Source organism: Streptomyces sp. NPDC005925 (genome assembly GCF_040638805.1).
Lineage (GTDB): Bacteria > Actinomycetota > Actinomycetes > Streptomycetales > Streptomycetaceae > Streptomyces.
Genome location: NZ_JBEXVL010000014.1, coordinates 1 through 115343, shown reverse-complemented (window position 1 = coordinate 115343; position 115343 = coordinate 1). Strand labels below are relative to the sequence as shown.

97 protein-coding genes, 1 tRNA gene, 4 pseudogenes and 1 riboswitch (1 of these 103 running past the window's edge) are annotated in these 115343 nt (G+C 72.5%); of the genes and pseudogenes, 42 read left to right on the top strand and 60 right to left on the bottom strand.

Annotated elements, in window-relative coordinates; genetic code table 11:
- Positions 1–81: the 3' end of a precorrin-6A synthase (deacetylating) gene (gene cobF, locus ABZ354_RS18565; protein WP_358657934.1), read on the top strand. Its footprint begins 693 nt before the window's first position; only the last 81 of its 774 coding nucleotides appear in the window; its start codon lies beyond the left edge, outside the window; its stop codon occupies positions 79–81.
- On the opposite strand, the gene ABZ354_RS18560 is transcribed toward cobF, so the two are convergent.
- The 3 genes from ABZ354_RS18560 to ABZ354_RS18550 all read right to left on the bottom strand — a co-directional run bounded on the left by ABZ354_RS18560 (position 38) and on the right by ABZ354_RS18550 (position 3145).
- Positions 38–868, bottom strand: a complete 831-nt coding sequence (locus ABZ354_RS18560) for a cobalt-precorrin-6A reductase (protein WP_358657932.1) — start codon at positions 866–868, stop codon at positions 38–40. The genes cobF and ABZ354_RS18560 overlap by 44 nt on opposite strands.
- A 35-nt stretch (positions 869–903) precedes the next feature.
- Positions 904–1677, bottom strand: a complete 774-nt coding sequence (locus tag ABZ354_RS18555) for a sulfite exporter TauE/SafE family protein (RefSeq protein WP_358657930.1) — start codon at positions 1675–1677, stop codon at positions 904–906.
- 280 nt (positions 1678–1957) lie between these two features.
- The gene (locus tag ABZ354_RS18550; RefSeq protein ID WP_358657928.1) at positions 1958–3145 is read right to left on the bottom strand and encodes a thiolase family protein; all 1188 of its coding nucleotides are present in this window, start codon (positions 3143–3145) and stop codon (positions 1958–1960) included.
- A 232-nt stretch (positions 3146–3377) separates the two neighbouring features.
- On the opposite strand from ABZ354_RS18550, the gene ABZ354_RS18545 reads away from it, so the two are divergent.
- The 5 genes from ABZ354_RS18545 to ABZ354_RS18525 all read left to right on the top strand — a co-directional run bounded on the left by ABZ354_RS18545 (position 3378) and on the right by ABZ354_RS18525 (position 7590).
- Complete coding sequence (locus ABZ354_RS18545; protein WP_358658003.1) at positions 3378–4214, top strand: lysophospholipase; 837 nt, start codon at positions 3378–3380, stop codon at positions 4212–4214.
- A 121-nt stretch (positions 4215–4335) separates the two neighbouring features.
- Entirely contained in the window at positions 4336–4605 is a 270-nt protein-coding gene (locus ABZ354_RS18540; RefSeq protein WP_358657926.1) for a WhiB family transcriptional regulator, read from the top strand.
- Positions 4606–5215: 610 nt separating this feature from the next.
- Positions 5216–6031 (top strand): SAM-dependent methyltransferase, encoded by an 816-nt coding sequence (locus ABZ354_RS18535; RefSeq protein WP_358657924.1) that lies wholly within the window; start codon positions 5216–5218, stop codon positions 6029–6031.
- Between the two features lie 92 nt (positions 6032–6123).
- Entirely contained in the window at positions 6124–6936 is an 813-nt protein-coding gene (locus ABZ354_RS18530; RefSeq protein WP_358657922.1) for an SAM-dependent methyltransferase, read from the top strand.
- A gap of 126 nt (positions 6937–7062) precedes the next feature.
- Positions 7063–7590: an NUDIX hydrolase family protein gene (locus ABZ354_RS18525; protein ID WP_358658001.1), complete on the top strand. Its 528-nt coding sequence runs from the start codon at positions 7063–7065 to the stop codon at positions 7588–7590.
- A 133-nt stretch (positions 7591–7723) separates the two neighbouring features.
- Here ABZ354_RS18525 and ABZ354_RS18520 read toward each other — a convergent pair.
- The 10 genes from ABZ354_RS18520 to ABZ354_RS18475 form a co-directional block, all read right to left on the bottom strand.
- Positions 7724–7797, bottom strand: a tRNA-Pro gene (locus ABZ354_RS18520).
- 392 nt (positions 7798–8189) lie between these two features.
- On the bottom strand, positions 8190–8549 hold the full coding sequence (locus ABZ354_RS18515; protein ID WP_358657920.1) for an MmcQ/YjbR family DNA-binding protein: 360 nt from the start codon (positions 8547–8549) through the stop codon (positions 8190–8192).
- Between the two features lie 72 nt (positions 8550–8621).
- Positions 8622–9524, bottom strand: a complete 903-nt coding sequence (locus ABZ354_RS18510) for a LysR family transcriptional regulator (RefSeq protein WP_358657918.1) — start codon at positions 9522–9524, stop codon at positions 8622–8624.
- A gap of 31 nt (positions 9525–9555) precedes the next feature.
- Positions 9556–10749, bottom strand: coding sequence for a glycine C-acetyltransferase (locus ABZ354_RS18505; RefSeq protein WP_358657916.1), 1194 nt, complete (start codon positions 10747–10749; stop codon positions 9556–9558).
- 84 nt (positions 10750–10833) lie between these two features.
- Positions 10834–11862, bottom strand: a complete 1029-nt coding sequence (tdh, locus tag ABZ354_RS18500; RefSeq protein WP_358657914.1) for an L-threonine 3-dehydrogenase — start codon at positions 11860–11862, stop codon at positions 10834–10836.
- 376 nt (positions 11863–12238) lie between these two features.
- A complete protein-coding gene (locus ABZ354_RS18495; protein WP_358657912.1) occupies positions 12239–12865 on the bottom strand; it encodes an ATP/GTP-binding protein in 627 nt (208 codons plus the stop codon).
- A complete protein-coding gene (locus tag ABZ354_RS18490) occupies positions 12843–13214 on the bottom strand; it encodes a DUF742 domain-containing protein (protein WP_358657999.1) in 372 nt (123 codons plus the stop codon). Before ABZ354_RS18490 ends, ABZ354_RS18495 begins: the two co-directional genes overlap by 23 nt.
- A 2-nt stretch (positions 13215–13216) precedes the next feature.
- The gene (locus ABZ354_RS18485) at positions 13217–13651 is read right to left on the bottom strand and encodes a roadblock/LC7 domain-containing protein (RefSeq protein WP_358657910.1); all 435 of its coding nucleotides are present in this window, start codon (positions 13649–13651) and stop codon (positions 13217–13219) included.
- A gap of 95 nt (positions 13652–13746) precedes the next feature.
- Positions 13747–15753 carry an ATP-binding protein gene (locus tag ABZ354_RS18480; protein WP_358657909.1) on the bottom strand — a complete coding sequence of 669 codons (2007 nt, stop codon included), beginning with the start codon at positions 15751–15753 and terminating at the stop codon, positions 13747–13749.
- A gap of 595 nt (positions 15754–16348) precedes the next feature.
- Entirely contained in the window at positions 16349–17539 is a 1191-nt protein-coding gene (locus ABZ354_RS18475) for an MBL fold metallo-hydrolase (RefSeq protein WP_358657908.1), read from the bottom strand.
- Positions 17540–17793: 254 nt separating this feature from the next.
- Between ABZ354_RS18475 and ABZ354_RS18470 the strand changes: the two genes are divergently transcribed.
- On the top strand, positions 17794–18975 hold the full coding sequence (locus tag ABZ354_RS18470; protein WP_358657906.1) for a Glu/Leu/Phe/Val dehydrogenase dimerization domain-containing protein: 1182 nt from the start codon (positions 17794–17796) through the stop codon (positions 18973–18975).
- A 51-nt stretch (positions 18976–19026) separates the two neighbouring features.
- Positions 19027–19575, top strand: a pseudogene (locus ABZ354_RS18465) (TetR family transcriptional regulator C-terminal domain-containing protein); the annotation flags it as partial.
- 63 nt (positions 19576–19638) lie between these two features.
- Here ABZ354_RS18465 and ABZ354_RS18460 read toward each other — a convergent pair.
- A complete protein-coding gene (locus ABZ354_RS18460; protein ID WP_358657997.1) occupies positions 19639–20424 on the bottom strand; it encodes an SGNH/GDSL hydrolase family protein in 786 nt (261 codons plus the stop codon).
- 283 nt (positions 20425–20707) lie between these two features.
- Positions 20708–21628 carry a LysM peptidoglycan-binding domain-containing M23 family metallopeptidase gene (locus ABZ354_RS18455; protein WP_358657904.1) on the bottom strand — a complete coding sequence of 307 codons (921 nt, stop codon included), beginning with the start codon at positions 21626–21628 and terminating at the stop codon, positions 20708–20710.
- A gap of 4 nt (positions 21629–21632) precedes the next feature.
- Positions 21633–21797: riboswitch (cyclic di-AMP (ydaO/yuaA leader) on the bottom strand.
- A 466-nt stretch (positions 21798–22263) separates the two neighbouring features.
- On the opposite strand from ABZ354_RS18455, the gene ABZ354_RS18450 reads away from it, so the two are divergent.
- Positions 22264–23061 carry a tyrosine-protein phosphatase gene (locus ABZ354_RS18450; protein WP_358657902.1) on the top strand — a complete coding sequence of 266 codons (798 nt, stop codon included), beginning with the start codon at positions 22264–22266 and terminating at the stop codon, positions 23059–23061.
- A gap of 34 nt (positions 23062–23095) precedes the next feature.
- On the opposite strand, the gene ABZ354_RS18445 is transcribed toward ABZ354_RS18450, so the two are convergent.
- From ABZ354_RS18445 to ABZ354_RS18365, 17 genes are all read right to left on the bottom strand, one after another.
- Positions 23096–23215, bottom strand: a complete 120-nt coding sequence (locus ABZ354_RS18445; RefSeq protein ID WP_358657900.1) for a DUF6126 family protein — start codon at positions 23213–23215, stop codon at positions 23096–23098.
- On the bottom strand, positions 23212–23967 hold the full coding sequence (locus ABZ354_RS18440; protein ID WP_358657898.1) for an XRE family transcriptional regulator: 756 nt from the start codon (positions 23965–23967) through the stop codon (positions 23212–23214). The genes ABZ354_RS18445 and ABZ354_RS18440 overlap by 4 nt, the downstream gene beginning before the upstream one ends.
- A 64-nt stretch (positions 23968–24031) precedes the next feature.
- Positions 24032–25453 (bottom strand): aspartate aminotransferase family protein, encoded by a 1422-nt coding sequence (locus tag ABZ354_RS18435; RefSeq protein WP_358657896.1) that lies wholly within the window; start codon positions 25451–25453, stop codon positions 24032–24034.
- Positions 25454–25659: 206 nt separating this feature from the next.
- Positions 25660–26685 carry an adenosyl-hopene transferase HpnH gene (hpnH, locus tag ABZ354_RS18430; RefSeq protein WP_358657894.1) on the bottom strand — a complete coding sequence of 342 codons (1026 nt, stop codon included), beginning with the start codon at positions 26683–26685 and terminating at the stop codon, positions 25660–25662.
- A gap of 5 nt (positions 26686–26690) precedes the next feature.
- On the bottom strand, positions 26691–27413 hold the full coding sequence (locus ABZ354_RS18425; protein ID WP_358657995.1) for a 1-hydroxy-2-methyl-2-butenyl 4-diphosphate reductase: 723 nt from the start codon (positions 27411–27413) through the stop codon (positions 26691–26693).
- Entirely contained in the window at positions 27413–29497 is a 2085-nt protein-coding gene (gene shc / locus ABZ354_RS18420; protein WP_358657892.1) for a squalene--hopene cyclase, read from the bottom strand. The genes ABZ354_RS18425 and shc overlap by 1 nt, the downstream gene beginning before the upstream one ends.
- A gap of 121 nt (positions 29498–29618) precedes the next feature.
- The gene (locus ABZ354_RS18415) at positions 29619–30668 is read right to left on the bottom strand and encodes a polyprenyl synthetase family protein (protein ID WP_358657993.1); all 1050 of its coding nucleotides are present in this window, start codon (positions 30666–30668) and stop codon (positions 29619–29621) included.
- A gap of 83 nt (positions 30669–30751) precedes the next feature.
- Entirely contained in the window at positions 30752–32191 is a 1440-nt protein-coding gene (gene hpnE / locus ABZ354_RS18410) for a hydroxysqualene dehydroxylase HpnE (RefSeq protein WP_358657890.1), read from the bottom strand.
- Between the two features lie 142 nt (positions 32192–32333).
- Entirely contained in the window at positions 32334–33284 is a 951-nt protein-coding gene (hpnD, locus tag ABZ354_RS18405) for a presqualene diphosphate synthase HpnD (RefSeq protein ID WP_358657888.1), read from the bottom strand.
- Positions 33281–34183, bottom strand: a complete 903-nt coding sequence (gene hpnC, locus ABZ354_RS18400) for a squalene synthase HpnC (RefSeq protein ID WP_358657886.1) — start codon at positions 34181–34183, stop codon at positions 33281–33283. The genes hpnD and hpnC overlap by 4 nt, the downstream gene beginning before the upstream one ends.
- A 358-nt stretch (positions 34184–34541) precedes the next feature.
- Entirely contained in the window at positions 34542–35330 is a 789-nt protein-coding gene (locus ABZ354_RS18395) for an ABC transporter ATP-binding protein (RefSeq protein ID WP_358657884.1), read from the bottom strand.
- Positions 35323–36258 carry an ABC transporter permease gene (locus tag ABZ354_RS18390; protein WP_358657882.1) on the bottom strand — a complete coding sequence of 312 codons (936 nt, stop codon included), beginning with the start codon at positions 36256–36258 and terminating at the stop codon, positions 35323–35325. The genes ABZ354_RS18395 and ABZ354_RS18390 overlap by 8 nt, the downstream gene beginning before the upstream one ends.
- 96 nt (positions 36259–36354) lie before the next feature.
- On the bottom strand, positions 36355–37227 hold the full coding sequence (locus tag ABZ354_RS18385; RefSeq protein ID WP_358657880.1) for a glycosyltransferase: 873 nt from the start codon (positions 37225–37227) through the stop codon (positions 36355–36357).
- A 41-nt stretch (positions 37228–37268) separates the two neighbouring features.
- Entirely contained in the window at positions 37269–38012 is a 744-nt protein-coding gene (locus tag ABZ354_RS18380; protein ID WP_358657878.1) for a CDP-alcohol phosphatidyltransferase family protein, read from the bottom strand.
- A 13-nt stretch (positions 38013–38025) separates the two neighbouring features.
- Positions 38026–39087: an iron-containing alcohol dehydrogenase family protein gene (locus tag ABZ354_RS18375; RefSeq protein WP_358657876.1), complete on the bottom strand. Its 1062-nt coding sequence runs from the start codon at positions 39085–39087 to the stop codon at positions 38026–38028.
- Entirely contained in the window at positions 39075–39827 is a 753-nt protein-coding gene (locus ABZ354_RS18370; RefSeq protein WP_358657875.1) for a phosphocholine cytidylyltransferase family protein, read from the bottom strand. The genes ABZ354_RS18375 and ABZ354_RS18370 overlap by 13 nt, the downstream gene beginning before the upstream one ends.
- Positions 39824–41674, bottom strand: a complete 1851-nt coding sequence (locus ABZ354_RS18365) for a DUF5941 domain-containing protein (RefSeq protein WP_358657873.1) — start codon at positions 41672–41674, stop codon at positions 39824–39826. The genes ABZ354_RS18370 and ABZ354_RS18365 overlap by 4 nt, the downstream gene beginning before the upstream one ends.
- Before the next feature lie 459 nt (positions 41675–42133).
- Between ABZ354_RS18365 and ABZ354_RS18360 the strand changes: the two genes are divergently transcribed.
- Positions 42134–43084 carry a cation diffusion facilitator family transporter gene (locus tag ABZ354_RS18360; RefSeq protein WP_358657871.1) on the top strand — a complete coding sequence of 317 codons (951 nt, stop codon included), beginning with the start codon at positions 42134–42136 and terminating at the stop codon, positions 43082–43084.
- A 198-nt stretch (positions 43085–43282) separates the two neighbouring features.
- The gene (idi, locus tag ABZ354_RS18355; RefSeq protein WP_358657869.1) at positions 43283–43876 is read left to right on the top strand and encodes an isopentenyl-diphosphate Delta-isomerase; all 594 of its coding nucleotides are present in this window, start codon (positions 43283–43285) and stop codon (positions 43874–43876) included.
- A 127-nt stretch (positions 43877–44003) separates the two neighbouring features.
- Here idi and ABZ354_RS18350 read toward each other — a convergent pair whose 3' ends face one another.
- The gene (locus ABZ354_RS18350; protein ID WP_358657991.1) at positions 44004–44510 is read right to left on the bottom strand and encodes an ATP-binding protein; all 507 of its coding nucleotides are present in this window, start codon (positions 44508–44510) and stop codon (positions 44004–44006) included.
- A gap of 556 nt (positions 44511–45066) precedes the next feature.
- On the opposite strand from ABZ354_RS18350, the gene ABZ354_RS18345 reads away from it, so the two are divergent.
- Positions 45067–45813 (top strand): enoyl-CoA hydratase-related protein, encoded by a 747-nt coding sequence (locus tag ABZ354_RS18345; RefSeq protein ID WP_358657867.1) that lies wholly within the window; start codon positions 45067–45069, stop codon positions 45811–45813.
- Positions 45814–45837: 24 nt separating this feature from the next.
- Here ABZ354_RS18345 and ABZ354_RS18340 read toward each other — a convergent pair whose 3' ends face one another.
- A complete protein-coding gene (locus ABZ354_RS18340; protein WP_358657865.1) occupies positions 45838–46473 on the bottom strand; it encodes a DJ-1/PfpI family protein in 636 nt (211 codons plus the stop codon).
- 32 nt (positions 46474–46505) lie between these two features.
- Positions 46506–47501: a GlxA family transcriptional regulator gene (locus tag ABZ354_RS18335; RefSeq protein WP_358657863.1), complete on the bottom strand. Its 996-nt coding sequence runs from the start codon at positions 47499–47501 to the stop codon at positions 46506–46508.
- A 167-nt stretch (positions 47502–47668) separates the two neighbouring features.
- On the opposite strand from ABZ354_RS18335, the gene ABZ354_RS18330 reads away from it, so the two are divergent.
- From ABZ354_RS18330 to ABZ354_RS18320, 3 genes are all read left to right on the top strand, one after another.
- Complete coding sequence (locus ABZ354_RS18330; protein WP_358657861.1) at positions 47669–48535, top strand: hypothetical protein; 867 nt, start codon at positions 47669–47671, stop codon at positions 48533–48535.
- A gap of 166 nt (positions 48536–48701) precedes the next feature.
- Positions 48702–48833: an LPFR motif small protein gene (locus tag ABZ354_RS18325; RefSeq protein ID WP_279547929.1), complete on the top strand. Its 132-nt coding sequence runs from the start codon at positions 48702–48704 to the stop codon at positions 48831–48833.
- A 124-nt stretch (positions 48834–48957) separates the two neighbouring features.
- Positions 48958–51336, top strand: a complete 2379-nt coding sequence (locus ABZ354_RS18320) for a Tex family protein (protein WP_358657859.1) — start codon at positions 48958–48960, stop codon at positions 51334–51336.
- A 275-nt stretch (positions 51337–51611) separates the two neighbouring features.
- On the opposite strand, the gene ABZ354_RS18315 is transcribed toward ABZ354_RS18320, so the two are convergent.
- Positions 51612–53249 (bottom strand): ABC-F family ATP-binding cassette domain-containing protein, encoded by a 1638-nt coding sequence (locus ABZ354_RS18315; RefSeq protein ID WP_358657857.1) that lies wholly within the window; start codon positions 53247–53249, stop codon positions 51612–51614.
- A 252-nt stretch (positions 53250–53501) separates the two neighbouring features.
- On the opposite strand from ABZ354_RS18315, the pseudogene ABZ354_RS18310 reads away from it, so the two are divergent.
- Positions 53502–53650, top strand: a pseudogene (locus ABZ354_RS18310) (endonuclease V); the annotation flags it as partial.
- A 90-nt stretch (positions 53651–53740) separates the two neighbouring features.
- Entirely contained in the window at positions 53741–54712 is a 972-nt protein-coding gene (locus ABZ354_RS18305; RefSeq protein WP_358657855.1) for an FAD-dependent oxidoreductase, read from the top strand.
- Between the two features lie 75 nt (positions 54713–54787).
- Here the strand turns inward: ABZ354_RS18305 and ABZ354_RS18300 are convergent, their stop codons facing one another.
- Positions 54788–56512 carry a BCCT family transporter gene (locus tag ABZ354_RS18300; RefSeq protein WP_358657853.1) on the bottom strand — a complete coding sequence of 575 codons (1725 nt, stop codon included), beginning with the start codon at positions 56510–56512 and terminating at the stop codon, positions 54788–54790.
- A gap of 335 nt (positions 56513–56847) precedes the next feature.
- On the opposite strand from ABZ354_RS18300, the gene ABZ354_RS18295 reads away from it, so the two are divergent.
- Positions 56848–57540 carry a MerR family transcriptional regulator gene (locus ABZ354_RS18295; protein ID WP_358657851.1) on the top strand — a complete coding sequence of 231 codons (693 nt, stop codon included), beginning with the start codon at positions 56848–56850 and terminating at the stop codon, positions 57538–57540.
- Positions 57541–57799: 259 nt separating this feature from the next.
- Here the strand turns inward: ABZ354_RS18295 and ABZ354_RS18290 are convergent, their stop codons facing one another.
- From ABZ354_RS18290 to ABZ354_RS18275, 4 genes are all read right to left on the bottom strand, one after another.
- Positions 57800–59977: a 3-hydroxyacyl-CoA dehydrogenase NAD-binding domain-containing protein gene (locus ABZ354_RS18290; protein ID WP_358657849.1), complete on the bottom strand. Its 2178-nt coding sequence runs from the start codon at positions 59975–59977 to the stop codon at positions 57800–57802.
- 50 nt (positions 59978–60027) lie between these two features.
- Positions 60028–61242 (bottom strand): acetyl-CoA C-acetyltransferase, encoded by a 1215-nt coding sequence (locus ABZ354_RS18285; protein ID WP_358657847.1) that lies wholly within the window; start codon positions 61240–61242, stop codon positions 60028–60030.
- Between the two features lie 34 nt (positions 61243–61276).
- Positions 61277–62533, bottom strand: a complete 1257-nt coding sequence (locus ABZ354_RS18280) for a CaiB/BaiF CoA-transferase family protein (RefSeq protein ID WP_358657845.1) — start codon at positions 62531–62533, stop codon at positions 61277–61279.
- A gap of 219 nt (positions 62534–62752) precedes the next feature.
- Entirely contained in the window at positions 62753–63148 is a 396-nt protein-coding gene (locus tag ABZ354_RS18275) for an MmcQ/YjbR family DNA-binding protein (RefSeq protein WP_358657844.1), read from the bottom strand.
- A gap of 90 nt (positions 63149–63238) precedes the next feature.
- Between ABZ354_RS18275 and ABZ354_RS18270 the strand changes: the two genes are divergently transcribed.
- The gene (locus tag ABZ354_RS18270; protein WP_358657842.1) at positions 63239–64417 is read left to right on the top strand and encodes a saccharopine dehydrogenase NADP-binding domain-containing protein; all 1179 of its coding nucleotides are present in this window, start codon (positions 63239–63241) and stop codon (positions 64415–64417) included.
- A 50-nt stretch (positions 64418–64467) separates the two neighbouring features.
- Here the strand turns inward: ABZ354_RS18270 and ABZ354_RS18265 are convergent, their stop codons facing one another.
- The gene (locus ABZ354_RS18265) at positions 64468–65160 is read right to left on the bottom strand and encodes an endonuclease V (RefSeq protein ID WP_358657840.1); all 693 of its coding nucleotides are present in this window, start codon (positions 65158–65160) and stop codon (positions 64468–64470) included.
- 206 nt (positions 65161–65366) lie between these two features.
- On the opposite strand from ABZ354_RS18265, the gene ABZ354_RS18260 reads away from it, so the two are divergent.
- On the top strand, positions 65367–65783 hold the full coding sequence (locus ABZ354_RS18260) for an SsgA family sporulation/cell division regulator (RefSeq protein ID WP_358657838.1): 417 nt from the start codon (positions 65367–65369) through the stop codon (positions 65781–65783).
- 205 nt (positions 65784–65988) lie between these two features.
- Here the strand turns inward: ABZ354_RS18260 and ABZ354_RS18255 are convergent, their stop codons facing one another.
- Positions 65989–66633: a GPP34 family phosphoprotein gene (locus ABZ354_RS18255; protein ID WP_358657836.1), complete on the bottom strand. Its 645-nt coding sequence runs from the start codon at positions 66631–66633 to the stop codon at positions 65989–65991.
- 369 nt (positions 66634–67002) lie between these two features.
- On the opposite strand from ABZ354_RS18255, the gene ABZ354_RS18250 reads away from it, so the two are divergent.
- From ABZ354_RS18250 to ABZ354_RS18240, 3 genes are all read left to right on the top strand, one after another.
- Complete coding sequence (locus ABZ354_RS18250) at positions 67003–68625, top strand: ABC-F family ATP-binding cassette domain-containing protein (RefSeq protein ID WP_358657834.1); 1623 nt, start codon at positions 67003–67005, stop codon at positions 68623–68625.
- 317 nt (positions 68626–68942) lie between these two features.
- The gene (gene ddaH, locus ABZ354_RS18245) at positions 68943–69719 is read left to right on the top strand and encodes a dimethylargininase (RefSeq protein WP_358657832.1); all 777 of its coding nucleotides are present in this window, start codon (positions 68943–68945) and stop codon (positions 69717–69719) included.
- Between the two features lie 218 nt (positions 69720–69937).
- Positions 69938–70915 (top strand): acyl-ACP desaturase, encoded by a 978-nt coding sequence (locus tag ABZ354_RS18240; protein ID WP_358657830.1) that lies wholly within the window; start codon positions 69938–69940, stop codon positions 70913–70915.
- Positions 70916–71006: 91 nt separating this feature from the next.
- Here the strand turns inward: ABZ354_RS18240 and ABZ354_RS18235 are convergent, their stop codons facing one another.
- The 3 genes from ABZ354_RS18235 to ABZ354_RS18225 all read right to left on the bottom strand — a co-directional run bounded on the left by ABZ354_RS18235 (position 71007) and on the right by ABZ354_RS18225 (position 73774).
- Entirely contained in the window at positions 71007–71252 is a 246-nt protein-coding gene (locus ABZ354_RS18235) for a WhiB family transcriptional regulator (protein WP_358657828.1), read from the bottom strand.
- A gap of 201 nt (positions 71253–71453) precedes the next feature.
- A complete protein-coding gene (locus tag ABZ354_RS18230; RefSeq protein WP_358657826.1) occupies positions 71454–72491 on the bottom strand; it encodes a LacI family DNA-binding transcriptional regulator in 1038 nt (345 codons plus the stop codon).
- Between the two features lie 320 nt (positions 72492–72811).
- Positions 72812–73774 (bottom strand): multicopper oxidase domain-containing protein, encoded by a 963-nt coding sequence (locus tag ABZ354_RS18225; protein WP_358657824.1) that lies wholly within the window; start codon positions 73772–73774, stop codon positions 72812–72814.
- Between the two features lie 279 nt (positions 73775–74053).
- Between ABZ354_RS18225 and ABZ354_RS18220 the strand changes: the two genes are divergently transcribed.
- The gene (locus ABZ354_RS18220) at positions 74054–76492 is read left to right on the top strand and encodes a ThuA domain-containing protein (protein WP_358657822.1); all 2439 of its coding nucleotides are present in this window, start codon (positions 74054–74056) and stop codon (positions 76490–76492) included.
- Between the two features lie 56 nt (positions 76493–76548).
- Positions 76549–78729 (top strand): family 16 glycoside hydrolase, encoded by a 2181-nt coding sequence (locus ABZ354_RS18215; RefSeq protein WP_358657989.1) that lies wholly within the window; start codon positions 76549–76551, stop codon positions 78727–78729.
- Here ABZ354_RS18215 and ligD read toward each other — a convergent pair.
- Positions 78716–79741 carry a non-homologous end-joining DNA ligase gene (ligD, locus tag ABZ354_RS18210; protein WP_358657820.1) on the bottom strand — a complete coding sequence of 342 codons (1026 nt, stop codon included), beginning with the start codon at positions 79739–79741 and terminating at the stop codon, positions 78716–78718. The two genes, ABZ354_RS18215 and ligD, sit on opposite strands and share 14 nt — an antisense overlap.
- Positions 79742–79815: 74 nt before the next feature.
- On the opposite strand from ligD, the gene ABZ354_RS18205 reads away from it, so the two are divergent.
- The gene (locus tag ABZ354_RS18205; protein WP_358657818.1) at positions 79816–80892 is read left to right on the top strand and encodes an ATP-dependent DNA ligase; all 1077 of its coding nucleotides are present in this window, start codon (positions 79816–79818) and stop codon (positions 80890–80892) included.
- A gap of 7 nt (positions 80893–80899) precedes the next feature.
- Here the strand turns inward: ABZ354_RS18205 and ABZ354_RS18200 are convergent, their stop codons facing one another.
- Positions 80900–82090: a zinc-dependent alcohol dehydrogenase gene (locus ABZ354_RS18200; RefSeq protein WP_358657816.1), complete on the bottom strand. Its 1191-nt coding sequence runs from the start codon at positions 82088–82090 to the stop codon at positions 80900–80902.
- 184 nt (positions 82091–82274) lie between these two features.
- Here ABZ354_RS18200 and ABZ354_RS18195 point away from each other — a divergent pair, with 184 nt between their 5' ends.
- Positions 82275–83237: a DUF3048 domain-containing protein gene (locus ABZ354_RS18195; RefSeq protein ID WP_358657987.1), complete on the top strand. Its 963-nt coding sequence runs from the start codon at positions 82275–82277 to the stop codon at positions 83235–83237.
- 223 nt (positions 83238–83460) lie between these two features.
- Here the strand turns inward: ABZ354_RS18195 and ABZ354_RS18190 are convergent, their stop codons facing one another.
- A complete protein-coding gene (locus tag ABZ354_RS18190) occupies positions 83461–85671 on the bottom strand; it encodes a glycogen debranching N-terminal domain-containing protein (RefSeq protein ID WP_358657814.1) in 2211 nt (736 codons plus the stop codon).
- Positions 85672–85882: 211 nt separating this feature from the next.
- Between ABZ354_RS18190 and ABZ354_RS18185 the strand changes: the two genes are divergently transcribed.
- The 4 genes from ABZ354_RS18185 to ABZ354_RS18170 all read left to right on the top strand — a co-directional run bounded on the left by ABZ354_RS18185 (position 85883) and on the right by ABZ354_RS18170 (position 90653).
- Positions 85883–86911, top strand: coding sequence for a substrate-binding domain-containing protein (locus ABZ354_RS18185; RefSeq protein WP_358657812.1), 1029 nt, complete (start codon positions 85883–85885; stop codon positions 86909–86911).
- 151 nt (positions 86912–87062) lie between these two features.
- Positions 87063–88313: an ABC transporter substrate-binding protein gene (locus ABZ354_RS18180; RefSeq protein WP_358657810.1), complete on the top strand. Its 1251-nt coding sequence runs from the start codon at positions 87063–87065 to the stop codon at positions 88311–88313.
- Positions 88314–88363: 50 nt separating this feature from the next.
- Positions 88364–89632, top strand: coding sequence for a sugar ABC transporter permease (locus ABZ354_RS18175; RefSeq protein WP_358657808.1), 1269 nt, complete (start codon positions 88364–88366; stop codon positions 89630–89632).
- Positions 89633–89741: 109 nt separating this feature from the next.
- A complete protein-coding gene (locus ABZ354_RS18170; protein ID WP_358657806.1) occupies positions 89742–90653 on the top strand; it encodes a carbohydrate ABC transporter permease in 912 nt (303 codons plus the stop codon).
- A gap of 45 nt (positions 90654–90698) precedes the next feature.
- Here ABZ354_RS18170 and ABZ354_RS18165 read toward each other — a convergent pair whose 3' ends face one another.
- From ABZ354_RS18165 to ABZ354_RS18145, 5 genes are all read right to left on the bottom strand, one after another.
- A complete protein-coding gene (locus tag ABZ354_RS18165) occupies positions 90699–92129 on the bottom strand; it encodes a glutamate decarboxylase (RefSeq protein ID WP_358657804.1) in 1431 nt (476 codons plus the stop codon).
- A 351-nt stretch (positions 92130–92480) separates the two neighbouring features.
- Positions 92481–93524, bottom strand: coding sequence for a hypothetical protein (locus tag ABZ354_RS18160; RefSeq protein WP_358657803.1), 1044 nt, complete (start codon positions 93522–93524; stop codon positions 92481–92483).
- A gap of 151 nt (positions 93525–93675) precedes the next feature.
- On the bottom strand, positions 93676–94635 hold the full coding sequence (locus ABZ354_RS18155; RefSeq protein WP_358657801.1) for a polyprenyl synthetase family protein: 960 nt from the start codon (positions 94633–94635) through the stop codon (positions 93676–93678).
- Positions 94636–94865: 230 nt separating this feature from the next.
- A complete protein-coding gene (locus tag ABZ354_RS18150) occupies positions 94866–94991 on the bottom strand; it encodes a hypothetical protein (protein ID WP_358657799.1) in 126 nt (41 codons plus the stop codon).
- A 72-nt stretch (positions 94992–95063) separates the two neighbouring features.
- Positions 95064–95519, bottom strand: a complete 456-nt coding sequence (locus ABZ354_RS18145) for a nucleoside deaminase (protein WP_358657985.1) — start codon at positions 95517–95519, stop codon at positions 95064–95066.
- A 285-nt stretch (positions 95520–95804) separates the two neighbouring features.
- Here ABZ354_RS18145 and ABZ354_RS18140 point away from each other — a divergent pair, with 285 nt between their 5' ends.
- Complete coding sequence (locus tag ABZ354_RS18140) at positions 95805–96182, top strand: hypothetical protein (RefSeq protein WP_358657797.1); 378 nt, start codon at positions 95805–95807, stop codon at positions 96180–96182.
- 201 nt (positions 96183–96383) lie between these two features.
- Here ABZ354_RS18140 and ABZ354_RS18135 read toward each other — a convergent pair whose 3' ends face one another.
- Positions 96384–99068, bottom strand: a complete 2685-nt coding sequence (locus ABZ354_RS18135) for an AAA family ATPase (protein ID WP_358657795.1) — start codon at positions 99066–99068, stop codon at positions 96384–96386.
- A gap of 274 nt (positions 99069–99342) precedes the next feature.
- Between ABZ354_RS18135 and ABZ354_RS18130 the strand changes: the two genes are divergently transcribed.
- Both ABZ354_RS18130 and ABZ354_RS18125 read left to right on the top strand, forming a co-directional pair.
- Positions 99343–100326 (top strand): DUF2510 domain-containing protein, encoded by a 984-nt coding sequence (locus ABZ354_RS18130; RefSeq protein ID WP_358657793.1) that lies wholly within the window; start codon positions 99343–99345, stop codon positions 100324–100326.
- Between the two features lie 175 nt (positions 100327–100501).
- Positions 100502–100747 (top strand): annotated as a pseudogene (locus ABZ354_RS18125) (MFS transporter); the annotation flags it as partial.
- 128 nt (positions 100748–100875) lie between these two features.
- Here the strand turns inward: ABZ354_RS18125 and ABZ354_RS18120 are convergent.
- Positions 100876–103032, bottom strand: a complete 2157-nt coding sequence (locus ABZ354_RS18120; RefSeq protein WP_358657791.1) for a discoidin domain-containing protein — start codon at positions 103030–103032, stop codon at positions 100876–100878.
- A 408-nt stretch (positions 103033–103440) separates the two neighbouring features.
- Complete coding sequence (locus tag ABZ354_RS18115) at positions 103441–104103, bottom strand: hypothetical protein (RefSeq protein WP_358657789.1); 663 nt, start codon at positions 104101–104103, stop codon at positions 103441–103443.
- Positions 104104–104325: 222 nt separating this feature from the next.
- Between ABZ354_RS18115 and ABZ354_RS18110 the strand changes: the two genes are divergently transcribed.
- The 3 genes from ABZ354_RS18110 to ABZ354_RS18100 all read left to right on the top strand — a co-directional run bounded on the left by ABZ354_RS18110 (position 104326) and on the right by ABZ354_RS18100 (position 106082).
- On the top strand, positions 104326–104982 hold the full coding sequence (locus ABZ354_RS18110) for a helix-turn-helix transcriptional regulator (protein ID WP_358657787.1): 657 nt from the start codon (positions 104326–104328) through the stop codon (positions 104980–104982).
- A gap of 32 nt (positions 104983–105014) precedes the next feature.
- A complete protein-coding gene (locus ABZ354_RS18105) occupies positions 105015–105548 on the top strand; it encodes a toxin-antitoxin system, toxin component (protein WP_358657983.1) in 534 nt (177 codons plus the stop codon).
- A gap of 273 nt (positions 105549–105821) precedes the next feature.
- Positions 105822–106082, top strand: coding sequence for a hypothetical protein (locus ABZ354_RS18100; protein ID WP_358657785.1), 261 nt, complete (start codon positions 105822–105824; stop codon positions 106080–106082).
- A 118-nt stretch (positions 106083–106200) separates the two neighbouring features.
- On the opposite strand, the gene ABZ354_RS18095 is transcribed toward ABZ354_RS18100, so the two are convergent.
- Together ABZ354_RS18095 and ABZ354_RS18090 are read right to left on the bottom strand one after the other, a co-directional pair.
- Positions 106201–106893 (bottom strand): 4'-phosphopantetheinyl transferase superfamily protein, encoded by a 693-nt coding sequence (locus ABZ354_RS18095; protein ID WP_358657783.1) that lies wholly within the window; start codon positions 106891–106893, stop codon positions 106201–106203.
- Complete coding sequence (locus ABZ354_RS18090; RefSeq protein ID WP_358657781.1) at positions 106890–107750, bottom strand: metallophosphoesterase; 861 nt, start codon at positions 107748–107750, stop codon at positions 106890–106892. The genes ABZ354_RS18095 and ABZ354_RS18090 overlap by 4 nt, the downstream gene beginning before the upstream one ends.
- Positions 107751–108104: 354 nt before the next feature.
- On the opposite strand from ABZ354_RS18090, the gene ABZ354_RS18085 reads away from it, so the two are divergent.
- Both ABZ354_RS18085 and ABZ354_RS18080 read left to right on the top strand, forming a co-directional pair.
- Entirely contained in the window at positions 108105–109262 is a 1158-nt protein-coding gene (locus ABZ354_RS18085) for an ATP-grasp domain-containing protein (RefSeq protein WP_358657779.1), read from the top strand.
- A gap of 471 nt (positions 109263–109733) precedes the next feature.
- Complete coding sequence (locus ABZ354_RS18080) at positions 109734–111134, top strand: glycoside hydrolase family 16 protein (protein WP_358657777.1); 1401 nt, start codon at positions 109734–109736, stop codon at positions 111132–111134.
- 420 nt (positions 111135–111554) lie between these two features.
- On the opposite strand, the pseudogene ABZ354_RS18075 reads toward ABZ354_RS18080, so the two are convergent.
- Positions 111555–111741, bottom strand: a pseudogene (locus ABZ354_RS18075) (AraC family ligand binding domain-containing protein); the annotation flags it as partial.
- Between the two features lie 538 nt (positions 111742–112279).
- Here ABZ354_RS18075 and zwf point away from each other — a divergent pair.
- The 3 genes from zwf to ABZ354_RS18060 all read left to right on the top strand — a co-directional run.
- Positions 112280–113920, top strand: coding sequence for a glucose-6-phosphate dehydrogenase (zwf, locus tag ABZ354_RS18070; protein WP_358657775.1), 1641 nt, complete (start codon positions 112280–112282; stop codon positions 113918–113920).
- Entirely contained in the window at positions 113917–114852 is a 936-nt protein-coding gene (gene opcA, locus ABZ354_RS18065; protein ID WP_358657773.1) for a glucose-6-phosphate dehydrogenase assembly protein OpcA, read from the top strand. The genes zwf and opcA overlap by 4 nt, the downstream gene beginning before the upstream one ends.
- A 372-nt stretch (positions 114853–115224) precedes the next feature.
- On the top strand, positions 115225–115343 hold a 119-nt coding region (locus ABZ354_RS18060), incomplete at its 3' end, for an NAD(P)-binding domain-containing protein (protein ID WP_358657981.1).

Sequence of the window (115343 nt, the reverse complement as noted above, 5' to 3'; positions counted from 1 at the left end):
CGGGTGCGCGCCGAGGCCCGTGAGCGCAAGGGCTGGATCATGGACACGTACTTGCTGCGCCGGAACCCGAAGGACGCGTAGCGGCCCGGTCAGGACGGGTGGCGGCCCGGTCCAGGCCCAGGAGGTCCAGGACGGCCGGTACGTCCGGTACCGCCGTCGTGCCCTCGGGGAGGGGCGGGCGGCGTACGACGACGACCGGCAGGCGCAGCTCGCGGGCGGCGGCGAGTTTGGGTGCCGTGGCCGCTCCCCCGCTGTCCTTGGTGACCAGGACGTCGATGTCGTGGTCGCGGAGCAGGGCGTACTCGTCGGCGAGGGTGAACGGGCCGCGGGCCAGCACCGTGTGCGTGTGCGGGGGCGTCGGCGGGCCGGGCGGTTCCACGGACCGGACGACGAAGCGCAGGTCCGTGAGGTGGGCGAAGGCGGCCAGACCCAGGCGGCCCGTCGTGAGGAACACGTGACGGCCGAGGCGCGGGAGCAGGGCCGCCGCCTCCGGCAGGGACGTGACCGGGTGCCAGTGGTCGCCCGGGCCGGGCTGCCAGCCGGGGCGGCGCAGGACCACCGCGGGGACGCCGGTCGCGGCCGCGGCCCGGGCGGCGTTCGCCGTGATGCCGGCGGCGAACGGGTGCGTGGCGTCCACCAGGGCGTCCACGCGCTCGGCGCGCAGCCAGTCGGCGAGACCGTCGGCGCCGCCGAAGCCGCCGACGCGTACCTGTCCGTCGAGCGAGCCCGGCCGGGCGACGCGGCCCGCGAGGGACGTCGTGACGCGCACCCCGCGCGCCGCGAGTGCGGCGGCCAGTTCGCGGGCCTCGGTGGTGCCGCCGAGGATCAGCACGTGCGGGGACGGAGACGGGAAGGGGGACGGGGGCATGGCGACGAGCGTACGGGGGTGTGGCTCGGTGCCGCTCAGCGCAGCAGGAGCTGGAGCGCGCCCAGCACGGTCGCCGCGATCACGAGCTGCTCGAACAGCCGCTGGTTGATCCGCTGTACGGCCCACTTGCCGAGCAGCGCCCCCGGCACGACGAACAGCACGAGCGCGGCGTCCAGTCGCAACGACCGGCCGTCGATCAGTCCGAGGCCGGCGCTGAAGGGCACCTTCGAGACGTTGACGATCAGGAAGAAGAACGCCGACGTGCCGAGGAAGCCCAGTTTCCGGAAGCCCGCGGAGAGCAGATACATCGACATCACCGGGCCGCCCGCGTTGGCGACCATGGTGGTGAAGCCGCCCAGCACGCCGTAGGAGCGGGCCTTGAGGCGGCCCGCGCGGCTCGTGACCTCCTCCGGTTCCGGCTCCGTGTCCGCCGCGCGCCGCCGCCACACCGTCACGGCGGCCATCACCAGCAGGATCGCGCCGATGGACGTACGGACGATCCGGTCGTCCGCCCACACCAGGAACACCGTGCCGGCGACGACGCCCGCGGCGACCGCCGGGAAGAGCCGCCACAGAGTGGGCCAGTGGGCGTGCCGGCGGTAGGTGAGGACGGCGAGGACGTCCCCGGCGATCAGCACCGGCAGGAGCACGCCGGTGGAGGCGCGGGCGGGCAGTACCGCGGCGAAGACGGCGAGGCTGACCGTGTTGGCGCCGCTCACGGCGGTCTTGGAGAAGCCGACGAGCAGGGCGGCAAGAGCGAGCGCCGCGAACTCCCAGCCGGTCAGGTGCCAGAGTGTCATCGTGTCCATGCGGAGACTGATGCTATGCCCCGGCCGGGGGCGGTGCGCCGCGTCCCGCCGGCCGGCCCACCGCGCGGCGAGTGCCCCCGCACGGCAGCCCGTCCCGCCGGGTCACCGGCCGAGGTACCGCGGGCCACCGCGCCCGGTGGCCGGCCCGGGGGACCCGGCCGCCGCGTCCCGGTCACCGGCGGGGACACCACGCACCGTTCCCCGTTCCCGCGCCGCACCGCGCGCCGTTCCCCGTTCCCGCGCCGCACCGCGCGCCGTTCCCCGTTTCCGCGTCGCGCTCTCAGTCCCGCTCGACCAGCAGCGCGCTGCCCTGGCCCACGCCGACGCACATCGTCGCCAGGCCCCGCGCCGCTCCCGTGCGGCGCATGCGGTGCAGGAGGGTGGTCAGGATGCGGGCGCCGGAGCAGCCGAGGGGGTGGCCGAGGGCGATCGCGCCGCCGGACGGGTTGACCCGGTCGGGGTCGATGCCGAGCTGGTCGACGCAGGCGAGGGCCTGGGCGGCGAAGGCCTCGTTGAACTCGGCCTCCTGGACGTCCCCGATGTCCCAGCCTGCGCGGGTCAGGACCTTGCGGGTGGCGGGGACCGGCCCGATGCCCATCACGTCGGGGTGGACGCCCGCCGAGCCTCCGGCGACGTACCGGCCGAGGGACTCCAGGCCCAGTTCGTCCAGTGCCTCCTCGCTGACCAGGAGGAGGGCGGCGGCGCCGTCGTTCATGGGCGAGGCGTTGCCCGCGGTGACGCTGCCGCCCGCGCGGAAGACGGGCCTGAGGCGGCCCAGCTTCTCCAGGGAGGTGTCCTCACGGACGCACTCGTCGGCATCGACGACGATGCCGTCGGGGCGGGTGACCGGCAGGATCTCGGTGTCGAAGTGGCCGTTCTTGCGGGCTTCGGCGGCGAGGCGGTGGCTGCGCAGCGCGAACTCGTCCTGCCGTTCACGCGTGACGCCGTACCGCTCGGCGACCTCCTCGGCGGTCTCGCCCATGGACAGCAGGCCGTGCAGGTCCTTCATCGCCGGGTTGACCAGCCGCCAGCCGAGCCGGGTGTCGGCGGTCTCGATGCGGTGCGGCAGGGCCTCGTCGGGGCGGGGCAGCACGAAAGGCGCGCGGCTCATGGACTCGGAACCGCCGGCCAGGACGATGTCCGCCTCGCCCGCGGCAATGGTGCGCGCGGCGGCGGTGACGGCCTCGAGGCCGGAGGCGCACAGCCGGTTGACCGTGGCGCCGGGCACCGACTCGGGCAGGCCGGCGAGCAGGGCGGCCATGCGGGCGACGTTGCGGTTGTCCTCGCCGGCCTGGTTGGCGGCACCCCAGTAGACGTCGTCGACGCGGGCCGGGTCGAGACGGGGCAGGTCGGCGACCAGGCCGCGGATGACGGCCGCGGCGAGGTCGTCGGGCCGTACGGAGGAGAGCGCTCCGCGGAGCTTGCCGATGGGGGTGCGGCGGGCGGCCGCGAAGTGGACGGGACGCACGGGAGACTCCTGACCGACGGTGCCACGCCCGGCCGACGACCCTGCCGACCCGGGCCCTGGGCGACGAGACTGCTTGAATCGACGGGATCGCATCAAGTGGGGACGAGACGGGCGGGCGGAACCGGGAACCATGTAATTAGCACTGCTAGTTTAGGACTATAGACCGCCGGGCGGCTCCCTGGGAAGATCCTCCCGGTCCTGCACCGACGCAGCCGGAGGCGACGTGAGCGACATGGGTGACACGGGCGGCGGCGGCACGCGCGAGCACTTCCTGACCGGAACCCGGGGCCGGATCACCGTCCGCGAGTGGTCCGCCCCTGACTCCCGTCCCCGCTTCCTCGCCCTTCTGACCCACGGCTACGGCGAGCACATCGGCCGGTACGACGAGGTGGCCGGCGTGCTCGTGGGGCTCGGCGCGGCCGTGTTCGGCCCCGACCACCAGGGCCACGGCAGGTCGGCGGGCGAACGCGTCCTGATCGAGGACTTCGAGGACGTCGTCACCGACCTGCGCTCCGCGGCCGAGCTCGCCCGCGACGCCCACCCGGGCCTCCCCGTCGTACTCGTCGGGCACTCCATGGGCGGGCTGATCGGCGCGCGCTACGCCCAGCGGTACGGCGCCACCCTCGCCGCGCTCGTCCTGTCCGGGCCGGTCATCGGCGCATGGGAGCTGCCCGAGCGGCTGCTCGCCCTGGACGAGATCCCCGACACCCCGATCAGCCCGGCCTCGCTGTCCCGCGACCCCACGGTGGGCGAGGCGTACGCGGCCGACCCGCTGGTGTGGCACGGGCCGATGAAGCGGCCGACGGTGGAGGCGTTCGCGCGCACCCTGGAGACCGTGCGCGAGGGCGGTGACGTGGGGCGCCTGCCGCTGCTGTGGCTGCACGGAGACGACGACCGGCTGGTGCCGCTCGCCGGGAGCCGGCCGGGGGTCGAGGCACTGGGCGGCGGCGCCCCGACAGCCGTACGGATCTATCCCGGGGCCCGGCACGAGGTGTTCCACGAGACGAACAGGCCCGAGGTCTTCGCCGACCTGACGGCCTTTTTGAACGACGCCCTCGGTCAGGCCTGAACTCCCGCGCGGCCGGCCCTTCCGCACCTCTCCCGAACCCCTTCCGGCACTCCTCCGTACAGGCTCCCAGCGTTCCGCGGCGCGGCGTTTGCCCCGGAACGCCATGGGCACCCGCGCCCGCATGGAATGGTTGCGGAGGGCAGCCTGCGTGGGGGAGGACCCAGAACTGTTCTTCCCGGTGGGCACATCAGGACCGGCACTGCGGGACGTCGACGCCGCCAAGCGCGTGTGCGCCCGTTGCGAGGTGATCACCGAGTGTCTGACGTTCGCGCTCAACAGCGGTCAGACCTCCGGTGTGTGGGGCGGGACGTGCGAGGAGGAACGATCCGACATGCTCCGCACCTCCAGAGAGACCGCCGACGGCAACGCGAGCAGGAGCAGCGCCCGATGACGACGGCCGGGAGGATCGGCTGCGCGACTCGGACGTGGGTGCAGCCGATGGTGGCGTCGCGGGAGAAGGCGCTGGGGGACACGCGGTCGGGCTTCCCGGTCGCGCCGGTCCGACCCGGGACCTGCTGACCTGGATTACCGGCGAGCCGGAGAAGCAGCGGCGGACGGCCGACGCGGAGAACCGCGGCGCCCGACCCGCAGGGCGGGCTGCACCGCCGTCCGGCTCGGCGACGGCGCCGAGCTGCCGGGCGACCGCCGGGGCGGCGGCTGCGTGAAAAGCCGAGGGCAGGGTCCGCGAACTGCGGCGTTCATACCGGGGGTTCCCCGGCAGGGGCCCGGCCGCAGTCGGCATCTTCCTGTGCATGACACAGCACGTCTGGCCAAAAACAGCCCCTCACGCGGACGGCAAGGTCCTCCGTGACGCGGCCCGGCTCAGCCTGCCCTGAAACCCTCAGCGGCTGGTCAGACGACCGGCACGACCGAACCGGCCGTGCCGGTCGCCGCGTTGGTGCGCGCGGCGGGGTACGACGAGGTGGCCGAAGACGTTCTCCGCCCGTACGAGGTGATCATGTCAGACTGCTCGCAGCGTCAGACGAACGAAGGAGCACCTCGTGAGCGGCAGCCGACGGGCCGTCCGGATCGACACGACCAAACCGCATCCGGCCCGGGTGTACGACTGGTACCTGGGCGGCAAGGACAACTACCCGGTCGACGAACAACTCGCGCGGGACATCCTGGCGATCGACGCGGACGCCCCGCGGGGCGCGCGGGTCAACCGCCGTTTCATGCGCCGCGCCACCCGTTACGTCGCCCGGGAGGAGGGAATCCGCCAGTTCCTCGACATCGGCACCGGCATCCCCACGGAGCCCAACCTCCACCAGGTCGCCCAGTCCGTCGCGCCGGACGCGAAGGCCGTCTACGTCGACAACGACCCGATCGTGCTGGCCCACGCGGGCGCCCTGCTGCGCGGCACCCCGGAGGGTGTGACCGAGTACATCCAGGGCGATGTGTGCGAACCGCACGCGATCCTCGAACAGGCCGCCCGCATCCTCGACTTCGACCGTCCGGTCGCACTGTCGCTGATCGCGCTGCTGCACTTCATCCCCGACGAGGACGGCGCGTACGAGCTGGTGCGCACGCTGGTCGAGCCGCTGGCGCCGGGCAGTTGCCTGGTGCTGTCCGCGGTCACCGCCGACTTCGACCCGGAGACCATGGCGCGGGGCCTGGCGGCGTACACGGAACGCGGCGTGACGCTCGTGGCGCGCTCCCGCGACGAGACGGCGGCTTTCTTCGAGGGCCTCGACCTCGTCGAGCCGGGCATCGTGTCCGTGTCGGACTGGCATCCCGAACTGGACGCGGCCGACGAGCCCGCCCCGGAGCCGGGCGGACCGGTGCCCCTGTTCGGCGGCGTCGGCGTCAAGCCCTGACGCCGCCACGCCCCCGCCGCGGTCCCGGGACAACCCGATCAGCGAGCGGCACAATGGGGCGGGACTGCCGCACCCGTGCAAGGAGCTGAGACGTGAGCGAGAGCCACACACCGACGAGCGGTGCCGCGCGACTGAACACCGGTGTGGCGCACAACGCGCGCGTGTGGGACTACTGGATCGGCGGCGGGGACCACTACGCCGTCGACCAGCAGGTCGGGGAGCACATCGCCGCCATGTTCCCGGTGATCCGCGAGGTCGCCCGCGCGGACCGCGGTTTCCTGGCCCGCGCGGTGCGGTTCCTGACCGAGGAGCGCGGGATGCGGCAGTTCCTCGACATCGGCACCGGCCTGCCGACCGCCGAGAACACCCACGCGATCGCCCAGCGCATCGCACCCGAGTCCCGCATCGTCTACGTCGACAACGACCCGGTCGTGCTGATGCACGCCCGCACGCTGCTGACCGGCACACCCGAGGGCGCCACGGCCTACCTGGACGCGGACGTGCACGACCCGGAGTCCATCCTCGAACGCGCGGCGTACACCCTGGACTTGGGGCGGCCGGTCGCGGTGATGATGCTGGGCATCCTGAACTTCGTCCTGGACACCGACCAGGCCCGGGACATCGTTCGCCGGGTGATGGCGCCGCTGCCGTCGGGCAGCTTCCTGGTGCTGACGCATCCGACCTTCGACATCGACCTCGGCGGCGACGGCCAGATCCCGGCGATGCAGTTCTGGAACGAGAACGCCACACCGCCCATCACGGCCCGCGGCCGGGCGGACATCGCCTCGTTCCTCGACGGCCTCGACCTGATCGAACCGGGTCTGGTCTCGTGCTCGCAGTGGCGCCCGGACACCGAACCGCCGGCCGCCGTACCGCAGTTCGGCGCGGTCGCCGTGAAGCCCTGACCCGTCGCCGCGCCGCCGCCGCGCCGCGCCCGCAGGGCAGGGGCGAAGCGTGTCCGGCCGGTCGTCCCTCCCGGAGCGGCCCTCCCGGCGCCGCATGGCTGAAAGTAGGATCGAGCAATGTCTGACATGACCGACACCACACCCGGCTGGCTCTCCGACGACGAGCTGGAACTGACGCGCGCCCGCATGCCGATCCTGTACGTCGAGGCCGTTCCTGTGCGGGTCGACGACAGCGGCGAGGTCACCAGCGTCGGCCTCCTGCTGCGCATAGGACCGGACGGCACGGTCAGCCGGACTCTGGTCTCCGGCCGGGTGCTGCACCACGAACGGGTCCGCGACGCACTGCTGCGGCACCTGGAGAAGGACCTCGGCCCGGTGGCCCTGCCCCGCGTCCCGGCCTCGCTCCAGCCGTTCACCGTCGCCGAGTACTTCCCGACGCAGGGTGTCACTCCGTATCACGACCCCCGCCAGCACGCCGTGTCCCTCGCCTACGTGGTGCCGGTGACCGGTGACTGCCGTCCCCGGCAGGACGCGCTGGACCTGGTGTGGTTCAGCCCGCTGGAGGCGCTGTCGCCGGCGGTGCAGAGCGAGATGCCGGGCGGGCACGGCGTCCTGCTGAAGCAGGCGCTGGCACACGTGGGCTGCGTGGTCTGACGACGAGGGCGGCGAGGACGACGACGGCGCCCCCGCGCCGCACCGGCACAGGCTGGACGCCGGACCCGCGGGCGGGCCGGGACATGCGAAAAGGGTCTTCGCGGAATCTCTTCCGCGAAGACCCTTCGCCGTGTCGGGACGACAGGATTTGAACCTGCGACCCCTTGACCCCCAGTCAAGTGCGCTACCAAGCTGCGCCACGTCCCGTTGCCGTCTGACCTGGGGTTTCCCCTGGCTCAACGCGCAGGAAAACCATACCGCACTCGGGTCGGTGGTCGCGCATCCGTTTGGTGGCGTGCCGACGCGATCCGGACTCCCCCGGCCGGCATCCGCGGACTCCCCTTGCGGGCGCCCGGTAGCCCTCGGCCCCCGTCTTCGCCCGGTCTGGACGCGCGGTCCCTGCGTGCGGCGCATCGCCGGCCTCCCCGGCCGGACCGCCGACCGGGCCCCGGCGGGCGAGCCGCGCCTGATCAGGGACGGGACGGTCCTGTCGGCCTCCTCCCCCACCGCGCCGACGGCAGCCGGAGCCCCCTCCTCCCCGGCTGCCACGCGCGCCCCCGGATCATGCCACGGGCCACTGACAACGCCTGCGGCCCCGGTCAGTCCGCCGGGGGCAGGCCCAGCCCCGGGTGGGCGTCGAGCAGCCGGGTGGGCGCGGCCTGCCGCCAGGAGTCGGCGAGGATGTCGCGCAGCTCGCCCTCGTCCTCGACGGCCGCGAGGCGGACCCGCACCCAGGCGAACTGTGCCTCGTGCTCCGCGATCCAGAACTTCTCCGGCTCGGCCAGGGCCAGCTCGTCGCGCTCCTCCTTGGGGCAGCGCACGGCCATGGAGGTCTCGTCCTCGGGGAGCGTGGCGAACATCTTCTGCGCCACCCGGAACGTGGGCATGCTCCAGGCGGTCTTCTCCGTCGTGTCCGGCAGGGACAGGGCGATTCGGCGTACGTCTTCGGCATCCTGCATGGCACGCACCGTAACGGCCGGCACTGACAATCAGCCTGGTGGGAAGGGGCCCGGGGGCGGCTTGCGGACGGCTCAGGTCCGCGCCGCCGCCTCCAGGGCGTCGAGCACCGGACGGATCAGCGGATGGTCCTCCGCGCCGCGCCGTACCGCGGCGAAGACGCGACGGGTGGGCGCCACCCCGTCGACCGGGCGGACGACGACACCCCTGAGGTCCATGCCGTACAGCGCAGAGCGGGGTACGAGGGCCACTCCGACGTCGGCGGAGGCGAGGGCGACGACCGCCCGGAAGTCGTCCGAGGAATGCTCCATGAACGGCTGGAACCCGGCGTTCTCGCAGGCCAGGACCACCACGTCGTGACAGGGGTTGCCCGGGTAGGGGCCGATCCAGGGGTCCTTGGCCAGCTCGGCGAGCGGCACCTCGGCGGCGTCGGCGAGCCGGTGCGTCACGGGCACGACCGCGTCGAACGGCTCGGCGTACAGCGGGACGTGGGTGAGCCGCGGGTCGTCGGCCGAGGGCGCGCCCCGGTACTCGACGGCCACGGCGATGTCGACCTGCCGGTCCAGCACCATCGGCAGGCTGGCATCGCCCTCGGCGTCCTGGACACGCAGCCGGATGCCGGGCGAGCCGGCGGCGAGCCGGGTCACGGCAGGCGCGACGACCTCGCCGATGCCCGTCGCGAAAGCGGCGACCGTGACCGTCCCGGCCGCACCCGAGCTGTACGCGGCGAGCTCGGCCTCAGCACGCTCCAGCTGCGCGAGGACGACGTTGGTGTGGCCGAGCAGGATCTCGCCGGCCGGGGTGAGCCGTACGCCCTTGGCGCCCCGCTCGACCAGGCGGTGACCGGTCTCCTGCTCCAGCGCGGCCAGCTGCTGGGAGACGGCCGACGGGGTCAGATACAGCGCGGCGGCAGCCGCCGTGACCGTGCGGTGGTCGGCCACCGCACGGAGGATGTGGAGCCGCCGCGCCTCGATCATGCCGACGATTATTGCAATATGTCCCGGCTGTTCAGTCCCCCAGCTCGGCGCGTGCCGCCACGAACGCGTCCACGGCACGGTTCACGTCGGCCGTGGAGTGCGCCGCGGACAGCTGGACGCGGATGCGGGCCTGGCCCTGCGGGACGACCGGGTAGGAGAAACCGATCACGTACACCCCGCGCTCCAGCAGCAGCTCGGCCATGCGGCCCGCCTTCGCCGCGTCGCCGATCATGACGGGCGCGATGGCGTGGTCGCCGGGCAGGACGTCGAAGCCCTCCGCGGTCATCCGGCCGCGGAACAGGGCCGTGTTCTCGGCGAGCCGCACCCGCAGGTCGTCGGCGGACTCCAGCAGGTCGATGACCTTCAGGGAGGCGGCGGCGATCACGGGGGCGAGCGTGTTCGAGAACAGGTACGGCCGGGAGCGCTGGCGCAGCAGGGCGACGATCTCGGCGCGGGCCGCGACGTAGCCGCCGGACGCGCCGCCGAGGGCCTTGCCGAGGGTGCCGGTGATGATGTCGACGCGGTCCATGACACCGTGCAGCTCGGGGGTGCCGCGTCCGCCGGGGCCGACGAAGCCGACGGCGTGCGAGTCGTCGACCATGACCATCGCGTCGTGACGGTCGGCGAGGTCGCAGATCTCGGCGAGAGGCGCCACGTAGCCGTCCATGGAGAACACGCCGTCGGTGACGATCAGCCGGCGGCGCGCGTCGGACGCGTCCTTGAGCTGCTTCTCCAGGTCGGCGAGATCACGGTTGGCGTAGCGGAAGCGGCGGGCCTTGGACAGGCGGATGCCGTCGATGATGGAGGCGTGGTTGAGGGCGTCGGAGATCACCGCGTCCTCGGGGCCGAGCAGGGTCTCGAAGACGCCGCCGTTGGCGTCGAAGCAGGAGGAGTAGAGGATCGTGTCCTCCTGGCCGAGGAAGGCCGACAGGCGCGCCTCCAGCTCCTTGTGGACCTCCTGCGTGCCGCAGATGAAGCGCACGGACGCCATGCCGTAGCCCCAGCGGTCCAGGGCCTCGTGGGCGGCGGCGATCACCTCGGGGTGGTCGGCGAGGCCGAGGTAGTTGTTGGCGCAGAAGTTGAGGACCTCGCCGGGCCGGCCGCCCGCCGTGACGGCGACGGTCGCGGACTGCGGGGTTCCGATGACACGCTCGGGCTTGTGCAGTCCGGCGGCACGGATCTCGTCGAGGGTGGCGCGCACGTCGTCACGCACGGAGTCGAACATGGCATGGCTCCTAAGAGAAGCGGATGGCTTACGCGGTCCGGATCACGCGGTCGGAAGCCACGCGGTCCGGGGCGGCGGTCCGGGTCACGCGGTCCAGTCGAGGATGATCTTGCCGCCGCGGCCGCTCGCCGCGTCGGCGAACGCCTCCTCGAAGTCGCGGTAGCCGTAGCGGCCGGTGATCACGGGGGCGAGGTCGAGGCCGCCCTCCAGCAGAACGGTCATCGCGTACCAGGTCTCGAACATCTCCCGGCCGTAGATCCCCTTGATCGTGATCATGGAGGTGACGATCCGGGACCAGTCGACCGGGAACTCCTCGGCGGGCAGCCCTAGCATCGCGATCCGGCCGCCGTGCGTCATGTTGGCGATCATGTCGCGCAGCGCCTCGGGACGGCCGGACATCTCCAGGCCGATGTCGAAGCCCTCGCGCAGACCCAGCTCGCGCTGTCCGTCGGCGATGGACGAGGTGGAGACGTCGAGCGCGAGGCTCACGCCGATCTTGCGGGCCAGTTGCAGGCGGTCCTCGCTGACGTCGGTGACGACGACGTTGCGCGCGCCGGCCTGCCGGGCGACGGCGGCGGCCATCAGACCGATGGGCCCGGCGCCGGTGATCAGCACGTCCTCGCCGACCAGCGGGAACGACAGCGCGGTGTGCACGGCGTTGCCGAACGGGTCGAAGATCGCGGCGATGTCGAGGTCGACGGGCACGCGGTGCACCCAGACGTTGGAGGCGGGCAGCGCGACGTACTCGGCGAACGCTCCGTCGCGTCCGACGCCGAGCCCGACCGTGGCCCGGCACAGGTGGCGCCGCCCGGCCAGGCAGTTGCGGCACTTGCCGCACACCAGATGGCCCTCGCCGCTGACCAGGTCACCGGCCGCGATGTCGGTCACGTCCCGGCCGGTCTCCATGACCTCGCCGACGAACTCGTGCCCGAGGACGAGCGGGGTGCGGATGGCCTGCTGCGCCCAGCCGTCCCAGGACCGGATGTGCAGGTCGGTGCCGCAGATCCCGGTCCTCAGCACCTTGATGAGCACGTCACCGGGTCCCACGGCGGGCTCGGGGACGTCCGTCAGCCAGAGGCCCGGCTCCGCCTTCTCCTTGACGAGTGCCTTCAACGCTACGGCTCCTGGGGTGAGGTCCCGGCATGCACGGCGGGGCGCCCGCGTCCGGGGAGAGGAGTGGATCACACAGCAATCTGCCGTACGAGGCCACCCCAGGTCCATCGAGGTTTTCTTAACCGCCGCCACAGCTTTGCTTCACGCCGCGCGAAAGCACGCGGGCGGGCGGCCCCGGGCGGCCGGACGGACTCGAAGCGGCCGCCCCCTGCGCGCCCCGCCCCAGCCCTGCCACGGGTTCCCGGCGGCCCGCCCGACGGTCGCAAGGCCCGGCCGCCCCCATGTCCGGGGGTGACGTCCGCTGCGCCGACCGCGCCCGGGGCGGTGTTGACCGGCGTGGTCGGTGCGGGGAGGGGCGGAGGGCCCGGGGCATCGGTTACCGGTGGGCGCCGTAGCCGGTCACGGGCTCCTGGGCGTGGTCGAGGAGGTGGCGTACGAGGGCCGCCAGGGTCTGGACTCCGGAGCTGGAGATCCGGGCGTCGCAGCGCACGACGGGGACTTCCGCCGGGAGGTCGATGGCCATACGCACCTCCTCGGGGTCGTAGCGGTGGCCGCCGTCGAACTCGTTGACGGCGACGATGAAGGCGACGCCGCGCTGCTCGAAGAAGTCGACGGCGGCGAAGCAGTCGGTCAGGCGGCGGGTGTCGGCGAGGACGACCGCGCCGAGGGCTCCCTCGCACAGCTCGTCCCACAGGAACCAGAAGCGTTCCTGGCCGGGGGTGCCGAACAGGTACAGCACGTGCTGCGGGTCCAGGGTGATGCGGCCGAAGTCCATGGCGACGGTCGTCTCGGCCTTGTTCTCGACACCCGAGAGGTCGTCGGTCTCGGCACCGACGGTGGTGAGCAGTTCCTCCGTGTTGAGCGGCGTGATCTCGCTGACCGCCCCCACGAAAGTCGTCTTGCCCACGCCGAAACCGCCCGCCACGAGGATCTTGAGCGCGGTCGGGAAGGGGTGAGTGCCGGTGTCGTGGCTCTTGCGGTCAGAGCTGTCGTCGTAGTCCATCGAGCACTGCCTCCAGAAGGGCCCGGTCCGTGGGGTGGTGGGGGAACACGGGGGGTTGGGTGGTGAGCGCGCCGCAGTCCAGGAGGTCCGCGAGCAGCACTTTGGTGACGGCCGCCGGCAGCCCGAGGCGGGCGGCGGTCTCGGCGACGGAAACCGGCACGCGGCACAGGGTGAGGACCTGTGTGTACTCCGGGCCGAGACAGCCGAGGGGGGTGACGCCGGTGGTCATCACCTGCGACAGCAGGTCGAGCGGGACGCTCGGCCGGGTGCGTCCGTTGCTGATCGTGAAGGGGCGCACCAGTCGTCCGGCCGCGTCGTCGAGCCAGGGCCCGTCGCCGACCGCCACCACGCTCAAGACCTCAGCGCCGGCGATTCGACGGCGTGCTGCCGGGGAGCGGTCACGAGGTAGGGGCGGACGCTCTTGACGAGCATGGCCATCTCGTAGCCGAGGGCGGCGGCGTCGGCCTCGCGGTCGGCGAGTACGGCGAGGCAGGTGCCGGATCCGGCGGTGGTGACGAACAGCATCGTCGAGGCGAGTTCCACGACGATCTGCCGTACGTCGCCGTTGTCACCGAAGCGGACTCCGGCGCTGCGGCCCAGGGAGTACAGCCCGGATGCCAGGGCCGCCATGTGGTCGGCGCTGTCGGCGTCGAGGCCGTGCACGGACTTCACCAGCCCGTCGCAGGACAGCAGGACCGCGCTGGACGTGTGCGGGACCCGCTGCACGAGGCCGCTCATCAGCCAGTCGAGATCGGACACCTGACCGGTGGGCGCATCGCTCGCCATGGTGGATCGACTCCTTGGGGTACGAAGGTCCGCGGGCGAGCCGGAGACGGACGTGGGGGTGGGGAGGGGGGTGGGAGTGGGGACGGGGGTCGTGGTCATCCGGCTGTGCTGCTCCTGTCGGGCCGGGCGGTGTGGTCGGTGCGGGACAGGGGCCCGCCGTCGTCGTGGATGCCGTGCGCGTGGACGGCGTCGCCCGCGTTGCCGGCCGCGAGGGTCGTGCTGACGGCCGGGCGGACGAACGGGGCGGGCTCGTCACGGAGCGGTTCCTGGTGCGCGTACGGGTACGGCGTCGCCGTGCGGCCGGGGTCGACGCCGTACGCGCCGGTGTCGAGGCGCTGTTCGGACTCGGCGCGACCGATGCCGCGCTGGAACGCGGCCATGAGGCCCGGGTCGTGGCCCACGGTGTCGTCGCTGTCCTGCCGCTGCCGGGGCGGGGGGCCGCCGCGCAGCTGGGGTGCGAGGTGTTCCTGGGCGCGGCGGCGGGGCAGGTGGGGCTTGTCCATGGCGCCGCGCGCGGTTCCGGCGTACGGGGTGTCCGGGTGCTCGGCCGGGGTCTGCCGGTCGTCGGGCCGGGCGCCGGGGGCGGCCTCGGTGGGGCGGGGGCGGTGGGCGCCGCGCACGGGCAGCGGCGGCGGCACGTCCGGTGCCGGCGTGGTGTGCGGTGCGTGGGGCAGGCCGGTGCCGGGCGGGACGTCGTGGTCGTCGTACCGCGACGGCGTGTACGGCACGCCTGGCCCCGGCGCTCCGTACGCCTCGGGTGCCGCGTACGGCGGCACGTCGGCGGTGTACTGCGGTACGTCTTCGGTGACGTCGAGCCCGGATCCGCCGTACCAGGCGCCCTGCACGGCCGGCGGCAGCTCCTGCGTCGCCGGTACGGCTCCGGCGGTGACCGGGGCCGGGCCCAGCAGTTCCTGCGGCACGACGAGGACGGCCTGGACGCCGCCGTAGATGTTGGACTGCAGGCGCACGGTGATGCCGTGCCGCCGGGCGAGCTGGGAGACGACGTACAGGCCGATGCGGCCGTCGGAGAGGAGGCCGGCGACGTTGACCTGGTCCGGGTCGGCCAGCAGGGCGTTCATCCGGCTGCGCTCCTCGGCCGGCATGCCCAGGCCGCGGTCCTCGATCTCGACGGCGAGTCCGGAGGTGACGAAACCGGCGCGGAGCAGGACAGGGGTGTGCGGGGCGGAGAACACGGTGGCGTTCTCGACGAGTTCGGCCAGCAGGTGGATGACGTCGGCGACGGCGTGGCCGCGCAGGTCCCCGTCGAGCGGCGGGACGAGCCGTACCCGGGAGTACTGCTCGACCTCGGCGATCGCCGAGCGCAGCACCTCGATCATGGGGACGGGGTTGCTCCACTGCCGCCGGGAGACGGCGCCGCCGAGCACGGCGAGATTCTCGGCGTGGCGGCGGATGCGGGTGGCGAGGTGGTCGACGTGGAAGAGGCCCTTGAGCAGGTCGGGGTCCTCGATCTCGTTCTCCAGCTCGTCCAGCGCGGAGATCTCTCGGTGCACGAGGGACTGCAGCCGCCGGGCGAGGTTGACGAAGACCTCCAGCTTCTGTTCGCTGCCCGTCTGGCTGGAGAGCTGGGCCGCCTGGACGACGGCGCTGACGGCGGCGTCGTGCGCGTGGTCGAGGTCGGCTGCGAGAAGCTCGAAGTCGTCGGCGTGCTCGGGCGGTCCGGCGGGCGGTGTGCGCCGGGGCGGCGGGCCGTCGCCGCGCCGCAATTGCTCCAGGAGCGCGTGCAGTTCGGCCTCGCCGCGCGCGGTGCTGCGGCGCAGGTCGGCGACGCGGTCGCGGACGGTGCGGGCGGCCCGGTCGGCGGCGACGGCGCCGGTGAGGACGCCGGCGACGGTGACCGAGAACGCGCCGGCGAGTACGGCCCACAGGGCGGGCGAGGGCCCGGCGCCGGTGGAGCGGACGGTGAACAGGACGGCGGCGCAGCCGCTGAGGGCGACGGCGACGGGCGGGAGCACGGCCATGCGCATCAGTTGGTGGCGTATGCCGGCTCCGGGCAGTGCGGGGGTGGTGCGAACGACCGGTCGTCCGTGCCGCCCGCCCTCACGGCGGTCGGCGCGTCCGGCCGGTGCGCGGAGGTGAGACATCCGTGTCCTCGTACTGTCCGTCGGTTGGGGGCCCGGCGATCCGGGCGGCACGCGGTCTGAGCGATCCGCCGTGCCTCGTCGCGGTGTCGTCGGACAGGCCTGTGCAATCGGCCCTGAGTCGCCCAACGGACACTCACCGTAGTCGCCAATGGTTCACGTGAAGTGGGCAGTTGACAAACTTGTACGGCGATCGTCCTGCTCCGGTATGAGTCCTCGCACGAATGACCTAATTAACCCTTCGAGTGCTCGCTCACAAACAGACACAGAGGAATCTGACCTGGTCAATGGCGATCAGGAGCGGACGGTCCGGGTTCGGGCGTCGCAAGCCGTGGTCTTGCCGCTGCCGCTGGTCCCCGCCGCATCCCGACCTCGGACATGCGCAAAGAGGCTCTCCGTACCTCGTGACTGCTCCGCCCGGGCCGCCCGGTGATGTCACGGGCAGTACACGGCGGGGGCGTGAGGCGGCGCGGGCGGCTGTGGGCGGCCTGTGGCACCGAGCGGGGTGCCGTCGCGCGGGCGCGCGGAAGCGGCCCGGCCGCGCAGACGGCGGCCGGGCCGCTCACTGTTCAAGGGGCTCGCCGGGTGCCGCTCCGCGTCAGCGCTCGCCCGCGAGGTCGAGGCCGGGCCGGTCGGCCAGGGTGTCGTCCCGGTGGCCGGGCTCGCGCCAGGGGTGGGCGATCGGCGCGGAGACCGCCCGCCACCACGGGTCCACGGGGAGTCCGCCGCCCGGCTCGAAGGGCTCGCCGGGGCGGGGCAGCGCGACGGCCTGCCCGGCCGTGTCCGCGGCGTCCTTCGTCCACTCCCCCGGCTCCGCCCAGGCGTGCGGGGCGAGGTTGAAGGTGCCCCAGTGGATGGGCAGCAGCACCCCCGACGGACGGCCGCCCTGAAGGTCGAGGTGGGCGCGGACGCCCTCCTCCGGCGTCATGTGGATGTCCGGCCAGAACGCGCTGTACGCGCCGATCTGGATCATCGTCGCGTCGAACGGGCCGTGCGCGGCGCCGATGTCCCGGAAACCCTCGAAGTATCCGGTGTCGCCGCTGTGGTAGATCCGGTGCCGTTCCCCCGCGACGGCCCAGGACGCCCACAGCGTGTGCTGGAAGTTGCGGAGGCCGCGGCCGCAGAAGTGGCGGGCCGGGGTGGCCGTCAGGGTGAGCCCGCCGACGCGCGTCGACTCGTGCCAGTCCAGCTCGCGCAGCCGGTCCGCCGACACGCCCCAGCGTTCCAGGTGGGCGCCGACGCCCAGCGGCACGGCGAACACGGTGTCCGTGCCTGCCAGTGCCCTGATCGTCGGCATGTCCAGGTGGTCGTAGTGGTCGTGGGAGATCACGACGACGTCAACCGGGCCGAGCGCGGTCAGCGGCAGGGGTACGGGGTGCAGCCGCCGGGGTCCGGCGAAGGGGAAGGGGGAGCAGCGCTCGCCCCACACCGGGTCGAACAGCACGCGCTGTCCGTCGATCTCCGCGAGCACGCTGGAGTGGCCGATCCATGTCAGCCGCAGTCCGGTCGCGGGCGCCTCGGCGAGGTCGGCGGCCGTCGTGGGGTGGAGCGGGACCGTGCCGCGGGGCGAGCGGCGGGGCCGGGCTTCCCTGTCGAAGTAGACCTTCGCGAAGGAGCCGGCCGAGCCGGACGGGCGGGTCCTGGCCGTGCCGCCGGGGTTCTGGAAGACACCGTCCGCGAAGTGCGGCGATCTGCGGATGCGCGCCATGCGCTCGCCGCTCGGGTCCGCGCCGAACGCCGCGGGCCGCAGCGCGCGGAGCCCGGATCCCGGGTTACGGAAACCGGCCACAGTACCTCCAGGTGGAGTCGGTCAGACATCCATTATGGGCAGCCCCACCGGCACCGCCGGGCCCGCAGGACGCATTCCGGCCCGGACGCCTCACCGGTCGGCCTCCGCGCCCGCGCGGCCCGGCCCGGCCGCGGTGCGAAAAAGCCCTTGTCACCGCACGTTGACAGGGTCGCCGATCCCCGACGATGCTGACCCGCGGTTCAGTGGGCCACCCCCGGACCGCTTCTCCCGCCCGGCCGCTGTCAGGAGACCCCGTGACCAGCCCGCTGCTGTCCCTCACCTGGACCGACCACATCACCGGTCGCCGTGGCTTCCTGGTCGTGGACCGGCTGGTGCGCGGGGTGGCCAGTGGCGGGCTGCGGATGCGCGAGGGCTGCACGGCGCAGGAGGTCGCCGGGCTCGCCCGCGGCATGTCCATGAAGGAGGCGCTGCACTACGACCCCGCGCGGCGGTACGTGCCGCTGGGCGGCGCCAAGGGCGGCATCGACTGCGACCCGCGGGACCCTCGGGCGTACGGGCTGCTGGTGCGGTTCCTGCGGGCGGTGCGGCCCTATGTCGCATGCTGTTGGACCACGGGTGAGGACCTGGGGCTCGGCCAGGAGATGGTGGACCGGGCGGTCGTCGAGGCGGGGCTCGTGTCGTCGGTCCAGGCGGTGTACCCGTTGCTCGACGACGAGACCGCGGCCCGGCGCCGGCTCGCCAGCGCCTTCGCTCTCGAGGTGGACGGCATCGGACTGCCCGAGCTGGTCGGCGGCTGCGGCGTCGCCGAGGCCACGCTCACGGCCCTGGACCGGGCAGGCGTGCCGCACGCCGGGACGCGCGTCGCGCTGCAGGGGTTCGGCACCATGGGCGGCGCCACGGCCCGTTTCCTGGCGCGGGCGGGTCTGACGGTGGTGGCGGTGGCCGACGTCAAGGGCACGATCGTCAACCCGGACGGTCTCGACGTGGAGGCGCTGCTCGACGCGCGGGACGCCCACGGCGGCGTGGACCGCGGGGCGCTGGGGCCACGCGACCGCGAACTGCCGCCGGACGCGTGGCTGTCCGCCGACGCCGAGGTACTGGTGCCGGCGGCCGTGTCGTACGCCGTCGACGTCTCCAACGAGGCGCGGATCACCGCCCGTCTGGTGGTCGAGGCGGCCAACATGCCGGTCCTGCCGGAGGCGGAGGCGGTGCTGGCGGCGCGCGGGGTGATGGTGCTGCCGGACGTGGTCGTGAACTCCGCGACCAACGCCTGGTGGTGGTGGACGCTGTTCGGGGACGTCGACGCCGACCCGGACGAGGCGTTCGCCCACGTACGGGGCTCGATGCGGGCGCTGACGGACGGGGTGCTGAGCCGCGCGGCGGCCGGTGGGACAACGCCGCGAGCCGCCGCCCACGCCGTGGCGGAAGAGCGCCTGTCGGACATTTCCGAGCGGTTCGGCTGGTACCGCTCGTAGGGTGACACCGTGGTGAGGGTGCGATCGGGTGCCGCCGAGCGGCGCGCCGAGATGGCGCGGGCCACCGTCGAGCCGATCGAGGCGCGGGGCGTGGTCGCCGTCCGGATCGCCGATGTGGCTGCCGCACCAGGGGTGAGCAACGCGCTCGTGCTGTACCACTCCTCCTCCAGGGACAAGCTGGTCGCCGCCGCCTTCGCACATGCCGCCCAGGACGACCTCGCCCGGCTGCGCGGATTGCTCGGGCGCCGTACGACGGCGCTGCGCCGGCTGCGGGACGCGGTGCGGTGGTACGCGCCGACGGGTGGCGGCTGTGGATCGAGGGGTGGGCGGCGGCGCTGCGCGAGCCCGTGCCGCAGGGTCTGACCGGGCGGCCTCGACCGGCAGGGGAAGGCGGCGATCGCCGGGGTCGTCGCGGAGGGTGTGACGGCGGGTGAGTTCCGCCGCGCCGGGCCCGCCGACGCGGCGCTGCGTCTGACCGCGCTCCTCGACGGGCTCGCCGTGCAGCTGACGTCCTACCCGGGCGCGCTGTCACCGGCCCGGGCCCGGGAGCCGGCCGACGCGGCCCTGGCCCGCGAACGGGGCCTCACCCGCGCGGAGTTGGTGGCGGCGGGGCACTGCTCCCCGCCGCCCAGCCTCCCCGCCGCTGCTTCCGCTCCTGGCGCCTCAGGCGACGGCGGCGATGCGCATCCTGATGTCGTCCGGCGACAGCGCGCCCTTGGCGGTCACATGGTCCCCCGAGGACTCGCCGCGCAGCCGGCGCCCGATCCACGGCACCAGGTACTCGCGCGCCCACTGCACGTCGTCGCGCCGCACCTCGAACGTGCCGCGCGACGGCAGCGGCGGCCAGGGCTGGTCGGGGTCGGCGGGGACCTCCAGGCCGAGGACCTGACCCGCGCGGAGCGCCACGCGCGTGTGCCCCTCCGGGGAGAGGTGCAGCCGGTCGGCGTCCCACGCCCTGCGGTCCTGGAGGGTCTTGAGGGACCACAGGTCGAGCACGGGACAGCCGTACCGGTCGGCGACGGCACGCACATGGCCGTTGTAGGTGGCGATCTTCCCGCGCAGGTGCTTCAGCACGGGCATGGTCCGGGTGTCGAAGCCGGTCGTCACCATCACGGTGCCCGCTGCGGCCGTCAGAGCGGCGACGGCCCTCTCGAACCTCTCGGCCACCTCGTCGGGGTCGGTGCCGGGCCGCAGGATGTCGTTGCCGCCGGCACAGAACGAGACGAGGTCCGGGGCGAGTCGCGCCGTTCGGGGAAGCTGGTCCGCAACGATCTGGTCGAGCAGTTTGCCGCGCACGGCGAGGTTGGTGTACCGGAAGTCGCCCTCGGGCCGCCGGTCCGCGAGCAGTACCGCGAACCTGTCCGCCCAGCCGACGAACGACCCGTCGGGGCCCGGGTCGCCCACGCCCTCGGTGAAGCTGTCCCCCACCGCCACGTACGACCCGATCACTGATCTGCTGTCATTCTTCGAATCGTCTGCCACGTCGGCCCATGATTCACCTTCGCATGAGGCTTACGCGAGCGTAGGAAAGGGGTGACGGGCGGTGAGATGAGCCACCTCGAGTGTTCGTCGACCCGGGAACGAGCGCGGGAATGGGCGAGGAGCCGCGCCGCGGGCGCGGCCGCCCGGGTACGCCGAAGGCCGGACCCCGGGGATCGGGAGTCCGGCCTTCGGCTGCGTGTCAGGCGAGTGGTCGCGCCGGGTGCCGTACGGGCCGGTGCGCCAAGTGGTGTCAGGCGCCGGAGGCGCCGTGCGAGCGCAGGTACGCCATCGGGTCCACGTCCGAGCCGTAGTCCGGCGTGGTGCGGATCTCGAAGTGCAGGTGCGGTCCGGTGGAGTTGCCGGTCGTGCCGGAGAGACCGACCTGCTGGCCTGCGGTCACGGTCTGGCCGGCCGAGACGGACAGCGAGGACAGGTGGGCGTACTGGGCGTAGTGGCCGTCGCCGAGCTTGATGACGACCTGATTGCCGTACGCGCCGCCCCAGCCCGCGGAGACGACGGTGCCCGCGCCGACGGACTTCAGGGCGGTGCCGGTCGGGACGACGAAGTCGACGCCGGTGTGGTAGCCGCTGGACCACATGCCGCCGGGGACCTTGTAGGCGGTGCCGACGCCGGCGCCGGACACGGGCAGCACGAAGCCGGAGCCGGAGGGCTGCGCGGCGGGCGTCGTGCTCCGGCCCGACGAGGGCGCGGCGGTCTTCGCGGACTTCGACGACTTCGACGACTTCAAGGCCGACGAGGACTTCGCCGACGGCTCGGCCGTGCTCGTCGCGGCCTTCTTGCCGATGGCGAGCTTGAGGCCGGGGTGGATCAGCGACGGGTCGTCGCCGATGGTGGCGCGGTTGTCCCGGTACAGCTTCTTCCAGCCGCCGCTGACGTTCTGCTCGTCGGCGATCTTCGACAGGAAGTCGCCGCCCTTCACCGTGTAGACGCGCGGGGCGGAGTTCTTCGCGGTGTCCTTGCCGGCGGGCTTGTGCTGCGCCTCCGGAAGGGACTGGACGGCCTTTTCGGAAACCTGCTGCGCGGGGGCGGCGTGAGCGCCGGTGGCCCCGAGAAGCGGAATGGCAAGTGCGGCGCCGCCGGTTCCGGCGACGGCGATGGACCGGGTGAAACGCGGTGACTTCGTACGGCGGTGCTTACCCTTCGCGGGCATGGCGAATTCCTCTCCGGCGCCTACGAGGTGAGCTGTCGGGTTCGGACTGGAGATGCCCGGCCGCGGTGTGCGCGGCTTCACCCCGAGCCTGTGTCCGGAGACCGGAACAGGCGGTTGTACCTGTGGGTCCCCCGCTCCTGCCGTACACGGGTCGAAGTGTGTGCGGGCTTCCGGACGGCGGCAGGATTAGGCGTCCGTCCGGATCGGTGGCGAACGTAAGCGACCGGATGGCTGAGAAACAAGCCTGGGTTTGTCCGCGAACGCGCTTTTGTGCGGGCGATCAGGGTTATGCCCGTCACCGAGCGTGGAACAGGATCTTTCGCGCTTCTTCAATCCCCAGGTAACGCGGTTGAATTACGTGAACATGGCGACAGCGGATCGTCACGATTATGACGCTGCTCACGCCCCACACCCCATCCCCCTTACTATCGGGGCACGTTACGCACAAACGACCAATTCGGACCAATGACTCATAGAGGTGGATAGGCTACCGATCAAAAACTATGTCCGATTTCATTTGTTACAGCGCAAGTTGAGTCACTACGTCCCTCTCATATTGTCCGGCAGGCGTGTCGTATCGTCGGCGTGTGCCCGTCGGTGAGCCGCGCCGGCGGGGCCGAGTGTGAGGAGTCCACGTGACGCAGCAGGTCCCGTCGACCGAGCCCGAGCTGGCCGGAGTGCGCAACTTCCGTGACGTCGGCGGATTGCCGACCGTGGACGGCCGCCGGGTGCGGTACGGCGTGCTGTTCCGCAGCGGTCACCTCGCGCACGCGACAGAGGACGACGCCGCCTTCCTCGCCTCCCTCGGCCTGCACACGATCTTCGACTTCCGCAACGCGGCCGACCAGAAGCTGGAGGGCCCGGACGTCGCGCTGCCGGGCGTCCGCAATGTGAACCTGCCGCTGAGCGACCCGGCCGACGGCGCCGAGTTCTGGAAGATGGTGCGGGACGGCGACCTCGAGCAGCTGCGCGCGGTCCTCTCGGACGGCAGGGGCGCCGCCCGGATGATCGACTCGTACCGGACGGTCATCACGGAGCGCACCGCGGAGCACTCGCGGGTGCTGCACTCGCTCGCCGAGGACAGCCTCCCCGCGCTGATGCACTGCGCGGCCGGAAAGGACCGCGCGGGCCTGTCCATAGCCGTGACCCTGCTCGCCCTGGGCGTCGAGCGGGACGCGATAGCCGAGGACTACCTGAAGTCGAACGCCAAGCACCGCCGCTACAAGGTGCGCCGCAGCGCCACGTCCGCCTCGGCCTACTCCCCCGAGGTCATGGAGCTGCTCGACCCCCTGTTCGACGCGCGCGCCGAGTACCTCGCGGCGGCCTTCGACACGATCCAGGACACCTGGGGCGGCGTCCCGGCCTACCTCGAGAACGGGCTCGGCGTCACCCCCGAGATCCGCGAGCGGCTGCGCGAACGCCTGCTGGACTGACGTACGCCCCGAGGCCGGCGCCGCGCTCCGCGCCCTACTGCGCGCCGACCTCGAACAGCAGCCACACGAAGGCCGCGAAGACGTGCCCCACGGCGATGTAGATGATCAGCCGGACCCACAGGGCGCGCGGGAACTTGTCCTCGATGTCGCTCATGACGTGCCTCCGGTGAACGGGCCCAGGCACAGCGAGGCCGTGGGGCTCTGCAGCAGGGTGTGGACGAAGAGGAGCTCGACCTCGTCCGGGCCGCCCGCGGCGATGCGGTGCGGGGTCAGCGAGTCGAAGTGCGCGCTGTCGCCCGGCTCGAGCCGGTGCAGGGTGTCGCCGAGACGGAGCCGCAGCCTGCCCTTGAGCACGTACAGCCACTCCTCACCGGGGTGGACGCGCACCACGTCGCCCTGCGCGCCGTACGGGACACGGACGCGCAGGGCCTGCATGCCACGGCCGGGCGACCCGGCCTGCCAGTACGTCCAGCCGCCCGCGGCCGTCGGTTCCATGTCGGCGGCCCGCACGACGGCGTCCCGGTCGGCGGTCTGCTCACCGAGCAGTTCGGAGACGGTCGTCCCGTAGACGCGGGCGAGAGCCAGCAGCATCGGCAGCGACGGCTGGCGACGGCCGGTCTCCAGCCGGGACAGGTGGGCGGGCGACAGGGCGGCGGCGCGGGCCGCGGCCTCCAGGGTGAGGCCCGCGCGACGACGCAGGGCGCGGAGCTGGGGCGCGACGAGCGTGCCCACCTCGGGCGGCCCGGCGGACAGATCGGCGGACAGATCGGCGGGCGGATCAGCGGGCGGGTTCGCCTCAGGGCGAGATTCGGGCGCGGGGCCGTACTCGGGCGTGGGGGCGGACTCTCGGTCGGGCGGGGGTGGGTACGCGCGCTCGGGCTCTGAAACGGGCTCGGACGAGTTCATGCGTCTATTCAGCCCAGGGATTGCCTCTCAGGCAAATTTTTTGCCTGAGAGGCAAAGTGGTGCCTCAGCGGTTGGTCATCGCCTGCTTCACCAGGGTCCGGCCGAAGTCCCAGATCAGCCCGCTGCCGCTGTGCGCGTCGTCCATCACGGCGGTGAAGGCGTCGACGAAGCGGTCCACCTCCCGCTCGCCGATGATCAGCGGCGGAATCAGCTTGATGACCTCCATGTGGTCGCCGGAGACCTGGGTGAGGATGCGGTGGCGCCGGAGCAGGGGCACGACCACCATCTGCGCGAACAGTCCCGTGCGGGCGGCCTGCACCATGGCCCACCGGCCACGCAGCTTCAGTGACCGCGGCCTGCCGAACTCGATGCCGATCATCAGCCCCCGGCCGCGGACGTCGGCGAGCAGCTCGTAGGTGTCGACCAGCGCGGCCAGCCGGGACCTCAGCAACTCGCCGGTGGCCCGGACGCCGGCCACGGTCTGTTCGTTCTCCATCACGGACAATACGGCCAGGCCCGCCGCCATGGCCTGCGCGTTGGCGCCGAAGCTCGCCGAGTGGACGAGCACGCGGTCCATGGAGGAGTAGACCTTCTTGAAGATCCAGTCCCTGCCGAGGGTGGCGCCGACCGGGACGTAGCCACCGGACAGGGCCTTCGCCACGCACACCAGGTCCGGTTCGACTCCTTCCTCGTGCTGGTGGGCGTAGAAGTCGCCGGTGCGGCCGAGGCCGGTCTGCACCTCGTCGGCGATGAGCAGCGCCTTGTGCCGGTGCAGGAGGTCCTGCGCGGCGCGCAGATAGCCGGGCGGCGCGGCGTGCACGCCCTTGCCCTGGATCGGTTCGACGATCAGCGCGGCCACATCCCCCCTGCGCAGCTCGCGCGCGAGTGCGTCGAGATCGCCGAGGGGGACGGCCGTGTCGGGCAGCAGCGGGGCGAACCCGTCGCGGAACCCGGCCTCGCCGTTCACGGAGAGGGAGCCGGTGGTCAGGCCGTGGAAGGCGTGCTCGCAGTACAGGACGCGCGGCCTGCCGGTGGCGTAGCGGGCGAACTTCAGCGCGCTCTCGACGGCTTCCGTGCCGCTGTTGCCGAAGAACACCCGGTCCAGGTGCGGGGTGTGCGCGAGGAGCCGTTCGGCGAGCAGGCCGGGCAGCGGCTGGCAGTCGAAGCGGGTGAGGTCGGCGAGGTCCAGGTCGAGGACGTCGTGCAGGGCCTTGCGGACCACGGGGTGGTGGCGGCCCAGGCCCATCACGCCGAACCCGGCGAGCATGTCCAGGTAGTCGTTGCCGTCGGCGTCCCAGAAATACGCACCCTCGGCACGCTCATAGACCTTGTCGAAGCCGAGGGTGCGCAGCACGCGCGGGAGCTGGTGGTTGAGGTGCCGGGTGTGCAGCTCGTAGCGCTCGGCTCCGCGTTCGGCCAGCAGCGCGCCGAGGTCGAAGGCGCCGGCCTGCGGCGGCGGTGACGAGGCGGATTCCGCGGTGGTCATTCCGGTTGCTCCCTGGTCAGCTCGCCCGGCGGTTCGACTCGTCCTTGGCTCGTCCGGCACTCCGGCTCGTCCGGCGCTCTCGTCCTTGGCCCGTCCGACTCGTCCGGCGCTTCGGCTCGGACCGTGCGTCCGGCCTTCCCGTCCGTTCCGTTTCCTCGTCCGTTCCGGTTGGTGCCGCTGTTCCGGCTTCCCGCTCCGCTCGCTCTTCAGCTCCCCCCGCTCGGTGCGACGGTTTCGCGCAGGGCGCGCAGGGACTCCTTCAGGGAGCCCATGGTGGCGAGGACGGCGGTCGGCTCGTAGCCGCAGTGCGCCATGCAGTTGGCGCAGCGCGGGTCCTTGCCGCGGCCGTACTTGTCCCAGTCGGTCTCCTCGATCAGCTCCCGGTACGTCGGCACGTAGCCGTCGCTCATCAGGTAGCAGGGGCGCTGCCAGCCGAAGAGGCTGTAGTTCGGGATGGCCCAGGCCGTGCACGGGAAGTCGACCTTGCCCTCGAGGAAGTCGAGGAACAGCGGGGAGTGGTTGAGGCGCCAGCGGCGCCGGTTGCCGCCCGCGAAGGCCTTCCGGAACAGATCGCGGGTCTGCTCCACGCCGAGGAAGTGCTCCTGGTCGGGTGCCTTCTCGTAGGCGTAGGCGGGCGAGATCATCATCTCGTCGACCTTGAGGTCGTCGTTGAGGTAGTTCAGCACCTCGATGATGGTCTGCGGGGTGTCGGTGTTGAAGAAGGTGGAGTTCGTGGTGACGCGGAAGCCGCGCCGCTTGGCCTCCTGGATGGCCGCCACGGCCTCGTCGAACACGCCCTCCTTCGCGACCGACTCGTCGTGCCGCTCGCGCAGCCCGTCGATGTGCACGGCGAAGGCGAAGTAGGCGGAAGGCGTGAACTCGTCCAGCTTCTTGCGCAGCAGCATGGCGTTGGTGCACAGGAAGACGTACTTCCTCTTCGCCACCAACTGGCGCACGATCTCACCGATCTGAGGGTGCATCAGGGGTTCGCCGCCGGCGATGGACACCATGGGCGCCCCGGACTCCAGCACCGCCCCGACGGCCTGGGCGACCGGCATGCGCTGCCTGAGCACCCCGGCGGGGTGCTGGATCTTGCCGCAGCCCTCGCATTTCAGGTTGCAGGCGAAGAGCGGTTCGAGCTCGACGATGAGCGGAAACTTGTCCCGCCTGCGGAGCCTCTGTTCGGCCAGGTACGTAGCGACCTTGATGGACTGGCGCAGCGGCATGGCCATCTGGCTCACCTCCGGGGGAGCAGCAGGGAACGGTGCCATTCGAAGAATGCGGGAAGCACGGAACGAAGAACGCGGAAAGCCGATATTCCACCGCGCACCGTGCCGATACGAACCAGTTCATGCTCTGGAGCGTCCACGACCACTCGTACGGCGGCAACGGGGCGCGCGCCGGTGCGTACGGCGCTTCGGAGCGTGGCCGCCGACTCCATGTCCACGGCGATCGCGCCGGTGGCGTGCAGTGCGGCGCGCTCTGCGCCGCGGACGACATGGTCGGAGCCGGTGAGGGTGCCGGTGTGGACGGTCCGGCCGGGCAGGGTGCGTCCCAGTTCCGCGACCAGCAGGTCGGTGCCCACGCAGGGGGTTGTACCGCACGGGTCCCGGGTCTCCTCGGCCACCACCAGGTCGCCGGGGTGCATGCCGGGTGCGAGCCCCGCACAGAACCCGGTGGCGAGGACGGCGGCGGCGTCGAGGAGCGGGTCGGCGAGCGCCCGGCCGACGGAGCGTTCGGCGGCGGCCGGTCCCATGCCGGTGCGGAGCACGGTGACCGGACCACCGGCATCGCCACTCGCGCCGCTCCCGCCGGGCTCGTCACGGCCGCCCGTGCGGGTCGTGAACGTACGCCTCGTGAACGTACGCGACGTGAACCCGCGCAGCGCCAGCTGCTCGATGCCGAGCGCGCAGGCGATCAGCAGCGGGGCGGACAGGGCCGCCGGGCCGGGCGGTGGCATCACGGGCTGCCCTTGGCCCCGGCGCGGGGTTGCGCGGTGCGGCGGGCGCCGGCCTTCGCGACGAAGGGCTCGCCGTGCACGTACCGGCCGAGCGCGGTGAGCGGGAAGACCTGCCGGTAGAGGTGGTAGTTGATGGAGAAGTCCCAGGGGAAGCCGGTGCCGGTGAAGTACGGCTCGTCCCAGGAGCCGTCCTCCCGCTGGGTGTCGGCGAGCCAGGCGATGCCGCGCTCCACGGCCCGTGACTCCCGCTCCCCCGCCGCGAGCAGTGCCATCAGCGCCCAGGCGGTCTGCGAGGCGGTGGAGGCGCCGCGTCCGCTCCATTCCGCGGCGTACTTGTAGGAGCGCAGGTCCTCGCCCCAGCCGCCGTCGTCGTTCTGCACGGACACCAGCCAGGCCACCGCCCGCCGGATCGCCGGGTGCGAGGCGGGCAGCCCGGCGGCCGTCAGGGCGGGGACGACGGAGCCGGTGCCGTACACGTAGTTGACGCCCCAGCGACCGAACCACGAGCCGTCCGGCTCCTGTTCGGCGAGCAGCCACTCGATGCCGCGCCGGGTACGCGGATCGTGGGTGAGGCCCTCCACGGCGAGCATCTCCACGACGTGCGCGGTGACGTCGGCGGACGGCGGGTCGATGACCTCGCCGAAGTCGCAGAACGGCAGGCGGTTGGGGAAGGGGCTGGTGTTGTCGACGTCGAAGGCACCCCACGCGCCGTTCCTCGACTGCATGCCGAGTGTCCAGCGCACCCCGCGCGCGACGGCCCGCTCCACGCGCTCCGGGTCGTGGTGCTCGACGCGGCGCAGCGCCAGAACCACCTCGGCGGTGTCGTCGATGTCGGGGTAGTTGTCGTTGTGGAATTCGAACGCCCAGCCTCCGGGCGGCAGCTGCGGCCGTCGTACGGACCAGTCGCCGGGCCGTACGATCTGCTCGCCGAGCATCCAGTCGGCGGCCCTGACGAGCTGCGGGTGGTCGGCGGGCAGTCCCGCGTCGGCGAGCGCGATGGTGGCGAGGCACGTGTCCCACACCGGGGACTGGCAGGCCTCGATCATGCGGGCGCCGTCCTCGCGCCACACCGCGAAGCGGTCGAGGGACTCCAGCCCTGCGCGCATCACCGGGTGGTTCAGGTCGTACCCCAGAAGGTGCAGGGCGATGACCGAGTACACGGCGGGCGGCTGGATGCCGCCCCAGCAGCCGTCGTTCTCCTGCCGTTCGATGATCCAGCGGGCGGCGGAGTTCATGGCCGCCCGGCGCAGCCGGCGCGGTGCGACGCGGCGCAGGGCGTGCAGGCCCTTGTCGAGCCGCTGGAAGACGCCGTCCCACGTCGTCGGGGCGGCGAGCGGCCTGGCGGGGTTGGGGTCGGCGGGATCGGTGTGCAGCTCGTCGAGCCGGAAGGGCGCGGGGCGCACGGGGCGCTTCGCGGAGACGACGGTGAGCGGCACGATGGTCTGCCGGGCCCAGCAGCCGAAGTCGTAGATGTTGAGGGGCGCCCAGCGGGGGAAGTAGATGAGCTCGGGCGGGAGTTCGGGGAGGTCCTCCCACTTCCACCAGCCGAACAGGGCGAGCCAGATCCGGGTGAAGACCCTGGCGGCGGCGATACCGCCCCGCGCCCGGACCCAGGCCGACGCCTTCGCCATGTGCGTGGCGTCGGGCGGGTCGCCGGCCAGCCGCAGGGCGACGTACGCCTCGACGGTGGCGGAGACGTCGCCGGGCCCGCCGTGGAAGGTGGCCCAGGTGCCGTCCTCGAGCTGTTCCCCGCGGATGAAGAGGGCGGCGGCGCGGGTGGTGGCGTCGTCGCGGATGTTCAGGAACTGGCGCAGGAGCAGGTCCTCGGCGTCCATCGTGACGTTCGTCTCGAGGTCGCCCTTCCACCATCCCTCGGGGTCCTGCCGGGCGAGCAGGAAGTCCGTGGCGCGCCGCATGGCGCGGGTGGCGGCATCCGGTCCCTCGTCCGCCCCGGGGACCGGAAGGCCGTTACGGGTGTGGGTGCCGATGTCGGTGACGTTGTCGGTGGCAGTGGCGTTTTCGCCGGCCGCGGCAGCGTGGGCCGGCAGGGCGGCCCCGGTGCTTCCGTCGGTCGTCGCTGTCATGGCTTCCCCTTCGTGCAGTGGCAAGGTGTGCGTCTGCTGCGGGTCCGCCGTCGGCCGGTGCTCCGATGGTGCCTCACGGCACCGGCCGGCGACTACGCGAGGGCTATTCGACCGATAGTGATCATCTCTTTCGTACGACGACGAAGTCCGCGAGCGCCGTGAACTGGTCGCGGACCCGGTCGGGCATGTCGACGACGTCCAGCGCCTCGAGGGCGAAGGTGTGCTGACGGCGGGCTTCCGCTGCGGTCCAGTCACGGCCGCCGGCCCGCTCGATGAGGGCGGCGCGGGCCGCGAACTCCTCCTCGGAGAAGCCCGCGAAGTCGCTGCTCTCGGCGTCGGCGGCCAGGATGGCGCCGAGCTGCTCGGCGGCGGCGCCGTCCGCCGCGAGCGCGGCGACCACCGGCAGGGACTTCTTGCGCTGGCGCAGGTCGCTCCAGGCCTGCTTGCCGGTGGAGACGGGGTCGCCCCAGATGCCGAGGAGGTCGTCGACGGCCTGGAAGGCGAGGCCCAGGTGGTAGCCGTACCGCTCCAGGGCGTCGGCGGTGCGGTCGTCGGCACCGCCGAGGACGGCGCCGACGGAGCTGGCGCAGGCGATCAGGGCGCCGGTCTTGTTGCCCTCCATCTCCAGGCACTCCTCGACGCTGACCCGGTCGCGGTGCTCGTAGGAGATGTCCTGTGCCTGACCGTCGATCAGGGCGCGGGTGGCGGCGGCCAGGCGGCGGGCGGCGCGGCCGGCCTCGACGGTGGCGACTTCCAGCAGCACCTCGTTGGCCAGGGCGAACAGGGCGTCGCCGACCAGGATGGCCTGGGCGGGACCGTGCACCTTCCAGACCGTGTCGCGGTGCCGGCGCTGTTCGTCGCCGTCCATCAGGTCGTCGTGCAGGAGCGAGAAGTTGTGGATCAGTTCCACCGCGACCGCGCCGGGCACGCCCGTCTCGGGCGGGGCGCCGGTGACCTCGGCGGAGAGGATCGCCAGGGCGGGACGCACGGCCTTGCCGCCGTCCCCGTCCGCGGGTTTGCCGTCGGCGTCGATCCAGCCGAAGTGGTACGACGCGACCGTGTCCATGGGAGGCGCCAGCCGCTCGACAGCGGCCCGCAGCACCGGCGTGGCCAGGGTCCGGCCGCGCTCCAGGAGCGCGGTCACGTCCACCGTGGTCCGTGGGGGGGCCATGAGGGCCGGGGGCGCTGTGGGCACTTTCTCTCCTCTTGTTGCGGTGCCGGGGGTGCGGGGGCCCGACGCTCCGTGACCGGGCATCACGCCGCCTCCTCGAACGCGAAGGGCCGACGGGGGCGGGGCCGTCCCAGGGCGCGCAGCGCGGCGTCCGCCGCGCCCACTCCGCTGCGGACCGCACTCTCCATGGTCGCGGGCCACCCGGTGGCGGTCCACGCTCCGGCAAGGTACAGGCCGGGGGCCCCGGTACGGGAACCGGGCCTGAGACGGCCGACGCCGGGGGCGGGGGCGAAGGTGGCGGTGCGCTCCCGGGTGACGAAGAAGTCCCGCACACGGGCGCCGCGCGCGAGCGGCAGCAGCCGCTCCAGCTCGGGCAGGTAGCGCTCGCGCAGCACCGCCACGGGCTGGTCGATCTCGTCGTGCGCGGCGGACTGGGACACCGCGAGGTACTGGCCGTCCGTCAGCCCGGACGCGTCGGTGCGGTCGAACACCCACTGCACGGGCGTGCCGAGCGCAGCGAAGAACGGGCCGGTGAGGACCTTGCGGTCGTAGACGACGTGGACGTTGAGGATCGGCGCCGTGCCGATGTCCAGCAGCCGTCGGGGGGCGTCCAGCGCGCCCGCGGGCAGCAGGTCGTACGCCTCGCGCTGCGGTACGGCCAGCACGACGGCGTCCGCCTCCAGCGTCTCGCCGGGAGCCTGGACGCTCCAGCCGCCGCTCGGGTGGGCGGAGACGGAGGTGACGCGGGTACGGGTCTCGGTGCGGACTCCCGCCGCGTCGAGCGCCCTGCGGGCCAGCCGGTCGTGCAGGTCGCCCAGCGGTACGCGCGCCCAGCCGATGTCGGCGGCGCCCGGGTCGGACAGCAGGCCCGTCTTGAAGACCATCGCGGCGAGCCCCAGCGAGGCGTCGCCCGCGACCGCGTTGAGGGTGGCGACGCCGACCAGGTCCCACAGGGCCCGCACGGCGCGGGCCGACTGGCCGTGCGCGGTGAGCCAGCTGCCGAAGTCCTGGGTGTCCAGGGCGGGGTCGGCGGGGTCGAGCCGCTTGAGCGCGAGCGCGGCGCGGCCGACGCGGGCCCGGTCGGCGAGCGACAGGTGCGGGTAGGTGGTGAGGCTGCGCGCCAGGTGGAGCGGGACGGGCAGCGCGTCGCGGCGCAGCCGGCCGAGCCGTCGCCCCTCGGGCTTCGCGGCGTCGATGACGGGCACGTCGAGGCGGTCCTGCAGGGGGGCGAGCGCGGCCGCGTCGATCCGGTCCAGGAACCAGCGGTAGGCGGTGCAGCAGCGCAGGTACACGTGCTGGCCGTTGTCCACGGTCAGCTCGCCGCGCCGGAAGGAGAAGGCGAGCCCGCCGAGGCGGGGCCTGCCTTCCAGCAGGGTGACGCGGAGGCCCGCGTCGGCGAGCGCGAGTGCGGCGGTGGTGCCGGCGATCCCTCCGCCGACCACGACGGCGTGGCCCCCGGTGCGGGCCGGGGCCGGGGTCGGGGTCCGCGGGTGCGGCCGATGGGACCGCGGGCCGTCGGTCATCGTGCAGCCTCTCCTGCGCGGCGCCCGTGCGGGAGGGGTGCACGGCCGCCCGTCGCCGGCGGGGACGCGGGCTGCCACGAGAGGGGTGCCCGGCGCTTTCGTCCGGTGCGAGGGCCGGTATCCGGTTTCTCCACTGCGTCCATCAGGCGCGCCTCCTGACGGCGTGCCGGGTGACCTGCCGGGCGTCGAGTCCGGACAATCCGCGCACGGCGACGTACGCCTTCTCGCGCCCGGGCAGGGAGACCCGGCCGCGCAGCACGGCCCCGGGGTCGCGCTCGATGCGGTCCAGCAGCCGCCGGTAGATCCCGGCCATGGCGGCGACGCAGGCACCGCTGCGCCGGTCGAGCAGGGGAAGCAGACGGTAGCCTTCGGCGAACAGGGCGCGGGCGCGGCGCACCTCGAAGTGCACGAGGCCCGCGAAGTCGGAGCCCTCCGGCGGGGCAGGCCCGTCGAACCCGGGCGAGCAGCCGAACTTGGCGAGGTCGTCGGCGGGCAGGTAGGTGCGTCCGCCCTCGGCGTCCTCCCGCACGTCCCGCAGGATGTTGGTGAGCTGGAGCGCGAGGCCGAGCGTGTCGGCGTACTCGGGAGCACGTTCGGCGCCGCGCGCTCCCGGTTCGGTGCCGAAGACGCCGAGCGAGAGCCGCCCGATGGCGCCCGCCACACAGCGGCAGTACACCTTCAGGTCGTCCCAGGTCTCGTACGTCCGACCGCGTACGTCCATCAGGACGCCGTCGATGAGTTCGTCCAGGCCGCCCAGCGGGATCGGGAACCGCTCCGCCGCGTGGGTGAGGGCGACGGCGACCGGGTCGGTGTCGTCCTCGTCCACCCGGCCCTCCCGGATGCGGGCGAGCAGGGCCCGGGTGTCCTCCAGCCGGGCGATCTTGACGTCGCTGTCGAGGGCGCCGTCGCCGATGTCGTCCACCCGGCGGGAGAACGCGTACAGCGCCGACATCGCGCGGCGCCGGGCCGTCGGCAGGAGCCGGACGCCGTAGGCGAAGTTGCGGGCCTGGTGTCCGGTGACGGCCTCGCAGTAGCTGTAGGCGGCGAGTACCGGTGCGGACACCTGCGGTGGAGTCTCCACGGTCCGCATCACCCCTCTTCTCGCAGGGTCACGCCCACCTCGCGCAGCAGCCGGAGCCTGCCGGACGCCGGTGGGCCGGGAAGGACGTCGTGACCCGCGGCGGCGATGGCGTGCAGGGCGGCACGGCCGCCCGCCACGAACCCGGCGAGCAGCAGCCTCAGCCTGCCCCGGACGCTGCCGACCAGCGGCGCGCCCTCGTCCAGGAGGGCGCGGGCGCGGGCCGCTTCGTGGGCGACGAGGGCACGCACCGACGCGTTCGCGGTCGTCGCGGCGAGGTCCGTCTCCTGGACGTGGAAGCGCTTCATGTCGGAGGCGGGCAGGTAGACGCGGTCGCGGCCGAGGTCCTCGGCGACGTCCTGGAGGTGCTCGACGATCTGCAGGGCCGTGCAGATCGCGTCGGAGCGCCGGATCCGTTCGGGCGTCGTGGTGCCGGTGACGGCGAGGACGAGGCGGCCGACGGGGTTGGCCGACAGTTCGCAGTACGCGAGGAGGTCGTCGTAAGTCTCGTAGCGCGTGACCAGCTGGTCCTGGCGGTTGGCGGCGATCAGGCGGAGGAACGGCCCGGGGGTGAGCGAGCGGCGGCGGACGGTCGGCTGGAGGCGCCGCAGCAGGGGGTGACGGGGCGTCGAGCCGAACACGCGGTGCAGGTCGGCCTCGAAGGCGTCGAGGAGGAGCAGCCGGTCCTCGGCCTCCCGCGGGCCGACGCCGAGCAGGCGGGCGTCGGCGCCGCCGGGGGTGAGGTCGCCGTCGCCGATGTCGTCCACGAGGCGGGCGAATCCGTACACGGCCATCAGGTCGGTGCGCCAGGCGCGGGGCAGGAAGAAGGGGGCGACGGGGAAGTTCTCGCCCGCGGCCTTGTCGAGCGTGTCGCGCTCAGGGTCACGCGTGCGCGCCGTACCGGCCACCGTCACCGCCGGAGGTCCTGGGCACGGACGGCACATGCGTCCCGGAGCTGGGGAGTTTCCGTAACCATTGCCGTCACATCTCCCGTTCTACACTGCCGACCGAATACACACTATTTCGGACACGCCGCCCGGACTCCGACACCGCTTCCTCACGGAGAGTGTCGGGCGTTATCGCCCCAGTTGCCGCGTTTACGGGGACCGGTACAGCTTACGTGGTACGGCGCACATCGGACCTCGGGGGTGTCCGGCGCATCACGGGAGCCCACCGACTGGCGACAACATCGCCGGGAGGGGCTGGAGTTGGGGGCACCTCCGCAGACGCGGGGCCCTGCCGGAAGTACCGGCAGGGCCCGCCACGCGCCGGTTACTTGCCGGTGAACTTCTCGTACTCCTTCAGGACCTCGTCCGTGGGGCCGTCCATGCGCAGTTCGCCGCGCTCCAGCCACAGGACGCGGTTGCAGGTGTCCCGGATCGACTTGTTGTTGTGGCTGACCAGGAACACCGTGCCGGCCTCCTTGCGCAGCTCCCGGATCCGGGCCTCGGAGCGCTTCTGGAACTTGCGGTCACCGGTGGCCAGCGCCTCGTCGATCATCAGGACGTCGTGGTCCTTGGCGGCGGCGATGGAGAAGCGCAGCCGGGCCGCCATGCCGGAGGAGTAGGTGCGCATCGGCAGGGTGATGAAGTCGCCCTTCTCGTTGATGCCCGAGAAGTCGACGATGTCCTGGTAGCGCTCCTTGATCTGCTCCCGGGTCATACCCATGGCGAGCCCGCCCAGTATGACGTTCCGTTCGCCCGTCAGGTCGTTCATCAGCGCCGCGTTCACCCCGAGCAGCGAGGGCTGGCCGTCGGTGTAGACCTTGCCCTCCTCGGCCGGGAGCAGACCGGCGATGGCGCGCAGCAGCGTCGACTTGCCGGAGCCGTTGGAGCCGATCAGGCCGATGGCCTCGCCCCGGTAGGCGATGAAGGAGACGCCCCGCACGGCGTGCACCTTGCGCACGCCTCGCGCCGTGTCGTCGGAGCCCCGCTTGAGGATGCGGCTGAGGGCGGCGGTGGCGCTGCCCCTGCCGGACCTGGCGCCGTTGACGCGGTAGACGATGTGCAGGTCGTCCGCGATGACGGTCGGGACGTGCGCGTCGGTGTGCTGATCAGCCACGGCCGTACCTCTCCTCGGCCTTCCAGAAGTACACGAAGCCGAAGACCCCGGCCAGTACCGCCCAGCCCGCCGCGAACGCCCACACGTGCGGCGGCAGGTACGAGCTGCCGTAGCCGTCGATCATCGCGAAGCGGACCAGGTCCATGTAGATCGCGGCCGGGTTCCACTGCAGGACGTCGGAGATCCAGCCGGGCACGTCCTTGTCGGCGAGCATCGCCGGGATGCTGAACATCACGCCCGAGGCGTACATCCAGGTACGCAGCACGAACGGCATCAGCTGGGCCAGGTCGGGCGTCTTGCTGCCCATCCGCGCGAACAGCAGCGCCAGCCCGGTGTTGAAGACGAACTGCAGCAGCAGCGCGGGCACGACCAGCAGCCACGACAGGTCGGGCAGGCTGCCGAACGACAGCATGACCACGACGAGCACGATCATCGAGAAGAGCAGCTGCTGGAGCTGCTGCAGCGCGAAGGAGACCGGCAGCGAGGCGCGCGGGAAGTGCAGCGCCCGCACCAGTCCGAGGTTGCCGGAGATGGCGCGCACGCCCGCGAGGACCGAGCTCTGCGTGAACGTGAACACGAACACGCCCGTCACCAGGAACGGGACGTAGATGTCGTGCGGGATGCCCCGGCGGGCGCCCAGCAGCAGACCGAAGATGAAGAAGTACACGGCCGCGTTCAGCAGCGGTGTCGCCACCTGCCAGAGCTGCCCCAGCTTGGCCTGGCTGTACTGGGCGGTCAGCTTCGCCTGGGAGAAGGCGAGGATGAAGTGCCGGCGCCCCCAGAGCTGACGGACGTAGTCGCGCAAGGAAGGCCGGGCACCGCTCACGGTCAGCCCGTACTTCGCGGCGAGCTCTGCTGCCGGGAGGCCCTCGTCGGGCGACGGAGGCGCGCTCACCGCGACTCCGCCGTCGTGCGTTGTCTCACTCACTAGTGGAAACTTTCGTCTTCGAGATGCGCAGCCTGCGCGGGCTTGGCACGGCTCCGGGGCCTCGGTGCGGCCCGGATGCTCTCAGGAACGAGCTTGTCAGATCACGGGGGGCCGGCCCAGTCGGGTCAGCCGCCACACCGTACGCCACTTCATGGGGCGGCGCGGACCGCACGGCGTCGACCAGCCCTCCCGGAAGCCGCCGAACCAGGCCTTCAGCGCGGGGCGCGACGGCCGGCGCAGCAGGGTGAGGAGCAGCCACACGCCGAGGTAGACCGGGACGAGCGGTGCCGGAAGGTTCCGCCTGGCCAGCCAGACGCGGTTGCGGGCGACCATGCGGTGGTAGACCGCGTGCCGGGAGGGCGCGGTCGTGGGGTGGTACAGCACCATGTCGGAGCGGTAGTCGATCATCCAGCCCGCGTCGAGGGCCCGCCACGCCAGGTCGGTTTCCTCGTGCGCGTAGAAGAACGCGTCCGGCAGGGTGCCGGCCTCGGCGAAGACCTTGGTGCGTACGGCGTTGGCGCCACCGAGGAAGCTGGTCACCCGGGAGGAGCGCATCGGGTCGGAGGCGCGCAGCCGGGGGACGTGGCGGCGCTGGGTCTCGCCGGTGTCCGGGTCGGCGATGCGGAAGCTGATGATGCCGAGCTCGGGGTCGGCGGTGAACGCCCGGCGGCACAGTTCGGCGGTGTCGGTGCGGGCGAGCAGGCCGTCGTCGTCCAGGAAGAGGAGAACGTCGACGTCCTGGCCGCCGGGGCCGAACGCCTCGATGCCGACGTTGCGGCCCCCGGGAATGCCGAGATTCTCGGGCAGCTCGACCGTGCGGACGCCCTCGGGGACGTCGGGCACCGGGGAGCCGTTGCCCACCACGACCACCTGGACCGGGTCGCCGTCCTGTTTGGCGACCGAGTCGAGGAGGGCGCGCAGTTCCTCGGGACGATTGCCCATGGTGATGATGACGGCACCGACCTTCATGCCGCTCCCTTCCGCCGCTTCCGGCGTGTGCGCCGGGCCGCTCACTTCAGCCTGCTCGACGCGAGGATGGACACGAGGTGCAGCAGGGTCTGCAGCAGCGCTATGCCGGCCAGCACGGCGACCCCGAGCCGGGTGAAGAACAGATCGCCGCGGGTCTGGTCCACGATCGCCAGGACCAGGATCAGCAGGGACGCCTCGATGCCGAGGATCAGCCGGTGGAACTTGAACGCGGCGGCGGCCTTGCGCGCCAGCGCCATGCCGGAGGTGCGCATCTCGGCGGCGGCCTCCTCGACCGGCGGCTTCCCGGTCTGGTGGCGGGCCACGCCGACCAGGTCGGTCTCGGCCTTGATCAGGATGGCGCCGAGCGCGGCCAGCGTGCCGAGGAACGCCCACAGCCAGTCGATCCGGCCGGTGCCCCACACGTCGGCGGCGCGCAGCCCGAATCCGACGAGCACGGCGGCGTCGGTGAGGTAGGCGCCGACCCGGTCCAGGTAGACGCCGTTCAGCGAGTACTGCTTCTTCCAGCGCGCGATCTCGCCGTCGACGCAGTCCAGCAGCAGATACATCTGGACGCACACCACGCCGAGGACGGCGCCCGCGATCCCCGGCACCAGCAGGGCCGGGGCCGCGAGCACGCCGAAGACGGTCATCAGGTACGTGAGCTGGTTGGGCGTGACCCTGGTGTTGACCAGCCAGCGGTCCACCCGCAGGGACACCTCGCGCATGTAGAGGCGCCCCATCCAGTGCTCACCGCTGCGCCGGTCCTTGACCCCGGCGGGGTGCACGACCGGACGGAGTTCAGCTACCGATGGCCTTGACATAGTCGGCGTAGACGTCCTTGATCTGGTGGGTTTTCAGGTCGAGGTGTTCGAGGATGGTGAAGCGGCCGGGGCGGGTCTGCGGGGCGAACTCCACGGCCTGGACGAACTCGTCCCTCGTGAAGCCGATCTCGTCCGGCAGGACCGGAAGCCCGTGCCTGCGCAGCACCTCGGCCATGTACGCCGATTCCTCGTGCGCGCCCCGCAGGTACATCGCGAAGGCCGCGCCGAGGCCGCACTGCTCGCCGTGGGCGGCGGCCCGCTTGGGGAACAGCAGGTCGAAGGCGTGGTTGATCTCGTGGCAGGCGCCGGAGGACGGGCGGGAGTCGCCCGACACGGACATGGCGATGCCGCTGAGCACCAGCGCCTCCGCCAGCACCTGGAGGAAGTCGTTGTCCCCGATGCCGCCCGGGTGTCGCAGCACGGCCTCGCCGGCCTGGCGGGCCACCGCGGCGGCGAGACCGTCGATCTTCTCGCCGTTGACGCGGTTGGCCAGCTCCCAGTCCGCGACCGCGGAGACGTTGGAGATCGCGTCGCCGATGCCGGCGCGGACGTAGCGGACCGGGGCCTCGCGGATGACATCGAGGTCGATGACGACGGCGATCGGGTTCGGCACGCCGTACGAGCCGCGGCCCGCGTCGTTGTCGAGGGTGGCGACCGGGGAGCACAGTCCGTCGTGCGCGAGGTTCGTCGGCACGGCGACCAGCGGCAGGCCGACGCGCGCCGCGGCGAACTTGGCGCAGTCGATGATCTTGCCGCCGCCGAGGCCGACCACCGCGTCGTAGTGGCCGCCCTTTATGTCGCCGGCCAGCCGGATCGCGTCGTCCAGGGTGCCGCCGCCGACCTCGTACCAGGTCGCGCCGGGCAGCAGCGGGGAGATCCGCTCGCGCAGCCGCGCGCCCGAACCGCCGCTGACGGCCACGGCGAGCTTGCCGGAGTGCGAGACCCGCTCGTCGGCCAGCACGCAGCCGAGGTCGTCGAGGGCGCCCGGGCGGATGTCCACGACGACCGGGGCCGGGATGAGCCGGGTCAGTAGCGGCACGCGATCTCCCGGCCCTTGGCGAGGTCGTCGTGGTTGTCGATCTCGACCCACTGGACGTCGCCGATCGGCGCCACGTCGATACGGAAACCGCGGTTGACGAGCTCCTGGTAGCCGTGCTCGTAGAACTGCTGCGGGTCCTTCTCCCAGACGGTGCGCAGCGCGTCCGCGAGCTCGGGGGCGGCGTCGCCCTCGATGAGGGTGACGCCGATGTACTCACCGGTGGCCTCGGCCGGGTCCATCAGCTTGGTGATCTTCGTCATGCCATGCGCGGGGTCGACGACGACCTTCATCTCCTCGTCGGCCAGCGACTTCACCGTGTCGAGGGCGAGGATGATCTTCTTGCCGTCACCGCGGGCGGCGAGCAGCGTCTTCTCGACGGAGACCGGGTGGACGGTGTCGCCGTTGGCGAGGATCACGCCGTCCTTGAGGGCGTCACGGCCGCACCACAGGGAGTAGGCGTTGTTCCACTCCTCGGCCTTGTCGTTGTCGATGAGGGTGAGCTTGAGGCCGTACTTCTTCTCCAGGGCCTCCCTGCGCTCGTACACGGCCTCCTTGCGGTAGCCGACGATGACGGCAACCTCCGTCAGGCCGATCTCGGCGAAGTTGCCCAGGGTGAGGTCCAGGACCGTGGGCTCACCCTCTATGCCCGCGGGCCCCACCGGCACCAGGGCCTTGGGGAGGCTGTCGGTGTAGGGGCGAAGACGCCGTCCGGCGCCTGCCGCCAGCACGAGGCCGATCATGCGGGTTCTCCTTCGTCGTGTACGGCGGGTGCGCCCCCGAGGTGGGAGGCGACCCAGAAGCGGATGCTCTCGGCGAGCACCACGAGGGCCACGGCCACGGCGAGCACCGTGAGCGCGAGTGTGAAGTGGGAGGCGGTGAGCAGGGCCGCCAGGACGGCGACGGCCAGGGTGCGGCCCTCGTGCCCCCCGATGATCCGCACCAGCAGGCGCGGGGGCGCCCCCGCGTCGCCGCGGATGCGGTACACCGTGTCGTAGTGATGGTAGGCGACGGCCGCCACCAGTCCGAAAGCCGCAGGAAGGGCCCCGTTTACCTCCGCGCGCGCGGCGAGCGCGAGCACGGTGCCGTACTCGGCGGCGCGCAGGACGGGCGGGACGAGCCAGTCGAGGGCGCCCTTGAGGGGGCGGGCGACGGCGAGCGCCGAGGTGACGAGGTACGCGAGGGCGCCGGCGACGGGCCAGGGGCCGCCGAAGCCGGTGAACAGGGCCGCGCCGGTCACCGCGAGGCCGCCGAGCAGGGCGAGCACCGGGGCCGCGAAGCCGGGGAGCCGGGCGGCGGGGCGGCGCAGCACGCGCGCGAGGCCCTCGCCGGCGAGTCCGGTGTCGGCGAGGTCGGCCAGCGCCCGTGCGGCGCGGTCGGTGCGCCGGGCCCGGCGGGTGACGGAGCGCAGCACCCGGCCCGCCGTGGTGTACGTCGCCGCGAAGGCGCAGCCGACGAGCAGCACGTAGAAGGTGATGCGGGGGGTGGCGACGGCGGTGAGGACGGCGATCAGTGCCCAGCGTTCGCCGATGGGCAGCACGATCATGCGGCGCACCCAGACCGTCCAGCCGACGCTGTCGAGCTTGTCGGAGAGGGCGGCGGTGGGGCTGGTGTTGGCGGTGGCGTCGTGGTTGGCCTCGTTGAAGGAGAAGTCCACGACGTGCCGGCAGGTCTGCAGGACCATCGCCCCGAGCGCGAGCCCCCACACGTCGTCGCCGCCGCGGGCGGCGCCGAGGGCGAGACCCGCGTAGTAGGCGTACTCCTTGGCCCGGTCGAAGGTGGCGTCGAGCCAGGCGCCGAGCGTGGAGTACTGCAGGGAGTAGCGGGCGAGCTGGCCGTCGGTGCAGTCGAGGACGAACGAGGCGATGAGCAGCACACCGGCGGCGACGAAGCCGCCGCGGGTGCCGGTCGCCGCGCAGGCCGCCGCGATCAGCGCGGTGAGCAGCGAGGCGGTGGTGACCTGGTTCGGGGTCAGCCCGCGGCGCGCGCACCAGCGGGCGACGTAGCGGGAGTACGGGCTGATGCAGTAGGTGGTGAAGAAGCCGTCGCGGGCTTTGACGGCCGACTTGAGGCGTACGGCCTCCTCGTCGACGGCTGCGACGGCCCGGCGGGTCGCCTCGCGGGTCTCCGGGTCGGACGGGGTGGCGGCGACGAGGCTGCCCAGCTCGGGGCGGTGCACGGTGGCGCCGTCGGCATCGAGGGCGGCGGCGACACGGTCGGCGAGGCTGCCGACGAGGGTGGTGCCGTGAGTGGTGTCGGCAGAGGTGTCGGCAGAGGTGCCGTGGTCCGCGGAGTTCTCCCGGGCCATCGCGCGGGTGAGTTCCCGGCGGGCGGCCGGCTGGGCGGTGACGGCGCCGGGGATCGCGGCGAGCGGGAAGCGGGGGTCGGTCAGGCCGAGACGCAGCGCGTGCGGGTGGCCGATGAAGCGGGCGTCGACCACGGCGACCCGCTCGTCACCGGGCACCTGGGCGAGCAGGGTCTCGGCGGTCGCGGCATCGGCAGCGGTCCGGACGTCGAAGCCGAGGGACCGCAGTTCGGCCTCGATCGACGATCCGGGTACCGGCCGGCCGGTGAGGATGGCGGTCGACAACCGTTACTCACTCCCTGGGTGCCGGCACGTCCGCGCCGGTGGTGTGCAGGATGGGGGGCGCCTGCGCCGGGTCTCCCGGGCGGCACGTCGGCAGAGGCTATCGGATGGCCGGAAGCCCGTGTTCACCGCCCGTTGACGGCTCGGTCGGCACGGCCTGCCCGCCTCCGCGACGATCATCATCGGTGATCCGGCGCCCTGCCTACAAACCATGGGGGGCAGAACCGGGCATCGAGGGCATAGCGTCGGGCGCCGATCGCGCCTCGGGTTCCGGGCCTGTGCACCGCACGGTGACTGCGCGTCCGCCTCCGGGGCTCCGTCTGCCGGCGTGGGCCCGCAACGCCCTGACCTGCACGGCGTTTGCGCAGGTCAGGGCACATGACAACGGTGTTCAGTGCCGCGTTGCCCCAAGCCCTCGGCGCGTTGTTCACTGTGATCCGAGGGGAACACAGGAGGTCGGCCATGGGGACTGGGCACGGTCACGGGCATGCGCACGGTCACCCGCACGGGGCGCCCGCGGGCGGCACGGTCACCGGGGCGTACCGCGGCAGGCTGCGCGTCGCGCTGGCGATCACGCTCGGCGTGATGGTCGCGGAGCTGGTCGGCGGGGTGCTCGCCGACTCGCTCGCCCTCGTCGCGGACGCGGCCCACATGGCGACGGACGCCGTGGGCCTGGGCATGGCGCTGCTGGCGGTGCACTTCGCGAACCGGCCGCCGACCGGCAACCGCACCTTCGGGTACGCGCGGGCCGAGATACTCGCCGCGCTCGCCAACTGTCTGCTGCTGCTCGGCGTCGGCGGCTACGTGCTGTACGAGGCGGTCCAGCGGTTCGTCACCCCGGCCGGCACGCACGGCGGACTGACCGTGGTGTTCGGTCTGGTCGGCCTGGCGGCGAACTCGGTGTCGATGACGCTGCTGATGCGGGGGCAGCGGGCAAGCCTGAACGTGCGGGGCGCGTTCCTGGAGGTGGCGGCGGACGCGCTGGGCTCGGTCGCGGTGATCGTGTCGGCGCTGGTGATCCTCACCACCGGCTGGCAGGCCGCCGATCCGATCGCCTCGCTCGCCATCGGCCTGATGATCGTGCCGCGGGCCTGGAAGCTGTTGCGGGAGACCGTGGACGTCCTGCTGGAGGCGGCGCCGCAGAACGTCGACATGGCGGAGGTACGGGCCCACATCCTGGCGCTGGACGGTGTCGAGGACGTGCACGACCTGCATGCCTGGACGATCACCTCGGGGATGCCGGTGCTGTCGGCGCACGTGGTGGTGCGCGGTGAGGCCCTGACCGCGCTGGGCCACGAGAAGATGCTGCACGAGCTGCAGAACTGCCTGGGCGACCACTTCGACGTGGAGCACTGCACGTTCCAGCTGGAGCCCACCGGGCACGCCGAGCACGAGGCGCGGCTCTGCCACTGAGGGCGCCGCCGGAAGGCCGTCACAGGGCCGCCCGGGGAGACCGGCACGCCGTCGGAGGGGCGCGGCGCGGCGTTCCGTACGGCGTTTCCGGCCTGATCGTCGGTCGGCGCACGGGACTCGCGGGCGCGGTGCTCGATTGCCGGGGGTGCGTGGTGCGTACGGCACACTTGGGCGCGACGACCGACGTGAAGGATGGGTATGCCGACCACACCTGCCACCGCGACGCAGAGCGCGTCGAACGGCACCGCTGACGCGATTCTGCTGGAACTGGTCGACGAGAACGGTGTGACGATCGGCACCGCGGAGAAGCTCGACGCCCACCGGGCGCCCGGCCTGCTGCACCGCGCGTTCTCGGTGTTCCTGTTCGACGAGCGCGGGCGGCTGCTGCTCCAGCAGCGGGCGCGGGGCAAGTACCACTCCCCCGGCGTGTGGTCGAACACCTGTTGCGGCCATCCCTACCCGGGTGAGGCCCCCTTCGCGGCGGCCGCGCGGCGCACCTTCGAGGAGCTCGGCGTCTCCCCGTCGCTCCTCGCGGAGGCCGGCACGGTCCGGTACAACCACCCGGACCCCGCCTCGGGCCTGGTGGAGCAGGAGTACAACCACCTGTTCGTGGGGCTGGTGCAGTCGCCGCCGCGGGTGGACCCGGAGGAGATCGGCGACTTCGCGTTCGTCGCCCCGGCGGAGCTGGTGGAGCGGCACGCGCGGGACACGTTCTCCGCGTGGTTCATGACGGTGCTGGACGCGGCCCGTCCCGCGATCAGGGAGCTGACGGGCCCGTCCACCGGCTGGTGAGGCCCCCTCACGGACGGCGTCCCCCGCCCGGGCGGCGGGGCGGTTCACGACCGTCGTCCGGGGCGGGAACGGCAGGACGGCCGGCGGTCCTCGTCCGGGCCCGGCGGCGAAGGACGGGTGGAGCGGGTCACAGCCCTGGGCCGGGCTTGAGCGGCAGGGCGACCCAGATCACCTTGCCGCCGGTCGCCGTGTACTCGACGTCGCACGCCCCGCCCGCCTCGACAGTGATCTCACGGACCAGTAGGAGGCCCCGTCCGCCGGTCCGGGCGTGGTCGGCCTCCAGGGCCGTCGGCCGGTAGGGATGGCTGTCCTCCACGGACACCCTGATCCACTCCGCGCCGACGGCGACTTCCACCGCGAGCATCGGCGACAGCAGCGCCGCGTGCCTGACGGCGTTCGTGACCAGCTCCGAGACGACCAGCAGCAGGCCGTGGACCATGTCGTCGGCGACGGGCACGCCCTGCCGCTGCAGCAGATCGCGCACCGCGTGCCGGGCCTGCGGGACGGAGGCGTCGACGGCCGGGGCGGTGAACCGCCAGACGCCTTCGTACGGCAGAGGGCCGGGATGTCTGTGCCGGACCGGTACGCCTGTGCCCTCGGGGCGTGGACCGGGCCGGAGCCCGTGGTTCTCCATCGTCCGGTCGCCACCCTCGCGCTCGATTGTCACCACATGCCGAGTGTTGGCAACGCCCCGCCCCACGCCCTGCGCCTGGCCACAACTCAGTCACTATCGAGCGCTTCCTCCCCTTTCTGTCCTGCCGCGCCGGACCGATGACCGATCCCGCCCCAGTTGTGCCATGTTGCCGAACTATTCAGGTTGTACGGGTTTAGAGACGAACCGACCCCTTTCGTCCCGCTGTCCAGTCACAGGCGCCCGCCCGCCCCCTCCCGCCGGTCGGCCGAAGACCGACGTCACGATGCGGCGCCCGCCGCGCCCGGTGGTGATCAGGCCGAGCCCGTCGAAGAGCAGGGCGAGCGAGCGGAACGTACCGATGACGTACGGGCCGTCGCCCGGCCGGGCGGCCGGCACCGGGATGCCCGGCAGCAGCCCGAACGGCCCCCCACCGGCGTCCGGCCGGACCGCGGGCCGCGCACCACCGGGCTGACTGCCTGTCCGCCGGTGGCCGCGCAGCGCCCCGCTCCACCCCGTCTTGATCAGCCGTACGGGCGGGGTGGGTAGCATCCGGCCCATGGAGCCGCAGCTGCAGCACAGCGTCACCGACTCGGTCGCCACGGTCGTCATCTCCCACCCCGCGAAGCGGAACGCCATGACGGCCGCGATGTGGAAGGCGCTGCCGCCGCTGCTCGACGTGCTCGCCGCCGACCCGGCCGTGCGGGCGCTGGTACTCACGGGCGACGGCGGCACGTTCTGCTCGGGCGCCGACATCTCGACGCTGCGTGAATCGCCCGAGGAGGCACAGGGGCTCGCCGTGCGGGCCGAGGAGGCGCTCGCCGCGTTCCCGAAGCCGACGCTGGCCGCGATCCGCGGGCACTGCGTGGGCGGCGGGTCCCAGCTTGCCGCGGCCTGCGACCTGCGGTTCGCCGCCGAGGGCGCCCTGTTCGGGGTGACACCGGCCAAACTCGGCATCGTGTACCCGGCGTCCTCCACCCGGCGGCTGGTGTCCCTGGTGGGGCCGGCCACGGCGAAGTACCTGCTGTTCTCCGGCGAGTTGATCGACACCGCGCGGGCGCTGCGTACGGGGCTGGTGGACGAGGTGCTGCCGGACGGGGAACTGCACGCGCGGGTGGCCGGTTTCACGCGCGTCCTGGCCTCGCGCTCCCAGCTGACACAGGCGGCGGCGAAGGAGTTCGCGAACGGCCGCACCGACCGGGACGCCCACTGGACGGAGCGGGCACGCGGCAGCAAGGACACCGCGGAAGGGGTCGCCGCGTTCCTGGAGCGCAGGCAGCCGGACTTCGCGTGGACCGTGTCCTGACGGCCCCAGCGGCTCGGCGCGGAGTCAGTCCAGTACGAGTCCCGGGTTCGCGCGGAACATCTCCACCAGGTGCGCGGGCGCCTTCGTGGGCGAACCGGCGTCGTGCGGGGGCTGCGGGTCGTACTCCGTCGCCAGCTGGACGGCCTTGGCGTAGTCGTCCCCCGCGATGCGGCCCAGCAGGGCGAGGCCCATGTCGATGCCGGACGAGACGCCCGCCGCGGTGACGTACTTGCCGTCGAAGACGACCCGCTCCCCCGTGGCCTCGGCGCCGAACGGGCCGAGCTGCCCGGTGACCAGCCAGTGGGACGTGGCGCGGCGGCCCCGCAGCAGTCCGGCGGCGGCCAGCAGCAGCGAACCGGTGCACACGGAGGTCGTCCAGGTGCTGTCGGCGTCGGCGGCGCGCAGCCAGTCCAGCAGCACGTCGTTGGTCATCTGGGCCTGCTGGCCGGGCCCGCCGGGCACCACCACGACGTCCGGACGCGGTACGTCGGCGAGGCTCTTGTCGGCGGTGAGGGCGAGGCTGCCCAGGTCGCTGCGGACGGGGCCGGGGCGTTCGGCGACGAAGACGGTCTCGGCGTCCGGCAGACGGCCGAGGGTTTCGTAGGGGCCGACGGCGTCGAGGGCGGTGAAGCGGTCGTAGAGGACTACGGCGATCTGCACGGCGTTTCCCTTCCGAGGGATCCGAGGGGCGGTCAGGTGGTGGGTGCGGGGCGGAAGCGGCGGCGGTATTCGGCGGGGGCCGTGCCGAGGGTGCGGACGAAGGCGCGGCGCATGGCCTCCGGGGTGCCGTAGCCCGCGGCGCGCGAGATCTCCTCGACGCCGTCAGGGGTGTCCTCCAGCAGGCGGCGGGCGTGTTCGAGGCGGACCCGGTCGACGTAGCGGCCGGGGGTCGTGCCGGTCTCGGCGTGGAAGGCGCGGGCGAAGTGGCGGGGGGAGAGCCGGGCGCGGGCGGCGAGCGCCTCCACGGCCAGGTCGGCGTCGGGGTGCTCCGTGATCCACTGCTGGACCTCGCGCAGCGGCTCGCGCCGTGCCGTCTGGGCGGCGAGCTGGGCGCTGAACTGGGCCTGGTTGCCGGGCCTGCGCAGGAACACCACCAGGTGGCGGGCGATGGTGAGCGCGGCCTCGCGGCCCAGGTCCTCCTCGACGAGGGCGAGCGCCAGGTCGATGCCCGCGGTGACGCCGGCGGAGGTGGAGATGCGGCCGTCGCGCACGTACACCGGGTCGGGCTCGACGTCGATCGCGGGGTGGTCGCGGGCCAGCTTGTCGCAGTAGGCCCAGTGGGTCGTCGCGCGGTGGCCGTCGAGGAGTCCGGCGCGGGCCAGCAGGATCGCTCCGGTGCAGACCGACACCAGGCGCGTCGCGCGCGGCCCGTGCTCGCGCAGCCAGTCCGTCAGGCGCGGGTCGGGGGTGCGGGTGCCCTGGCCGCCGGGCACGACGAGAGTGTGCGGGGCTTCCCCGCCGGCGCGACTCCCGGCCGGCCCGTCGGTGAGGGCGTCGCCCAGTGCCCCGTCCGGTACGAGCGTCAAACCGGCGGAGGTGCGTACCGGGGTGCCGTCAAGGGACGCCGTGCGGATGCGGTAACTGCCCGGGAGGCCCTTCTCGGCGCCCGCGAAGACCTCGAGCGGCCCGGTGACGTCGAGACTCTGGACGCCGTCGAAGAGGAGGAAGAGAACGGTTCGCCGGTCCATGTCACCGATTGTTCGCGCGTCGGCGGACGACCGCAACGACGAGTTCCCCACCTTTTCTGCCATCGCCCTGCGGTTCCGCGCGCACCGGGCCACACTGCGGACATGGCCGGACACCACGCATCTCCGGACTCTTCTACCGCGTACCGACCAGTCGGTAACATTCGGCCATGACTTCCTCTCTGCCGCCCCGCGCGGGACGCCGCTGTCACAACGTCCTCCACCCCCTGCACTCCTCCCACTACTTCTCGCCCGACCTCGCCACGGAGCTCGCCGCGCTCGGTGTGACGAACGAGCGCGCCGGATACTTCGCGGTGCGCTCGGCGGCCATGGGAGCGGTGGGCGCCGGGACGGTGACGGCGACCTTCTACAACTTCAGCCACGAACTCGTCGCCCGGCACGTGCCCGCGGTGTGGCGCGCCGCGTCCCCCGAGGACCTGCTCGCCGCACGCGCGCGTGCCGTCGACGCGACACTGCGACGGCTGCTCGGCGCCGACACGCTCGGCTCCAAGGAGGTGGCGGAGGCCGCCGAACTCGCCCTGCGGGCCACCGAGGCATGCGTACGGACCGCCCGCCCGCTGTACGCCGCACACGCCGACCTGCCGGTGCCCGACGCACCGCACATGGCGCTGTGGCACGCGGTGACGCTGCTGCGCGAGCACCGCGGCGACGGCCACCTCGCGGTGCTGCTCGACGCCGAACTCGACCCGCTGGAGGCGCTGGTCAGCCACACCGCCACCGGCAAGGGCATGACGCCCAGGTGGGTCCTGGGCACCCGCGGCTGGCACCGCCCGGACTGGACGGCCGCCTGCGACCGGCTGCGCGGGCGCGGGCTGCTGACCGCCGACGGCGACCTGACCGAGGCGGGCACCGCGCTGCGCCGGGAGATCGAGGAGGAGACCGACCGGCTCGACCGGGCACCCTACGAGCACCTGGGCGCCGCGGGCGTGGCCAGGCTGACGGAGCTCGGCCTCGCGCTGACGACGACGGCGCTGGCCGCGGGCGCCTTCCCGGACGACGTCTTCGGCAAGGGCTGAACAGAGGGACTGCGGCCGGGGGAAGCCCGGACACGGCCGGCCCCGCGCCGTCGACCGCCGAGGCACGGCCGGTACGGCACCGGCACGGAGCACGCATGAGCGGCGGCAGCCGAGGTACCCGCTCCCTCCCGGCCGGAGGGGCCGGGAGAGGAAAGGGGAACAACTCGTGTTGCGAGCCATAGCGGACGTCCTGCGCCAGATCGGCGGCGCGATCGCCACCGTCGTGACGCTGCCCTTCCGGGCCCTGGCCCGGCTGTTCGGCGGCGCCTCATCCTCGACGCGAAGCCGCAGGGCCTGACGCCCCCGGCCCGCCCGAGGCCCGCCCCCCGGGCCCGCCTCGCCGGGCGCCGCCCTGATCCCCGGTTGTCGGTGCCACCTGCCACAATTGCCGCGCAACCTCAGTGAGAAGGCGGTACGGGATCGTGACGACACCCCTCGTAGGGTCCATCGAAGGCAGGATCGCCGAGGAACTCGGCGTACGGGAGCGGCAGGTGAAGGCCGCCGTCGAGCTGCTCGACAGCGGCTCGACGGTGCCCTTCATCGCCCGCTACCGCAAGGAAGCGACCGAGATGCTCGACGACGCGCAGCTGCGCACGCTCGAGGAGCGGCTGCGCTACCTGCGGGAGCTGGAGGAGCGTCGGGCGGCGATCCTGGACTCGGTGCGCGAGCAGGGCAAGCTCACCGAGGAGCTGGAGGCCCGCATCCGGGGCGCGGAGACCAAGGCGCGCCTGGAGGACATCTACCTGCCGTTCAAGCCCAAGCGGCGGACGAAGGCGCAGATCGCCCGTGAGGCGGGTCTCGCGCCGCTCGCCGAGAGCCTGCTGGCCGACCCCGGTGTCGACCCGCAGGCCGCGGCCGCCGCGTTCGTGGACGCCGACAAGGGCGTCGCGGACGCGCAGGCCGCGCTCGACGGGGCCCGCGCGATCCTCACGGAGAAGTTCTCGGAGGACGCCGACCTGATCGGTGAGCTGCGCGAACGGATGTGGACGCGGGGGCGGCTGGCCGCGAAGGTGCGGGAGGGCAAGGAGGAGGCGGGCGCCAAGTTCGCCGACTACTTCGACTTCGCCGAGCCGTTCACGGACCTGCCCTCGCACCGCGTCCTCGCGATGCTGCGCGGCGAGAAGGAGGACGTCCTCGATCTCGTGCTGGAGCCCGAGGAGCCCACCGACGGCCCGTCGTCCTACGAGCAGACGATCGCCCACCGTTTCGGAATCGCCGACCGCGGCCGGCCGGGCGACAAGTGGCTGAAGGACACGGTCCGCTGGGCATGGCGCACGCGTGTCCTCGTCCACCTGGGCATCGACCTGCGTCTGAGGCTGCGTACGGCCGCCGAGGACGAGGCGGTGAACGTGTTCGCCGCGAACCTGCGCGACCTGCTGCTCGCCGCCCCGGCGGGCACCCGCGCGACGCTCGGCCTGGACCCGGGTTTCCGTACGGGCGTGAAGGTCGCCGTGGTCGACGCGACCGGCAAGGTCGTGGCGACGGACGTGATCCACCCGCACGTTCCGGCCAACCGGTGGGACGAGGCGATCGCGAAGCTGGCACGGCTGGCGAAGGAGCACGCGGTCGACCTGGTCGCGATCGGCAACGGCACGGCCTCCCGCGAGACGGACAAGCTCGCCGGTGAACTCATCGCCAAGCACCCGGAGTTGAACCTCACCAAGGTGATGGTGTCCGAGGCGGGCGCGTCGGTGTACTCGGCGTCGGCGTTCGCCTCGCAGGAGCTGCCGGACATGGACGTGTCGCTGCGCGGCGCGGTGTCGATCGCACGCCGGCTGCAGGACCCGCTGGCCGAGCTCGTGAAGATCGACCCGAAGTCGATCGGCGTCGGCCAGTACCAGCACGACCTGTCCGAGGTGAAGCTGTCGCGTTCGCTGGACGCGGTGGTGGAGGACTGTGTGAACGGCGTGGGCGTGGACGTCAACACGGCGTCGGCGCCGCTGCTGGCCCGCGTCTCCGGCATCACCTCCGGCCTCGCCGAGAACATCGTGACGCACCGCGACTCCCACGGGCCCTTCGCGTCCCGTTCGGAGTTGAAGAAGGTGTCCCGGCTCGGCCCCAAGGCGTACGAGCAGTGCGCGGGCTTCCTGCGCATCCGCGGCGGCAGCGACCCGCTCGACGCGTCCAGCGTGCACCCCGAGGCGTACCCGGTGGTGCGGCGCATCGTGAAGACCAGCGGGCAGGACGTCGCGGGGCTCGTCGGCAACACGGCCGTGCTGCGCTCGCTGCGCCCGCAGGACTTCGTGGACGACACGTTCGGCCTGCCGACGGTCACGGACATCCTCAAGGAACTGGAGAAGCCGGGCCGCGACCCGCGACCCGCGTTCAGGACGGCCACCTTCAAGGACGGCGTCGAGAAGATCGGCGACCTGTCCCCGGGGATGGTTCTGGAAGGCGTCGTGACGAACGTGGCGGCGTTCGGCGCCTTCGTGGACGTCGGTGTCCACCAGGACGGCCTGGTGCACGTCTCCGCGATGTCGAAGACCTTCGTCAAGGACCCGCGGGACGTGGTGAAGCCGGGCGACATCGTGAAGGTGAAGGTCCTCGACGTCGACATCCCGCGCAAGCGGATCTCGCTGACGCTCCGGCTGGACGACGAGGCCGCGCCGCAGGACCGCGCCCCCGGTGAGCGCCGGTCGCAGCGGGGCGGACGTCCTCCCCAGCAGCGGCAGAGCGGCCGGGGCGGCGGCGCCGGCGGCAGCAGCGGCGGTCGTCAGCAGGCGGCGGCCCCGGCCAACGGCGCGATGGCGGACGCCCTGCGCCGCGCGGGCCTGCTCGGCCGGGACAACGGCCGACGCTGAGGCCGGGCCCGGGCTCCCCCGCCGACGGCGGTGTGGGGCCCGGGCCGTCGCGCGTGGCCGGGGCGTTGCGCCATATGCGGGGGACCGGGCAGCCGGTGGGGCACCGGGGGGTGAAGCCGGCCGGCCCCCGGGTACACGGCGCGGACGGGCCCGGCACGGCTCGTCGACGAAGGGGCGTCCTGAGGTCCGGGACGGCTGCGAATCGACCCGATCCGACCACGAGAACAGCCGAGGCGCGCCTCACCTGATGCCCGGACGTCCCCCAGCTGCACGGACTAGTGCTCGGCGACCTTGCCGTCCGTGACCTCCAGGCGGCGGGTCACATGGACGGCGTCCAGCATCCGGCGGTCGTGGGTCACCAGCAGCAGGGTGCCGGTGTAGGCGTCCAGCGCCGACTCCAACTGCTCGATGGCGGGCAGGTCGAGGTGGTTCGTGGGCTCGTCGAGGACGAGCAGGTTGACGCCCCGGCCCTGGAGGAGGGCGAGGGCGGCGCGGGTGCGCTCACCCGGTGAGAGGGTCGCGGCGGGGCGCAGCACGTGGGCCGATTTCAGCCCGAACTTGGCCAGCAGGGTGCGCACTTCGGCCGGTTCGGTGTCGGGTACGGCGGCCTGGAAGGCGTCCAGCAGCGACTCGGGCCCGTGGAACAGCCGGCGGGCCTGGTCGACCTCGCCGACCAGGACGCCCGACCCGAGCGAGGCGTGCCCGGCGTCCACGGGGATCCGGCCGAGCAGCGCCCCGAGCAGCGTGGACTTGCCGGAGCCGTTGGGGCCGGTGACGGCGACCCGGTCCGCCCAGTCGACCTGGAGGGTGACCGGGCCGAGGACGAACCCGCCGCGCCGTACCTCGGCGTCGCGGAGCGTGGCCACGACAGCGCCGGAGCGCGGGGCCGACGCGATCTCCATGCGCAGCTCCCACTCCTTGCGCGGCTCCTCCACGACGTCCAGGCGCTCGATCATGCGCTGGGTCTGCCGGGCCTTCGCGGCCTGCTTCTCACTGGCCTCGCTGCGGAACTTGCGGCCGACCTTGTCGTTGTCGCTCGCCTTGCGCCGGGCGTTCTTCACACCCTTGTCCATCCAGGACCGCTGCGTCTGGGCGCGGTCCTGGAGGGCGGCCTTCTTGTCGGCGTACTCCTCGAACTCCTCGCGGGCGTGCCGGCGGGCCACGTCCCGCTCCTCCAGGTAGCCCTCGTAGCCGCCGCCGTAGAGGGTGATCTGCTGCTGGGCGAGGTCGAGTTCGAGGACCTTGGTGACGGTGCGGGCGAGGAACTCGCGGTCGTGGCTGACGACGACGGTGCCGGCGCGCAGCCCGGAGACAAAGCGTTCGAGGCGCTCCAGGCCGTCCAGGTCCAGGTCGTTGGTGGGCTCGTCCAGCAGGAACACGTCGTAGCGGGACAGCAGCAGCGACGCGAGCGAGGCCCGGGCTGCCTGGCCGCCGGACAGGGACGTCATCGGCTGGTCCAGACCGACCGCGAGACCGAGGGAGTCGGCGACCTCCTCGGCGCGCTCCTCGAGGTCGGCGCCGCCGAGGGCCAGCCAGCGCTCCAGGGCGTTGGCGTACGCGTCGTCGGCGCCGGGCGCCCCGTCGACCAGGGCCTGTGTCGTCTCGTCCATGGTGCGCTGCGCCTCGGCGACGCCGGTGCGGCGGGCCAGGAACTCCCGGATCGTCTCGCCGGGCCTGCGCTCCGGTTCCTGCGGAAGGTGCCCCACGCTCGCGGCCGGCGGGGACAGGCGCAGCTCGCCCTGCTCGGGTGCGGTGAGCCCGGCGAGCATCCGGAGCAGGGTGGATTTGCCCGCGCCGTTGGCCCCGACGAGTCCGATCACGTCGCCGGGTGCGACGACGAGGTCGAGGCCGGTGAACAGGGAGCGGTCGCCGTGGCCGGCGGCGAGGTTCTTCGCGACGAGAGTGGCAGTCATCAGGGAGCAGATCCTAGCCGCCGGGGCGCGCCGTCCGGGTCCCGGACCGTCCGCCTCCGGCCCGCGGACGGTCGCCCCCGGCAGCACGGTTCCCGCCGTGCCCGACACGACGAGCGACTCCCCCTCGACCACCTTCGGTCAGCCGGACCTGGCGGCCCCGCCCGGCGCCGCCTTCGGTCGGCCGGATCGGACGGCACCGCCCGGCCGGGACGGCGGCCGGGGAGAGCGGCGCGTACGCGGCGGGCCCGCACCGTGCAGGACGAACTCCACGCACGTGTGATGCCCGACCGACCCGGGCCCGCCGCCGGCACGGGCCACGTCACCGGCGTCGACTCGCCTACGACGACGAACGGCACGTGGTCGCCGCGGCGGCCGTGGTACCGGACGCGGCGACCCGGGCGTCGCCGAGGCCACCGCCGGGGCTGGGGTGAGGCGTTCCGCCGGGCGGGACCGGTATGGGCACGGCTGGCGTCTTCCGCTAACGTCCCGGCGTGACCTACGCACAGGCTGATGACGTCGTCGTGGTCGGGGGCGGGGTGATCGGTCTGACGACGGCCGTGGTCCTCGCCGAGCGCGGCAGCCGGGTACGGGTGTGGACGCGGGAACCGGCCGAGCTGACCACCTCGGCGGTCGCGGGCGCCCTGTGGTGGCCGTACCGGATCGAGCCGCTCGCGCGGGCGCGCGCGTGGGCGCTGAGTTCCCTGGACGTCTACGAGGAGCTCGCGGCGGACCCGGAGTCGACCGGCGTGCGGATGGTCGAAGGGGTGCTGGGCGAGACCGGGTTGGACGATGTCGACGGGTGGGCCTCGGCCCGGCTGCCGGGGCTGCGGGCGGCGACGGCCGAGGAGTACGGCGGGGGCGGGCTGTGGGCGCGGCTGCCGCTGGTCGACATGCCGGTTCATCTGAGCCGGCTGCGGGAGCGGCTGCGGGCGGCGGGCGGGGTCGTCGAGGAGCGCGCGGTGTCGGACCTCGGGGAGGCCGACGCGGCGGTGGTGGTCAACTGCACCGGCCTCGGTGCCCGAGAGCTGGTGCCGGACCGGTCGGTGCGTCCGGTGCGCGGGCAACTGGTCGTGGTGGAGAACCCGGGCATCCGCACCTGGCTGGTGTCCACCGGCCCGGACGGGGCGCTCGCGTACCTCTTTCCGCAGCCGGGACGGCTGGTGCTGGGCGGCACGGCCGAGGAGGACGACTGGTCGCGGGAGCCGGATCCGGCGGTGGCCGAGGCGATCGTACGGCGGTGCGCCGCGCTGCGTCCGGAGGTCGCGCACGCGCGCGTGCTGGAGCACCGGGTGGGGCTGCGGCCCGCCCGGGACACGGTCCGGCTGGACCGTGAAGCGCTCCCGGACGGGCGAACGCTGGTGCACAACTACGGCCACGGCGGCGCGGGCGTCACCGTGGCCTGGGGCTGCGCGCGGGAGGCGGCGGCGCTGACCGCCCCCGGCGCGCGGCCCCGGACCGGCTGAACGGCCGGCCGCCCTGGGCGAAGGCCGGCCGCCCCTGCCGCACGGCGGTGGTGTGCCGTGCCCGGACGGCACAGGTCAGTGCTTGCCGAGCGGGTCGCCTTCCACGTCCGTGCCGGGGCCGGGGCCGACCCGGATCTGGAAGTCGCCGTCGTACTTCGTGTGCCCCTCGATGACGGCGTTCTCGACGGCCTCGCTGCCCATCTCGGTGCGCACGATGACCGCGTCCCTGCGCAGGTCCCGCATGAGCGCGACGCACATCAGGATCATGACGACCACGAAGGGCGCCGCCGCGAGGATGGTCAGGTTCTGCAGGCCCTGCAGCGCGTCGCCCTGGCCGCTGCCGACGAGCAGCATGATGGCCGCGACGGCGCCGGTGACCACGCCCCAGAACACCACGACCAGCCGGCCCGGTTCGAGCGCGCCCTTCTGCGACAGGCTGCCCATCACGATGGACGCGGCGTCGGCGCCGGAGACGAAGAAGATGCCGACCAGGATCATCACCAGCAGACTGGTGGCGGTGGCGACGGGGTAGTCCCGCAGCACGGCGAACAGCTGCCCCTCGGGGGTGGTCTCCTCGCCGAGCCTGCCCTGCTCCTGGAGTTTCATCGCCGAACCGCCGAAGATCGCGAACCAGACCAGGCTGACCGTGCTGGGCACGAGGATGACGCCGCCGATGAACTGGCGGATCGTACGGCCCCGGCTGATGCGGGCGATGAACATGCCGACGAAGGGCGTCCAGGAGATCCACCACGCCCAGTAGAACACCGTCCAGCTGCCCAGCCATTCGGCGACGCCCTTGCCGCCGCTGGCCTCGGTGCGCCCGGCGAGGTCGGGCAGTTCGCCGAGGTAGGCGAAGACGGACGACGGCAGCAGATCGAGGACGATGATCGTGGGACCGGCCACGAACACGAACACCGAGAGGATCAGCGCCAGCACCATGTTGATGTTGGACAGCCACTGGATGCCGCGCTCCACACCGGAGACCGCGGACGCCACGAACGCCACCGTCAGCACCGCGATGATGGTGACGAGCAGCGCGGTGCTCACCTTGTCCATCCAGTCGAGCTCCCGCACACCGGAACCGATCTGGAGCGCGCCGAGCCCCAGTGAGGCCGCGGAGCCGAAGACGGTCGCGACGATGGCGAGGATGTCGATGACCCGGCCGACGGAGCCGTTCGCGTGCCGGCTGCCGATGAGCGGGGTGAACACGGCGCTGATGGTCTGCCGGCGGCGCCTGCGGAAGGTGCTGTACGCGATGGCGAGACCGACCACCGCGTAGATCGCCCACGGGTGCAGCGTCCAGTGGAACAGGGTGGTGGCCATCGCCACCTCCATGCGGTCACCGGAGTCGGCCGGGGCGGTGCCGGGCGGCGGCGTCATGTAGTGCGACAGCGGCTCGCTCACGCCGTAGAACATGAGGCCGATGCCCATGCCGGCGCTGAACATCATCGCGACCCACGACACCGTGTGGAACTCGGGCTCCTCGCCCTCGGCACCGAGGTGGATACGGCCGTAGCGGCTGGCCGCGAGCCACAGCGCGAAGATGACGAACCCGGAGGCGGCCAGCATGAACGCCCAGCCGCCGTTGTGCATCAGGCCGCCGAGCATGGTGGAGGAGGCGTCCTCCAGGGAGTCCGTCCATACCGCGCCCCAGACCACGAAGGCCAGGGTGAGGGCGGCCGTGACGCCGAACACGATCCGGTCGGTGCTGGGGCGCTCCTTGCCGGGGAGACCCGCTTCCGATCCTGGCAGCGGACCCCCCTTCTGTCCTTCCCTTTCGCTTTCCTGACCGTGGGGCACAGACGGCACCTTTCACCGAGTCGATGGGACGGAGGGCGGCGAAAGCACATACGCCGACGCGCTCGATACGCTGCTACCACGTTCGGCGCCGTTCTCACCTCACCAGTCGTCCGTGTCTGGTTCCGTGCCTTTCAGTGATACGCCGCCCCCTGCCCGGCGGCAAGGGGACAGACCCCGGCCCGCGCCCGGGGAGGCCACCCGCTTGCTGAGGCAACGGTCCTCGCCGATCACGCCGCGGGGCCGGGGAGGGCGGTGACGCGGTGACGGTGGCGGGGTGACGGGTGGCGGGGCGCGAAGGGTTTCACACTTCTGGTGAGACAGTGATACTGCTGCACATGACGACCGACACCGAGCAGCCGACCCTCACCATCGACGAGCTGGCCGCGCGGTCCGGCGTCTCGGTCCGCACGGTCCGCTTCTACAGCACCCGTGGCCTGCTGCCGCCGCCCGTGCTCGGACCACGCCGGGTGGGCCGCTACGGCCGGGAGCATCTGGCCCGCCTCGCCCTGATCGAGGAGCTGCAGCGGCAGGGCATGACGCTGGCCGGCATCGAGCGCTATCTGGAACAGCTGCCGGCGGATCTGAGCGCCGACGACCTGGCCATCCACCGGGCAGTCGTGGCCTCCTGGGCGCCCGACTCGGTGGAGACGGTGTCCCTGGAGGAGCTGCGGCGCCGGGCGGGGCGGGCGCTGGACGACGACGACGTGGAGCGGCTGGTGGCGATGGGCGTCGTCACGCGCGAGGACGACAGCTTCCGCGTGGACTCCGGTCTGCTGCGGCTCGGCGTGCAACTGCTCGGCGTACCACTGTCGCAGGAGTCGATCCTCGCCGCGCGGACCGTCCTCATCGGGCACGCGCGGGCCGCCGCGCACGAGCTGTCGCAGCTGCTGCGCGGCGAGACGTCGGAGCGGGCCGCGCAGGACGTGCGGTCCCTGTCGGCGCACATGCAGCCCATCGTGGTGCAGGCGCTGCTGACGGCGTTCCAGCGGTCGCTGCGGGCGGAGCTGCGGGCTTGGGTGGAGCGGTGACCGCCACCGGGGGGGGCCGGCGGCCGGAGGACCCGCCACCCGCAGGACCACCAGCCGCCGAAGCGCCACCACTGGGCCGCCCGGCCCCGGAGCCGTCAGGGGGGAGGGCCGCCCGGCGTGTCCGCCGCCTGATCGGGCCGGCCGCCCACGCGTGTCGGCGGCCGGTTGCGGCCGGCGCGCGATCTGCGGGCGCTCGGCCCGGGACCGGTGCACCCGTGGCGGGCCCGCCACCGGGCAGGCCCGCCGACCGGAAAACGGATCAGGCCGCGTCGGTGAACGTCTCGCCCTTCTCCGCCTTCTCCACCAGCAGCGCGGGCGGCGTGAACCGCTCGCCGTAGCGCTCGGTCAGCTCGCGCGCGCGTGCCACGAAGCCCGGCAGGCCGCCCTCGTACCCGTTGATGTACTGCAGGACGCCGCCGGTCCAGCCCGGGAAGCCGATGCCGAGGATCGAGCCGATGTTGGCGTCGGCGACGGACGTCAGCACGCCCTCCTCCAGCAGCCGCACCGTGTCGAGTGCCTCCGAGAACAGCATGCGTTCCTGCATGTCCTCGAACGGGATCTCGTGTCCCGGCTGGGTGAAGTGCTCGCGAAGGCCGGGCCACAGCCCTGCCCGCCTGCCGCTGTCGTCGTAGTCGTAGAAGCCGCCGCCGCCGCTGCGGCCGGTGCGGCCGAACTCGTCGACCATGCGGTCCACGACCGCCTCCGCGGGGTGCGTCTGCCAGGTGCCGCCCGCCTCCTCCACGGCCCGCTTCGACTCGGCGCGGATCTTGCGCGGCAGGGTGAGCGTCAGCTCGTCCATGAGGGAGAGCACCTTGGCCGGGTAGCCGGCCTGGGCCGCGGCCTGCTCCACGGACGCGGGCTCGATGCCCTCGCCGACCATGGCGACGCCCTCGTTGATGAAGTGCCCGATGACGCGCGAGGTGAAGAAGCCGCGCGAGTCGTTGACGACGATGGGCGTCTTGTTGATCTGGCGGACCAGGTCGAAGGCGCGGGCCAGCGCCTCGTCCCCGGTGCGCTCGCCCTTGATGATCTCGACCAGCGGCATCTTGTCGACCGGTGAGAAGAAGTGCAGGCCGATGAAGTCGTCCTGCCGCTCGACGCCCTCGGCGAGGGCCGTGATGGGCAGCGTGGAGGTGTTGGAGCACAGCAGGGCGTCGGGGGCGACGACGTGCTGGATCTCCTGGAACACCTTGTGCTTTAGCGCGGTGTCCTCGAACACGGCCTCGATGACGGCGTCGCAGCCGGCGAGGTCCTGCGGGTCCGCGGCGGGTGTGATGCGGGCGAGCAGCGCGTCGGCCTTCTCCTGCGTCGTACGGCCCTTGGCGACGGCCTTCGCGCACAGCTTCTCGGAGTAGCCCTTGCCCTTGGCGGCGGCTTCCGGGGAGACGTCCTTGAGGACGACGTCGATGCCCGCGCGGGCGCACGAGTAGGCGATGCCGGCGCCCATCATGCCGGCGCCGAGGACGGCGACCTTGGTGACCTTGCGGGGCTCGATGCCCTGGGGGCGGTTGGCGCCGGAGTTGACGGCCTGGAGGTCGAAGAAGAACGCCTGGATCATGTTCTTCGACGTCTGCCCGGCGGCCAGTTCCACGAAGTAGCGCGCCTCGACGACCTGGGCGGTCTCGAAGTCGACCTGGGCGCCCTCGACCGCGGCGGCCATGATGTTGCGCGGCGCCGGGTAGGGCGCGCCGTTGGTCTGCTTGCGCAGGTTGGCCGGGAAGGCGGGCAGGTTGGCGGCGAACTTCGGGTGGGACGGCGTACCGCCGGGGATGCGGTAACCGGGCCTGTCCCAGGGCTGCTGCGCCTCGGGGTTGGCGTCGATGAACGCGCGCGCCTTGGCGATCAGCTCGTCCCGCGTCTCGGCGACGTCGTCGACCAGGCCGTTGTCGAGGGCACGCCGGGGGTTGTACTGCGTGCCCTGGAGCAGCACCTTCAGGAGCGCGTCGGTGATGCCGAGCATGCGGACGGTGCGGGCGACGCCGCCGCCCCCGGGCAGCAGGCCGAGGGTGACCTCGGGGCAGCCGATCTTGGAGCCGGGCGCGTCGAGCGCGACGCGGTGGTGGCAGGCGAGGGCGATCTCGTAGCCGCCCCCGAGTGCCGCGCCGTTGAGGGCGGCGACGACGGGCTTGCCGAGGGTCTCGATGCGGCGCAGGTGGCGCTTGACGGCCATGCCGGCGTCGAAGAGGTCCTGCGCGGTCTCCGGGGTGACGCGGATCAGGTCACGCAGGTCGCCGCCCGCGAAGAAGGTCTTCTTGGCGGAGGTGACGATGACGCCGCGGATGGCGTCCTTCTCGGCCTCCAGGCGGTCGGTGACCGCGGCGAGCGACCGGCGGAACGCCTGGTTCATGGTGTTCGCGGACTGGTTGGGGTCGTCGAGGACGAGGGTGACGACACCGGTGTCGTCCTGTTCCCAGCGGATCGTGGTGCTCTCGGTCATGACAGGGGGTCTCCGTAGAGGTCTCGGAAGTCTCGTGGTCCGCGGGGAGTTCAGAGGCGTTCGACGATGGTGGCGATGCCCATGCCGCCGCCGACGCACAGTGTGGCGAGGCCGTACCGCTTGTCCTGGCGCTCCAGTTCGTCCACGAGCGTGCCGAGGATCATGGCGCCGGTCGCGCCGAGCGGGTGGCCGAGGGCGATGGCGCCGCCGTTGACGTTGATCTTGTCCAGGGACAGGTCCATGTCCTTCGCGAAGCGCAGCACGACCGCGGCGAACGCCTCGTTGATCTCCACGAGGTCGATGTCGTCGATGGTCAGGCCGGCCTTGGCGAGTGCCTTGCGGGCGGCGGGCGCGGGCCCGGTGAGCATGATGGTGGGTTCCGAACCGGACACGGCGGCGGAGACGATCCGCGCGCGCGGGGTGAGGCCTCCCCGCTCACCGGCCTCCTTGGAGCCGATCGCGACGAGCGCGGCGCCGTCCACGATGCCGGAGGAGTTGCCCGCGTGGTGGACGTGGTCGATCTTCTCCACCCAGTGGTACTTCTGCAGCGCCACGGCGTCGAAGCCGCCGAGTTCGCCGATGTCCGCGAAGGACGGCTTCAGCCTGCCGAGGGAGTCCGCGGTGGTGCCGGGCCGCATGTGCTCGTCGTGGTCGAGGACGACGAGGCCGCTGCGGTCCTTCACCGGGACGACGGACCGCTCGAAGCGGTTCTCCTTCCAGGCGGTGGCCGCGCGCTCCTGCGACAGGGCCGCGTACTCGTCCACGTCGCGCCGGGAGAAGCCCTCGATGGTGGCGATGAGGTCGGCGCCGATGCCCTGCGGCACGAAGTTGGTGGCGAGGTTCGTCATCGGGTCGTTGAACCAGGCGCCGCCGTCCGACGCCATCGGCACGCGGGACATCGACTCGACACCGCCCGCGAGGACGAGGTCCTCCCAGCCGGACCGCACCTTGGCTGCGGCCATGTTGACGGCTTCCAGGCCCGACGCGCAGAAGCGGTTCTCCTGCACGCCGGCGACGGTGTCGGGCAGTCCGGCGGCGATCGCGGCGATCCGGGCGATGTCGGAGCCCTGGTCCCCGACCGGTCCGACGACGCCGAGGACGACGTCGTCGATCGCGGCGGGGTCGAGGTCCGGGAAGCGGGCGCGGATCTCGTGCATCAGTCCGACCACGAGGTCGACGGGCTTCGTGCCGTGCAGGGCGCCGTTCGCCTTGCCGCGTCCGCGCGGGGTGCGGATCGCGTCGTACACGTACGCTTCGGTGCTCACAGGTACGCCTTTCAGGAGGGTTTGGCCGAGCGGGTCAGAGACTGTCGACGGTGTCCGGGCCGGCGGCCCAAGTGGCCGGTCCCGCGGCCTCGGTGGCCGGTCCGGTGTCCGAGACGGCCGGTGCCGTGTCCGGGTCGTCGTCGGGCAGGAGGGCGGGTACGTCCCACTCGCGGGCCACGTCCGCCGCGCCGTCGCCGGGCAGGACGGGCCCGGTGCGTATGGCGGTGGGGGTCGCGGAGAAGCGGGGCGCGGGGGCGGGCTGGGTGATGCCGCCGTGGTCGGTGAAGGTGCCGCGGGCCGCCAGGTGCGGGTGGCCGGGTGCCTCGCGCAGCGACAGGACGGGCGCCACGCACGCGTCGGAGCCCTCGAAGACGGCCGTCCACTCGTCCCGGGTACGGCTTCTGAAGCGGGCCGCGACGGCCTCGCGCAGCTCGCCCCAGCGCGCGACGTCCGTGCGGTCCGGGGCGGAGTCGGGCAGGCCGAGCAGCTCGGTGAACCGGCCGTAGAACCGCTCCTCCAGTGCGCCGACCGCCATGAACCGCCCGTCGGCCGTCTCGTACGTGCCGTAGAACGGGGCGCCGCCGTCGAGGAGGTTCGCGGAGCGGCGGTCCTGCCAGGCGCCCGCGGCGAGCATGCCGTGGATCATGGTGGACAGGTGGGCCGTGCCGTCGACGATGGCGGCGTCGACGACCTGCCCGGCGCCGCTCGCGCGCGCGTGGTGCAGAGCGGCGAGGAGGCCGACGACGAGGTAGAGGCTGCCGCCCGCGTAGTCCCCGAGGAGGTTGGCCGGCGCGGGCGGCGGGGTGCCGGGGGCGCCCGTCATGCCGAGGGCGCCGGTGATCGCGATGTATCCGATGTCGTGCCCGGCGCGGTGTTCGAGGGGGCCCTGCTGGCCCCAGCCGGTCATCCGGCCGTAGACCAGGGCCGGGTTGCGGGCGTGGCAGTCGGCGGGGCCGACACCGAGGCGTTCGGCCACGCCGGGGCGGTAGCCCTCGATGAGGATGTCGGCGCGTCCGGCGAGGTCGAGGACGCGGGCGGGGCCGTCGGGGGCCTTCAGATCGAGGACGACCGAGCGCTTGTTGCGGTTGGTGAGGTCGTGTGCGGGGTCGACGCCGAGGCCGGGGCCGCCGGGGCGGTCCACGCGGACGACGTCGGCGCCGAGGTCGCCGAGCAGCATCGCGGCGAACGGGCCGGGGCCGATTCCGGCCAGCTCGACCACCCGCACGCCGGTGAGCGGCCCGTGCGCGGGTGACGGTGCCGCACTGTGCGCGGGTGTGGGTCCCGCTGTCATCGCGCCCCCTGCTCGACTGTGACACCAATGATGTAACACCAGCGATGCTATGGACGTCCGCCGGTTGACACAAGGGTCTGGCAAGCAAGCGCTTAGCCTGCTGGGGCCGGTGACCGCGCCAGCGAGTGCCGCGGGCGTGGCCCCGGTGACCGCCCGGTGCCGCACCCGGCCCTCCCGGCGCTTCGCGCCCCTACCCCGTCGGCGCCTCGCGCCCCATCCTCAAACGCCGGACGGGCTGATCTCGTCCAGCCGGGCCGCCGGCTTCTTCGGGGCTATGGCCCGGTAGCTCTCCCCCACCCGGTCCCGGAGCGGCTCCGCCGACGGGGCTTCCGGGTGCTCCAGCGGGACGCGGACCCAGCCGGACCTGCCGAGGCCGTGGCCGGCCGGTTCGGCCCCCGGACAGGACAGGGCGTGGGCCCGGCTCGTCTCGTCCTTGAGCTTCAGGGTCACCGCAAGGGGATGGCTGCCGTCCTCGACACCGAGGAAGACGAACACCTTCTCGTTCACCTTCGCGACCGACTCACCCCGGGGGAACTCCCCGGCCGCCTCGGGCAGGCCTAAGGCAAACTCGCGTACTTTCCGCCACTTCGTCCGGGCATTCCTGGGCACTGTCACCGTCCGCCTCCGGGCTCCTCGTCGGTATCCGCACCCCCCACGCTAGCCTCGGCCACCGACAACGGCGCGTGCTGCGGATCGAGGGGTGTCATGAGCAGGTTGGACAGGTCGGACCGTCCGTACGACATCGTCCTCTTCGGAGCCACCGGCTTCGTCGGGACGCTCACCGCGCAGTACCTCGCCGCGCACGCGCCCGAAGGGCTGCGCTGGGCGATCGCCGGGCGCGGCGAGGAGAAGCTGCGCCGCCTGCGGGAGCGGCTGCCCGGCGGCACCGGGCCCGGGGTGCTGCGCGCCGACGTGTCGGACCCCGCCTCGCTGCGGCGGCTCGCGGAGCAGGCGCGCGTGGTGGCCACGACCGTGGGCCCGTACGTGACGTACGGCGAGGAGCTCGTCGCGGCCTGCGCGGACGCCGGGACCGACTACCTGGACCTGACGGGCGAGCCGGAGTTCGTGGACCTGATGTACGTCCGGCACGACGCACGCGCGCGGGAGACCGGCGCGCGGCTGGTGCACGCGTGCGGGTTCGACTCGGTGCCGCACGACCTGGGCGTGCACTTCACGGTGTGTCAGCTGCCGCAGGACGTGCCGCTGACCGTGGAGGGTTTCGTGACCGCCGACGCGGCCGTCTCGGGCGGGACGTTCGCCTCCGCCCTCAACCAGTTCGCGCGGGCGCGCCGGATGCGGGAGGCGGCGCTGGACCGTCGCCGGCACGAGCCGCGGCTGATGGGCCGGCGGGCGGTGGCCGCGACGGGCGTACCGCACTTCGCGAAGGCGGTCGGGGCGTGGGCCCTGCCACTGCCGACGATCGACCCGCAGATCGTGCGCCGCTCCGCGAAGGCCCTGGACCGCTACGGCCCGGACTTCCGCTACCGGCACTACGCGGCGGTACGGCGCCTGCCCGTCGCGCTGGGCGGCGTGGCGGCTGTGGGCGGCCTGGTCGCGGCGGCCCACCTGCCGCCCGTCCGGCGCTGGTTGTCCGGCCGTCTCCGGCCCGGCGAGGGCCCCGGCCCGGAGAGGCGCGCGCAGAGCTGGTTCTCCGTGCGTTTCGTCGGCGAGGGCGGCGGCCGGCGCGTCTACACGGAGGTCTCCGGGGGCGACCCCGGCTACGACGAAACCGCGAAGATGTTCGCCGAGTCGGCCCTGTCCCTGGCCTTCGACGACCTCCCGCCGACGGCCGGGCAGGTCACGACGGCGGTGGCGATGGGCGACGCGCTCACCGCACGGCTGCGCGCGGCGGGCATCCGCTTCCGGGTCGCCGCGCGGCGCTAGACCCCGACGGAGGTCGTCTGACCGGGCGGGTGTCCTGCGGCGGTCCCTGCTCAGCGGCCGGTCGCCCGGCGCAGTGCCGTGCGGCACAGGGCGTCCGCTCTGCGGGTGGTCTCCGGGAGGCGGTAGGAGGGGGTGAGGGCCAGAGTGTGGGCGCAGGCGCGGGTGAGGTTCGTGCGGTGGCCGACGGAGACGAAGACCGGCTTGACGCCGTCCCGGGTGCGCAGCGCGCTGCCGACCTCCTCGGTGCCGGCGAGCAGCGGGGACCGGCTGCCGCGCGGCGCGTCCGGGTCGTCGTACGTGAAGGTGAAGGGGTTCTTGGCGACGCCGACGGTGGGCAGGCCGGTCAGGACGCCGAGATGGCTCGCGAGGCCGAAGCGACGGGGGTGGGCCAGCCCGTAGCCGTCGCACACCACCAGGCCGGGCGGGCCGGGCAGCGCCCGGAGCGCGGCCAGCACCGTGGGGATCTCGCGGAAGGCGAGCAGGCCGGGCACGTACGGGAAGGAGATCCGGCCCACGGCGGTGGCTTCGGCGACGACGTCCAGGGTCGCCGCGTCCAGCACCACGGCCGCCGCGGCGACCACGTCCCGTTCGTCGTCGTAGGCGACGTCGACGCCGGTGACGTGGCCCGTGCCGGGCGGCGGGCCCGGCTCGTCGAGCACCACGCGCGCGCGGAGTTCGTCCTGCACGGCGCGGGCCTGTTCCTCGGTCGCGGGCCAGCCCGCGGGAATCTCTACGGTCGTCATGGTGACGACGAGCGTACGGGCAGGTCGGCGCGGGTGGGCAACAGCCGTACACCCGGGGCAGGAAGAGGGCTCGGGCCTCGCGCATGAAGGCGGTGACAGAGGTCACTCGACCGTCAAGTGCACGGAGCGGCCCGTTCCGTCGTCTCATCCAGTGCACGGCCCGACCGCCCCGGGAGTCCTGCCAAGCCGTCCCAAGGAGCAAGGCGTTGTCCATCGTCATCGAGCAGCTCGTGGAGGCCCGTCTCGTGGCCGACGCGCCCCGCATGCCGAGCATTCCCGCCACGCTGCACTACGACCGGCGCGACCCGTTCGCCGTTCGCATGACGTTCCCGGCCCCGGCCACGCTGGAGGACGTGGAGGTCTGCTGGACCTTCGCCCGCGACCTGCTGGCCGCCGGGTTGTGCGCGCCCGACGGGTACGGCGACGTCCGGGTGCGCCCGTACGGACCCGACCGCACGATGCTGGAGTTCCACGCCCCCGAGGGGACCGCCGTGGTGCACGTCTGCTCGGACGACGTGCGCCGGTTCCTGACGGCGACGGGCGCTCTCGTGCCCGCGGGCCAGGAGCACCGTCATCTCGACCTGGACCAGGACCTGGCCGAGCTGATGCGCGACGCCTGCTGAGCGGCCCGGGGTCTCCGGGCCCTGATCGCGCTGCGGTTCGCCGACCGCCGGCGGTTCACCGTGAGGCCCCTCGAGGTCATGCGCCTCCTGGGGCCGTCGCGGCCCGAGCGGTACGGCAGGGCGGCGGGCGCCTACGGGCACCCGCCGTCACCGCGCGCCCCGCCGTCACCGCGCGCCCTGCCGGGGCCGACGCGCCCCGGCCCTTTCAGAGAAGCGACGGCACCGGCCGCGACGCCAGCGCCGCGCACAGCTCCGGCAGTACCCGCCCCAGGCCGGGTGCCGCCGCGGCGCGCGCGGTGAGTTCCTGGACGCGCCGTTCGCGGCGGCGGACATCCTCCCCGTCCGGCACCACCCCGCGCGGTCCGGCCGCCGCGGCGAGGGCGACGAGTGCCGCGTCGTCCTCGGAGGCGCCCCCGGCCGGCAGCGGGCCGTCGAGGAGGTACCGGGCGTGTTCGCGCAGCGCGGCCACGTCGGCGGCCCGGTCGGGCACGTACTCCACGGACGGGAACAGCCCCAGCGCCCGCCGCCGCTCGGCCCGTACGTACCCGGCCGCGACCAGTTGCTCCCGTACGGCGTCCGTGGTGGTCCGGGCGTACAGCGTCACCCAGTCGCGCCAGCGGCGGGGCAGGGACTCGCGGACGAGTTCCAGCAGCCCGTCGAGGACGCCGTCCCCGGTGGTGGAGTCCAGGTCGGCCGGGGTGGCGATGCCGTCGTGGTCCACGAGCAGGCCGCGCCGGGCCAGGTCGGTGAGCGCGCCGGCCCGCACCAGGTGCCGCGCGGCCCGGGGGTCGGCGGCGTCCCGCGCCAGCAGTTGCAGCAGGGCGGGCAGGGTGAGCGGGGCAGGGGACACGGGGCCTCCTCGGTCCGTGAGTCGCCGGCGCGATCGCCGCCGCTCGTGGTCGTGGCCGCCCCAGTCAGTCAGGCGAGCGGCGCGAAAACGCTTTGACTCCCCACCGGGCCCCTCATACGGTGTACAGCGGTCCTGTTGCCGTCGATTGGAGAAGGACGTTGCTCGTCTGAGGTCCTGAGACACCGTGTCACACCCACGAGGGTGTGCTTCGTGTGCGACCTCGGCGTTCGAGCCGTCCTTCCGGAACGCGGAACAGGGCTTTTCTCATGCCCGCGCCTCCCTCCCGGCTCTCGGCCCCGCTGTCGGTCGTGCCTCGCGGTGTCTCGATACGCGATTGCCCCTGACCGCACCACGCAACCGCGAGGCCGCATGTCTACTTTCGTCACTTGTACCTCCCTGTCCTTCGCCTGGCCCGACGGGACGCCCGTCTTCGAGGGCCTCGACGTGTCGTTCGGAGCCGGCCGCACCGGACTCGTCGGCGTCAACGGCTCCGGGAAATCCACCCTGCTGCAGCTGATCGCCGGGGAGCTCACCCCGCTCGACGGCACCGCCCGCGTGACCGGCGAGGTCGGGTACCTCCCGCAGAACGTCACGCTCGACACGGCCCTGCGCGTCGACGCCGCACTCGGCATCGCCGCGCAGCGGGCCGCCCTGCACGCCATCGAGGCGGGCGACGTCGCCGAGGAGCACTTCGAGACCGTCGGCGACGACTGGGACGTCGAAGAGCGCGCCCTGGCCACGCTCGGCGAGCTCGGACTCGGCCGGATCGGGCTCGACCGCACCATCGGTGAGGTGTCCGGCGGCGAGTCCGTCCTGCTCAGGCTGGCGGCGCTGCTGCTGCGCCGGCCGGACGTCCTGCTGCTGGACGAGCCCACCAACAACCTCGACCTGTATGCCCGGCGCCGGCTGTACGCGGCCGTCCAGTCGTGGCCGGGCGTGCTGATCGTGGTCAGCCACGACCGCGGGCTGCTGGAACACGTCGACCAGATCGCCGACCTGCGCGGCGGCGAGGTCACCTGGTACGGCGGGAACATCTCGGCGTACGAGGAGGCCCTCGCCGTCGAACAGGACGCCGCCGAACGCATGGTGCGCGTCGCCGAGGCCGATCTGCGCAAGCAGAAGCGCGAACTGGCCGACGCCCAGGTCAAACTGGCCCGCCGCAAGCGGTACGGCCAGAAGATGTACGAGCAGAAACGCGAGCCGAAGATCATCATGGGGGCGCGCAAGCGCGCGGCGCAGGAGTCCGCGGGCAAGCACCGCATCATGCACGAGGAGAAGCTCGCCGAGGCGAAGGAGCGGCTCGACGAGGCGGCGGACGCCGTACGCGACGACGACGAGGTCCGTATCGACCTGCCGTACACGGCCGTGCCGCCGGGCCGGGACGTCCTCGCGCTGCGGGACCTGGAGCTGGTGTACGGGGCGCGCGTGGCCGGTGCCTTCGAGCTGCGGGGCCCGGAGAGAGTGGCGCTCGTCGGGCGCAACGGCGCGGGCAAGACCACGCTGCTGCGCACGATCGCCGGGCAGCTCGAGCCGGTGTCGGGCGAGGCGCTGGCGCACGTCCCGCTGCGTTTCCTGCCGCAGCGCCTCGACGTCCTCGACGCCGGGCTGACCGTCGCGGAGAACGTGGCCCGGTTCGCGCCGGGCGCCACCAACAACCGGATCAGGGCGCGGCTGGCCCGCTTCCTGTTCCGGGGTGCGCGTGCCGACCAGCGGGCCGGCACGCTGTCCGGCGGCGAACGCTTCCGGGCGGCACTGGCGGCCCTGATGCTGGCGGAGCCCGCGCCGCAGCTGCTCATGCTGGACGAGCCGACGAACAACCTCGACATGGCGAGCGTCCGGCAGCTCACCACGGCCCTGGAGTCGTACGAGGGCGCTCTGGTCGTGGCCAGCCACGACCTGCCGTTCCTGGCGTCGATCGGCATCACCCGCTGGCTGGAGCTGGACGGGGAACTGAGGGAGACCACCCCGGAGGACGTCGGACGTCCCAGCTAGCCAGGTTCCAGCCCCGCCCCGCGGCAGGAGCGGGCTCACCGCTTTGGCTCGGGCCCGCGGCGGCACCCCCCGTGAGCCGGTGGGACACAACCGGTGGGAACAACCGAAAGGACACACCCCTGGGGTCTGCCCCACTCGTCCTGAGGGCATGATGGCCGGGCGGCACACAGGGCGCACCGACGGCGCACGACGCACGACGGAGCGCCCCTGTGATCGCCACCGGCGCACGACGGCAGCCGGGTGCGCCCCTCCTGTCGCCGCTGCCGGCGCAGTGCCGCATGATGGCCCGACCAGCGAGTCCTCGATGGAGATGCCCCGTGCCCAGCAAGAAGGCCCTCGTCCGCCGCCCCGGTCCGCGTCTCGCCGAGGGGCTGGTGACGCACATCGACCGGGAGAAGATCGACGTCGATGTCGCGGTGGAGCAGTGGGAGGGGTACGCGCGGGCACTGCGCGCCCACGGCTGGGAGACGATCGAGGTCGATCCGGCCGACGACTGTCCCGACGCCGTGTTCGTCGAGGACACGGTCGTCATGTACAGGAACGTCGCGCTGATCGCCCGGTCCGGCGCCGAGTCCCGGCGTCCCGAGACGGCCGGCGTGGAGGAGGCCGTGGCCCGCCTGGGCTGCTCGGTGAACTGGATCTGGGAGCCGGGCACGCTGGACGGCGGCGACGTCCTGAAGATCGGCGACACGATCTACGTCGGCCGCGGCGGGCGCACCAACGCGGCCGGGGTGCAGCAGTTGCGGGCCGCCTTCGAACCGCTGGGCGCACGGGTGGTCGCCGTGCCGGTGAGCAAGGTGCTGCACCTGAAGTCCGCGGTCACGGCGCTGCCGGACGGCACGGTCGTCGGGCACATCCCGAAGATGGACGTGCCGTCGCTGTTCCCGCGTTTCCTGCCGGTGCCCGAGGAGTCGGGCGCGCACGTGGTGCTGCTCGGCCGCGGCAAACTGCTGATGTCCGCGAGCGCCCCGAAGACGGCGGAGCTGTACGCCGACCTCGGCCACGAGCCGGTCGTCGTGGACATCGACCAGTTCGAGAAGCTGGAAGGATGTGTGACATGCCTCTCGGTGCGACTGCGGGAGCTGTACGCCTGAACCAGTGAGCGTAAGGCCTCATCCGGCCCCCGGCCTGCGGGCCGGGGGCCGTTTCGCACCCCGGTTCGTACTCGGGGCACCCCGGCCGCCGCCCGCCATCACCCGGATGAGCAGCGGCCCTTACGTCGCCCTTAACCTACGGTCTCGTAACCTACGGAAACGTAGCCTACGATGCCGTAGGTTACGTTCTTCCGCTCAGAAGTCCCGATGGAGCCTTTATGACGATCACCACTCCCCACCTCGGCAGCCCGGCCGGCGCCTGGACCGACGCCCAGCTGTTGTACGCACTGGAGGAAGTGGTCGAGACGGAACTCAACCGGCATCTGAAGGTCGCCAAGGACTGGATGCCGCACGAGTACGTCCCGTGGAGCGACGGCCGGAACTTCCCCGGGATCTTCGAGGACGGCGAAGCCTGGGAGAAGCCGCAGTCGAAGGTCACCGAGATCGGCCGCATCGCCCTGGTGGTCAACCTCCTCACCGAGGACAACCTCCCAAGCTACCACCACGAGATCGCCTCGCTGTTCGGCCGCGACGGCGCCTGGGGCACCTGGGTGCACCGCTGGACCGCCGAAGAGGGCCGGCACGGCATCGTGATGCGGGACTACCTGCTCACCTCGCGGGCCGTGGACCCGGACCAGCTGGAGCAGTTCCGTATGGCGCACATGAGCGAGGGCTTCGAGTCGGACAACCGCCACTCGATGCTGCACTCGATCGCCTACGTCGCCTTCCAGGAGCTCGCGACCCGTATCTCGCACCGCAACACGGGCCACCAGTCGGGCGACCCGGTCTGCGACCGCATGCTGGCGCGCATCGCGACCGACGAGAACCTGCACATGGTCTTCTACCGCAACCTGCTGAAGGCCTCCTTCGAGCTCGCCCCCGACCTGACGATGCAGGCCGTACGGGACGTCGTCGTCCAGTTCCGCATGCCCGGCCACAGCATGCCCGGCTTCGAGCGGGCCGCCGCGCAGATGGCCATCGGCGAGGTCTACAACCTGCGGATCCACCACGACGACGTGCTGCAGCCCGTGCTGCGCTTCCTGAAGATCATGGAGATCGACGGCCTGGGCCCCGAGGGCCTGCAGGCACAGGAGGAACTGGGCCTGTACATGGGCGGCCTGGACGCCGAGGCGGCCAAGTTCGACGAGAAGCTCGCGGCGCGCAAGGCCCGTATGGCGTCCCGCGCGAGCGCCTGACCGTGCCGCATCGTCCCGGCCCACGCCCCGTCGTCCCGGGCCGGGACACCCCGGGCCGCGGGGGGCCGCGCGGCGCGGCCGTCCGCCCGGGTCAGTGGCCGGTGCGCCTGAGCTCCAGCCGTTCCCTCTCCGACAGACCGCCCCACACGCCGAAGCGTTCGTCGTGGTGGAGCGCGTAGTCCAGGCAGGCGGGGCGCATCTCGCACATGCCGCAGATGCGCTTCGCCTCGCGCACGGAACTGCCCGGCTCGGGAAAGAAGAAGTCGGCCCCGGTCTGCGCGCACAGGGCACGCTCCTGCCAGGCGGTGTGGGCCGGGGTGATTGTCTCGGATGGCATGAGCGTGATCGTGCCGCGTCGCGAAAAACGTTCCATCAACGCCCGATCAACGCCTGAGGGCAGGCCCTCGGCCATACCGATGGTGGCCCGGTACCCGGCCCGGAGCACGGCGGCGCGCGGAAGAATCGGGCTGGACGGAGAGACGGGGGACCCGGGCGGCGCCCGGCCCTCGCGGTCTCCCCCGTTCACCCGGGCCCCGTCCTACGCGGAGGCCCGCCGTACCAGCGTCGTCGGCAGGATCACGTTCGACGGCGCGCCGCCCACCGTCTCGGCCGACTCGTCGCGGTCCAGGCCGCGCAGTAGCAGCCGGGCCATCAGACGGCCCATTTCCTCTATGTCCTGGCGGACCGTCGTGAGAGCCGGTTCGGTCTGTTCGGCGACGGCCAGCATGTCGTCGAAGCCGATCACGGCGACGTCGTCGGGCACGCTGCGCCCGTGTTCGCGCAGCACCCGCAGCGCACCGGCGGCCGTCAGGTCGTTCGCGGCGAACACGGCGTCCAGGTCGGGGCAGTTCTCCAGCAGCTGCCGCATGGCGCGCTCGCCGCCCGCAGCGGTGAAGTCGGCCTCGGCGACCAGGCACGGGTCGACGTCCACCATGACGTCCCGGAACCCGTCGAGCCGGTCCACCGCCGACGTCTGGTCGAGCGGGCCCGTGATGTGGGCGACGCGGCTGCGGCCCAGTGCGACGAGGTGACGCACGGCCTCCCGCGCCCCGCCCCGGTTGTCGCTGTCGACATACACCACACCTCCGCGGCCGTCGCTCCAGCCGGGCCGGCCGCCGAACACGGTCGGGACCCCGGCGCTCTGGATCAGCCCGGGGAGAGGGTCGTCGAGGTGCAGCGAGAAGACCAGCGCCCCGTCGACGTGCCCGCCGGAGAGGTAGCGGGCGACCCGGGCGTGGTCGTCGCGGCCCTCGGTGAGCAGCAGCACGAGCTGGTTGTCGTGGGCGGTCAGCTCCTTGCTGATGCCGCGCAGTTGCCTGGCGAAGAAGGGGTCGGCGAAGACCCGGGCCTCCGGTTCGGCGATGACGACGGCGACGGCGTCGTGCCGCCGGGTCACGAGGCTGCGGGCGGCCTGGTTGGGGACGTAGCCGAGTTCCTCCACGGCCCGCCTGACCCGTTCCACCAGGCTTTCCCGTACTCCTGCCGCCCCGTTCACCACTCTGGACACGGTGGCCCGCGAGACCCCGGCCCGCTCGGCCACTGCCTCCAGCGTGGGGCGCGGCGCTGTCTCGGTCACGTTCGGGCTCCTGATCGTCCTCGGCGGCTGCCGCTCAGGATAGCCCGGACACCCGGTGGCATGAGAGCGCTCTCGGGTCCGTGGAAACGGTGTGGGTCCGGCGGGCGCGGACTCGCCGCGCACGGCCCGCGCGTCGCGCTACGACGGCCCGGTGGCCACGGTCGCGACGACGGCTCCGAGACCACGGTCGCGACGCCCGCCTCGGTCGCCGGGGCCGGGACGGCGGCCACGACTCGGACGGGTGGCCCGGCCCGCGCCCCGTCCCCGCGCGGGCCAGGGCGGGCCGGGTCCGGGTGGGCCGGGGCGGACCGGGCGGCCGGTCAGTGTGCGTGTGTCTCGTGGCCCGGGATCGTGCCGTCCGGCTTCTTCACCAGGAACAGGCCGACCATGCCCATGTCCGAGTGGCTCTGGACGTGGCAGTGGTACATCCACGCCCCGGCGCCGACGCCCTCCCCCGCGATCACCTGGAAGCCGAAGGAGTCCGCCGGGCCGCAGATCTTGGTGTCGATCACCTGGCTCGGGTCGTCGGGCCCGGTGAGCATGCCCGTGCGGTTGTCGGCCCAGCGATGACCGTGCAGGTGGAAGGTGTGGTAGTACTCGCCGTGCGTGATCACGATGAACTCGACGCGGTCGCCCACGGTGGCCTCGAAGTCCGGGCCGGAGTGCGCGGGCCTGTTGTTGATCGTCATGTCGTTGAAGACGACCGTGCACGTCTTGTCGGGCAGGACGTCGTCCTTGCGGCGCACGATCACCGGCCCGTACAGGCCCTTGCGGATGCCGCCGGTGCCGTGTTCGGTGCCCACGACGTGGTCGTGGTAGTGCCAGTAGCCGGCGCTGCCCGCCCGCCAGGTGCCGTCCTTGCGGCGGCCGGGGGCGTGGGTGCGCCAGGTGTAGGTGCGGGTGCCGCCGGGCTCCACGTCGCTCTTGTTCATCTTCGTGCCGTCGCTGGAAACCTCGTAGTCCAGGCCGTGGACGTGCAGGCTCACCGGGACGTCCATCGTGTTCTCGAACTCGATGTGCAGGGTGTCGCCCTCGCCGAGTTCGATCAGCGGGCCGGGGACCGACGCCTTGCCCTTCTCCAGGCCGTAGCCCATCCGGCCGTCGGCGAGCTTCTCGGCGTACAGCTTGATGCGTTTCACCTCGCCCCCGGCCGGGGCCGTACCGGCCAGTGCGGTGCCGGCCGGCTCGGCGGCGTCCGCCGCGGAACCCGACGTGAGAGACAACGATGTCGCGGCGGCGGCGCCACCCATCAGCACACGCCGGTTGAAGTGGCGTCTGTCCATGCGGAACTCCCCATCCGGATGCGGAAAGTGACGACGTGCGAGGCACGTGGCTGTGAGGAACCTGTGCGACGGTACCGATCCCCCGCCCGTTTATCCACGCTCAGGACAAAGTTCGTTGAATGTCGGTCATATCTCTTGGCGAACCAAGCAAAGAGGTCTAGCTTCCGTGGCGCTGTTGCCGCGACCGAGAAGGGTGGGTGACACATGCGATTCACTTCGCATCAACGGCCCGTGCGCTTGCGAGGACCGAGCGCGAGACGCACCGGGAAACGAGCCCGGATGGCGTCCCTGACCGCGGGGCTCGTCGCCGCGGGACTGCTGTCGGCGCCCGCCGCCGACGCACGTCCCCTGCCGGACGAACCGTCCGTGACAACGATGTCCATCAAGTCGCCGCCGGGTGGCGCGAACGTGCGGGTGCTGATCTTCCACGGTTCCGCCGCCGGGGAGGAGTCCCCGGTCGTGAACGCCGGAATCGAGGCGATCGAACGGATCGGCCTGTCCGGCCCGACCGGACAGCGCTTCAAGGTGGAGGCGACGGACGAGGCCGGGGTCTTCACCGACGAGGCCCGGCTGGGGCGTTACAACGCGATCGTGTTCCTGACGGGCGGCGGTGACGTCCTCGACCCGGACCAGGAGGCGGGTCTGGAGGCGTACATGGAGGCCGGCGGCGGTTTCGTCGGCATCCACGACGCGGCCCGCGCGGAACCGTACTCGGACTGGTTCACCGGTCTCGTCGGCGCCCGCCCCGCGGCGTCCTCGCCGGACACCACGCAGCGGGCCACCGTCGAGGTCGGTGACCGGCGGCATCCGGCGACCAAGGACCTGCCGGCCGAGTGGAAACGGCCCGACCGGTGGCTGAACTGGACGGAGAACCCGTCCGGCGAGGTCCACACGGTCGCCCGCGTGCGCGAGTCGACGTACCGGCCCGGGTCGTCCGCGAACGGCTGGGACCATCCCGTCAGCTGGTGCCGTGACTACGACGGCGGCCGGTCCTTCTACACCGGCATGGGCGGCACGGTCTCGTCCTACGACGAGACGGACTTCCGTACGCATCTGCGCGGCGCGCTGCTGTGGACGACCCGTATCGCGCGGGCCGACTGCAAGGCCACCATCAGCGGCAACTACCAGGCCGAGCGGCTCACCAAGCCCAACCAGCCCGGCCGGAACGACCAGATCGGCGAGCCGCACGGCCTGGTCACCGCACCCGACGGCCGGGCGTTCTACATCGGCCGCGGCGGCGCCGACTCCTCCCAGCCCGTGATCACCGACTGGGACGACCCCGACATCGGCAAGGGCACGGGCGAGATCCACGTCTACGACCCGAAGACCAAGCAGGTCACCCTGGCGGGCGCGCTGACCGTGTTCGGCAACAAGGGCGGCGGCGACGAGCTCGTCAAGGTCGAGGAGGGCCTGCTCGGCATCGAGCTCGACCCGGACTTCACGCACAACGGCTGGGTGTATCTGCACTGGACCCCGCACTCCGGGATCGACCGCGAGACGCACATGGCCGAACGGCGCGTCTCCCGCTTCACCTTCGACGAGGCCACCGGCAAGCTCGACCCCGGCAGCGAGAAGGTGCTGCTGAAGTGGCCCGTGCAGATCCACAGCTGCTGCCACGCGGGCGGCGGGATGGCCTGGGACTCGAAGGGCAACCTGTACATCGCGACCGGCGACAACAACTCCAGCGGCTTCAGCGGCGGCTACTCGGGCAACAACCCGCAGCCGAACTTCAAGGGCGTGTCGTTCGCCGACGCGCGCCGCACCGCCGGCAACACCCACAACCTCAACGGCAAGATCCTGCGCATCCATCCGGAGCCGGACGGCACGTACACCCTCCCCGACGGCAACCTCTTCACGGGGAAGGAAACCGCCGAGGGCGGCGGCAAGACGCGCGGCGAGATCTACGTGATGGGCGTGCGCAACCCGGCGCGCATCTCCGTCGACAAGACGACCGACACCCTGTACGCGGGCTGGGTCGGGCCCGACGCCGGCCAGCCGTCGACGACCTGGGGCCCGGCGAAGTACGACACGTTCGCGGTGATCACCAAGGCGAGCAACCGGGGCTGGCCGTACTGCATGGGCAACAAGCAGCCCTACCGGGACCGCAACCTGCCGGACCCGACACAGCCGCTCGGCTGGTACGACTGCGACCACCCGAAGAACGAGTCGCCGAACAACGACGGCCTCGTCAACCTGCCGCCGGTGACCGGCAACAACATCTGGTACTCGCCGCAGGGCGGTGCGCCGGACTTCCCGCGTGACGCGGACGGCGTGCCCTCGTACAAGGCGGACGAGGCGACCTACCGGCTGCCGTGGCTCAAGGGCGGCGGCCAGGCCGCGATGAACGGTCCCGTCTACCGGTACGACGCCGGCAACGCCAGTGACACCAAGTGGCCGGCGTACTGGGACGGCAAGTGGTTCGTCGGCGACTTCTACGACTCCGACCAGCCGCGCAACGCCGTGCTCATGGACTCGCGGACGCAGGGCGACGGCGGGCTTCCGGTGCACTCGGAGTCGCTGAAGAAGATCGTGCCGACCGGCAACGACGGCATCAAGAACCTCATGGACTGGAAGTTCGGCCCGGACGGCGTGCTGTACGTCCTCGACTACGGGCGCGGCTTCTTCACCTCGGACGCCAAGTCGGCGCTGTGGCGGGTCACGTACACCGGCGGCGGGCCGACGCCCGCGGCCGGCCAGTTGGCAAGGAGGAGCCGGTGACACCCACGACACCCATGACACTCCCGGCGCGGAGGCGAGGCGTGCGGCACCGAAGAGTGTGGGCCGCCCTGCTCGCCGGTCTGCTGATGACGTTCGGTCTGCAGACGACGGCGAGCGGACAGGACACGCCGTCCGTGCGGGCCGAGCAGGTCCTCACCTGGACGGCGGGCGACGACATCACCCATTACGGGTCCGCGCCCGAGACGGCCGTGGCGGGCCCGGCGACGATCGTCTTCGAGAACAGCGCGGCGACCGGCAACACCACCGGCATGCCGCACACGCTGACGTTCGTCACCAGTGACCCCGAGTACAACAGCGACGTCCAGGTCAACGTCCTGGCCAACCCGAACGACGACCAGGGCGGCCGGCACACCGCCGAGGTGACGCTGACGCCCGGCCGCTACCTGTACCACTGCACGATTCCCGGTCACGGGCAGATGCAGGGCGTGCTGACGGTGACCGAGGGCGGCGGGGACGACACCACGGCGCCCGAGACGGCGGCCGAGGTGCAGGGCACGCGAAACGCCGAGGGGCAGTACGTCGGTTCGGCGAGCGTGGCGATCAGCGCCACGGACGCGGGCGGCTCCGGCGTGGACCGGATCGAGTACGCGGTCGGGGCCGACGGCGCCTGGCAGCCGTACACCGCGCCGGTCGTGGTGGACCAGGTGGGCGAGCACACGGTCCGCCACCGGGCGCTCGACAAGGCGGGCAATGTCTCGGCCGAGAAGAGCGTCACCTTCACGGTCGCCGCGCCGCCGTCCGACGACACGACGCCCCCGGAGACCTCGGCGACGGTCAGCGGTGAGCGCAGTCCCGACGGGGCGTACGTCGACATGGCGACGGTCACCGTCACCGCGTCGGACACCGGGTCGGGCGTCAACTCCATCGAGTACGCCATCGGGGCGGACGGCGCCTGGCAGGCGTACACCGCGCCCGTGATGGTGCACGAGGCCGGGACGCACACCGTGCGGTACCGCGCCACCGACAAGGCGGGCAACGCCTCGGCCGGGAAGAGCGTCGAGTTCACCGTCGTCTCCGCGCCCCCGCAGGACACCACGCCGCCGGTGACGGGCGTGACCCTGGAAGGCTCGCGGGACTCCGACGGGGCGTACGTCGGCCGGGCCACCGTGACCGTCGCGGCGACGGACGAGGGCGGCTCCGGCATCGCCGGGGTCGAGTACTCGCTGGACGGCGGGCCGTACCTGGCGTACACCGCGCCGCTGGTCGTGGACCGCCTCGGCACGCACACCGTCGCCTACCGCGCGTCCGACAAGGCCGGCAACACCTCCGAGCCGCGCACCGTGAGCTTCACGGTGGTGGCCGGCGGCGGGGTCCCGGCACCGGACTGCCCCGAGTACGACGAGCGGCGGACGGTGATCGTCGGCACGGTCGACTCGGGCGTGCCGAACCGGGTCACGGACAACCGGTGCCGGATCAACGAGCTGATCGAGGACGAGAAGGAGTGGACGTCCCACGCGTTGTTCCTCAAGCACGTGAAGTCCGTCCTGGCCGCGCTGCTGAAGGAAGGGGTCGTCGACCAGCGCGAGAACAACGCCATCACGCGGGCCGCCCGGCAGTCCGGGATCGGCAAGCCGGGACAGACCGAGGGCTACCGCAAGATCATGGACGGCAGCGCGGAGTCGTTCGCGCGGTGGGAGCAGGTCGGCGGCGGTTCGTTCGCGCTGAACGCGGACGGGACGATCACCTCGGGCACCACCAGGGCCGGCATGGGCATGCTGTGGCTCCCGGAGCGCAAGTACGGCGATTTCTCGCTGCGGCTGCAGTGGCGTGACGACGCGCCGGGCACGGGCAACGCCAACTCGGGCGTGTTCGTGCGCTTCCCGTGGATCCACGACCACCCGGAGGAGCCGCGGCCGGAGTGGGCCGCCATCAAGTACGGCCACGAGGTGCAGGTCTTCGACCGGCCCGACGGCGACATGTACAAGACGGGGTCGGTCTACGGCTTCGACCGCGTGGGCCTGGCCGGCGCGGGCGTGACCCCGAAGGGCACCTGGAACGACTACGAGATCCGGGTGGTCGACCAGCACTACTCGGTCTACCGCAACGGCGTGCTGCTCAACGAGTTCGACAACACCGGGGGCCAGGCCTTCGAGCCGCCGCGCTCGGACGACCCGGGCACCGACGGCCGGCGCTTCGCCTCCGGCTACCTCGGGCTCCAGGTGCACAGCACGGCGGATGTCGTCTCGTACCGGGACATCCGGATCAGGGACCTGTAGGCCCCTGCTTGCGGGCACGGCTGGGCTGTACCCGCCTGGGCTCCCCCGGCATCTTGGGGTACTCGGGCGGGTACGGCAGGTCGCCGAGCCCGTGGTCGCCCTCGTCCTGGGCGGCCAGCTCCAGCAGGGCCTCCAGGGAGAAGCGGTGTTCGTCCATGTCCGCGTGCACGTCGCCGAGTTCGGCGAAGCGCGCGGGCATGGTCGCGATGTCGAAGTCCCGCGGGTGGGCGACACCGACCTCGTCCCAGCGCAGCGGCGCGGACACGGGTGCGTGCGGGCGGGGCCGTACGGAGTAGGCGGAGGCGATGGTGCGGTCGCGGGCGGTCTGGTTGTAGTCGACGAAGATCCGCTCGCCGCGTTCCTCCTTCCACCATTTGATGGTCACGCGGCCGGGCATCCGGCGTTCCATCTCGCGCCCGACGGCGATGGCGGCGCGGCGCACCTGGGTGAAGGTCCAGCGGGGTTCGATGGGCACGAAGACGTGCAGTCCGCGTCCGCCGGAGGTCTTGGGCCAGCCGCGCAGGCCGCCGAACTCGTCGAGCACGGCGCGCAGTTCGTGGGCGGCGCGGGCGGCGTCGTCGTAGTCGGTGCCGGGCTGCGGATCGAGGTCGATGCGGAGTTCGTCGGGGCTGTCGACGTCCGCGCGGCGCACCGGCCAGGGGTGGAAGGTGAGGGTGCCGTACTGGGCGGCCCACAGCACGGCCGCCTCCTCGGTGGGGCACATCTCGTCGGCGCTGCGACCGCTGGGGAAGGTGATGTGGGCGGTGGGGATCCAGTCGGGCATGTTCTTGGGGGCCCGCTTCTGGAAGAAGGACTCGCCCGTCACTCCGTCGGGGTAGCGCTCCAGGGTGGTGGGGCGGTCGCGCAGGGCGCGCAGGATGCCGGGGCCGACGGCCTGGTAGTACCGGGCGAGGTCCAGCTTGGTGAAGCCGCGCTCCGGAAAGAACACCTTGCCGGGACTGGACAGACGCACCGTCCGCCCGCCCGCCCGCAGTTCCACCGCATCCGCCATGCGAGCCACGGTAGGCGAGCCCGGCGGACCTCGCACAGCGGGCGGAGCGGACATCCCGGACGCAGAATCGCACCATGGATCTCCCGGTCATGCCGCCCGTGAAGCCGATGCTCGCCAAGTCCGTGGCGAGCATTCCGCCGGGCATGCACTACGAGGCGAAGTGGGACGGGTTCCGCGCGATCGTGTTCCGCGACGGGGCCGAGGTGGAGCTGGGCAGCCGTACCACCAAGCCTCTGACCAGGTACTTCCCGGAGCTGGTCGCGGCGCTGCGGGAGCGGGTGCCCGAGCGGTGCGTGCTGGACGGGGAGATCGTGATCGTCCGGGAGGGGCGGCTGGACTTCGACGCGCTGACCGAGCGCATCCATCCGGCGGACTCGCGGGTGCGCACGCTCGCGGAGCGGACCCCGGCGTCGTTCGTCACCTTCGACCTGCTGGCGCTGGACGACGAGTCGCTGCTGGACGTGCCGCTCACCGACCGGCGGGCTCTGCTGGTCGGGGCGCTGTCCGGGGTGACGGCACCGGTGCACGTGGCCCCGGCGACGACGGACGCGGAGGTGGCGCGGCAGTGGTTCGAGCAGTACGAGGGCGCCGGTCTCGACGGGGTCGTGGCGAAGCCGCCGGGCGGGCGCTACCTGCAGGACGAGCGGGCCATGTTCAAGGTCAAGCACGAGCGGACGGCGGACGTGGTGGTGGCGGGCTACCGGCTGCACAAGAGCGGCCCGGTCGTGGGGTCGCTGCTGCTCGGCCTGTACGACGACCGGGGCGCCCTCCAGCATGTGGGCGTGTCGGCGGCGTTCCCGATGAAGCGGCGGGCGGAGCTGGTCGATGAACTCCGGCCGCTGCGGATGGACGAGGTGTCCGGGCATCCGTGGGCGGCGTGGGCGGAGGCGGCGGCCCACGAGACGGCGCGGCTGCCGGGGGCGCCGAGCCGCTGGTCGGGGAAGAAGGACCTGTCGTGGGTGCCGCTGCGGCCGGAGCGGGTGGCGGAGGTGGCGTACGACCACATGGAGAACGGGGCGCGGTTCCGGCACACGGCGCGCTTTCGCCGCTGGCGCCCGGACCGCACCCCGGAGAGCTGCACGTACGCGCAGCTGGAGGAGCCGGTGCGCTACGACCTCGCGGAGATCTTCGCGCCCCCGCGGCCGTCGTGACGGCCGGCTACGGCTGCATCAGCACCTTCACCGCGCCGTCCCGCTTGCGCTGGAACATCTCGTAGGCGTGCGGCGCGTCGGTCAGCGGCAGCCGGTGGGTGGCGAAGTCGTCGACGCCGAGGGGGTCCTCGTCGGTGAGGTACGGCAGGATGTCGTCGCTCCAGCGGCGCACGTTGGCCTGGCCCATGCGGATCTGGAGCTGCTTGTCGAACATGGTGAGCAGCGGCACCGGGTCGGCCATGCCGCCGTACACGCCGATGAGGGAGAGGGTGCCGCCGCGCCGGACGAGCTCGATGGCCGTGTACAGGGCGGCGAGCCGGTCGACGCTGAAGCGCTCGGCGAACGGGGCGGCGACGCGGCGGGGCAGCAGCGTGGAGGCCTGCTGGGCGAGGCGGGCGGCGGCGCTGCCGTGGGCCTCGGTGCCCACGGCGTCGATCACGGCGTCGGGGCCGCGTCCGTCGGTCTCGTCCTGGATGGCGGAGACGAGCTCCTTCTCACTGTCGAAGGCCCGCAGGTTGTACGTCTCCACGCCCCGGGCGCGGGCCCGGCGCAGCCGTTCCGGCACCAGGTCGATGCCGAACACGCGCCCGGCGCCGCGTACCTGGGCGATGCGGCAGGCCATGTCGCCGATGGGTCCGAGGCCGAGGACGGCGACGCTGCCGCCCTGCGGGACGTCGGCGTAGGCGACGGCCTGCCAGGCGGTGGGCAGCACGTCGGAGAGGTACACGAACCGGTCGTCGGGCGGGCCCTCGGGCACCTTGATGGGGCCGTACTGGGCCTGCGGGACGCGCAGGTACTCGGCCTGGGCGCCGGGGACGGCGCCGTACAGGCGGGTGAAGCCGAACAGTGCGGCGCCCATGCCCTCGCTGGTGACCTGGGTGGTCTCGCACTGGGTGGGCAGGCCCGTGGAACACATGACGCAGTGCCCGCAGGCGATCTGGAACGGGACGACGACGCGGTCGCCCGGCTTGAGGTTCGTGACCTCCTCGCCGACCTCCTCGACGATGCCCATCGGCTCGTGTCCGAGGATGTCTCCGGGTGTCATGAACGGCGTGAGCACCTCGTACAGATGGAGGTCGGAGCCGCACAGGCCGCTGGACGTGATGCGGATGACCGCGTCCGTCGGTTCCTGGATCTTCGGGTCGGGCACGCTGTCCACGCGCACGTCCCGCTTGCCCTGCCAGGTCACTGCTCTCATCGTCGCCGCTCCCTTCCCTGCTGTCCGGTGCTGTGGTGGCGCCCGGGTACCCGACGCCCCTGGGGCCGAACCTCGTGGGCCGTTCGGCCCAGTCACCGCGCCCGCCCGAGAGAAACGGGGTATGGCCACTTCCGACCAGACAAGCGCACAATCGGATGAACAGGACAGGTGGGCGACGATGGCCATGGAACGAGGGACACGCCTCGGGCGTGTCACGACGACGGTCGCGGTACTGGCCGCGGCGGTGACGGCGTCGCTGACCGCCGGCTGCTCGACGGCCCCGGGACCGGCGGACGACGGCCGGGCGTCCCGCCCCGACCCGTCGCACGGCACCGCCGCGCCCCTCCTCGCCGTGAAGATCGACAACGCGCCCGCCGCCCGGCCTCAGACGGGGCTGGACTCCGCCGACGTGGTGTACGTGGAACAGGTCGAGGGCGGGCTGAGCCGGTTGATGGCCGTCTACGCGACCAAGCTCCCCGACGCCGTCGGCCCGGTGCGCAGCGCACGCGAATCCGATCTGGAACTGCTGGCCCAGTTCCGGCACCCGACACTCGCCTTCTCCGGGGTGCAGAGCAAGCTGAAGCCGCTGATCGCCCGGGCCCCGCTGCGCGACGCGTCGCCGGACAAGGTGAAGGACGGCTACTTCCGCGAACCGGGCCGTGCCGCGCCCCACAACCTCTACGTACGCCCCAACCGCCTGCTCCCGTCCGCACCGGGCGCGGCCGCGCTGACCACGGGCTTCCGGTACGGGGCCGCCCCGGCGGGCGGCCGGGCCGAGGTCTCGCAGACGGTGCGCTATCCGGCGGCCCGCTTCACCTTCACCTGGTCGGAGTACCGCGGCCGCTGGCTGGTGGCGATGGACGGCGCGGCGCCCGCACCGCAGTCGACGCCGGCGCCCGCGACCGTGGTCGTGCAGTACGTGAAGGTGCGCAACTCGGCCTACGGGGACTTCCTCGGCAGCAACACGCCCTACACCGAGACGGTGGGTTCCGGCCGGGCGACGGTGCTGCGTGACGGGCGGGCGCACGACGTCGTGTGGAAGCGGCCGGCGGCCACGGCGGGCACCTCGTTCACGCAGGCCGACGGCACGCCGGTGAACTTCGCCAAGGGCCAGGTGTGGGTGGTCCTCACGAAGGCGCCGCGCTGAGGCCGGGAGCCGCCGGAGCACCTGGACCGAGGACCTGAGGACGCCGGGAAGCCGGCCGGGGGCTGCCCGGATCCGCGTCGGCACTGGTGACGGGGGCCCTCCGCGGCAGCCGGGGCCGGGTCCTGACCGACTTCTTCGGGTCGGTGCGGGTGGTGACCGCGTCCAGCGAGGCGGCCGCGCGCGAGCGGTACCGGCAACGTCACGCGACGGCTGGAGTGATCCTCTAGGGGCGCGGTGCCGTGTGCTCCTCGACGACCAGTCCCGGGGGTGCCGCAATCGAGGTGATGCGGCCGTCGGTGCCGATGGTGATGTCCAGCCGTCCTCCTGCGACCTTGAGTCCTGCGACGGTGAGTGCGCCGACAGGGAGCGGGCCTGTCGGCCGGAGGCGGAGGCGGCCGGCGGGTACGTCGGGCTCCAGTCCGGTCAGTGCGGTCATGAGGGCGATGGCGGTTGCCGCCGACCAGGCTTGTGGCCGGCAGGCGGCCGGGTAGGGGACGGGGGCGGGGGTGTCTGCGCGTGCGTCGCCGCCCCACAGTTCCGGCAGCCGGTAGTCGAAGGCGGGGGCCGCGGCGAGGATGCCCTCGACGAGCCGGGCGGCGGCCCGGGGGTGGCCGGTGCGGGCGAGGCCGGTGACGGCGATGGCGGTGTCGTGCGGCCAGACAGTGCCGCAGTGGTAGCGGAGCGGGCCGAAGCCGCCGGACTGGGACGACATCGTGCGCAGCCCGTAGGCGTCGGACATGTCGGGGGCGGCGAGCCGCGCGGCGACGGCGGCGCTCTCCTCGGCGTTGAGTATGCCGGTGGCCAGGAGGTGGCCCATGTTGCTTGTGACGGAGTCGACGGGGCGCCCGGAGCCGTCGAGTGCCATGGCGGGGTAGGGGCCTTGCTGGTCGGCGACCCAGAACCGGGCGCGGAACCGGTCGGCGAGGCCGGTCGCGAAGGTCCGCCAGTGTTCGCCGCCCGGCAGTGCGAAGGAGTCGAGGAGTGCCGCGCCGGCGAGGGCGGCCTCGTAGGCGTAGCCCTGTACTTCGGCGAGGGCGAGGGGTGCTTCGGCGAGGCGGCCGTCGGCGTACCGGGCGGCGTCGCCGGAGTCTTTCCAGCCCTGGTTGGCCAGTCCGGTGCCGGTGTGGTCGATGTAGGAGAGGAATCCGTCTCCGGCCCGGGCGGCGGCGTCGATCCAGCCCAGTGCCGCCGTGAGTGCGGGCAGCAGCGGTTCGACGTCGGCCGCGGGCAGACCCCAGCGCCAGGCGTCGTGGAGCAGGCAGATCCACAGGGGGGTCGCGTCGACGGTGCCGTAGTAGACGGGCGGCAGGCGCAGGCCCTGGCCGTCGTCGAAGAGGTCGCGCCGGACCTCGTGGAGGATCTTGCCGGGTTCCTCCTCCGCCGCCGGATCGGTGCGGGTGCCCTGCCGGGCGGCCAGGGTGCGCAGGGTGCCCCGTGCGAGGTCGGTGCCCAGCGGCAGGAGCATCCGCGCGGCCCACAGGCTGTCCCGGCCGAAAAGGGTGAAGAACCAGGGGACGCCCGCGGCGAGGAAGGTGTCGCCGGGTGATGCGGCAGTGGCCATGCGCAGCGAGTGGAGATCGTCCAGGCTCTGCGCGACAAGAGCGGGCAGCCGACGGTCGTCGGCGGTGACATCCGGGCGCTGCCAGGTGGGTCGGTCATCGGCCGCGGTGACGACCGCGGCCGTGTCGGAGACCTCGACGGCCAGGTGGAGGTCGACGTTCTCGCCGGGTTTGACCGTGAGGGTCCAGGTCAGGGTGGAACGCTCGGCGTCCGGTGTCGCGCCGGGGGCGCTGACGGCGACGGCGACCGCCTGGTTGCCCCAGCGCAACATGCCGCCGCCGGGGAGCAGTTCACTTCGCGGCTCGGCGGGAGAGCGGGGCGGCAGGCCCGCCTTGGTGTGCTCCAGTGTCACGAGGTCTCCGGCGATCTCGACCCGGACGGCGAGATGCACCGGCGTCGTCGCGGTGGAGCGGACGGTCAGCCGTTCGGCGAGCCGGCCGGGAGTGACGGTGCGCCGTCGGTCGACCCGGACGGTCGGGTCGGGGACGGCGTCGCCGAGCGACTGTGCCAGGCCGACGAAGCGGCTGCGGCCGGGTCCGTCCGTCGCGGTCATGACCGCGACGGTCGGAAGCCAGTCCTCGCCCCCGGTCCCGGGCTCGTCCGCGCCCGGGCCCTCGGTATTCCCTTCGGCCTCGCCGTCCCGGCCGGCAGGGGGAGGCGCCTTCCCCGCGTGCTCGCCGGACGGTGCGTGGTCGGGGCGCAGCGTCACGCGCAGCAGGCTCAGCGCCCGTATGTCGGCGTGGAAGAGCCCCTGTACGCCGGCCCCGGGAGAGGCGGCGTCCAGGTTGCCGTCCGGCCCGGACAGCACGACGGTCGGGGCGGCGAGGGTGACCGCGAGATCGTGCAGGAGCGGCTGCCGCTCGGGTGACGTCATGGAAGCTCCGTCCGGTGCCCTCGTGTGTCGTGGGCCGTTGGTGGGGGCGGTTCGTGACCGCGCCGACTCTTGACAGCCTGCGCGGTGATCGCCACAGTAACCGATTGGAACGCTAAATTTAACGTTCAAATCCAGGCGGAACGGCGACACACTGCGACGCCCCCGGGGCGGATACGCTGCGGCGCGGTGGACTCATGGAGGTGGCTTCGCGATGGCGCGAGTAACACTCGACAGCGTGGCGCGGCATGCCTCCGTCTCGACACAGACCGTGTCCAACGTGATCAACGCTCCGCATCGGGTGCGGCCGGAGACCCTGGCCCGGGTGCAGGCCGCCATCAAGGAGCTCAACTACCGCCCGAACCAGGCTTCCCGGACGCTGCGCACCCGGCGTTCACGCCTGATCGGCGCTCGCATCGAACCGGTGCGCGACGGCGTCAACGGCGCCGTGCTCGCCCAGTTCCTCCAGTCGCTGACCGCCCGGACCCAGGAGGCCGGCTACCGGATCGTGGTGTTCACGGCCACGGACGACGACCACGAGTGCTCCCTGTACGAGCAGCTGCTCGACGATCACGACCTCGACGCCTTCGTCCTGCACGCCACCCACGCCGGTGACCGCCGGACGGCGTGGCTCACCGAGCGCCGAGTACCGTTCGTGACCTTCGGCCGGCCGTGGGGGGCTGAATCCGAGGCCGCCCACGGCTGGGTCGATGTCGACGGCGCGCAAGGGACCCTTGCCGCCACCCGGCATCTCATCGAGAGCGGTCACCGGCGGATCGCTTTCCTCGGCTGGCCGGAAGGGCCGCAAGGAGCAGAGGTAGGCGACGACCGGCGCAGTGGCTGGTCCGCGCTCCTGGCCGTGTCCGGACTCGACGTCCCCGCCGGCTACGACATGGGCGTCCCCGACGGGCTCGACACCGGCCGTACGGCCGCAGCGGCGATGCTGGACCTACCCGGTCCGCCTACGGCGATCGTCTGCGCGAGCGACTCGCTGGCGCTGGGGGCCTGGACCGAGATCACGGCGCGGGGACTTCGTCCCGGGGTCGATGTCGCGGTGGTCGGCTTCGACGACTCCCCGGCCGCGGCGGTCGTTGGCCTGAGCAGCGTGGCGCAGCCGTACGACGAGGCCGCCGCCGCCTGCCTGCGGATGCTCCAGGAGCTGCTGGCGACTCCCGAACCGCCGGACGTCCCACCCACCCCGATCCTGCTGCCGCCCCGGCTCGTCGTCCGGGCGAGCGGCTGAGCCGTCCCCGCTGCACCCCACCCCTTTCAACCCGCCGAACGGCTCTGCAGGCCCCCCGGTCGGCAACCACGATCCCGGCGCCAGTGCGGCGGACGGGACGCGGTCCCCTCTACACCGGCTCATCAAGCCGGCCCGCGCAAGGAGATTTCTCATGAGAAGTCAGCGTATGAGCTGGGCTGTTGGCGGCGTCGCAGTGCTGTCGCTCAGCCTGTCGGCCTGTGGCGGCAGCGGGTTCGACGACACCGACACGGCGGACAGCCAGGCGTCGTCCGGCCCCGCCTCGATCAAGGTCCTCATCGCCTCCAGCGGCGACGCGGAGACGAAGGCCGTCACGGACGCCTCCGGCGCTTGGGCGGCGAGGTCCGGCAACAAGGCGACCGTCTCCCAGGCCCAGGACATCGGCCAGCAGCTCGGCCAGGGGTTCGCCTCGAACAACCCGCCGGACGTCTTCTACGTCGACGCCGCCCGTTTCGCGACGTACGCGAGCGCGGGCAGTCTCGAACCCTACGGCGACAGCTTCGAGGGGAAGGACGACTTCTACCCCGCTCTGCGTCAGGCGTTCACCCATGACAGCGAGCTCTACTGCGTGCCCAAGGACTTCTCCACGCTCGGCCTGCAGATCAACACCGCGGCGTGGTCGAAGGCCGGCCTGACCGACGCCGACTATCCCACGACCTGGGAGGAACTGGCGGCCGTGGCTAAGAAGCTGACCACGGGCAAGCGGGTCGGCCTCGCCCTGGGGGACACACGCGACCGGATCGGTGCCTTCATGGTCGAGGCCGGCGGATGGGTGACGAACAAGGACGCCACCAAGGTCACCGCGGACTCTCCCGAGAACCTCAAGGCCCTGAAGTTCGTCCGGTCGCTGCTCGCCGACGGGTCGGCCAAGTACCCCAAGCAGCTCGACTCCGGCTGGCCGGGCGAGGCCTTCGGCAAGCAGAAGGCCGCCATGACGATCGAGGGCAACTGGATCGCCGGCGCCATGAAGAGCGACTACCCGGACGTCACGTACAAGACGGTCCCGCTGCCGGCCGGTCCTGCGGGCACGAAGGGCACACTCGCCTTCACCCAGTGCTGGGGCGTCGCGGCGAAGAGTAGGCACAAGGCCGCGGCCATCGACTTCGTCAAGGCGATGACCACGAAGGACAACCAGCTGACCTTCGCCGAGGCGATCGGCGTGATGCCCTCGCGGCAGTCCGCTCAGGCCGACTACGTCGCCCGGTTCCCGCAGGACAAGGCATTCATCGACGGCGCCGCATATGCGCAGGCGCCGGTGAACGTCGCGAAGATCGACCAGGTGCTCGCCGACTTCGACACCGGCCTCCAGTCACTCCCGGGAGCCGACCCGAGGCAGATCCTCAAGCGGCTCCAGAAGAACGCGCAGGCGGTCGTGGGCCAGTGACCCGGGCGGCACAGCAATCCGGGCAGGAACGGAACGAGAGTGAACCTGCGATGAGTGAACCGAATCCCGGGCCCGCCAAGGACCCGGGCCGCCGCCCGGCCCCGGCCCGGACGGCAGACACCGTCAAGGCCCCCGCCTCGTCGTCCGTGCCGCGCGGACCGGGCAGGGCAACCGGCCCGGACGGCGTCGGGGCGGCAGGTGCAGGCCGCGGCGCCCGGGCCCCCCGCGGCGGTGTCCGGGGCCGTGAGTGGCTCGCCGGCTGGCTGTTCGTCTCACCGGTCCTCGTCGTGCTGGGGCTCTTCCTGGTCGTGCCCATTGCCATGGCGCTCTGGGTGAGCCTGTCCGACTGGAACGGTCAGGGCAGCCCCTTCTCCTCGGGCGTGCACTTCGCCGGTGCGCGGAACTACGAGCGGATCGTCACCGAACCCGGCCTGGCGCAGAGCGACTTCATGACGAGCCTGCGCAACAACGCCTATTACGTCCTCTTGGTCGTCCCGCTGCAGACAGCGCTCGCGCTGGGCCTGGCCCTCCTCGTCAACGGCAGACGACTCAAGGGCAAAGGGTTCTTCCGCACCGCGTACTACTTCCCGTCGGTGACGAGCTCGGTCGCGATCTCGGTCGTCTTCCTGTTCATCTTCTCCTCCAGCGGCGTGGTCAACTCCCTGCTGGCGAAGATCGGAGTCGACGGACCGGCCTGGTTCGCCGATCCCCGCGGCATCATCCATCTCGCTCTCGGCGTCCTCGGAGTGAACACCGACGCGCCGCCCTCCGCGCTCGCCGGCACCTCTGTCGGCGGCCTGTCCCTGTGGGACTGGATCTCCGGTCCCAGTGTGGCCATGTGCGCGATCATCATCCTGGTCGTGTGGACGACGGCGGGCACGTTCATGCTCATGTTCCTCGCCGCCCTGCAGGACATCCCCCTGGAGGTCGAGGAAGCCGCCGAGATCGACGGCACCGGGCGCTGGCAGCGGTTCCGCCACGTCACGCTGCCCATGCTCAAGCCGACCCTCTTCCTCGTCCTGACCCTCGGACTCATCGGCACGTGGCAGGTCTTCGACCAGATCTACGTCATGAGCAAGGGCGCACCGGCGAAGACGACACTTACCCCCGCGTTCCTCTCGTACCAGTCCTCGTTCACCGACAACGAGTGGGGCCAGGGCAGCGCCATCGCCTTCATCCTCTTCGCGATCATCGTCGCGATGACGCTGCTGCAGCGGTTCGTCCTGCGCGACAAGGACGAGGCCCGTGCCAGGGCCGCCACCCGGCGCGCGGCAAGAGCAGCCCGCTCGGGGTCCGGCCCGATCGCGGGGACGGCCTGATGCCCCGCACCCCCGTGACGGCCCCTTGCGCACGACCGGGCACCGACGCGACCGGACCCATCACCGCAGCGGCCCCGGCAGCCACCCCCGACGTCCACAGAGGCACGCGATGAGCACACGATCCAAGCATGCCGACACAGACACCGCAGCGCACGCCGACGCCACGAACGCGACCCGCGCAGGCCACCGCACATGGCGCGGCGGCCTCACCCGCGCGCTCGGCTACACGGCCCTCGTCGTCGTCGCGATGCTCTACATCTACCCCTTCCTCATCCAGCTCGCGACGAGCTTCAAGACCGATGCGGACGCCACCGGCAACCCGCTGTCGCTGTGGCCGGACCACGTCACGACAGCTGCTTTCAGCCGGCTCGCCGAAGCGGACTACCCGCGTTGGTTCGCGAACTCCGTCGTCGTCGCCCTGTTCGTCACAGCGGGCCGGGTGTTCTTCGACTCCCTGGCCGGATACGCACTGGCCCGGCTGCGCTTCCCCGGCCGGGGCGCACTGTTCGCCGCCGTCATCGCGGTCATGGCCGTGCCCGGCGTCGTCCTGCTCATCCCGAAGTTCCTGGTCCTCAACCAGATCGGGATGTACGACTCCTACGCGGGCATGATCGTCCCGCTTCTCGCCGACGCCGCGGGGGTGTTCATCATGAAGCAGTTCTTCGAGTCGATCCCCGTCAGCGTCGAGGAAGCGGCCCGCATCGACGGCGCGAGCACCTTCCGGACGTTCTGGTCCATCGTGCTGCCGATGGCCCGGCCCGCACTCCTCACCCTGACCATCCTGTCGTTCCAGGGCTCATGGAACGAGCTGGGCCACTTCATCGTGTCCCGGCAGAGCCCGGAGCTCAACACCCTCACCACCGGGGTCGCCTCACTCGTCTCCGGACAGCTCGGCTCGGGCAACCAGTACCCGCTCAAACTCGCGGCGACCCTGCTCATGACCATCCCCGTGGCGCTGGTGTTCTTCGCCTTCCAGCGGCACTTCGTCCGCGGCGGCACATCCGGCGCGACCAAGGGCTAGTAGGGCCTGTCGTTTGGATCACCCCGGCGTCGCGGGGTGGTGTGGTCAGTGGCGGCCGGGGCGGCGGGGGTGCTTGGTCTCCGCGCCGTGGGCGAAGCCGCCGGCGTCGTCCTCGCTGCGATGGGGCCGGGCCTGCTTGTCCAGCCGGGGAAGAACGCGGCGCAGGTCCTGGAGGAGCAGGTCGGCCAGGTCGTAGCTGAAGCCGTTACGGACCACGATGCGCAGGGCGGCCAGGTCGGTGCGGTTCTCGGGAAAGGTGTACGCGGGCACGAGCCAGCCGCGCTCGCGCAGGGCGGCGGAGACGTCGAAGACGCTGAAGGAGTCGATGCCCTCGCGCACCCGGAAGGCGAAGACGGGAAGCTGGCTGCCGTCCGTGATCAGCTCGAACGGACCGAGCCCCGCGATCTTCCCGGCGAGACGGGTGGCGACGTCACGGCAGGTCTGCTGCACCCTTCGGTAGCCCTCGAATCCCAGCCGCAGGAAGTTGTAGTACTGCGCGACGACCTGGGCGCCGGGGCGGGAGAAGTTCAGCGCGAAGGTCGGCATGTCGCCGCCGAGGTAGTTGACGTGGAAGACCAGGTCGTCGGGCAGGGCGTCCTTGTCGCGCCACAGGGCCCAGCCGACGCCGGGCATGACCAGCCCGTACTTGTGGCCGGAGGTGTTGATGGAGACGACCCGCGGCAGCTGGAAGTCCCAGGCGAGGTCCGGGTCGAGGAACGGGGCGATCATGGCCCCTGACGCGCCGTCCACGTGGAGGGGAATGTTCAGGCCGGTGCGGGCCTCGAGGTCGTCCAGTGCGGCGGCGATGTCGGCGACGGGCTCGTAACTGCCGTCGAAGGTGGAGCCGAGCACGGCGACGACGCCGATGGTGTTCTCGTCGCACAGCTCGACCGCCGTGTCCGGGGTGAGGTGGTAGCGGTCGCCCTCCATGGACACGTAGCGCGGTTCGACGTCGAAGTAGTCGGCGAACTTCTCCCAGCAGATCTGCACGTCGATGCCCATGACCAGATTGGGCCGGTCGGCGGGTTTGCCCTCGGCGCGCCGCCGGTGCTGCCAGCGCCGTTTGAGGGCCAGGCCGCCCAGCATCGCCGCCTCACTCGATCCGGTCGTCGAGCAGCCCGTCGCGTGGTGGGGGTCCTCGGCGTGCCAGAGCCGGGCGAGCATGTGCACGCACCGACTCTCCAGTTCGGCGGTCTGCGGGTACTCGTCCTTGTCGATCATGTTTTTCTGGACGCACTCGCTCATGAGCCGCAGGGCCTGCGGCTCGGCCCACGTGGAGACGAAGGTCGCCAGGTTCTGCCGGGCGTTGCCGTCGAGCATCAGCTCGTCGTGGATCACCTGGTAGGCGGTGCTCGGTTCCATCTCGCCGTCCGGCAGTGCGTACCGCGGGACCTGCAGGGGTTCCCGGCTGAAGACCGGGTTGATCGTAAGGTCCCGGCTCTCGCCGCCGTCGTGGTGGGGGTGCTTCACGGGCATGGGGGTGTCACCTTCTGCTTCGTTCCGCGGCTTGCGCCGGTCGGCCGGTCTCACGTTGTTCGCAGTTCCCGCCGCCTGCGGAGGATCCACCTGGCCCAGCCCGAGGAAGACCTCCGTGCCGACATGGGCGTCAAGCACGCGTGAAGACAGGTATGGCCCGTGTCGCTCGCACCGAGGCGTCTGTGCTCCGGTCGGGCCCTGGTCGTCCCTGCTCGGTCGTGATGATCGTGAAGGCGTGAGAGACCGACACGCCTCAGTCCTGCCTCGCGTGCGGGTGCGGCGGTACGGCCGCCCCACGCGCCACGGCGGGGCACGAGGCCCCCCGCCGGTGGTGGACTGAGCAGGCGCCGATCACAAGCCGCGCTCGGCGAACACGTCGGCGTACTCGTCCAGGAAGGCCGGCCGGCCGCCTGTCCCTGTGGGGGACGGCGCGTTCTCCAGGGTGCTCCTGTAGCGCCCGGAGCGCATCTGGGCGTGCATGGTGCCGTGGAAGAGGTCACGGTAGTCCTGGAGCACGTCATGGACGACTTCGCGTTCGGGGGCCGGGAGATGAGCGCAGCGCTGTTGGAGAACGGGCCGTAGCGTGTCGAATTCCTCGATCCGCTCGAAGTACCACTCGCGGCACTTCTCCAGGGCTTTCCTCTCCGTCATCCCGTAGGCCTCTTCGAGTACCAGGATCAGGTTGAGGTCCCGGTCGCGCCGGTCTCGTCCGAGCGACACGACATCGTTCTGGATGGCGATCGCCTCGCATACGAGGACCTGCATGCGTTCGATCTCGTGGCTCGATGCGACCATTTCCGGGAGGAAGTTCTCCCCGACCATCTCCAGCAGAGGGAAGCCAGGCGTCACCCCGATGTCTGCGGGCCGGATGCGCCAATACGCCTCCAGCCCGATGGGTGCCCCGATCGAGAGGGCCAACTGCTTCTCGTGAATGCCGGCCATCCAGAACCGCATGCCCTGCTGGAACCGGGCCACCCAGCGCGGCGGTCCCAGTTCCCGCAAGCGCTCCATCACGTCGGAGAGTCCTCGTTCCGGGCCTTTCAACGGCCGCCGCAGAGTTCCCGGCAGGGCGTACATGACCTCGACAGCGTCGTTCAGGACGGCCTCGACCCTGCCCGGATGCTTGAGCATGCCGAGGAACATGTCGTCGAGGAAGAACGCGCAGGTGACCCAGTCGGTGATGGCTTGCAGCCGCTCGCCCCTGGCACGCTGGAAGGCCGTGCCCATGGACTGGCCGTAGGTGGCGTTGCGGACGAATGCGACCTCCTCCGGCGTGAGGGCCTGGCGGGTTCGCCGTGCCCACAGGACAGCCTGTTCGTCGGCGGCCGGACCATCGGGGTTGACCGGCCACTCCGCGGGGATCTGGAAGAACTCGGCGATGTCGAGCGGGGTCATGGGGTGCCTTTCTGGCTGTGCCGCTCGCGCAGGTGCTGTGCCGGGTGGCGGCACCGCCGGGCGGGTCGGGCGACGAGGCGTCGGTTGGCAGTGCGTGCTGGTCCACGGGGGGGTGCGGTGGTGTGGTCTCTGCGGTCCGGTTGTCCGCGGGTCAGTGGTCGCGGCCGACGAGGAGGTGGCCGAGGGAGGCCAGTTCGGCAGAGGCAACGGGGTCGGGGTCGGCTCGCGCGAGGTGCTCGAGAGCTGTGGCGATGTGCTGCCGGGCCCGGCGTAGTGTGGCGTCCCGCGCGCCGGTCTGCTCGATCAGGTCCCGCGCGCGCAGACAGTCCTCCTCGCCCAGGGGCGCGCTCGTGCGGTAGAGGGTGTGGAGGGCCCGGGCCTGTGGGGTGTTGCCGGCCATGGCGACCGCGACGGGGATGGTGACCTTGCGGGAGCGCAGGTCGGACAGGGCGGGTTTGCCCGTCACCGGCTCCTCGCCCCAGAGGTTGAGGACGTCGTCGACGCACTGGTAGGCGGTGCCCAGGCGGCGGCCGAAGCGTCGATAGAGCTGGGCGCGCTCGGGGGTGGCTCCACCCCCGAGCGCGCCGAGTTCGCAGGCGCACGCCAGGAGTGCGCCGGTCTTGCCCGCCGCGACCGCCATGGCCCGGTCCTCGCTGGCCCTCGTGCCGGTCTCCGTGAGGATGTCGAGATACTCGCCCTCGATCAGGTCCTGCACGGCGGCCAGAAGCACCGGTACGGTGCGGCCCGCGTTCGGTGCGTCGGTGAGGGTTTGGACGGCCGCGAAGAACAGGGCGTCGCCGGCCAGGATCGCCGCCGGCACTCCTTTGGCCGCCCAGAGCGCCGGCCGGCCGCGCCGCAGCGGGTCATGGTCGATGATGTCGTCGTGGAGCAGACTGGCGTTGTGGACCAACTCCACCGCCACCGCTGCTGCCTTCGCGGCCTGCGGTTCACCGAGCACCGCCTGGCAGGTCAGCAGGGCGAGGGCCGGCCGGACGGCCTTGTGGACGTCCGAAGCGTCCAGGGCTGTTCCGTCGTCGGTCCACCAGCCGAAATGCAGCCCCGCGGCATGGCGGACGTGAGGAGGAAGGGCGTCGACCCGGGACCGGAGCAACGGGGCCACCACGGTCGCGGCCTGCGTCAGGATGGTTGAACCATCACGTGGAGCGGTGACCACCGAAACCCCCCGTCAGGGATCAAAAGTCATGCTCACACCAGGATCGGGCGATGGGCGGCGCACCGTGCAGAGCGCGACGCCGGGCGCGCGACGCACACACCGGCCCGCTCACTCCCGTACGCACGACACACTGCGCCGCGTACTCCCCGCCAATACCAGCCAGCCCATCAAGCGGTCGGGCCTCGTCTGCGCTCCACGTCGGCGCATCCGGGATCCCTGGAGCACTCGTGTCGCTGTTCCACCGCGATCCAGTCGTCGATCTGGGCGAGGGCCGCCATTGCCCTCTGGGCCACGACCTCTCCGGACGGAGCACCTGACCCTCGACGAACCAGCGTCACCGCGATGAGCCGAAGTCAGTAAAGCCCTCACTCCTCGCCGATGTCCTCGTGCCACAACTCCGGACGGTGCTGGATGAATTCCGTCATCAGAGCCGCACACTCTGGGTCGTCCAGGAGCACGATTTCCACGCCGTGGCCCGCCAGCCAGCCGTGCCCGCCCTCGAAGGTGCGCGCCTCCCCGATAACGACACGCGAGATGCCGAACTGGCGCACCAGGCCGCTGCAGTACCAGCACGGTGAAAGTGTCGTCACCATCGTCGTGCCACGGTACGACCGCTGCCGCCCCGCCGCCCGGAAGGCTGCAGTCTCCGCATGCATGGATGGGTCGCCGTCCTGCACTCGACGGTTGTGCCCGCGTCCAAGAAGGCGTATGCCGTCCGAGGCGTACAGGGCGGCACCAATGGGGAGGCCGCCCCCGGCAAGCCCGGCACGCGCTTCATCGATCGCGGTGCGGAGCATCCGCTGATCTGATTCCCATGACATGCCGCCATCATTCCGCAAGCAGAGCGCTCTGACGAACGCCTCCGCCTGCGCCGGACATGCCACCTCGCGCTTGCCGCGCTCCCTGTCCGAACCGACCACCGGCATGGTGCGGTACTGGACGGTGCCCACCCACCGAGTTGCCGCATCACCGGATGCGCCAAAACGCCCTCAGGAGGAGCAATGCGGCTCAGAGGCCTACTGCCGTGGCTTTTCCAAGGCGTTCACCGCAGGGAGGACATTCAGGCGCACTTGACGGCCGTGAGAAGCCTCGGACCGCAACGGAGCGTGTCGTACGAGCATCAATACATGTATCAGTGTCTCGGCATCCTCGACGCCAAGGCACAGGCCCTTCTGGCATACGACGGGATCCTGATGGCAGCCGCTTCGATCGTGCTGACCGCCTTTTCCGGCGGAGTCACGTCGGGCACATTGGTCATCGCGATGGCACTGGCCTCCAGCGGACTTTCGTCGGCCCTATGCCTCACAGTGATCTGGGTGCACTGGACGGACACCGCGGAGTTTGACCGGGCAGGGGACTCGTTCACGGGGCTCCTGTCCATCCGCAACCGCCGCACCCTCGGCTACCGGCTCGCGTGGGTGGCAGCGCAACTGGCGGCCGTGCTCCTCGTCGTCGGCATACCCCTGCAGCGGGGCCTCGGGTGAGGAGGTGACGCGAGGCCGCCGGGATGTTGCAGTAGCCGAACCAGGTGAGTCATCGCGTAGGCGGTGCCCGTCAGGCCGCGCAGTCCAGGGCGTCGCCGTCGAACAAAGCCCCGGCGACATCGGTACAGGCGGAGGCGGGGACGCGGCGAACCGTCAGCGGTCCACCCGCCCCTATCCTCCGGTCTTCCGCGGCCCCCGCTGTCAGCGCAGGACCGCCAGGGCCGCCAGCTGTTCCTCCGCGCGGGTCACCAGGCCGTCCGCGCCGCAGAAGCGGGCCAGTGCCAGGCCCTGCTCCAGCTCACCGGCCGAGCGGGCGGCGATGCCGTACTCGACCCGGGCCGTGGCGTACTCGTACTGGCAGGGCGAGTGCTCCAGCCGGGCGACGGCCTGCTCGGCGAGCCGCAGCTTCCGCCGGCCCGTCTCCAGGGCCGCCGCGCAGCGCAGCGCCTCCCCTATGGCGGTGTCCGTGCCGAGCCGCTCGGCCTGCTGACGGACGTCCGCGGCCAGTTGCGCGGCGCGGGCCGGGTCCCTGACGGCCAGGGCGCGGGCGAGGTCGACGGCCCACGGCATGAGCACCGTGTTGTAGCGGCCGAGCGCTGCGGCGGCCCTCCCCGCCTCCTCCAGTTCCTCGATGCCCTCCTCCGTACGGCCCGTCGCCAGCAGCAGCCTGCCGCGCACCGACCGCGGGTCCGGCAGCACGATGGTCGACGGGTACGGCGGCGCGAATCCGTGGTCGCCGGCGATGCGCCAGGCCTCGTCGACCAGGCCGCGGGCGAGCAGCGTGTCGACCAGGTTGCACGTCGCCGACCAGTACAGCGGCAGGCCGCGGCCGACGCGCTCGGCCAGGCGCAGGGATTCGCGCAGCGCCTTCTCCGCCTCTCTGAGGCGGCCCCGCCTGCGGTGGCCGAGACCGACGTAGGCGTGTGCCAGGGCGAGGTGGCCGCCGCTCCAGCCGGCCGACTCGTAGCACCGCAGTGCCTCGGTGTAGAGGCTGTCGGCGCGGTCGAGGTGGTCGGTGTAGGCGTAGGTGGTGGCCAGGATGAGGGGCAGCTCTATGCCCCAGTCGGTGTCCGTCCAGCCGAGTCCGGGTGCCAGGCGGCCGTTGACGAGGGCGCGGTCGCACAGCTCGACGATCTCCGAGGCGCTCTCGCCGTGCGTCATGGCGTCGAAGCCGCGCAGCATGAGCAGGGCGCGCTCGGAGTTGTCGCGGCCGGTGCAGGTCGCGGCGAGTTCGGCGAGGCGCTCGCTGCGGCCGGGTGAGCTGACCTCACCCGCGTGGACGCCCTCCCACATGAACTGCACGGCCTGCAGCCGCATCCGGGCGGGGCCCGGTTCGTGCCGGGCGGCCTCGGCCTCGACGGTGCGGACGGCCTCCTCCACCTGGTTGTTGTGGAGCAGCGCCTGGGAGAGGCGGACGACGGCACTCACCCGGGCCGCGCAGTCGAGTCCCGGCATGCCCAGCGCGGTCCGCAGGTGGTCGATGGTCTTGGCGGGCGCCGTGAGGAGGGTGGCGCAGCCGAGTTCGTACAGCACGCGCGCGTGGACCTCGGGGCGGGGCGGTTCCTCCAGGGCGCGTTCCAGACAGCGGCGGGCCGCTTCCGGGGCGCCGACGGCGAGGTGCTCGCGGGCGGCGTCACGCAGCTGCCCGACGACTTCCTCGTCGTCGTCGGGGTGGACCTCCAGCAGATGCCGGGAGGCGGCGGCGACGCCCCGGCCGGTGTCCAGGACGAGCTGCGCGGCGATGCCGTGCATGGCGGTGCGCAGGGCGCCGGGTATGGACTTGAGGACCGCGGTCGCGATCAGCGGGTGCACGAACTCCAGGTCGCCGTCGTCCACCGGTCCGGACGCCGGGTCGGGGGCGGTCAGGATACGGGCCTCGGAGAGGAGTTCGGCGCAGCGCAGCGCGTCGGCGCGGGGCATGGTGGCGAGCCGCGCCACCAGGTCGACGGTGATGTCGCTGCCGAGGATGGCGGCGGCCCACGCGAACCGGGTGGCGTCTATGCCGAGTTGCTCCAGCCGGGCGACGAGGCCGCCGCCGCGCGCCGAACGGTTCAGGCCGCGCAGTTCGGCGGCCTGCGACTCGATCGGCTCGATCTCGCTGTCCTGGACCTTGGCGAGGAGTTCCACGGTCTCGTACGGGTTGCCGCCGGTGACGGCCCACACCTCGCGGCAGAACGCGTCGTCGGCGTGCTCCCCGAGCGTGTCGCGGGTCAGTCCGGCCGTGGCCGCCGGGGTGAGGGCGTTCAGGGCGCCGCCGCGGCGGTGCGAGACGGCGGCCACGGCCTCCAGGTGCCGGGCGCTCTCCCCGCCGGGGTCGCCGGCGCGGCGGGTCACGACGAGCAGCACGGACAGGTCCGTCACGCGCTCGGCGAACGCGGCCAGCCAGCTCAGGGTCTCCTGGTCGGCCCAGTGGGCGTCGTCGACCAGCAGGACCAGCGGCCAGTCGCGCCGGGCGAGCCGCCGTACGGCGACGACGAGGCCGTCGCACACACCCTGCGGGTCGACCTGCCGCTCGCCGGGTTCCGCTATGCCGAGCGCCGGTCCGGCGATGTCGTACCAGTCACCGAGGTAGTCGCGCGCCTCGTCGGGGAGCATCGGCACGAGGGCGGGCTGCAGCAGCTGCCGTACCACGTTGAAGGGCACGGATTTCAGTGTCTCGCCGCCGCGGGCCGACCACACCGTGCAGCCGCGGGCCTCGGCGATGCGGCGGGTCTCCACCAGCAGCGCCGTCTTGCCCAGTCCCGCCTCGCCCTGGAACACCAGCACGCTGCCCGACGAGGAGCGGTCCGCGCACAGGGTCTCGACCGCCTTCTCCACGGCGGCGACTTCCTCGTCGCGCTCCCACAGGGAAGCCGAGGCTGCGGCCGGGGGCCGTACCTTCGTCATCCCGCTACCTCCCCTTGTCGCCCGAACGACGTACAGATCCCGAGCGTAGCCGCCCGACCGGCCCCGTGCCGCATGCTCCGCCCGGCAGTTGCCGTGACGGGTGACACCTGGTATCGGCGGGACGACGCCCTGGCCCGCCACCTGCTCTCTTGCGTCTGACGACGCGTCAGTTCGGCCGTCCGGACCGGCACGGGCCCGGTTGGGCGGGGTGCGTTCGGGGCTCGGCGGGCGGGGCTCTCATCCGGCTTTCACCGTCGCCTCATACGGTGGGGCCATGACGCAGGCGACTCCTCCCGGGTGGTACCCCGACCCAGGGCAGACAAGTGACGGTCCGGCCACCGAGCGCTGGTGGGACGGCAACGCATGGACGGCGCAGACGCGCCCCGCGGGCGGGGCCGGTGCGTGGGGTCCCCCGGGGCACCCGCAGACCGGCGGGCCCCTTCCGGCACATCCGTATCCGGCGCATCCCGGGTATCCGGGGTATCCCGTACAGCCGGCGGGTGGACGGCGCGGGCTGCGCGTCTGGACGGCCGTGGGGCTCGCCGTGGTGGTGCTGGCGTGCATCGGCGCCGGCGTGTACGTGCTGTCCGACGACGGCGGCACGGGGGGCGGCACCGCCGCCTCGCGGGGTCCGGACGGCGGGCCGTCCGGCGGCTCCGGAGGGCCCGGCGGGAAGGGCGACGGTGACGGCGCGAGTCCGTCTCCGGACGGGCCGGGGGCACCGAAGATCGAGAGCGGCTCCGTGCCGGACGGGATGAACGGGATCAGCCTGCCGATACCCGACGGCTGGTACGGCCAGGCTCTCGACGTCGGCGCGTCGGTGACGTCCGAGGACTCGTACAAGTGCCCCGGCGACACCTCCAAGACCTGCACGAAGGGCGGCGCGTACTCGGCACCCGCCGTCGCGCTCGGCGCGAAGGGCGGCACGGCCGAGGAGATCGCCAAGGCGGACATCGCCAAGAACGCCGAGGAGTCCTATGGCGGCGAGTCCTACGGCGCGATCACCTCGCACGACGTGCTCGCGTCCCGGGCCGTCACGGTCGCCGGGCAGAAGGGGTACCTGGTCCGCTGGAAGGCGGTCACCAGCAAGGGTTCCGACGGGTACGTCCAGTCGCTCGCCTTCCCCTCCCCCAGCACGCCCGGGAACATCGTCGTCGTCCGCTTCGGCGTCGACGTGAGCGAGACTCAGGCCGTGATCGACGAGATCACCGAGGGCATCGAGGTGTCGTCGGGCGGCGGCAGCGGCCAGGAGGTCTGAGGCGGGGCCGTCCCGGGGCCCGTGCCGGGTGTCCGGCCGGAAGTGGTCCGGCCGGGCGGGGCGCCCCTCCGCCCGGGAGGCGCCCGGCCGGGCCCGGGGTGCGCGCCGCCCGTCGTCCGCCCGCCGTCACCGCTCCGGCGGCCGGGGCCGGAGACCTCACGCCGCGGTGACCCCCACGTCGATCAGCGCGGCCGTGAACGCCGAGCTGTTCCCGCCCCTGGTGCGCGCCGTCGGCATCGGCTTCCCGTACTCCCTGACGGTCGCCCTGTTGTTCGGCGGTACCGCGCCGTACGGGGGCACGCTCTTCACGGAGTGGGACCACGCCGGGCTGTTCCCGTGGTAAGTCGCCGCGCTGTGCCTGCTGTCGTCACTGGTGTACCTGCGGCTGCCGGAGACCGCGCACGGGGAGCTGGAGCGGTAGGGCCGCCGACGGCGGGGACACGGCTCCGCGCGCTTCACCGCGGCGCGGAGCCGTGAGCCGGGGCCGTGGGACGGGGCCGGGGCCGTGGGACGGGGCCGACCCGGCGAGGACGACCAGGGAGGCGCCGGTCAGGAGAGGTACGCCTCCATCTCGCCGAGCTGGGCCGCCGGCCAGCCCGTGTTGGCGGTGACGTGCAGCCGCAGATGGCGCAGGTTCGTGCCGCCCGGCAGGTTCACCGTGACCGTGTTGCCGGTCGCCGGGTCGAAGCGGTAGCCCTTCGACGCGACCACCGTGGAGTACGCCGAGCCGTCCGTGCTGCCCTGCACGGAGAGTGTCTCGGTGCGCGCCTGCCAGGCCTGCGCGGGCGGCAGTTTCAGCACCAGCCGGCGCACCGGCTGCGCGGACCCCAGGTCGACGGTGAGGGCCTGCGGGAAGGCGTTGTTGGCGGATTCCCAGTACGTGTTCGCGTCGCCGTCGACCGCCTTCCCGGGCGTGTACACGTCCTGCGAGCCGGTGGCGGTGGCCGTCCCGCCCCGGGCGAGGTTGCGGCCGGGGTCGGGGTCCGGGTTGCCCTCGCCGGGCTGCGGCCACGCCGAGCAGTCCGACCAGGTGCTGCTCCAGCCGGAGTTGCCACCGCCGTCGGTGAGGGCGAAGGTGCCGGAGCCGGACGGGTACGGGCAGTTGTAGATGCCCGCAGCGCCGACCCCGTCGGCGGTGACGTCGCGGAAGGTGGCCGCGCCGGGCGTCTCGGCCTGGACGACGACGGTGCCCGTGTCACGGACCGTGGCGCCGTCGACCGTGACGTTCCTGGCGGCGAGTCCGCGCCCGCTGCCCGACACGAACTCGAACGCGCTGTAGGGGCTGTCGGTGATGGTCGTGCCGGTGATGTTGACCTGCGCCTCGATGGCACTGTCGTAGGAGTCGACCCGGACGGCACCCATCGGGTGGTTCCAGTTGGGGTTCAGTGCGCCGGTCCGCACCAGCGTGTTGCCGTCGACGGTGATCGTGCCGGCCAGCGGGTGGAACGGGTCGGCGAACTTCTGGTTGGAGATCGCGATGCCGCTGCCCAGCGCGTTGGTGTCCATGACCAGGTTGTTCCGCACCGTGATGTCGGTGCCGCCGTAGATCGCGATGCCGTTGGCGAGGTTCGGCTGGGAGATCGTGTTGTTCTCGAAGCTGCTGCCGGTGTCCGGCGCGTTCAGCGACCACATGGCGAGCGAGTCGTCGCCCTGGTTGCGCAGGAAGTTGTTGCTGACGCGGACGCCGCGCGCGTTGCCGTTGAGGTTCAGGCCGTCGGCGGTGGTGTCGAGGATGCGGTTGTTCTCCACGACCAGGTTGTCGTTGTTGCCGGTGAGCCACAGGCCCACCTTGAGGTGCTGGAGCCACATGCCCGACACCGAACTGTCCGGCCCGAGGGAGCCGTTGACGAAGTTGTCGGGGCTGGAGTCGACGCGTTCGGTGACCTCGCCCATCACGGCGAAGTTCTCCAGGTGGACCCGGCCGGACGAGCTGGACTGGTCGATGAAGCGGGACGTCCGCACGACGGAGTGCCAGTTGCCCGCGCCCCTCAGGGTCACGTTCTGTACGCCGTTCAGTGACGAGGTCAGCCGGTACTCCCCCGGCGGAATCCACACCACTCCGCCCTGCGCTGCCGCGACGGCCTCGCGGAAGGCCTGCGTGGAGTCGCCCTGCCCGGTGGGGTCGGCGCCCCGGTCGGTCACGGACACCGCTCCGGCGGGCTTCCCGGCGGGGGCGGCGACCTGCTCGAAGTCGGCGACGTCCACCGTCACCTGCACACCCGACGCCTCCAGGGCGATCTTGTCCCCGGCCTGCACGTCCTGGCCCAGCAGCACCCGCGCGTTGCCGTACAGGTGATGCGTCCTGGCGCCGGCGATCCAGGGGGTGTCGACGTACGAGTACTTCGAGGTCACCGACAGGGTCTTACCGGTCTGCCGCCCGTTGACGAGCACGTTCAGCGTGCCGGACTGGCCGTCGGGGACGCTGTACGCGACGTTCACGGCGTTGGCCGCGCGGGGCACCGTGAACTCCACGCGCTGCCCGGCCGCCAGCCGCACGGCCCGGCGTCCGGACGCCTCGGAGGCGAGGGTGCCCTGCGTGTAGTCCGGGCCGATCGGTGTGCCGGTGGTGGTGGCGGCCTCCGCCTCGACGGAGGTGAAGGGCAGGGTGGCCCCGGCCGCCGCGTGGGCGGGCGTGGGGGCCAGGGCGACGAGCATGCCGGCGGCCAGCGCGACGACCGTCGCGGTGGCGGTGGTCTTCGATGTCATGGGCCTGACAGTTCGGGCGGACTGGGTGGGCATGTGCCGTTCCCTTCGTGGTGGGGGTGGGACAGCGGGCCGCACCGGCGCGACGGGGAACGCGGCCGGAGGCAGGAGTGGCGGGGCGCCGCACACTCAAGCACCGCACAACATATGTCCGCAAGTTGTCATGCAGAGTTGGTAATTATTCGACAGATGATCGGATCGCGGAGACGCGGCGTTTGCGAGCCCGATCCCTACGCCACAAGGTCCCGCCCTCACGGGCCCCGAGCGCGGATCAGGCGGGGTCATCGCACGCATCCGTCGCCGCCGAACGGGACATCCTGGTCCCTGGCCGTCACGAACCGACCGGACCTCGGCGCAAGAAGTACGCAAGGAATGCAAGCCACTTGCGCCCGGTCGGCGAGGCTGCCGCCGTCACTCCGAGGCGGCGACCACCCTCAGGTGGGCGGCGGTGCGGCGCGCCGCGCGCTCGCGGGCGGCCGGGGCGCGGCGGGGCTCGCGCAGGACCAGCGTCAGCCGCGTACAGCCCATGTCCCGCAGGGTCTGCGGGGTCTCCACGACGATCCGGCACTCCGTGCTGCCCCAGCGCGGGTCGGGGTGCACCAGCGGGCGTACCGCTCCGTCGTGCTCGACGGCGCCCCTGCCCACGGCGCGGATCCAGTGCGGCAGCCCCTGCCGGAAGGCGGCCTCCATGATCGGGTCCTGGGCGATGTCCCGGCGCACGGCCTGCAGGACGGGGTCGTGCCCGTGCCGCTCCACGGCGTCCGCGAACTGGGCCAGCATCGGCAGGCACCAGCTCGCCTCGCGCTCGCCGAGGACCGTGCCCGCGTCCGGGTGGAAGAGGACGAAGCGCAGGAAGTTGTCGCCCGGCATGGCCGCGGGGTGCGGGCCGATCTCACGGAAGAGCGAGCGGAACGCGGCGTTGGCGAGGAGCACGTCCCAGCGGTGGTCCACGACGAGGGAGGGGAAGGGCACGGCCTCCAGATAGCCGGCGTAGTCCCGTACGTATGCCTGGTCGTCGCAACCTTCGGGGAGGGGTCGCGGTGCCGACCGCTGCCCTCCTGCCTGAAACGCCATCGGGAGGTCACCCCTCTTGCCTATGCGGCCTTCACGCGGCCTCCCGATCCTGCTGCCCGACGCTTGCCGTGTCAACTATCGTGGCATTTCATGCTGGTTGACGGCCGAAATTGGCCACAGTTGTGGCGAGACCTGGATGCGCGTTCAGGACAGGGGCTACTCTCCGGGAAGTTCACGGCAACCGCTTGTGAGAAGCCGGTGAGAGACGTAGGAGATCTGGCGGTGACGGATGGCTACGAGGGTCCCCGCGCCACACCTTCGGCAGCACTGACGGCCGTCGTCGACCGCGTCGCCGCACTCGCCGACCGGCTCGGCGTCCCGCACCCCGAGGTCTTCGACGTCGGCCGGCTGTCCATCGCCTCCGGCGTCCCCGAGTCCGTGGTCACGGCGCTGCTGAGCGGCCGTGACGCGGGCGAGCCCGATGTGCAGGCCCGCTTCCTCCAGCGACTCGACCTGCTGCGCCGCACCCGGCTGAAGCCGAACGGCCGCAGATACACCCAGCAGGAGATCGCCGACGGCGCCGGTATGTCGCGGCAGCAGGCGGGCGCTCTCATCAACGGCGACCGGCGTCCCACCATGGAGCACTGCGACGCCATCCAGCGCTTCTTCCGGGTGCACGCCGGCTTCCTCACGGCCGAGGACCCCGAGGCGCTCACGAGCGCCCTGCAGCGCACCGAGCAGGAACTGCTGCAGAGGCTCGCCGACACCGAGCGCCGCGCCGCCTCCGCCGCCGACGACCCGCTGGAGCGGCTGCTGCAGGACCACGGCGTCCGCGGGATCGCCTGGCGGGCCGCGCAACTGCCCACCGACCAGCACCGTGACAAGGTCGCGGAGTGGCTGGACATGCTCCTGGAGAGCGTCAAGCGGCCCGAGTCCTGACCGTGGGGAGACGTGTGGGAACCGCAAGGGAAATGCGCCGCCTGTGCGGCGAACTGGTCGCGGAGCTGACGCTTCCGGCACCGGCGCGGCCCGTCGAGCTGTACGGCGCGCTGTGCGACGCGATGAGCAGACGCCGCGGCCGTCCCGTCCTCTTCCGCACGGCCGCCTTCCCGCCCGGTACCGCGAGCGGACTGTGGCTCGACATGGCGGAGCAGGACCTCGTGGTGATCGAGGAACGCACCGCCCCCGACCACCAGTTGGTGATCCTCGGCCACGAGCTGTGGCACATGAAGGCCGGGCACTGCGCGCACCACGTGGAGGGCGCGGCGGTCGCGGCCCGGCTTCTGGACGCCGACGCCGACCTGCACGCGACGGTCCTGAAGGTGGCGGCCCGCACCCGGTTCGACGACGCCGACGAACGCGACGCCGAGACGTTCGGTCTGCTGCTGGCGAGCAAGTGCCGTGCGTGGCTGGCCGGTTCGTCGCTGCGCGGCCCGGTACAGCGCGACCGGCTGGCCGGTCGCATCGAGGCGTCGCTGGGCTACCTGGGTGGCCCGCAGAGCTGACCGGGAGCGGAGAAGGACGCGTGCGCGTCGGCGCGTACGCCCGCGGTCCGCGTCCGGTGTGCGCGGCACCGGGCCGTGTGCGGCTCCGTGGACGACGCCGTCGTGGCCGGACCGCGCCGCGTGCGGGGCGGCCCCCTCCGCCGAGCGGGCGAACCGGACCGGCGACGCGACCCGATTGTCAGCGGCGGGCGGCAAGCTGGGAGTACGCCGCCGTACGGGGCGCACGCGCCGAGGCGCGGGACACGTCGACGCCGACACGGGGAGAGCCGACCGATGACCACTGCCGTACCGACCGACCGCGAACGCACCGCCGTCCAGGCCTATCTACGGCTGCTGCACACGGTGCGAGCCACCCTCGACACGGTGCCCGGCCCGTCCGGTCCCCGTCACGAGGCCGGCGCATGGCCCACGCCCCCGCCCGTCGTGCCGCCGTCGGTCCTCGCGGAGGCCGAACTGGCCCTGGCGGAAGCGGGCCTGAGCGGCAACGAGGAGTCCTTCTTCCGGCTGCTGCGTCACTGGTGCCCGGAGCCGTGACGGGCGGGTGAGCCGCAAGGCTCACGGGCCGTACCTGCCCCGCGCGACGGCGGGGCGGGTACGCGGGTGGGCCGCCCGGTCGGCCAGGGGTGTCCGACGGAAGGCGGGTCGGCCGGTGTCAGGCGGGCGCGATCGACACCGCCGTGGCGACCAGGCCGTGCTGGGCCGTCCAGCGGCCGTCGAAGTGGTCGACACGGCGGTCGCCGACCTGCGGGCCGGGGACGAGGAGTGTGGCGCGGAAGGTGCCACCGGGGCGGTCGCCCGCCTCGACGGAGATCTCGATGTCGGCCTCGCTGAAATCCAGCCACTTCCGGGTCAGCGGGAACCACGCCTTGTACACGGACTCCTTGGCACTGAACAGCAGCCGGTCCCAGTGCACCCCGGGCCGTTCGGCGGCCAGGCGGCGCAGCCGCTCCGCCTCGGTCGGCAGGGCCACGGCGGACAGGACCCCGTCGGGCAGCGGCCCGGCCGGCTCGGCGTCGATGCCGAGGGACGCCAGTTCGCCCGCGCGGGCGAGGGCCGCGCCGCAGAAGCCCGCGCAGTGGGTCATGCTGCCGACGAGACCGGCCGGCCAGGTCGGGGCTCCGCGCTCGCCGGGAAGCACCGCCTGCGGGGGGACACCGAGCTTCTCCATGGCGCGGCGCGCGCAGGAGCGTACGCCGGCGAACTCGCGGCGGCGCTTGGCGACGGCCCGCGCGACGAGCGCCTCCTCCTCGGGGAACAGCGCCGCCTCGACAGCGGCCCCACCGGCGTCCTCGCCGGCGTGGGCCTCCACGACCACGGCCGTCCGCGGCAGCAATTCCTCGATCACGACGTGCGGTCCTCTCCGGGCAGGATGCGCTTGAGCTGTCCCGGCGGCTGGGCCCGCTTGCGCCACTCGCGGGGGTATCCCACCGACACCTCCTCGAAGCGGACCCCGTCGAGCCAGGTGGTCCGCGGGATGTGGAGGTGGCCGTAGACCATGGTGTGGACGCGGAACCGGCGGTGCCAGTCCGCGGTGAGGCGGGTCCCGCACCACATGGCGAACTCGGGGTACCACAGGACGTCCGTGGGGTGCCGGTCCAGGGGGTAGTGGTTGACCAGCACGGTCGGCAGGTCGTCGGGGAGTTCGGCGAGCCTGCGCTCGGTCTCGGCGACCCGCGCCCGGCACCAGTCCTCGCGGGTGGGGTACGGGTCGGGGTGCAGCAGGTACTCGTCGTTGCACACGATGCCGGTGCCGTGCGCGTACGCGAGCCCCTCCTCCTTGGTCGCGGACCCGGACGGCAGGAACGAGTAGTCGTACAGGAGGAACAGCGGCGCGACGGCGACCGGGCCGCCGGGGCCCTCCCAGACGGGGTAAGGGTCCTCGGGGGTGAGCACGCCGAGGTCGCGGCACAGGCCGACGAGATGTTCGTAGCGCTCGACGCCGCGCAGGGTGACGGAATCGCTGGGGTGCGTCCACAGCTCGTGGTTGCCGGGCGCCCAGACGACCTTGCGGAACCGGCCCGCCAGCGTCTTCAGCGCCCAGCGGATGTCCGCCACGTTCTCGGAGACGTCTCCGGCGACGAGGAGCCAGTCGTCGTCCGTGGCGGGCCGCATCCGCTCGACGAGCGCCCGGTTCTCCTGATAGCCGATGTGCAGGTCGCTGACGGCCCACACCTGGCCCCCACCGCCGGTCGTCGTCGTCACGTCCCCGCCCCCTCCGAGCACACGTTCGGCATTAAGAGATCACATCCCGCGCGTGCCGACAAGAGCGCTTCGGACCCGCCCGCCGCGACACGCCGCGACACCGCGGAAAACACCGGAGGGAACCCCGCAACACGGCGGCGGCGACAGCGTCGTCGCCGGCAGCGGGAGGGGCTCTTCCCGCTCGCGGGCGGCGTTCCCTCGCGCGTTGCGCGTGGCGCCCCGCCACCCCCTATGATCGGCCAGACACCACCGCCTCGATCCGCGCTTCGCGCAGGGCGGTTTGGTGTACCTCCATTCCTCCTGCCCGGGCACGGGCGGCTCAGCCCTGCCCGCGAACCGTGAAAGGCGGCCTGCATGGTCTCTCGCGTACGCGTCTGGCTCAACCGCACGTACGCGGAGAACGTGTTCTTCATGGATCAGCTGCGGAGAAATCCCAGCGACCGGGCCGTCGAGATCCATGTCACCCACGGAGACCCCGACTCGCCCGTGCTGGCCGCCGCCGACACCGCCGAGCTGGAGCCGGAGGGCCTGTCCCCGGCCGCCTACGTCGAGTTCGCGCTCGACCAGTGCGTGCGGCGCGGCATCGACGTGTTCGTGCCGCGGCTGCACCAGGCGGCGGTCGTCGCGCACCGCGCGGAGTTCGAGGCCGCCGGTACCGCTCTGCTGGCGCCGCCGCCCGAGGCCGTGGCGGTCTTCCAGGACAAGGTGGTCGCCTACGAGGCCCTGCAGGCGCTCGGGGTGCCGGTGCCGCCGTGGTGGCGGGTCCGCTCGGCCGACGAACTGGTCACCGCCGTCGAGGAGCTGGAGGCGGGCGGCCACCGGGCCTGCTTCAAGCCGGCGTCCGGGGCGGGCGGCGTGGGCTTCCGCATGATCACGCGTTCCCCCTTCTCGCTCACGCACCTGACCGGTTTCCCGAGCCCGTACGTGCCGCTCGACCTGGTCGTGGGCGCGCTGCGGCAGGCCGACGAGCCGGTGGACTGGCTGGTGATGCCGCGCCTGGAGCAGCCGGAGGTGTCGGTGGACTGCCTGACCGGCCCCGACGACCGCGTCCGTATGGCCGTGGGCCGCACGAAGAACGGCCGGCGCCGCGGCTTCACGCTGCACGAGCGGTGGCTGGAGCCCGCCCGGCGCATCGCGGAGAACTTCGGGCTGCACTACCTGTCCAACATCCAGTTCCGGATGTACGGCGACACGCCGGTGCTCATGGACGTCAACACCCGCCCGGCCGGCGGTCTGCACCAGCTGTCGCTGTGCGGCGTCAACGCGCCCTGGGCGGCGGTACGGCTCGCCCTGGGCGAGGACCCCGGCGAGGTGGCGCCGCCCTTCCTCGGACAGGACTACACCGTGGTGTCCGGGCCTCGGCCCCTGCGCCCGGTGTCGCTGCCGCCGCACCGCGAGGAGGACACGGGCCCTCTCCTGTCGGCCCTCCCGAGCCCGGGGGGCTCCGTCACGACGAACGGCGTGGCGAGCGGCGCGGACCAGCCCAGCACGGCTCAGGTCCTTCCGCTGTAGTACGGCCGGGAGGGGCTGGTCCGGGTCCTTCCCGGCGCGGGCAGCCGCGGGCCCCGCACCCTGCCTGCTCTCGCTCGCGGTTCGCCGCGCCGGATGACGCCGCCAGGTCCACAGAAACCCTGTGACCTGGCGTCTGTCCTTTCCGCACCGTTCCTCGCGGGCATCCGGTCACCGCTCGCGCACCACAGGCCCACCGGCGGGACGCACGCACCGGGCGGCGGCGGGAGGCCGGGACGGACTCGTCCGCTCGCGCCGCCGGGCGGGGCGGACAGGCCCCGCCTTCCGCGCATCCGTGGGCATTCACCGCCTGAACCCGCCGCAGTCACCCGGACTTTCTTGGTTTCACCTCTTGACGGCGACAGCGGCCGGGAGCACATTAAGCGCGTTTGAGAGCGCTCTCAGCGATGTTCGTGGAGACGCTCGGCACACGTACCGCACCTCACTCCTCCCGCACCCCGAGAGGCACCCCACATGCGTGAAACCTCCGGCACCAACCGCGGAAGACGGGCCGTCAGACGGTCCCTCGCCGCCGTCGTCACCACCCTCGGCCTGGCGGCCGCCGCGGCGACCGCCTCCTCCCCTGCCGCGACCGCCGCCGTACCCCCTCCCCCGTCGGGCTGGACGCAGGTCTTCGCCGACGACTTCAACGGCGCGGCGGGCTCCGGCGTCAACACCTCCGACTGGCAGTACGCGACCGGCACCGGCTACCCGGGCGGCCCCGGCAACTGGGGCACCGGCGAGCGGGAGACGATGACGTCCAGCACGAACAACGTGTCGCTGGACGGCAACGGCAACCTGCGCATCACCCCGCAGCGCGACGGGGCCGGCAACTGGACGTCCGGCCGCATCGAGACCAGGCGCACCGACTTCCAGCCCCCGGCGGGCGGCAAGCTCCGCGTGGAGTCCCGTATCCAGGTTCCGAACGTGACGGGGGCCGCGTCCAAGGGCTACTGGCCCGCGTTCTGGATGCTGGGCGGGCCCTACCGGGGCAACTACTGGAACTGGCCGGGCGTCGGCGAGATCGACATCATGGAGAACACCAATGGCATGAACACGGTGTTCGGCACGATGCACTGCGGCACCTCGCCCGGCGGTCCCTGCAACGAGACGTCCGGCATCGGCGGCAACACGACGTGCTCCGGCACGACCTGCCAGGCGGGCTTCCACACGTACCGGGTGGAGTGGGACCGCTCCACGAGCGACGAGCAGATCCGCTTCTACCTGGACGGCCTCAACTACCACACGGTGCGCGAGAGCCAGGTCGACGCGACGACGTGGACGAACGCCACGAACCACGGCTACTACATCATCCTCAACGTCGCGATGGGCGGCGGCTTCCCGGACGCCTTCGGTGGCGGCCCGGACGGCGGCACGCAGCCCGGCCACCCCATGGTCGTGGACTACGTCCAGGTGCTGACGTCCGGCGGGGGCGGTACGGAGGAACCGCCGCCGACCGGCAGCCGGGACGCGTACAGCTCCATCCAGGCCGAGTCGTTCGACAGCCAGTCCGGTGTGATCACCGAGGGGACCGGCGACAGCGGCGGCGGACAGAACATCGGCGCGATCGCCAACGGCGACTGGGCCCAGTACAAGGGCGTCAAGTTCGGTACCACGGCGGCACGGCAGTTCAGCGCCAGGGTGGCGAGCGGCGCCGCGTCCGGCGTCAGCGGCCTGGTGGAGGTCCGGCTCGACAGCCGTAGCAGCACCCCCATCGGCAGCTTCGCGGTGGGCAACACCGAAGGCTGGCAGTCGTGGCGGACGATCCCCGCCAACATCGGCTCGGTGACGGGCACGCACGATGTGTATCTGACGTTCACCAGCGGCCAGCCCGCCGACTTCGTGAACGTCAACTGGTTCACCTTCGGCCACTGAGCGACCGGTCGAGCGTCGGGGTCGGTCCGGCACGCACGGCCGGCTGACCAGCGCGTTCGACCCCGTTCTCCCGTACTTTCCCCGCTCGTCCTCGTCCTTCCCTGTTCTTCCTCGCGGTGCGACGCCGGGGGCGGTCCTCACTCCGAGGCCGCCCCCGGTGTCGTGCGGCCGGCCGGGCGGGGGCTGCGCGGCCGGCCGGCCGGCCGGGTGTGCGCGAGGAGCCGCTCGGCCCCCGGGACTCCCGCGCGGTGGCGTAGGCGGCGCCGGGCCGGGGCGGCGAGTACCCGGCCGACGGAGGCCGACGGTGCCTCGCCGGTCGCGGCGCGCCCATTACGCGGACCGGAGTGCGTGGGAGCGGCCGGCACCTCGGCGTGGCCGCCGGCGCCGACGCCGTTGCGGGGCGAAGCCTTCCCCGGGCGGGGGCGGCAGGTCGGAGCGGTGGAGGCCGGTGGCCTCGACGGCGACGGCGACGGCGACGGGGGCAGGAAGCCGGGCTGCATGGTCAGGACGGTTCCGCGGTACTCGCCGCCCGTGGCGAAGCGGTGGACCTGTCCCGGGCGGAGCCACGACAGGTCGCCGGGCGCGCCTCGTACCGGGCGGACTCGATCGCCGCGAGCGTGGGGGCGGCCGTCGGGGAATGGCTCGCCGCGGCGCGGGGTTGATCCGATCGCCAGAAAGAAGATGATCACTGTGACGGCTCACCCACGAAACGTACGAGGCGTACGAGGCGTACGAGGCGTACGAGGCGTACGAGGCGTACGAGGAAGTCTTCGCCGGTGCCGGTCCATGGCCCTGGGCAGGGCCTGCGCGAACCGGCGGCACTCCCCGTGGGCGTCCACCGGTGTGAAGGACCGGTCCACCGGGACACCCTGTATGGGGAGGAGCCGGCCGCGCCCCGCGCCGTGCGGACGATGCCGGAGGCGACCGTGCGCGCCACCGCCGGCCGCGGTGGGGCCCGGGGCGACACAGTGAGGGGCGGTGACGCGCGGGCCGGGCCGGTCCCGGCGGTGGTGGAGCGGCTCGGCATCTCCCACGACGAGGCCGTCCGCGGTGGGAGAACGGGGCGCCGTCGAGTTCACATCGGCCTGGCGGGAGCTGCTGGACGCGGTGACGAGGTGCTCGGACAGCAAGGGAGTTGACGCGGGATGAGCAAGAAGGCCAAGACCGCCCGGAAGGACACCCGGAAGAGGACCGGGAAGGAGGAGACCCGGGGGCAGGACCGGAAAAGGGCCCGGAAGGACACGAGGGCCGCCGTCGCCGCGTCCGCCTGGGTGAATCCGTTGCGCGATCCGCGCGACCGGCGGCTGCCGCGGATCGCCGGGCCGTCCGGGCTGGTCATCTTCGGTGTCACCGGCGACCTGTCCCGCAAGAAGCTGATGCCGGCCGTGTACGACCTGGCCAACCGGGGTCTGCTGCCTCCGGGCTTCTCGCTGATCGGGTTCGCCCGCCGGGACTGGGAGGACCAGGACTTCGCCGAGGTCGTGCACGACGCGGTGCGCGAGCACGCCCGTACGCCGTTCCGTGAGGAGGTGTGGCAGCAGCTCTCGGAGGGCATGCGGTTCGTCCCAGGGGACTTCGACGACGACATGGCGTTCAAGCAGTTGCGTACGGCCGTCGAGGAGCTGGACGCCTCGCGCGGCACCAGCGGCAACTACGCCTTCTACCTGTCGGTGCCGCCGAAGTTCTTCCCGAGGGTCGTCCAGCAGCTGAAGAAGCACGGTCTGGCGGACGCGCCCGAGGGCGCCTGGCGGCGGGCGGTGATCGAGAAGCCGTTCGGTCACGACCTGGACAGCGCCTGTGACCTGAACGCGCTCGTGCACGACGTGTTCGAGCCGGACCAGGTGTTCCGCATCGATCACTATCTGGGCAAGGAGACGGTCCAGAACCTCCTGGCGCTGCGGTTCGCGAACCAGATGTTCGAGCCGATCTGGAACCGCTCGTACGTCGACCACGTGCAGATCACCATGGCCGAGGACATCGGCATCGGCGGCCGGGCCGGCTACTACGACGGCATCGGCGCCGCCCGCGACGTCATCCAGAACCACCTGCTCCAGCTGCTCGCGCTGACCGCGATGGAGGAGCCCGCCTCCTTCGACGCGGCGTCGCTGCTCACCGAGAAACTGAAGGTGTTCCGGGCCGTGAAGCCGCCGGACGACCCGGGCCGGCACACCGTGCGCGGGCAGTACGCGCCGGCTTGGCAGGGCGGCGAGCGGGTGTGCGGCTATCTGGAGGAGGACGGCATCGACCCGGCCTCCACGACGGACACGTACGCGGCGATCAAGCTGCACGTCGACAACCGCCGCTGGGCCGGTGTGCCGTTCTACCTGCGCACCGGCAAGCGCCTCGGCCGGCGCGTCACCGAGATCGCGGTGGTCCTCCAGAGGGCGCCGCACTCCCCCTTCGACTCCACCGCCACGGAGGAACTCGGTCACAACGCGATCGTGATCCGTGTGCAGCCCGACGAGGGCGTCACCGTCCGCTTCGGCTCGAAGGTCCCCGGTACGTCCCTGGAGATCCGGGACGTGACCATGGACTTCGCGTACGGCGAGTCGTTCACGGAGTCCAGCCCGGAGGCGTACGAGCGGCTCATCCTGGACGTGCTGCTGGGCGACGCCAACCTGTTCCCGCGCCACCAGGAAGTGGAAGAGTCCTGGAGGATCCTCGACCCGGTCGAGGAGTACTGGGCCGCGCACGGCACACCCGCGCAGTACGCCTCGGGCAGCTGGGGTCCCCGGGAAGCCGACGAGATGCTCGCACGAGACGGACGGAGCTGGCGCAGGCCATGAAGATCGATCTGACCGACACCACGTCAAGCAAGATCAACAAAGCCCTGGTACAGGGCCGCCGCGCCCTCGGCACACCCGCCGTCGGCATGGTCCTGACCATGGTGATCGTCACGGACGAGGAGAACGCCTACGACTCGATCAAGGCGGCCGAGGAAGCCTCGCACGAGCACCCCTCGCGCACGCTGGTCGTCATCAAGCGGCACGCCCGCACCCCGCGCGACCGCACCCGCTCCCACCTGGACGCCGAGGTGCGGGTCGGCGCGGACGCGGGCACCGGCGAGACCGTCGTCCTGCGCATGTACGGCGAGGTGTCGGAGCACGCCGACTCGGTGGTGCTGCCGTTGCTGCTGCCCGACGCGCCCGTCGTCGTGTGGTGGCCGGTGGACGCGCCGCAGAACCCGGCGAAGGACCCGCTGGGCGCCCTCGCGCAACGCCGCATCACCGACCTGTACACCACGGGAACACCGCTGGAGGACCTTCAGGCGCGGGCCCGGTCGTACGCACCCGGCGACACCGACCTCGCCTGGACCCGGCTCACCCCGTGGCGCTCCATGCTCGCCGCGGCCCTGGACCAGGCCCGGATGCCGGTGGTCTCGGCGACCGTGGAGGCCGAGGCCGACAACCCGGCCGCCGAACTGCTGGCGCGCTGGCTGGAGGCCCGCCTCCACGTCCGCGCCGAGCGCGTGACCACCGCCGGACCGGTCGTCACGGGCGTGCGGCTCGGCACGGAGAAGGGCGACATCCTCATCGACCGCCCCGAGGGCCCGCTGGCCACGCTCCACCTTCCCGACCAGCCCTCGCGCACGCTCGCTCTGAAGGTCCGCGCCACCTCCGAACTCATCGCCGAGGAGCTGCGGCGTCTCGACGCGGACGAGATGTACGCCGTCGCCCTGCGGGGCGAGGGCAGCGAGGAGACCCCCGCCCATGTCTGACTCCTCCGGGCCGACGCGGCGCCCCGGGCGGACGGCCCCGGAGGACCACCGCACCGGGCCGCTGCTCCGCCCGGACCCGCGTGACCCCTTCTCGCACCGCGCGTTCGCGGGCAACCGCCCGACGGCCACGTTCCCGGCCCGCGAGCCGACACCGTCCGTGCCCGGGCAGTCGAGCGCGCCCCACGAGCACACGGTGGCCGGGCGGGGCGCCGCCGGGACATCGACGCCTTCGGCCGGTGGGGCGTCCGACTCGGCAAGGTCCTCGCCGGGCGCGTCGAACCCGCCCTCACCGGGGCCCCCGAGGCCGAGGGCCTCCACCCGCACACCGCCGCCCTCGTGGCCGCGTACCGCACTCCGAGGAAGTGAAGCGACATGCAGCTGGGTCTGATCGGTCTGGGCAGGATGGGCGGCAACATGCGCGAGCGGATCCGCCGCGCGGGCCACACCGTCGTCGGATTCGACCGCAACCCGGACCTCGCCGACGTCCACAG

What these genes read in the sequence shown, in the direction of transcription:
- ABZ354_RS18445 (WP_358657900.1), bottom strand. Translation starts at nt 23,215, where the DNA reads ATGAGCGACATCGAGGACAAGTTCCCGCGCGCCCTGTGGGTCCGGCTG.
- ABZ354_RS18345 (WP_358657867.1), top strand. Translation starts at nt 45,067, where the DNA reads ATGGAGCCGCAGCTGCAGCACAGCGTCACCGACTCGGTCGCCACGGTC.
- ABZ354_RS18555 (WP_358657930.1), bottom strand. Translation starts at nt 1,677, where the DNA reads ATGGACACGATGACACTCTGGCACCTGACCGGCTGGGAGTTCGCGGCG.
- ABZ354_RS18350 (WP_358657991.1), bottom strand. Translation starts at nt 44,510, where the DNA reads ATGGAGAACCACGGGCTCCGGCCCGGTCCACGCCCCGAGGGCACAGGC.
- ABZ354_RS18370 (WP_358657875.1), bottom strand. Translation starts at nt 39,827, where the DNA reads ATGATCGGCCTCGTGCTGGCGGCAGGCGCCGGACGGCGTCTTCGCCCC.
- ABZ354_RS18220 (WP_358657822.1), top strand. Translation starts at nt 74,054, where the DNA reads ATGGCGTCCCTGACCGCGGGGCTCGTCGCCGCGGGACTGCTGTCGGCG.
- ABZ354_RS18165 (WP_358657804.1), bottom strand. Translation starts at nt 92,129, where the DNA reads ATGCCCGTGAAGCACCCCCACCACGACGGCGGCGAGAGCCGGGACCTT.
- ABZ354_RS18360 (WP_358657871.1), top strand. Translation starts at nt 42,134, where the DNA reads ATGGGGACTGGGCACGGTCACGGGCATGCGCACGGTCACCCGCACGGG.
- ABZ354_RS18135 (WP_358657795.1), bottom strand. Translation starts at nt 99,068, where the DNA reads ATGACGAAGGTACGGCCCCCGGCCGCAGCCTCGGCTTCCCTGTGGGAG.
- ABZ354_RS18435 (WP_358657896.1), bottom strand. Translation starts at nt 25,453, where the DNA reads ATGACCACCGCGGAATCCGCCTCGTCACCGCCGCCGCAGGCCGGCGCC.
- ABZ354_RS18085 (WP_358657779.1), top strand. Translation starts at nt 108,105, where the DNA reads ATGGTCTCTCGCGTACGCGTCTGGCTCAACCGCACGTACGCGGAGAAC.
- ABZ354_RS18195 (WP_358657987.1), top strand. Translation starts at nt 82,275, where the DNA reads ATGGAACGAGGGACACGCCTCGGGCGTGTCACGACGACGGTCGCGGTA.
- ABZ354_RS18205 (WP_358657818.1), top strand. Translation starts at nt 79,816, where the DNA reads ATGGATCTCCCGGTCATGCCGCCCGTGAAGCCGATGCTCGCCAAGTCC.
- ABZ354_RS18505 (WP_358657916.1), bottom strand. Translation starts at nt 10,749, where the DNA reads ATGTTCGACTCCGTGCGTGACGACGTGCGCGCCACCCTCGACGAGATC.
- ABZ354_RS18270 (WP_358657842.1), top strand. Translation starts at nt 63,239, where the DNA reads ATGAGCAGGTTGGACAGGTCGGACCGTCCGTACGACATCGTCCTCTTC.
- ABZ354_RS18485 (WP_358657910.1), bottom strand. Translation starts at nt 13,651, where the DNA reads ATGGCGAGCGATGCGCCCACCGGTCAGGTGTCCGATCTCGACTGGCTG.
- ABZ354_RS18130 (WP_358657793.1), top strand. Translation starts at nt 99,343, where the DNA reads ATGACGCAGGCGACTCCTCCCGGGTGGTACCCCGACCCAGGGCAGACA.
- ABZ354_RS18120 (WP_358657791.1), bottom strand. Translation starts at nt 103,032, where the DNA reads ATGACATCGAAGACCACCGCCACCGCGACGGTCGTCGCGCTGGCCGCC.
- ABZ354_RS18480 (WP_358657909.1), bottom strand. Translation starts at nt 15,753, where the DNA reads ATGTCTCACCTCCGCGCACCGGCCGGACGCGCCGACCGCCGTGAGGGC.
- ABZ354_RS18455 (WP_358657904.1), bottom strand. Translation starts at nt 21,628, where the DNA reads ATGCCCGCGAAGGGTAAGCACCGCCGTACGAAGTCACCGCGTTTCACC.
- ABZ354_RS18515 (WP_358657920.1), bottom strand. Translation starts at nt 8,549, where the DNA reads ATGCAGGATGCCGAAGACGTACGCCGAATCGCCCTGTCCCTGCCGGAC.
- ABZ354_RS18290 (WP_358657849.1), bottom strand. Translation starts at nt 59,977, where the DNA reads ATGACCGAGAGCACCACGATCCGCTGGGAACAGGACGACACCGGTGTC.
- ABZ354_RS18295 (WP_358657851.1), top strand. Translation starts at nt 56,848, where the DNA reads ATGACGACCGACACCGAGCAGCCGACCCTCACCATCGACGAGCTGGCC.
- ABZ354_RS18080 (WP_358657777.1), top strand. Translation starts at nt 109,734, where the DNA reads ATGCGTGAAACCTCCGGCACCAACCGCGGAAGACGGGCCGTCAGACGG.
- ABZ354_RS18415 (WP_358657993.1), bottom strand. Translation starts at nt 30,668, where the DNA reads ATGGCCCCCCCACGGACCACGGTGGACGTGACCGCGCTCCTGGAGCGC.
- ABZ354_RS18175 (WP_358657808.1), top strand. Translation starts at nt 88,364, where the DNA reads ATGAGTGAACCGAATCCCGGGCCCGCCAAGGACCCGGGCCGCCGCCCG.
- ABZ354_RS18265 (WP_358657840.1), bottom strand. Translation starts at nt 65,160, where the DNA reads ATGACGACCGTAGAGATTCCCGCGGGCTGGCCCGCGACCGAGGAACAG.
- ABZ354_RS18525 (WP_358658001.1), top strand. Translation starts at nt 7,063, where the DNA reads ATGACCGACACCACACCCGGCTGGCTCTCCGACGACGAGCTGGAACTG.
- ABZ354_RS18545 (WP_358658003.1), top strand. Translation starts at nt 3,378, where the DNA reads ATGGGTGACACGGGCGGCGGCGGCACGCGCGAGCACTTCCTGACCGGA.
- ABZ354_RS18160 (WP_358657803.1), bottom strand. Translation starts at nt 93,524, where the DNA reads ATGACCCCGCTCGACATCGCCGAGTTCTTCCAGATCCCCGCGGAGTGG.
- ABZ354_RS18235 (WP_358657828.1), bottom strand. Translation starts at nt 71,252, where the DNA reads ATGCCATCCGAGACAATCACCCCGGCCCACACCGCCTGGCAGGAGCGT.
- ABZ354_RS18180 (WP_358657810.1), top strand. Translation starts at nt 87,063, where the DNA reads ATGAGAAGTCAGCGTATGAGCTGGGCTGTTGGCGGCGTCGCAGTGCTG.
- hpnE (WP_358657890.1), bottom strand. Translation starts at nt 32,191, where the DNA reads ATGACCGACGGCCCGCGGTCCCATCGGCCGCACCCGCGGACCCCGACC.
- ABZ354_RS18425 (WP_358657995.1), bottom strand. Translation starts at nt 27,413, where the DNA reads ATGCCACCGCCCGGCCCGGCGGCCCTGTCCGCCCCGCTGCTGATCGCC.
- shc (WP_358657892.1), bottom strand. Translation starts at nt 29,497, where the DNA reads ATGACAGCGACGACCGACGGAAGCACCGGGGCCGCCCTGCCGGCCCAC.
- ABZ354_RS18100 (WP_358657785.1), top strand. Translation starts at nt 105,822, where the DNA reads ATGACCACTGCCGTACCGACCGACCGCGAACGCACCGCCGTCCAGGCC.
- ABZ354_RS18440 (WP_358657898.1), bottom strand. Translation starts at nt 23,967, where the DNA reads ATGAACTCGTCCGAGCCCGTTTCAGAGCCCGAGCGCGCGTACCCACCC.
- idi (WP_358657869.1), top strand. Translation starts at nt 43,283, where the DNA reads ATGCCGACCACACCTGCCACCGCGACGCAGAGCGCGTCGAACGGCACC.
- ABZ354_RS18315 (WP_358657857.1), bottom strand. Translation starts at nt 53,249, where the DNA reads ATGACTGCCACTCTCGTCGCGAAGAACCTCGCCGCCGGCCACGGCGAC.
- opcA (WP_358657773.1), top strand. Translation starts at nt 113,917, where the DNA reads ATGAAGATCGATCTGACCGACACCACGTCAAGCAAGATCAACAAAGCC.
- ABZ354_RS18200 (WP_358657816.1), bottom strand. Translation starts at nt 82,090, where the DNA reads ATGAGAGCAGTGACCTGGCAGGGCAAGCGGGACGTGCGCGTGGACAGC.
- ABZ354_RS18280 (WP_358657845.1), bottom strand. Translation starts at nt 62,533, where the DNA reads ATGACAGCGGGACCCACACCCGCGCACAGTGCGGCACCGTCACCCGCG.
- ABZ354_RS18185 (WP_358657812.1), top strand. Translation starts at nt 85,883, where the DNA reads ATGGCGCGAGTAACACTCGACAGCGTGGCGCGGCATGCCTCCGTCTCG.
- ABZ354_RS18145 (WP_358657985.1), bottom strand. Translation starts at nt 95,519, where the DNA reads ATGTCATGGGAATCAGATCAGCGGATGCTCCGCACCGCGATCGATGAA.
- ABZ354_RS18560 (WP_358657932.1), bottom strand. Translation starts at nt 868, where the DNA reads ATGCCCCCGTCCCCCTTCCCGTCTCCGTCCCCGCACGTGCTGATCCTC.
- ABZ354_RS18335 (WP_358657863.1), bottom strand. Translation starts at nt 47,501, where the DNA reads ATGGACCGGCGAACCGTTCTCTTCCTCCTCTTCGACGGCGTCCAGAGT.
- ABZ354_RS18115 (WP_358657789.1), bottom strand. Translation starts at nt 104,103, where the DNA reads ATGGCGTTTCAGGCAGGAGGGCAGCGGTCGGCACCGCGACCCCTCCCC.
- zwf (WP_358657775.1), top strand. Translation starts at nt 112,280, where the DNA reads ATGAGCAAGAAGGCCAAGACCGCCCGGAAGGACACCCGGAAGAGGACC.
- ABZ354_RS18495 (WP_358657912.1), bottom strand. Translation starts at nt 12,865, where the DNA reads ATGGACTACGACGACAGCTCTGACCGCAAGAGCCACGACACCGGCACT.
- ABZ354_RS18105 (WP_358657983.1), top strand. Translation starts at nt 105,015, where the DNA reads ATGCGCCGCCTGTGCGGCGAACTGGTCGCGGAGCTGACGCTTCCGGCA.
- ABZ354_RS18190 (WP_358657814.1), bottom strand. Translation starts at nt 85,671, where the DNA reads ATGACGTCACCCGAGCGGCAGCCGCTCCTGCACGATCTCGCGGTCACC.
- ligD (WP_358657820.1), bottom strand. Translation starts at nt 79,741, where the DNA reads ATGGCGGATGCGGTGGAACTGCGGGCGGGCGGGCGGACGGTGCGTCTG.
- ABZ354_RS18250 (WP_358657834.1), top strand. Translation starts at nt 67,003, where the DNA reads ATGTCTACTTTCGTCACTTGTACCTCCCTGTCCTTCGCCTGGCCCGAC.
- hpnH (WP_358657894.1), bottom strand. Translation starts at nt 26,685, where the DNA reads ATGGCCATGCCGCTGCGCCAGTCCATCAAGGTCGCTACGTACCTGGCC.
- ABZ354_RS18240 (WP_358657830.1), top strand. Translation starts at nt 69,938, where the DNA reads ATGACGATCACCACTCCCCACCTCGGCAGCCCGGCCGGCGCCTGGACC.
- ABZ354_RS18170 (WP_358657806.1), top strand. Translation starts at nt 89,742, where the DNA reads ATGAGCACACGATCCAAGCATGCCGACACAGACACCGCAGCGCACGCC.
- ABZ354_RS18225 (WP_358657824.1), bottom strand. Translation starts at nt 73,774, where the DNA reads ATGGACAGACGCCACTTCAACCGGCGTGTGCTGATGGGTGGCGCCGCC.
- ABZ354_RS18540 (WP_358657926.1), top strand. Translation starts at nt 4,336, where the DNA reads ATGGAATGGTTGCGGAGGGCAGCCTGCGTGGGGGAGGACCCAGAACTG.
- ABZ354_RS18330 (WP_358657861.1), top strand. Translation starts at nt 47,669, where the DNA reads ATGACTTCCTCTCTGCCGCCCCGCGCGGGACGCCGCTGTCACAACGTC.
- ABZ354_RS18510 (WP_358657918.1), bottom strand. Translation starts at nt 9,524, where the DNA reads ATGATCGAGGCGCGGCGGCTCCACATCCTCCGTGCGGTGGCCGACCAC.
- ABZ354_RS18385 (WP_358657880.1), bottom strand. Translation starts at nt 37,227, where the DNA reads ATGAAGGTCGGTGCCGTCATCATCACCATGGGCAATCGTCCCGAGGAA.